Origin of the sequence: Pseudomonas bubulae, from assembly GCF_900618535.1 — a bacterium.
Taxonomy (GTDB): Bacteria; Pseudomonadota; Gammaproteobacteria; order Pseudomonadales; family Pseudomonadaceae; genus Aquipseudomonas; species Aquipseudomonas bubulae.
In genome coordinates, this window is sequence record NZ_UYJA01000004.1 from 115,344 (window position 1) to 229,055 (window position 113,712).

Genomic DNA, 113,712 nt, shown 5'->3' on the forward strand with positions numbered 1-113,712 from the left:
AGTACTTCTGCAGCCTACGCACCGCCCAGGCGCCAACTGGGTGCCCATATCATGATCATCGCGGCTCTGGCTGCCCTGGCCATTACGGCAGGGCGGTTCTTTATGCCATTGTCCGGTGTGACGGGTTCCGGCGGGGCAATGACCACTATGTTTGCCGAACTGGTGCTGTTTGTCCTGGGCGTACTGCTGCTCAAGACCGGGGCAGGAGGCTTGCGCAACTTCGTCCTGTTTCTGGGCTGGGCCGGTGCGATAGGCACCATTTTTGCCGCCAGCCTGCTGCATGGTTGGTGGACAGTGATTGCCCTGCTGGTCTACGCCGTGGGTGTTGTCATTGAAACCTTTGGCCCCAAGCCAGCAAGGAGCGCGATATGAACGGGATCAAGAAGCACATTTTGACAGCACCGGCGCTGTGCCTGCTCGCCGGGGTATCCAACGCTTACGCCCAGGACACCTACACCGTACCGCCACCGTTGCTGGCACCGTCGAGCATCTCTGCCGAAGACGCCAGAATCCCGATCCCCAGCGGCAAGGAATGGGACAGCTTCCACGGCCAGCTCAGCTCGCAGAAGTACTCGCCCCTCACCCAGATCAACAAGGACAACGTCGGTAAACTGACCAAAGTCTGGCAGTACTTCACCGGCGACATGTCCACCGGCACCGGCAAAATTCCGCCGTCGGTGTGGTCCGCCACGCCCATTTTCGCCAATGACACACTCTACGTCGGCACGCCGTTCTACCGGATCATTGCCCTTGAGCCCGAGACCGGCAAAGAGAAGTGGACCTACGACACTAAATCGCCCCTGGTGGCCGAAACCCAGCCCGCGCTTAAATCACGCGGTGTGGCCTACTGGCAGGAAAAAAACCCGCAAGCGGGCGTGGCCTGCCAGAAGGTCGTGTACCTGGGCAATATGACCGCACAGCTGTACGCGGTGGATGCCGATACCGGCAAACCCTGCGAAGGCTTCGGTAAAAATGGCGTGGTGGACGTCAACCAGTGGAACAAGGTCAACGCCAAGTGGCCACTTTCCCAGCTGCAACCCCCCACCGTTATTGGCGACAAGCTGATCGTGGGCTGGGCCGGCAAAGACTGGGAATACGAAGTTGAATCACCGGGCTCGCTGTTTGCCCTCAATGCTCGCACCGGTGAGTTGGAATGGGAATTCAAGCCGATCCCGGATGAAGAAGCTGGCAAAACCGGTACCGCCAACATCTGGACCGCGATGTCTTATGACCCGGCTCTGGGCTTGCTGTACATCCCCGTGTCCTCACCGTCACCCAACTACTGGGGCGGCAACCGGACCAAACCGATTCCTCTGGGAACCTCCACCACTGCGCTGGATATCAATACCGGCAAGGTCGTCTGGTCTCGTCAGTGGGTTCACCATGACTTGTGGGACTACGACATCAACTCGGCGCCAACGCTGATGGATATCACCGTCGACGGCAAGCCTGTCGCCGCGCTGGTGCAAGCGACCAAGATGGGTTTCCTGTTCACTGTTGACCGCCGTACCGGTGAAGACGTGTGGCCGATCGAAGAGCGCCCCGTACCCAAAGGCGACGCCGATGGCGAAGTCTACTCACCGACCCAACCGTTCCCGACCAAACCTGCGCCGCTGCTGGATCAGTCGAAAAAACCAGCCATCTGGAAAATCGCCGATATCGTCGGTTTCGGCCAGTGCAGCAAAATGTGGGACGGCCTGGAATACAACGGCATGTACTCACCGCCTTCGACCAAAGGCAACGGCGTCCTGGCTTACCCGGACAGTGCCGGTGGCGTGCAATGGGGCGGTGTCGCGTTTGACCCGGTGAGTCAGGTGGCGATCGTCAACACCTCGCACATCGTGCAGATGATCAAGCTGTGGGATCGCGCTTCCTACGACAAACAGCCTAAAGACTCCGGCAACGAAAACGGCTTCTACCCACAGATCGGCGCGCCTTACGGCATGAGTTTGCTGAACGCGCAAAACTGGGCAGGCATGCCGTGCTGGGCACCGCCTTTCGGTGAAATCGTGGCAATCAACATGAACACCGGTGACGTAAAATGGCGTCGGCCGATGGGTGCCGTGCAGCAGTGGGGCTGGTACATGCCTGAAAGCATGGGCTCACCGACCATTGGTGGCCCGGCAGTAACGGCCGGTGGCGTGGTGTTTATCGGTGCCTCGATGGATGCCAAGGTGCGCGCCTACTCCCTGGATGACGGCAAGGAATTGTGGTCGGATATCGTCATGGCCCCTGCCGTGGCCAACCCCGCGATCTATGAATACAAGGGCCGTCAGTATGTGGCGTTTGTAGCGGGCGGCAACTCGATCTTGAAAGATCAGGTAGGTGATCAGGTGGTGGTGTACGCCTTGCCGAAGTAACCCCCCACCCTGTGGGAGCGGGCTTGCTCGCGATGGTAGCGCCGTGGTCACTCAGACAAATCGCGCGGCCATTATCGCGAGCAAGCCCGCTCCCACACTGTTAAATCGCGTTATCAACCCGCCAACCGCTGCAACTGTTCGCTGGCACGCTCTGCGAACAGTTGCAGCAACCCTTCCAGCGTATGTACCGGGGCCTCATCGGCCCGGGTCAGCGCATACAGCGTAATCGGTAGTGCGGGGCTCAGAGGCCGGATCACGGTACTCGCCCGCGACGCCCCCAGCGCCGTAAATGGATCGATCACCGCCAACCCCGCCCCCGCCTCCACCATCGCCCGCGCCAGTGAATAGGTTTGTACCGCAATGCTGATACGTGGCGGCGGCTCAACCGATTGCAGGTAGCTGTCCAGCCGTGCAAACAACGGATCGGCACTGCTCAGGCCGATCAAAGGCGCATCCGCCAGTTCATCCAGCGCCAGTGGCACACCTTCACTTGCATCAGGCCAGAACCCCCGCGGAGCCAGTGCCACCAATACGCCGTGGGCCAACGCCTGGGCCTTGAGGCCCGGGTGATCGGGCAGTTTGAAGGTCAGGGCTACGTCCAGTTCGCGCATCAACAGGTTATGGATCAATTCACGTGTATGAGCACTGACCAGTTCACAGTTGATGTCCGGATATCGGTGCTTCCACTCGCTGATCACGGGCGGCAGTAGTGCCAATGCCAAGGCTGGCGTACTGCCAATGCGCAAACGATGCCCCGGCGTACGCCGCAGGCTTTGCGCCAGACGCTGCACCCCTTGCAGGCTCTCGGTCACCTTGTCGACTTCGCGCTCGAGCAATAGCGCTTCCGGGGTGGGCTGCAATTTGCCGCGTACCCGCAGAAACAACGGGAACCCCAGCCGCTGCTCAGCGTGTTGCAGCACCTTGCTCACCGCAGGCTGCGACACATGCAGCAACTGCGCCGCCGCACTGACAGAACCGGTTTGGCGAATCGCCTGAAACACTTCGATATGACGCAAGCGCATGGCAGTAGTCCATAACCTTTGTTTATGGGATGACCATCTTTATTCATTGTTCGCCGCCTGTCACCTGCCCCTAATCTGAAGCCCGAACAACAAGGGTGAGGACTGACATGGCACAGCGAGTTTGCATCATCGGCGGGGGCGTAATCGGGCTGGCTACAGCGTATGCCCTGGTGCGCGACGGCTTTGAAGTGACGGTGATCGAGGCCCGCCCGACCTTGGGCAGCCAGACCAGCTTTGCCAATGGTGGCCAGCTCTCCTACCGCTATGTAGCACCGCTGGCCGATGCCGGCGTGCCGTGGCAAGCGATGGGCTGGATGTTGCGCGGCGACTCGCCCCTCAAGCTGCGCCCGCGCATGGACCCGGCCCAATGGCGCTGGCTGGCCTCGTTTGTGGCTGCCTGCCGTGGCTCGGTGAACCAGCGCAATGGCGCGCATTTGCTGCGCCTGGCATTGCTCAGCCAGGCCACGCTGCAGCAGTGGCGCGAAGAAGATCAGCTCGACGGCTTCGCCTGGCAGCGCAACGGCAAGCTGGTGGCGTTCCGTGAGCGCGGCAACTTTGAAAAGGCCCGGAAAAAAGTTATCCACAGCTCATTTCAACAAGCACTGACTGCCGGCGAATGCGCCAGCCTGGAACCCGGGCTGCAAGGCTCGGCATTCGTCGGCGGTATTTATACCCCAAGCGAAGAGGTCGGGGATTGCCACGGGTTCTGTCAGCAACTGGCCGCCCGCTTGCAGGCCAGTGGCCGTTGCACCTTTATGCTGGGCAAGACCGTCACCCGGCTTCGCCACGCCAACGGGGCGGTACAGGCAGTGGAAATGGGCGACGAGGTTCTGGCCGTGGACCAACTGGTGCTCGCCGCCGGGCACAACAGCCCGGCCCTGCGCCTGCCGGGGCTACACCTGCCGTTGTACCCGCTCAAGGGTTACAGCCTTACGCTGGCCCTGACCGACCCGCAAAAGGCACCACAAGTGAGCATTACCGACTACGACCGCAAAATTGTCTACGCGCGTATCGGCGAGCAACTGCGCATCGCCGCGATGGTCGATATCGTCGGCTTCGACCCTGCCCCGGACCCCAAGCGCCTGGCGCAAATGCGTCAACTGGCCAGCAGCACTTTCCCGGATGCGGGCAACTATCAAACCGCCATCGAATGGGCTGGCATGCGCCCTGCAACCCCCAGCGGCGTACCCATCCTGGGTGCCAGCGGTTATCGCAACCTGTGGCTCAACCTGGGCCACGGCGCCCTGGGCTTCACCCTGGCCTGCGGCAGCGGGCGCTTGCTCAGCGAACTGATTGCACAACGCAAAACCTCCATTGACATGCAAGGCCTGGCCGCCTGAGTGCGCCATCCCGTCCAGAAGGAAAGCCCTATGACCATTCAACGCATCAACAGCAATGACCGCTTGAGCGCCGCCGCGACGTTTGAAGCCCTGGTGTTTCTGTCGGGACAGGTGCCTACGCAAAGCGAGGACATTACCGCGCAGACGCAAGAAGTGTTGAGCAAGATCGACGCCCTGTTGGCCGAAGCTGGCAGCGATAAAGACCACATCGTTAACGCCACCCTTTACCTGCAAAACATCCAGCGCGACTTTGCGGCCATGAATGCCGTGTGGTCAGCCTGGCTGTCGGCAGGCAAGGCGCCCACCCGCACCACCCTGCAGGCGGAGCTGGCACGGCCTGAGGTATTGGTGGAAATCAGCGTGATTGCAGTTCGTCATTAATCTGTGTGAAGGGAAAACAACAATGAAAAAATTTGCCTTGATCAGTTGCACGCTGGGCCTGTTAATCAGCCATGCCGTACAAGCCAACGAAGCCCCGTTGCAGGGCACACTGAAAAAAATCGCCGACTCGGGAAGTATTACCCTGGGTTATCGCGATGCATCGGTGCCGTTCTCCTATGTCGGCGATAACAGCGGCAAGCCCATGGGCTATTCGGTGGAGCTGGCCAATAAAATCGTCGAGCGCATCCAGCAGCAAGTGGGCAGCAAACCGCTGAAGGTCAAATACAACCTGGTGACCTCGCAAACCCGCATCCCGCTGGTGCAGAACGGCACCGTAGACCTGGAATGCGGCTAAACCGGCGTGACCGCCGAACGGCAAAAACAGGTGGCATTTTCCTATGGGTTTATTTACGTCAAAGGCCAACTGCTGACCGCCAAGGACAGCGGCATCAAGGGCTTTGATGATTTGCGCGACAAAAACGTGGTGACAACGGCAGGCACCACCAACGAACGCTTTATCAAAAGCTACAGCGCCGACCACAACATGGGCATGAACGTGATCAGTGCCAAAGATCATGGTGAAGCCTTCAAGATGCTCGAAACCGGCCGCGCCGTTGCGTTTTATATGGACGATGCGCTGCTCTACGGCGAACGTGCCAAAGCTCGTGATCCGCACAAATGGGTGGTTGTAGGGGATGAGCAATCCCGTGAAATCTACAGCTGCATGGTGCGCAAGGACGACCCGCAGTTCCTGGCGGTGGTGAACAAGACCCTGGCCGACCTGTATCAGTCCGGGGAAATCACCAGCATTTACCAGCGCTGGTTCGAGCAACCGATCCCGCCCAACGGCCTGAACCTGGAGTTCCCGATGACTGCCGAGCTAAAACAGATCATCGCCAAGCCGGTGAGTGATCCGGTGGAGTAAGGGCGTCAAAAAAAGTCTTCCGTTACACCCTCACCTTCAAACCAGCTGCCCCAAAACGCGCCTGCTGCACTCAGGCGCGTGCTGCTTCAGTGCGTTGCCAGCGTATCCAGCGACTTGTCGACATAATCCTTGGCCAGCTCCACCAAGTGCATGACCGACAACACCAAAACGAACGGGTGGCAGCCGTACGCAGGTTAGTCGACCGGTGAGCTCGGAAACCGGCGCGCCCGAGGGCGCCCTGCGCACGGCCACCATAAAGCGGGGCCAAAAAAAACGCCTCACTAAGGTGGCGCCTTGCGCCTTGCTCATCTACCAGGCGACTAAACCCGACCGCTGATTTGCAGCGATGGGCCGAGACTATTCCCCGATTTGAACAGGCGCAAGCGAGCGGAATCTTCTCGGATGATTCACGAGAATGAAAGCGAAACGTCGTACGAAACGACTGAAATTGAAGGCCACACCTTTGTGGGAGCGGGCTTGCTCGCGATACAGGCGCCGCGGTAGGTCTAGATAATCGCGTCGATCCCATCGCGAGCAAGCCAGCTCCCACAAAAGCAAAAAAGCAGGGCCTGACTTAGAAATCACCCCACAACTGCTGCGCCACGGCCAGGGCTACAACCGGCGCAGTTTCGGTACGCAGCACCCGTGGGCCAAGGCGTGCAGGCTGGTAGCCGGCGGCCTGGGCCAGGTCGATTTCGTTATCGGTCAGGCCGCCTTCGGGGCCGATCAAAAACGCCAGGCGCGAAGGTTTCGCGTGGCTGGCCAAGGGTTCTGACACCGGGTGCAGCACCAGCTTGAGGTCGGCTTCAGTGGTTTTGATCCAGTCGCTGAGCAACACCGGCGGATGGATAACGGGCACCCGCGAACGGCCGCATTGCTCACAGGCGCTGATCGCCACCTGCCGCCAGTGGGCCAGACGTTTGTCGGCGCGTTCGTCCTTGAGCCGCACTTCGCAGCGCTCGCTCATGATCGGGGTGATTTCAGTCACGCCCAGCTCGGTGGCCTTTTGAATAGCCCAGTCCATACGCTCGCCACGGGACAGGCCCTGACCGAGGTGAATGGCCAATGGCGATTCAACTTGCCCTGCGAAGGTTTCGTCCAGCAGCACGCGTACGCGCTTTTTGCCGACTTCCAGCAAGCGTCCCAGAAACTCCTGGCCCGAGCCGTCGAACACTTGCAAGGCATCGCCCTCGGCCATACGCAGCACGCGGCCAATGTAATGCGCCTGAGCCTCAGGCAATTCATGCTCACCAAGGCTCAAAGGAGCGTCGATAAAAAAGCGGGACAATCTCATTTAAATTCTCTGAAAATTCGGGTGCTAATGTGGGAGCAGGCCCGCTCCCACAGGAGATACAGTACGGCCCGGTTTAACCCGGGTCACGGAAGTCCGGGTGAAAATTCGATGGCACGGCCACGCTGATGTCGCTGCGGGTCGCGATATCGATCCCTTCACTGGCCACTTCAGCCAAAAAGTCGATCTGCTCGGGGGTGATTACGTAAGGCGGCAAGAAATACACCACGCTACCCAGTGGGCGCAACAACGCACCCCGCTCCAGGGCGTGCTGGAAGACTTTAAGCCCCCGACGCTCCTGCCACGGGTAAGCGGTTTTGCTGGCCTTGTCCTGAACCATTTCAATGGCCAGCACCATACCGGTCTGACGTACTTCCGAAACATGAGGATGATCAACCAGATGGGCAGTCGCCAGGGCCATACGTTGAGCCAGGGCCTTGTTGTTCTCAATAACGTTGTCTTCTTCGAAGATATCCAGCGTCGCCAACGCTGCGGCACAGGCCAGCGGATTACCCGTATAGCTGTGGGAATGCAGGAAGGCGCGCAGGGTCGGGTAATCGTCGTAGAACGCGCTGTACACCTCATCCGTGGTCATGCAGGCCGCCAACGGCAAATAGCCACCGGTCAACGCTTTGGACAGACACAGGAAGTCCGGCGTGATACCCGCCTGTTCGCAGGCGAACATGGTGCCGGTGCGGCCAAAGCCCACGGCAATTTCATCAAGGATCAAGTGCACGCCGTAACGGTCACAGGCCTCGCGCAGCAGTGTGAGGTACACCGGGTGGTACATGCGCATGCCACCCGCGCCCTGAATCAGCGGCTCAACGATAACCGCAGCCACGGTTTGATGATTTTCGGCGAGAGTCTGCTCCATCGCCAAAAACATCGTGCGCGAATGCGCTTCCCAGCTCACGCCTTCAGGGCGCAGGTAGCAGTCGGGGCTCGGCACCTTGATGGTGTCGAGCAGCAACGCCTTGTAGGTTTCAGTGAACAACGGCACATCGCCCACGGCCATCGCGGCCATGGTTTCACCGTGATAGCTGTTGGTCAGGGTAACGAAGCGTTTTTTGTCTGGCTGTTCACGGTTGAGCCAGTAGTGGAAGCTCATCTTCAGCGCAACTTCGATGCACGACGAACCGTTATCGGCATAGAAGCAACGGGTCAGGCCTTCAGGTGTCATCTTGACCAGCCGCTCGGACAGTTCGATCACCGGCTGATGGCTGAAGCCTGCAAGGATCACGTGCTCCAACTGATCGACCTGATCCTTGATGCGCTGGTTGATTCGCGGGTTGCAGTGGCCAAACACATTGACCCACCAGGAACTCACGGCATCGAGGTAGCGCTTGCCTTCAAAGTCTTCCAGCCACACGCCTTCGCCGCGCTTGATAGGGATCAAGGGCAGTTGTTCATGGTCTTTCATTTGGGTGCAGGGATGCCACAACACGGCAAGGTCGCGTTGCATCCACTGGTTATTCAGGCCCATTTTCACTCTCCTGGCGCTGGCTCCCGGCGTGTGCGGGCAAACAAGAGTGCAAGCCTATGCAATGCGCAGGCGTGTAACAACCTATTACGTTTACTCCGTATTCAAAGACGGCCTTGGACACCCACAGGCAACACAAATATTGTTAACGTTTGCTTAACGTTTGACTCTCAGGCTTCAGATCGTATTTATCGATAGCTTGCAGCAATAAAATGCGCTTTCAATCGATAGGTAAACCATTAGTCTTAGACCCAAGTTCCTACAGGATGTTGGTCATGCAGCTACGTAACTCTTCTTCTCGCTATGGTGCCGTCAGCATCTTCATGCACTGGTCTGTTGCGTTGGCGGTGTTCGGGTTGTTCGCACTGGGGTTGTGGATGGTCGGTCTGGACTATTACAGCCCTTGGCGCAAAGAGGCGCCTGACCTGCATAAAAGCATTGGTCTGACGCTATTCGCTGTAATGCTGCTACGCGTTGTATGGATCTGGTTCAGCCCGGCACCAGCGGCACTGGCCAGTTACAGCCGTGCAACACGAATCGGTGCCAAACTCGGGCATGGTTTTTTGTATCTGGGTTTGTTTGCCGTGATGATCGCCGGCTACCTGATTTCCACCTCTGAAGGCGTGGGTATTCCGGTTTTCGGCCTGTTTGAAGTCCCTGCACTGATTTCCAACCTGCCTGACCAGGCTGATGTAGCGGGTGTCGTGCATCTTTACCTGGCATGGGCCGTGGTCATTTTTGCAGGGCTTCATGGTCTGGTTGCTTTGAAACACCACTTTATCGATCGTGATGCGACCCTGAACCGTATGCTGGGGCGCAAAGCCTGATGCTCAACCTCAACTCAAAAGGAATAGAACGCATGTTGAAAAAGACCCTCGCTGCGCTGGCTCTCGGAACCGCAATGCTGACCGCAGGTCAGGCCATGGCGGCTGACTACACCATCGACAAAGAAGGCCAGCACGCCTTTATCGACTGGAAAGTCAGCCACCTGGGCTTCAGCTTCATTCACGGTACTTTCAAGGACTGGAGCGGTACGTTCTCGTGGGACGCAGCCAAACCTGCCGACAGCAAGATTGACGTGACCCTGAAAACCGCCAGCCTGTTTTCCAACCACGCCGAACGTGACAAGCATATCGCCAGCAAAGATTTCCTGGACGTGAGCAAGTACCCGGAAGCGACCTTCAAGTCGACCAAGGTTGTGCCGACTGGCGACAACACAGCTGACGTAACCGGTGACCTGACCCTGCACGGTGTGACCAAGCCTGTAACCTTCAAGGCAACGTTCAACGGCGAAGGCAAGGATCCGTGGGGCGGCGAACGTGCTGGCTTCAACGCGACCACCACCATCAACCTGCAGGATTTCGGCATCAAGTCCCCAAGCAAGGACCAGACCCTGAGCCTGGATATCTCGCTGGAAGGCGTAAAGGCCAAGTAATAGCGCTTTTAAACGGCTAAAAAAAACGCCCCGGCTTGTGAGAGCCGGGGCGTTTTTTTGTGTGCTGTCGTAGGAGCGGGCTTGCTCGCGATTGGATTGCCTCGGTGCAGCCGTTAACCCGAAGTACCTGAATCGCGAGCAAGCCCGCTCCCACAATTTTTAGCGGTTACGCGTCAGCAGCGCTGGCTTCTCGCCACGCGGGCGGTTCGGCAGTTGATCGAGCTGCTCAGGCGTCGGGAAGCGATCGCTTTTCGACTCTTTGTGCATGATCTTCGGCTGGTTCTCGCGTGGGCCTTTAACCGCTGGCTCTTGACGGGCATCGTCACGGGCCGGGCGGTTTTCGCGACGGGCCTGGCCGTCACGCGGAGCGCCACTGCGTGGACCGCTGCGCTTGGCAGGCGGAGTGCCAGTGCTGGCGCCGCTGCCGGTACGCGGACCGTTCTGACGGCCACCGGTACGACCCGCTGGCGCAGCGCCAGTGCCTGCGCCCTGGGCCGGAGCCCCCGGACGACGGCCACGGCTCTGGTTGTTCTTGTTCTGGTACGGGCTGACGTAATCAGCGCGGTTACCAAAGTTATCCACATCGTCATCACGGAACTCGTCCGGCGCACGATTGGCGTCGGCACGCGGGGTTGGCTGACGCTGTTCGCGGGCAGGCTGAGCTTCGCGCGGCTTTTGCTCACGAGCTGGACGCTCGCTGCGAGCAGCTGCCGGCTTTTCTTTGCTCTTTTCCTTGCCCTTGTCTTTACGACCGCCGCCACCGCCCGGGTTACCCGGACCGTCGCCACGCGGGCCGCGCGGCGGGTTGCGCGGGTTACGCACATCCGGACGCTCGCGTACTTCAGGCTTTTCAGCTTCAACCGTGCTCGAGTCAAAACCCATCAGGTCGCCATCGGCGATTTTCTGTTTGGTCATGCGCTCGATGCTTTTCAGCAGTTTTTCTTCGTCCGGCGCTACCAGCGAGATCGCCTCGCCCGAACGACCGGCACGGCCAGTACGGCCGATACGGTGAACGTAATCTTCGTCGACGTTTGGCAGCTCGAAGTTGACCACATGCGGCAGCTGGTCGATGTCCAGGCCACGAGCGGCAATGTCGGTCGCTACCAGAATGCGTACGGTACCGGCCTTGAAGTCGGCCAGGGCTTTGGTGCGCGCGTTCTGGCTCTTGTTACCGTGGATGGCCACAGCGCTGAGGCCGTGCTTGTCCAGGTACTCGGCCAGGCGGTTTGCACCGTGCTTGGTACGGGTGAAGACCAGAACCTGTTCCCAGGCGCCAGCGGTGATCAGGTGCGCCAGCAAGGCACGCTTGTGCGTGGCAGGCAGACGGAACACGCGTTGCTCGATACGCTCGACCGTGGTGTTCGGTGGCGTTACTTCGATGCGTTCCGGGTTGCGCAGCAGCTTGCCGGCCAGATCGGTGATGTCCTTGGAGAACGTCGCCGAAAAAAGCAGGTTTTGGCGCTTGGCCGGCAGACGAGCGAGGACTTTTTTCACGTCATGGACAAAGCCCATGTCGAGCATACGGTCGGCTTCGTCGAGTACCAGGATTTCAACGTGGGACAGGTCAACACTGCCTTGGCCGGCCAGGTCGAGCAAACGACCGGGGCAGGCAACCAGTACGTCAACACCACGGGCCAGGGCCTGAACCTGCGGGTTGGTACCCACACCGCCAAAAACACAGGCGCTCACGAACTTCAGGTCGCGGGCATAGAGCTTGAAGCTCTCATGCACCTGGGCGGCGAGTTCGCGGGTAGGCGTCAGGACCAGCACGCGTGGTTGGCGTGGGCCGTGGCGCTGGGATTTGTCCGGGTGGCCATTGGGAAACAGCTTTTCCAGAATCGGAAGAGCGAAGCCACCGGTTTTACCAGTACCTGTCTGTGCCGCAACCATCAGGTCGCGACCTTGCAACACGGCGGGAATGGCCCGCTGTTGCACCGGAGTAGGCTCGGTATAGCCCGCAGCTTCAATGGCGCGGACTAAAGCCTCGGAGAGACCGAGGGAAGCAAAGGACATGAGAAATCCTGTTCTAGTTAGGGCTTGGCCCAAAGGGATAGTCTTGCCTGGCGTGAATGGCGTTTAAGATGACGCAATCCCGTCCGGTCCTGCTCCAGTCCTGAAGGCCCATTCATGCCGCTCGCGCTGGCTGAGAGCTGCGCCGTAACGGGAGGTTGAATGCCTTGTACAAGGACGAGCGGCCGGGCGTAAGCCTGGCGGAAAAACCGGAGTATAACAGAGCAATCACGACGCGCCGATTTCATGCTGCCCAACGGCTTTAAACCCATGTGGGAGCGGGCTTGCTCGCGATGCATACGACGCGCATCCCTTGACGGACCGCAGCGATGCCATCGCGGGCAAGCCCGCTCCCACAAAGGCAGATCAGCGCGGCAGCTTGAGGTTGTTCCAGATCGCCAGGCTCGGATCAGCCTGGTTCAGGGTGTAGAAGTGCAACCCCGGGGCGCCGCCGTCGAGCAGGCGTTCGCACATTTCGCTGATGACCTGCTCACCAAATGCCTGGATGCTCTGCGTGTCGTCGCCGTAGGCTTCAAGTTGCTTGCGGATCCAGCGCGGGATTTCAGCGCCACAGGCGTCAGAGAACCGCGCCAGCTTGCTGTAATTGGTGATCGGCATGATGCCCGGCACCACAGGAATCATCACTCCCGCTGCTTGTACGCGCTCGACAAAACGGAAGTAACTGTCGGCGTTGAAGAAGTACTGGGTGATGGCACTGTCAGCGCCAGCATGGGCCTTGCGCACGAAGTTGTTGATATCGTCTTCAAAGTTGCGCGCTTGCGGGTGCATTTCCGGGTAAGCCGCCACTTCGATATGGAAGTGGTCACCGGTTTCTTCACGAATGAAGCTCACCAGGTCATTGGCATAGCGCAGTTCGCCGCTGGCCATGCCCATGCCCGAAGGCAGGTCGCCACGCAGCGCAACGATGCGCTTGATCCCCGCGGCCTTGTACTGGGCCAGCAAGCCGCGCAAATCAGCCTTGCTGTCACCCACGCACGACAGGTGCGGAGCAGCAGGTACTTTTACTTCGCTCTCCAGTTGCAGCACGGTATTGATCGTGCGGTCACGGGTCGAGCCACCGGCACCGTAGGTGCAGGAGAAGAAATCCGGGTTGTAGGTCGCCAGCTGGCGAGCCGTGTTCATCAGTTTTTCATGTCCAGCATCGGTCTTGGTCGGGAAGAACTCGAAGCTGTAACGACGGTCTTGAGACATGGGAATACCCTGGCGTGCGCGAGGGGGGCATGGACAACCCCTGACGCTGAACTTTCACACAAAAAAAAGGCGGTCAGTGCAAGCCTGACCGCCTTTCTTTAATCAGTAACGGTAGGTTTCTGGCTTGAACGGGCCTTCGACGGTGACGCCGATGTAGTCAGCCTGTTGCTTGGTCAGTTGCGTTACAACGCCACCGAAACCACGAACCATTTCCAGGGCCACTTCTTCGTCCAGCTTCTTCGGCAGCACTTCTACGGTCAGACGCTCGGCTTGCAGTTCGGCTGGCAGGTCAGCGTACTTCTGGGCGAACAGGAAGATCTGCGCCAGCACCTGGTTGGCGAACGAACCGTCCATGATGCGGCTTGGGTGACCTGTGGCGTTGCCCAGGTTAACCAGACGGCCTTCAGCCAGCAGGATCAGGTAGTCATCGTTCTGTGGGTCGAATTCGCCCAGACCAGTACGGTGAACCTTGTGAACCTGTGGCTTCACTTCTTCCCATGCCCAGTTTTTGCGCATGAAAGCGGTGTCGATTTCGTTGTCGAAGTGACCGATGTTGCACACCACAGCGCGTTTTTTCAGCGCGGCCAGCATGTTCTTGTCGCACACGTTGACGTTACCGGTGGTGGTCACGATCAGGTCGATCTTGCCCAGCAGCGCAGCGTCGATGCTGGCAGCGGTGCCATCGTTCTGGCCGTTGATGAACGGCGAAACCACTTCAAAACCGTCCATGCAGGCTTGCATGGCGCAGATCGGGTCAACTTCGGACACTTTAACGATCATGCCTTCCTGACGCAGGGACTGGGACGAACCCTTGCCCACGTCACCGTAGCCGATAACCAGTGCCTGCTTGCCGGACAGCAGGTGGTCAGTACCACGCTTGATGGCATCGTTCAGGCTGTGACGGCAGCCGTACTTGTTGTCGTTTTTGCTTTTGGTGACCGAGTCGTTCACGTTGATCGCAGGGATCATCAGCTCGCCTTTGGCCAGCATGTCCAGCAGACGGTGAACACCGGTGGTGGTTTCTTCAGTCACGCCGTGGATCTTTTTCAGCATGGCCGGGTATTTCTTGTGCAGCAGCTCGGTCAGGTCGCCGCCGTCGTCGAGGATCATGTTGGCATCCCATGGCTCGCCATCTTTAAGGATGGTTTGCTCCAGGCACCACTCGTACTCTTCTTCGGTTTCGCCTTTCCAGGCGAAAACCGGGATACCGGCAGCAGCGATAGCGGCAGCAGCCTGATCCTGAGTCGAGAAGATGTTGCACGACGACCAACGCACTTCGGCACCCAGGGCAACCAGGGTTTCGATCAGTACGGCAGTCTGGATAGTCATGTGGATGCAACCCAGAATCTTCGCGCCCTTGAGCGGTTGTTCTGCTGCATAACGGCGACGCAGGCCCATCAGGGCAGGCATTTCGGACTCGGCGATAAAGGTTTCGCGGCGGCCCCATTGGGCGAGGGACATATCGGCGACTTTAAAGTCGTTAAAACCTGCAGGCGTGTTTACAGCGCTCATCAAGAGCCTCCATTCGTTTAATCGCGAATGGGCGCCGTTGTGCGTTTAGTGCCTGCCCAGGGAGCCCTGAACAAACAACGCCCCATCCGAGCCTGACAGGTTGAACCTGCTGCAGCGCCCCTCGGACAGGTGGCGGGAACGGTACCGGGTAAAAATGACCGTTTTGAAGCGAGGGGCATTATAGCCATCCGCGTCGATGTTCCCAAGGATTTATCCACGGCATTTTGATTTGCCTAATCGAGACCATAGTCGAAGCTTAATAGAGCTGAGTGCCGTGGTCTGACATCATGGTCGGCATCTAAGGCAAGACGGTCAGGAGCGAATATGAATTTTCACACCCGCAAATGGGTTAAACCCGAAGACCTCAACCCCAACGGCACCCTGTTCGGTGGCAGCCTGCTGCGCTGGATCGACGAAGAAGCCGCGATTTACGCCATCGTCCAGCTGGGCAACCAGCGTGTGGTGACCAAGTACATCTCCGAAATCAACTTCGTCAGTGCCTCGCGCCAGGGCGACATCATCGAACTGGGCATCACCGCCACCGAGTTTGGTCGCACCTCGATCACCCTGACCTGCGAAGTGCGCAACAAGATCACCCGCAAAAGCATCCTGACTGTGGACAAGATGGTTTTCGTCAACCTGGGTGAAGACGGCCTGCCGGCGCCGCACGGGCGTACCGAGATCAAATACGTCAAGGACCAGTTCCAGGATGACAGCCAGGCTTGATTAGCCGCGTTGTTGCACGGTACCTGTAGCAGCTGCCGAAGGTCTGAAGGGAATTTTAACTGTGGGAGCGAGCCTGCTCGCGAACGACTTTCGCGAGCAGGCTCGCTCCCACAGGGAGGGTTGACCGGCAACAGAGTATCTACAGGTCAAGAGTGAACAGCTACAGTCCATGCGTGTCGTACCTTCACACGCCTTCGGTTCTGGAGCCTTATGGACACTCAAAATTCAGGCAAAACCCCCAACCTGACGGCTGAAGAAAAGCACGAGGTCAGCAAAAACCAGCCACCGCGCGCCGCGGTGCTGCACGAAATCATCCGCCAGCAGGGCGATCTGGAACTGGAGCGCAGCATCGCCGCCCTGTTCTGGTCGGCACTGGCCGCCGGGCTGACCATGGGCCTGTCCCTTATGGCCATGGGCCTGCTCAACTCACGCCTGCCCGACGGCGACGGGTTCAAGGTCATCGCCAGCTTCGGTTATTGCGCAGGCTTTCTGGCGGTCATTCTCTCCCGCCAGCAACTGTTCACCGAAAACACCCTGACTGCCGTTCTGCCGATCATGAGCAAACCCACACTCAACAATTTCGGGCGGCTGCTGCGGCTGTGGGCGGTGGTGCTGGTGGGCAACCTGATGGGCACCCTGCTGGTGGCCTATGTGATGCTGCATTTGCCGATTTTCGACACGCAGACCGACAAGGCCTTTCTGGAAATCGGCCGCAAGGTCATGGAAAACGACGCCAGCCAGATGTTCGCCAAAGGCATTATCTCGGGCTGGATGATTGCCACCATGGTGTGGATGATCCCGTCCATGGAAAGCGCCAAGATGTGGATCATCATCCTCATCACCTACCTGATGGCCCTGGGTGACTTCACCCATATCGTGGTCGGTACGGCCGAGGTGTCGTATCTGGTGTTTGCTGGCGAGTTGCCCTGGAAGGACTTCTGGCTGATCTTTGCCGGCCCCACCCTGGCCGGCAATATCATTGGTGGCAGTTTTATCTTCGCCCTGATCAGCCACGCGCAGATCCGCAGCGACACCCAGAAGCCCAAGCAGGAGGTTCAGTAGCCCCGAGTCAGATCACATAATGGGCGATGGCCACAAAGTGCAGCAGGCTGCCGGCGATCACAAACAGGTGCCAGATGCCGTGGGCATGGCGCAGACGGTGGTCGAGGGCAAAAAAGATGATCCCCACGGTGTACATCACCCCGCCAGTGGCCAGCCATACAAAGCCTGCGTTACCCAGCGCTGCCAGCAAGGGCTTGACGGCCACCAGTACAATCCAGCCCATGACCGCGTAGATAACGATGGACAGGATGCGGGCTTCGGAGCGCGGTTTGATCTCTTGCAGCATGCCGATCACCGCCATTCCCCACACGATGCCAAACAACGACCAGCCCCAGGGGCCGTGCAGCGTGACCAGGCAAAACGGCGTGTAACTGCCGGCGATCAGCAGGTAAATGGAGAGATGATCGAACTTCTGCATGATCACCTTGGAGCGCCCGCGCACGCTGTGGTACACGGTGGATACGCTGTACAACAGCACCAGCGTGACACCATAAATGGCCACACTGACAATCTTCTGCGGGCTACCGTCCAGGCAGGCCATTACCAACAACCAGATACTGCCTATTGCTGCCGCCACAGCACCCACCAGATGGGTCCAGGCGTTGAGTTTTTCCCCGTGATACATGTGCAAGATCCTCAAGAGCCGATAGTGCGACTGTGTCACCTGGTTATGAGATAAGGGTCAGGGTTGCGAGGTTAAAGGGCAATGCGGCGTTCGTCGAGCAGGGCAACCTGCACCCCCGCTGTGGGAGCGGGCTTGCTCGCGATGTAATCCCTGCGGTGTGCCCGTCAGACCGCGGCGCCTGCATCGCAGGCAACCCAGCTCCCACAGGTTTTGCAGTGTTCCCAGAATTCGGGGCCTGCCACTGAGCTCTGTGGGAGCGGGCTTGCTCGCGATAGCAGCACCGCGGTTTATCTGACTGACCGCATCGCCTGCATCGCAGGCAAGCCAGCTCCCACAGGTTTTGCAGTGTTCCCAGAATTCGGGGCCTGCCACGAAACTCTGTGGGAGCGGGCTTGCTCGCGATAGCAGCACCGTGGTTTAAATGACTGAGCGCATCGCCTGCTCGCGAGCAAGCCAGCTCCCACAAGTGCTGCTTAATCCGCGCTGCCCCGCACCAACCGTTCCAGCGCCAGCAAGTCCGGGATTTTCGCCACATGATCGCCCACCTGTACCGCCGCGCGCTCCAGCGGGCACAGCGGCACGTCGACAAAGCTCAACTGGCTGTCGACCTTGTAGGAGCGCGGGATGCCCTGAATCACCATGGCCATGAATTTGAAATCCGGGTCACCACCCAGCGTGTTGAGGATGACGATCCGCGCCCGCTCACCGATCACCAGTGGCCCGCCGCATGCCGCTTCAAAGCTGATCAACGGCAGTTGGTGGTCGCGCCAGGTAATCTGGCGCAGGTGCCAGGGCGGGGAGTCGCTGCTGGGCTCGCCGCGCTGCCAGCCGATAAGCTCGGCAATGGCCACATTGGGCAGCAACAGATAGCGATCTGCTAGCGGCAGCAGCAAGCCGGTCAAGCTGCCCACGCGATGGTCAAGCATGGAAGTTGCTCCAGTAGGCAATGCGCTCCAGCAGCACGGACTCTTGATAAGGTTTGCCCAGGTAGTCGTTGACGCCAATGGCCATCGCCCGGTTCTGGTGTTTTTGCCCGGTGCGCGAGGTGATCATGATGATCGGCAGGTCCTTGAGGCGCGGGTCGTTCCGCACCCGGGTAGCCACTTCGAAGCCGTCCATGCGCGGCATTTCTATGTCCAGCAGCATCAGGTCGGGGGTGTGTTCTTCCAGTACGCTCATGGCGTCGACCCCGTCCTTGGCCGTGATGACGTTCATGCCGTTGCGCTCCAGCAGGCGGCTGGTGACTTTGCGCACGGTGACCGAGTCGTCCACCACCAGTACCAGCGGCGGGCGCACGGCCGGGGTGAATTCCAGGGCGCCCACCGCCTCGTGCTGCGCCCGCTGCAACGGCTGACGCGCCTGATGGGCACGGATATAGGCCGGCAGGTCGAGGATCAGCACCACCCGCCCGTCCCCCAGAATGGTCGCGCCCGACAGGCCCTGTACCCCGGTAAATTGCGGGCCGAGGCTCTTGACCACAATCTCCCGCGAACCCAACAGCGCATCCACCTGCAACGCCACGCGCTGGTCCTGGCAATGCACCAGCAGCACCGGCAGCGAATGGCTTTCGCCCACCAGCTTGGGTTTGCCCACGGTTTGCAGCAACTCGCCCAGGTAACGCAGCTCGTAGGTTTGCCCACCGTAGTGATAAAGCGGCGGGTTGAGCTGGTAGTAGCCTTCCAGCTCGTTGGGCATGACGCGCACCACACCTTCAACGGTGTCGAGGGCAATGGCGTATTGTTCGTCTGCGCACTGCACCATCAGAGCCCGGTTGAGCGACACGCTGAAGGGCAGGCGAATCTGAAAATGCACGCCCTGGCCCGCCACCGAATCGATGGTCATGCTGCCGCCCAACTGGCGCACCTCTTCATGTACCACGTCCATGCCGACGCCACGCCCAGAGATCTGGGTGATTTTTTCGGCCGTGGAAAACCCGGGCTGCAGGATGAACTGCAGCACCTCACGGTCGCTGATGCTTGCTTCAGGGTTCAGCAAGCCACGCAGGATGGCTTTGCGGCGCACGGCTTCCAGCGGCACTCCCGCGCCATCGTCGTGCATGTCGAATACTACGTCGCCGCCTTCATAGGACAGTTCCAGGCTGATCAGCCCCTGCTCCGGCTTGCCGCTGGCATGGCGCACGTCGGCCGGTTCCAGGCCATGGTCGACGGCATTGCGCAGCATATGCTCCAGGGGCGCAACCATGCGTTCCAGAACGTTGCGATCGATCTCGGCTTCGGCATTGATCACGCTGAATTCAACCTGCTTGCCCAGCTCGCTGGCAACCTGGCGCACCACCCGCTTGAGGCGCGGCAATACGCGCTCGAACGGCACCATGCGCGTGCCCATCAGGCCTTCTTGCAATTGCGTGTTCACCCGCGCCTGCTTTTGCAGCAGCCCGTGGGCGTCCTGGTAGCGGGCCGTCAGGGTCGCCTTGAGGTCGAGCAGATCGGAAGCTGATTCGAACAGGGCTCGGGACAGCTGCTGCAGCAGGGAATGGCGGTCCATTTCCAGCGGGTCGAATTCGTCGTAGGCCACGCCATCGGCTTCGGTGTGCGCGCGGTTGTGCAGGCGACCCTGGGTTTCGATGTCGAGGCGCCGCAGTTGATCCTGCATCCGCTCAAGGGTGGTCTGCATCTCGTTGAGGGCGACCTGACCGTCGTTGACCTGCTGCTCCACACGCCCCCGAATGATCGAGGCTTCACCCGCCAGGTTGACCAGGTCTTCGAGCAGCTCGGCCGGAACCTTGAGGGTGTCCAGCCCGGTGCGCTCACCTTCGGGCACCGGTGCAGGCGCAGGCTCGGGCTTGACCGGGGTGGCAGGTGTCGGCCGGGCGTTACGCTCAATCTGGCGGATTTTCTCGATCAGCACCTGGGGCGAAGGCAGCGCCTGACCACTGCGCAGCGCGTCAAGCATTTGCGCAAGCTGGTCGTGGCAACGCTGCAGCAACACAAAGAGCCCATCACTGGGCGTGATGGCACCTACCGAAATATCCTCGAAAAGGGTTTCAAGCTCATGGGAAAAATCGCCAATCGCGGCGACCTCCACCATCCGCGCCCCACCCTTGAGGGTATGCAGGTCGCGCAGCAGGTTTTCCACTTCAAGGTGGCTTTGCGGCTCGGCTTGCCAACGCGCCAGGGCCGCACCCGAGCTTTCGAGAATATCGAAGGCTTCTTCGAGGAAGATTTCCTGTAACTGCGGATCTTCATTGCTCGGTGGCGCTTGCGGGGCAACGCTGCCAGCATCAGGCAGGGCTGCACTGTAAAGACGAAAGCCGCGAATCGCCTCGATCAGTTCATAAGGCTCGCTCAACGTTTGCTTGTGCAGCAATTTCTCAAGCATCAGCGCCAGTTGCTCGTGGCTGCGCTCCAGCAGGCGAGCCAGTGCCGGACTGTCACTCAGGCGCCGGTCCAGCAAGCCTTCATACAAGTGTTCAAGCTCATGGGCCAGTTCAGCGATCGGTTCAATACCGGCCATGCGCGCCCCACCCTTGAGGGTGTGCAAATCGCGCTGCAAGGACGACAGCGGCGCCAGGCTGTCGGGTGCACTGAGCCAGCGCTGCAAGGCCTGCGCGGCACTCTCGAGGATGTCCACCGCCTCTTCGAGAAAAATCTCGACGATTTCATCATCGATGTCCTCGTCCTGGCCTCCACCCAATTGCCTGGTGGCGGCCCCCAGCTCGGTAACCCGCCCGCCATCACCGCGAATCAGCCCTGTGGCGTCAGGCGCGAGCCCTTCGTGCAGCAGCGCGTGCAGGGTCTGGACCAACTGCGGCTGCGGGGTGATTTCCTGCCCTGCCGCCAACTGGTCGAGCATGTTGATCAGGGCTTCCTGGGCATCATCGGCCGCTTCGAAAAAACGCTCGCTGGGTGCCAGGCTGCTTTCTTCGACCGCGCCATAGAGGTCAAGCAGGGCTTCGCACAGCGCATCCATGGGCTGCAAGTCCAGCAGGTGGGCAGACTCGCCCAGGGTGGTCAACTGATCCAGCAGGCTGTCCAGGCCATCGCGTTCATGGGGGTTCTGGTGCCAGGTTTTAAGCAGCTCCTGGGCATCGAACAGAATGTCCATGCTCTCGGCCAGAAACTCGGCAATGCGCTGCGGGTCACGCCTGGCCACCCAACTGCTTGCAGGGCTATTGAGCAGGGTATCCAGGCGGCTGGCGATCAGTTGCTCGGTGCGCTCGATCAGTGAGCGCGCACCCTGGATCTCGGCCAGCGGGTCGCTATCCAGTTGCTTGAGCCCCGCATGCAGCAGGGTGTCAGCTTCCAGCAGCAGGTCGATTTCATCCTCCCCCAGGGCAAGCGTGTGCGCCTTGTATTCACGCACCAGATGGTCCAACGGCGCGGCCAGTTCAGCCATGGGCATCACGCCTGCCATATGTGCGCTGCCTTTGAGGGTGTGCACGGCCAGTTGCAAATCGTCACTGGCCTGCAGCGGCATGTGTGCACGGGCCTGGTCCAGAAAACGGTCAAGGCGCTCAAGGTGGGCTTGTGCTTCCTGACGGAAGATATCCAGCAACTGTGGATCGAAATTGCCGGCGTCCTGGGCAATCAACAGTGGTTGCGGCTCGCCTTGGGCCAGGTGCTGCGCGCGTGCGGCCAGTTGGTCGACGTCTTCGCGTTGACGCTGGCTTTGTTCGGCAAAGGCCTGAATCAGTTCGGGCAGCATGGCCATAACGTCTTCAAGCAGTTGGAAGATCTGCGCAGACGGCGCCACGCTACGCTCAATCACCCGGTTGAGCAGGTTTTCGACCGCCCACGCCAGCTCTGCCAGCACCAGCGCACGCACCATGCGCCCGCTGCCCTTGAGGGTATGGAAGCCGCGCCGCAACTCGGCCAGCGCAACACTGTCCGCCGGGTTGGCGACCCATTGCGGCAGGCTGTCGTGCAGGCTGATCAGGACTTCGTCCGTTTCTTCGAGAAAGACTTCCAGCAGTTCTTCGTCCAGCGGCGCTTCATCCACGGGTGGCGGTAGCAAACTGGCAGGCATGTGTTGCGCCGGAGGATTGAGCGCCGACAGCGGGCTGGCCAGTGCATCGGCCAGGCCAGGCGCCTGCAGGTCCGGCATCAGCGATTGCTCTTGGCCGCCAGGCCTATCATCGGACAATGGCACGGGATGCGTCGCCGGCGCGTAACCCAGTGCAGCCAGGCTGTTTTCGGCCCGATCCAGCACCTGCTCGCTCGAAGCACCAGGGTCCTGGGCCAGGCGTTCCAGGTAATACTCAATGCTGATCAACGCATCGGCCAAGTGATCAAGTTGCTCGTGCGCGGGGTGATCAGACCCTTGCAGCACGCGCTCACGCAAATATTCATTGCAGGCTTGCAGCAAGCTGGCCGCGCGATTCAGGGGAATCATCGCCAGCGCCCCGCGGATTTGCGTCAACAGCGCAGGCACGGACTGCAAGTGCTGGCGGTCGTACTCGGCCGCCAGATAATCGCCGATCAGGTCTTTGACTTCTTCAAGGCCGATGCGGGCTTCCTTGATTACCAACTGGTGAATCTGCATCAGGTCAGTGGTGGGCAACCGGCTTTCTTCACGCAGCGAGGGCTCGACGCTGCCGACCATACCGGCCAGGGTGGCCTCGACATAAAGCAGGGCCGAGGCCACATCCATCAACACCGCATCGGTGGGTTCGCGCTGGCCCTGGGCCAGGCTTTGCAACACCGCCAGTTGATCAATGATGACTTTACGCGGTTGCCCGAACCCCAGTACGGCCAGGGTGTCAGCGATCTGACGCAGTGGCGCCATCAGGCTGCTCAGTTCCGAGACATGCAGGCGATCACTGCGTACAAACAGGTCGAGGCGTTCCTTGACCCGCACCAGTTCTTCGCACAACGCCGCCACCACCGAGCGCATGGCATCCCGGTCAGGGCCGGCCAACCGCGCCCGCTCCTCGTCGACCATCGCCGCATCGGGCATGGCCTGATCCAGTTCGTAGTGGTTTTTCAGCGCGAGCATTTTCGTGGTCGGATGCTCGGCCTTGGCAATATAAAACAGCAGGCTGGTCAGCAGGTCTTCGGGGGCAGGATGGTTGATGGCCTCGATGCCCTGTGCCAGCAGGCGCTTGAGTTCCTTGTCGGATTTTTTCAGCAGGCTGCGCAGGGCCGGGCTGTTGGGTACCCGACCTTTAAGCATGCCGTCGATCAGTGCAGCGGCAATTTTCCACAAGGCGTTGAGCGGTGCTCCCTGGCAAATGCCTTGCAGTTGCGCGAAAACCGCGGCCATTTTTTCCAGGTTGGCCTGCACCGCTTCACCGCGGCGCAAAGCCAGGAACGCGGCCTGCAGGGTGTGGCGCATCACGCGCAGCTGGCTCGGCAAGTCAGCAGGTGCCAGCCGGGCCAGGGCGGCCTCATCCAGGGCGGGCAACACCTGCAAGGGCGGGCTGAACAGGCTGGTTTCCGAGAGCAGGGCCTGGCCACGGGCGCTGCGCAAATCGTTGAGCAACGGCAACACCACCAGGGGCCAGTCGCGCCGGGCACTGTGGACGCGGTCCAGATACAACGGCAATTGGCTGAACGCTTGCTGCAGCAGGCGCAGGGCTTCATCGAGCTGGCTGACGCGGCCCTCCTGCAGGGCAATCACCAGTTGCTCCATCTCTTCGGCCAGCAAAGCCGCGCCATAGAATTCCACCATCAGCAAACTGCCATGCACCTGATGAATGCAATCCAGGCACTGTTCCAGCACGTCGGCGGCTGGCCGCTGGGCATAGGCGTCCAGCGCCACTCGGGCCTGTTTCAGGGTATGGGCAATTTCGCCTTTGACCCATTCAAGGGCCACATAGTCGTGCCGGTCAACCATAACGACTCCAGTCAGAATTGCAGCGCATTACTGTGGCTCATGGTCTTTGGACGGAGCAGGCAAAGTAAAACCGGACACCGAGCGCCGCAGCTGGCTGGCCATTTTGGCCAGATTGCCGATGCTTTCGGCGGTCGCCGTGGAGCCGGACGAGGTCTGATTGGTGATTTGCTGAATGACACTCATGGTCAGGGAAATCTGCGCCGCCGAAGTGGTCTGCTTTTGTGCGGCATTGGAGATACTTTGAATCAGGTCTGCTAGGTTTTGCGACACCCCTTCGATCTCTTCCAGCGCCACGCCAGCGTCATGGGCCAGACGGGCACCGCGCACCACTTCGGTAGTGGTTTGCTCCATCGAAATCACGGCCTCGTTGGTATCGGCCTGAATGGCCCGCACCAGGGTTTCGATTTGCCGCGTCGCCGCCGATGAGCGCTCGGCCAGGCGCTGCACTTCGTCGGCCACCACGGCAAAGCCGCGCCCGGCATCACCGGCCATCGAGGCCTGAATGGCAGCGTTGAGCGCCAAAATATTGGTCTGATCGGCAATATCATCAATCAGGCTGACGATATCGCCGATTTCCTGTGAGGACTCGCCAAGACGCTTGATTCGCTTGGCGGTGTCCTGGATCTGATCGCGAATATTGTCCATGCCGCGAATGGTGTTATGAACCACTTCATTGCCCTTGTTGGCAATCGCTACGGAACGCTCGGCAACCGCCGAAGATTCGGAAGCGTTGGCCGATACCTCGTCGATCGAATGGGCCATTTCCTGGATCGCCCCGGAGGCCTCGGCAATCTGCTGGGCCTGATGCTCGGAAGCTTCGGCAAGCTGCATGGCGGTGGCCTGGGTTTCCTGTACCGCTGCCGCGACCTGGCCTGCTGTCAGGTTGATGGTGGCCACCAGTTCACGCAGCTGGTCGATGGAGTAATTGATCGAGTCGGCGATGGCACCGGTGAAATCTTCGGTCACCGAGGCGGTCACCGTCAGGTCGCCGTCCGCCAGATCGGCAATCTCGTCAAGCAAGCGCATGATCGCGTTCTGGTTTCGCTCGTTCTTTTCCGCCGTCTCGCGCAATTGGCGATTGGTTTCGCGCACCATCACCAGGCCGATCAAGATAATCGATGCCAGTGCCAGCAAGCCCAGAACATAACCGCCGATGATATCCAGCGAGCGCCCGCTGGCGAGGTTTTCAAAACCATTGGCCAGGGTCGAGGCTTCATCGAGGAGGGTTTGCGACAGGCTGAAAATGTTGTTTGCCGCTTCGCGCACATGGAACAGTTGCGGCGAGGTTTCAAGGATTTCATCCACCGTACCGGACACAAACTGGAACAGCTCGGAAATCTCCTGCAAGCGGGCGCGGGCATCCTTGTCTTCAACCTGGGTAATTCTCATCCCTTCATTGCCTTCGAGCATGCCGTTGAGCACCAGCCCGAAGCGGTTGGCATCACGGCCAAAGGCACCGGCGGCCTGGGCAGCGTTTTCGTCACCGGCCAGCACGGTATTGACCGCACCCAGAATACGCTCGGCCAACAAGGACTGGCGCTGGGCCAGAGCTACCTGGCTGGCAGGGGCGCCTCGCTGCAAGAGAATTTCGACGACTTTTTCGTATTCAACCTGCAACTGCGGCACGGTCTCGGCCAGGGTTGCAGCCACCTGATGCAGCGACAGCACGGTTTGTTCGCTGGCCAGAATGGCGTTGACGTTGTTGAGCAGCAGCTCCCAGTCACGTTGCACCGCCTGCATTTCTTTATGTACGGCTGCAGGAGCAGGAGGCAGGCCGGTGGCCGGGTCGCCTTTTCTCAGATAACCCCAGCGCTGGCTGAAATCATTGCGCGCATCAATCAGCAACTTGAATGCGGCGGCTTTGCCGGCAGCGGCCTCGGTGGCGTTTTTGGCGATACGCTGGGACAGCACCCGCAACTCACCTGCGTGGCTGATGTACTGCTTGTCGTAGTTGGACTGGGTATTGAGGTAAGCAAAGTTGGCGAATAACAGCATGATGAACACGATCAGGGCGATAAAAAGCACGATGATCTGCGAACGACTGCGCGACCCTTCCAGTGGTTTAGCGGTATTGGCTGTGGTCATCGATCAGGTCCCGAAATCCCGTTTTAAAGCTGAAAGCCTGCTCATACGGCCACCGCCCAGAACTGTGGCGCCCGGGCCAGGGCAAACGGGCTGAACACCCACCACAGGTGCTCAGCGGCAAAGTGCCCTTGCACATAAGGTGCAAATACCGGGTGGGGCAAGGTTTGCGTATCCGTATTGAGGTCGGCATGGGCGAAGTGCTGCATGCCCTGCACTTCATCGACCTGCAAGCCGACAAACACGTCTTTGTATTCCAGCACCAATACACGGCGCTGTTTACGCAAGGGTGACAGCTCGACCCCGAAAAAACCGCACAAATCCATGATCGGCAGCAGTTGCCCACGCAAATTGGCCACGCCCTTGACCCAGGGTTTTACCCCGGGCAGCAGGGTGAACCGTGGTTCATGCAGGATCTCGGCAATTTCGCCCATCGGCGCCACAAAACAATGCTCGCCGATGCGAAAACCAATACCGCTCCAGGTGTCGAGCTGCGCCTGTGCAGGCGCCAGACCCGCCGCCAGCGAGCGACAACGCTGGTCGATCTCAAGCAGCAGTTCGAAGGCTGTCAGTGCGCCGGGCATAGGATGACCGTCATTTAGGAGGGTTTTCTTCCAGGATTTGTTTCACCTTGAGGATCAGTTGCTCTTCATCCACCGGTTTGGTCAGGTAGCCCTTGGCACCCTGGCGCTGGGCCCAGACCATGTCGGTTTCCTGATCCTTGGTCGTCACGACGATCACCGGGATGTTGCCGGTTTCCGGATCTTTTGTGAGCTGACGCGTCGCCTGAAAGCCGTTGAGGCCCGGCATCACAATGTCCATCAAGACCACATCGGGCTTTTCCTGACGCGCCAGGGCAACACCGTCTGCGCCGTTTTCGGCCTTGAGCACTACATGGCCGTGCTTTTCGAGCATGCCGGTCAATTTGTACATTTCAGTCGGCGAATCATCGACGATCAGAATGCGAGCCATGGTGTTCCCCATTTATCAGGTGGTTGGCCGGCTGGCCGGTGTTATTGGGCACTTTGGGTGATAGTGAAGGCTGGCACATGTGCCTTGATTGCGCTCAGCAGTTCGTCGCGACTGAAGGGCTTGGTCAAAAATTGATCAGAGCCAACAATCCGCCCCTTGGCCTTGTCGAACAGACCGTCCTTGGACGACAACATGATCACCGGGATCGACTTGAAAGCCCGGTTGCTCTTGATCAGGGCGCAGGTCTGATAGCCATCCAGGCGCGGCATCATGATGTCGACAAAGATAATATGCGGGTGGTGGTCGACAATCTTGGCCAGCGCATCAAAGCCATCGATGGCGGTAATCACCTCGCAGCCCACGTTTTTCAACAGTGTTTCGGCGGTGCGGCGAATGGTTTTCGAATCGTCGATCACCATCACCTTCAAGGCGCTGGAATGCTTTTCCATATCTGCTCTACCATCGCCAAGGCGACCCGTTTTGTTACAACTGTACGGCCTGAAACCCCAACTCCTTGATGGACAAGGGCTGCAAGCACTGTGCGAGCCTTTTTAGCACAGTCACGACCTTCAATCTATCGAAGGGCTGCGGGCTGACTGGAGCAGGCGGTTTTTCCTTGACCGGGGCCACACTCAGCGCCACTCTGGCGCCACTTTTCAAAGCCTTTGCGCCCACTATTTATTTGAGGAATTTGCCATGAGCGTTCGAGTCGGGATTGTCATGGACCCCATTGCGGGCATCTCCTATAAAAAGGACAGCTCGCTGGCCATGTTGCTGGCAGCCCAGGACCGTGGCTGGACCCTGTTCTACATGGAGCAGCAAGACCTTTACCTGAATGAAGGCAAGGCCCGGGCCCGCATGAAGCCGCTGAAGGTGTTCGCCAACCCGCAAAAGTGGTTTGAGCTGGACGCCGAGACCGACACGGCCCTGAGCGATCTGGACGTGATCCTGATGCGCAAGGACCCGCCCTTCGACATGGAGTTTGTGTACTCCACCTACCTGCTGGAACAGGCCGAGCGCGATGGCGTACTGATCGTCAACAAACCGCAGAGCCTGCGCGACTGTAACGAAAAACTGTTCGCCACCCAGTTCACCCAATGCACGCCGCCAACCGTGGTCAGCCGCCGCGCCGACGTGCTGCGTGAATTTGCTGCCTTGCACGGTGACGTGATCCTCAAACCGCTGGACGGCATGGGCGGCACCTCGATTTTCCGCCACCGAGTGGGCGACCCGAACCTGTCGGTGATTCTCGAAACCCTGACCAACAACGGCACTCAGCAGATCATGGCGCAGGGCTATTTGCCGGCGATCAAGGATGGCGACAAACGCATCCTGATGATTGACGGCGAGCCGGTAGATTACTGCCTGGCGCGTATTCCGGCGCAAGGTGAGACCCGCGGCAACCTCGCCGCAGGCGGTCGTGGCGAAGCCCGCCCGTTGAGCGAAAAGGACCGCTGGATTGCAGCTCAGGTCGGCCCGACGCTGCGTGAAAAGGGTCTGCTATTTGTAGGTCTGGACGTAATCGGTGAGCACCTGACTGAAATCAACGTTACCAGCCCGACCTGCATCCGCGAGATCGATAATGCGTTCGGCACCAATATCGGCGCCCTGTTGATGGATGCGATAGAGCGCAAGCTCGCTGCACGCTGATCTGCAAGCCCTATAAAAGACCAACATTGCGCTATCATGGGCACCCCGTGAAACCCGCGATGTTGGTCTTTTTGCCATGACACCTCCCAACGACCTGCCCCCCGAACTCGGCCATAAAGGCGTGCGTGCGGCCGATCGCCTCGGATTTACCCTGTTTGTCGCGGCACTGCTGCATATTGCAGTGATCGTCGGCGTGGGGTTCAACATGGAAGCGCCCAAACAGATCAGCAAAACCCTGGAAATCACCCTGTCCACGTTCAAAAGCGAAAAAGCGCCGGAAAAAGCCGACTTTTTAGCCCAGGACAACCAGCAGGGCAGCGGCACGCTGGACAAGAAAGCGGTGCCCAAGACGACGGAAATCGCCCCTTTCCAGGACAACAGCGTCAAGAAGGTCACCCCGCCGCCTGCCGCCAAACCCGAACAGACCCAGGCCGCACCCAAGGCCGCCGTGACTACCGTGGCGCCCACGGCAAAAAAAGCCCCGAGCCAGCCGCAGAAGGTCAAGACCGAAGCGGCACCCAAGGCCAGCATTCCAACGTTCGACAGTTCCCAGCTGTCCAGCGAGATTTCCAGCCTCGAAGCCGAACTGGCCAACGAGCAGCAGCTGTACGCCAAGCGCCCGAAGATCTACCGCATGAGCGCGGCTTCGACCATGCGCGACAAGGGCGCCTGGTATAAAGAAGACTGGCGCAAGAAGATTGAACGCATCGGCAACCTCAACTACCCCGAGCAGGCACGCCGGGAAAAGATCTACGGCAAACTGCGCCTGCTGGTGTCGATCAACCGCGACGGTTCGCTGCATGAAGTGCTGGTGCTTGAATCGTCGGGCCAGCCGCTGCTGGACCAGGCGGCACAACGCATCGTGCGCCTGGCGGCACCTTTTGCCCCCTTTACCGGTGATCTGGCGGACATCGACCGGCTGGAGATCATCCGCACCTGGAAATTCGCCGAAGGCGACCGCCTGTCCAGCAACTGAACTACTGTGGGAGCGGGCTTGCTCGCGATTGGATCGCTGCGTTTTAACGTTAAACCGCGCCGCCTGTATCGCGAGCAAGCCCGCTCCCACAAAGACCCAGGAATCTTGAGCTGCAAACTTGTCAGTTCACGCTGCCAGCGCCACACTAAGACTCATGAAAAAACACGCGCCGACTTACCTCAAGCATCAATTCCTGATCGCCATGCCCCATATGGCCGACCCGAACTTTGCCCACTCCTTGACCTACATCGTCGAGCACACGGCCAATGGTGCCATGGGGTTGATGATCAACCGTCCGCTGGAACTGAACCTGGCGGATGTTCTTGAGCAGTTGCGCCCGGAAAAACTTTCTTCACCCCTGTGCCAGCACGTGCCGGTCTTCGGTGGCGGGCCTGTCATGATCGACCGTGGCTTTGTCCTGCATCCGGCCAGCATGAACTTTGACGCTACAGTCGAACTCGACGACGGGCTGGCCCTGAGTACCTCTGCCGATGTGTTGTTCAGCATTGCCGACGGCCGCGGCCCGAACCGCAGCCTGATCTGCCTGGGCTATGCCGGCTGGGATGCTGGCCAGCTGGAGGCCGAATTGGCCGACAACGCCTGGCTGACCTGCCCCTATTCCGCTCATATCCTGTTTGATACCCCAAGCGAGCTGCGCCTCGACGCAGCCGCCAAACACCTCGGAGTGAACCTCAATTTGTTAAGCACCCAAGCAGGCCATTGCTGATGGCCAGCCTTCGTTTACTGCTGGGCTTCGACTACGGCACCCGCTCCATCGGCGTGGCTGTGGGCCAGATGATTACTGGCCAGGCCCGCGAACTGTGCAACCTGAAAGCCGAGAATGGCATCCCCAAGTGGGAAGAAATCGAAAAGCTGATCAAGGAGTGGCAGCCCGACGCAATGGTGGTCGGCATGCCCCTGAACATGGACGGCACCCCGAGCGACTTCTGCGCCCGGGCGCAGAAATTTGCCAATCGTCTGAATGGCCGCTTCAATTTGCCGGTTTTTACCCATGATGAACGCCTGACCACCTTCGAGGCCAAGGGCGAGCGCCGGGCCCAGGGCGGCCAGCGCGGCAGCTACCGCGACAACCCCGTTGATGCCATCGCCGCCAAACTGGTGCTGCAAGGCTGGCTCGACGAAAACCCGGCGCACTCTCAAGACTGACCCGGCGCTTGTACAATTGACCCGCCTCATTGTTTGCGCCCGCCGCCGCACGTTCTGCTGCGCGGGCCTTTTAAGGAGCCACCATGATCCTGCCTGTTCCCGCTGAACTGATCTCCCAGATGGCCCTTGATCTCAAGGCCCACCTGGCCCGTCGCGGTATCACCGAACCACGTTACATCGGTATCCGCACCGGCGGCATCTGGGTTGCCCAGGCGCTGCTCAAGGCGCTGAACAGCGAGGCCCCGCTGGGCACGCTGGACGTGTCGTTCTACCGCGATGATTTCAGCCAGAACGGCCTGCACCCGCAAGTGCGGCCTTCCGAATTGCCATTCGAAATTGAAGGCCAGCACCTGGTGCTGATCGACGATGTGCTGATGAGCGGTCGGACCATTCGCGCAGCGCTGAACGAGCTGTTCGACTATGGTCGTCCGGCCAGCGTGACCCTGGTCAGCCTGCTGGACCTGGACGCCGCCGAGCTGCCGATCCGTCCGGATGTGGTGGGCGCGACCTTGTCGCTCAAGCCGAGCGAGCGGGTAAAATTGTCCGGCCCCGCGCCACTGACACTCGAACTTCAAGACCTAGCCCTCTAAGAGACCATTGCGATGACGCCTACAGACGCCAAGCGCCCGCTGCAGCTCAATGATCAGGGCCAGCTGCGCCACTTTCTGTCGCTCGACGGTTTGCCCCGTGAACTGCTGACAGAAATCCTCGACACCGCCGACTCGTTCCTTGAAGTCGGCGCCCGAGCCGTGAAAAAAGTCCCGTTGTTGCGCGGCAAGACCGTGTGCAACGTGTTCTTCGAAAACTCCACCCGCACCCGCACCACCTTTGAAATGGCCGCCCAGCGCCTGTCGGCCGACGTGATCACGCTGAACGTGTCGACCTCGTCGGCGAGCAAGGGCGAAACCCTGCTCGACACCCTGCGCAACCTAGAAGCCATGGCCGCCGACATGTTTGTGGTGCGCCACGGTGACTCCGGCGCCGCGCACTTCATTGCCGAGCACGTGTGCCCGCAGGTGGCAATCATCAACGGCGGCGACGGCCGCCATGCCCACCCGACCCAGGGCATGCTCGACATGCTGACCATCCGTCGGCACAAGGGCGGCTTCGAAAACCTGTCGGTGGCCATCGTCGGTGACATCCTGCACTCGCGGGTGGCACGTTCGAACATGATCGCCCTCAAGACCCTGGGTTGTAAGGACATTCGCGTTATCGCGCCGAAGACCCTGTTGCCGATCGGCATCGAGCAGTACGGCGTGAAGGTCTACACCGACATGACCGAAGGCCTGAAAGACGTGGATGTGGTGATCATGCTGCGCCTGCAGCGCGAGCGCATGTCCGGTGGCCTGCTGCCGAGCGAAGGCGAGTTCTACCGCCTGTTCGGCCTGACCACTGCCCGCCTGGCCGGGGCCAAGCCTGATTGCATCGTGATGCATCCGGGGCCGATCAACCGGGGGGTCGAGATTGAATCCGCGGTGGCCGATGGCCCGCACTCGGTGATCCTCAACCAGGTGACCTACGGCATTGCCGTGCGCATGGCGGTGTTGTCCATGACCATGAGCGGGCAAACCGCCCAGCGCCAATTCGAACAGGAGAACGCCCAGTGAAGCTCAGCATTCTCGGCGCCCGTGTAATTGATCCGACCAGCCAGCTGGATCAAGTGACTGACCTGCACCTGGAGGCCGGCAAGATCGTTGCCATTGGCGCAGCGCCAGCCGGTTTCACCCCGACGCAAACCATCGAAGCCAAAGGCCTGGTGGCCGCCCCCGGGCTGGTTGACCTCAACGTTGCCCTGCGTGAACCGGGCTACAGCCGCAAAGGCACCATCGCCAGCGAGACCCGCGCGGCTGCGGCCGGTGGCGTCACCAGCCTGTGCTGCCCACCGCACACCAAGCCGGTGCTGGACACCTCGGCCGTTGCCGAGCTGATCCTTGACCGCGCCCGCGAAGCCGGTAACTGCAAGGTGTTCCCGATCGGTGCATTGAGCAAAGGCCTGGACGGCGAGCAACTGGCCGAACTGATCGCCCTGCGCGACGCGGGCTGTGTGGCATTTGGCAACGGCCTCAACAGTTTCAGCAACACCCGCACCCTGTGCCGGGCACTGGAGTACGCCGCCACGTTCGACCTGACGGTGATCTTCCACTCCCAGGATCGTGATCTGGCCGAAGGCGGGATTGCCCACGACGGTGCAATGGCTGCGTTCCGAGGCTTGCCGGGCATTCCGGAAACCGCCGAAACCGTAGCCCTGGCCCGCGACCTGCTGCTGGTTGAACAAAGTGGCGTGCGCGCACACTTCAGCCAGCTGACCAGCGCCCGTGGCGTGGCCCTGATCGCTCAGGCCCAGGCTCGTGGCCTGAAAGTCACTGCGGATGTGGCGTTGTATCAGCTGATTCTGACTGACGAAGCACTGGTGGATTTTTCCAGCGTTTACCATGTGCAACCGCCACTGCGCACCCGCGCCGACCGTGACGGCCTGCGCGAAGCTGTGAAGTCGGGCGTGGTGCAAGCCATCTCCAGCCATCACCAGCCCCACGAACGCGATGCCAAACTGGCACCGTTCGGCGCGACCGAACCGGGCATGAGCAGCGTTGAAGTGCTTCTGCCGCTGGCGATGACACTGGTAGAAGACGGTTTGCTCGACCTGCCGACGCTGCTCAACCGCCTGAGCGCTGGCCCGGCTGACGCCTTGCGCCTGCCAGCCGGCAAACTGGCAGTGGGTTCGGCGGCGGACCTGGTGCTGTTTGACCCCGCGGCCTCGACCCTGGTCGGTGAACAATGGCACTCCAAAGGCGACAACTGCCCGTTCCTCGGCCATTGCCTGCCGAGTGCCGTGCGTTACACGCTGGTGGATGGGCGGATCAGTTACGAAGGCTAACGCGCTACCAATAACCTGTAGTCGTGGGAGCGAGCCTGCTCGCGAAGATCATTCGCGAGCAGGCTCGCTCCCACAGAGGCAGGATTTGTGTCTTAACGACGCTCTGCGTTCTTGATCGAAATCTGATCGTTCAGAGTCCAGAAGTCATACAGGACGCCGATCAGGAAAAAACCGCCGGTGAACAGGTAAATGATGCCTGTGATCCATTTGCCCATGTACATCCGATGTACGCCCAAGACGCCCAGAAACGTCAGCAGAATCCAGGCCACGCTGTAGTCAGTATTACCTGCGGTAAACCGCAAGTCGGCTTCACGGTCCATGCTCGGGATCAGGAACAAGTCGATCAACCAGCCAATACCCAACAAGCCCAGGGTGAAAAACCAGATCGTCCCGGTTACCGGCTTGCCGTAATAAAAGCGGTGCGCGCCCAGGAAACCAAAAATCCACAGCAAATAGCCCAGCACTTTGCTGTGAGTATCGCGCTGAACATCGTCTCGATAGCCGCTCATAAATGCCCTCTTTGCTGCTGATAGAAAAATATTGTGAAGTTTTTTGTGACTTTTTTACTGTCGTGCAAAAGGTAAAAGTGTCTTACAGAAATTGGCGCAAAGCCTTGTGTTACCTGACCTGCACCCTCGCCATGCGACAATTTGCCATCATCGTTACGGAAATTGACCCTACAGTCCACCTGACAAATGGCCTGAGAAAGGACAAAAAAGCTGTTATAAAGTTTCGCGTTTATAACCATTGAGCCCTGCCGAATGCGTCCTATATTCAAGACATGGCTAACCATTTGCCTATTATTGCCACTGGCCGCCCACGCCACCAATCGTGAGCAACACCTTCCTTCGGGCTTCACCGGCTACACCGCAAAGTCATCTGCGAGTGCGCCTTATGTTGCCTCTACCAGCAAGACCGTAGCACGTCCTGCCTCCAGTAAAGCCCACCGCAAGGCCCCGGGCAAAATTGCGGCCGCTTCCCTGGCCGCCGCCAACAAGCAGAGCAGCACGGTGCTGAGCCGCGCCGTCAACGTGCTGGGCACCCCTTATCGTTGGGGCGGCAGCAGCCCAAGTAAAGGGTTCGACTGCAGCGGGCTGGTCAAATACGCCTTTAATGACGTGGCCGCCGTTGATTTGCCACGCACCTCCAGCGAAATGGCCAGCGGCCATGGCCAAAAGGTCGAGCGCAAGGACTTGAAGCCTGGCGACTTGCTGTTTTTCAACATCAAGAGCCGCAAGGTCAACCACGTTGCCATCTACCTGGGCAACGACCGCTTTATCCACGCTCCGCGTCGCGGCAAGTCGGTGACTATCGACACGCTGCAAAAGCCTTACTGGCAGAACCACTATGTGGTTGCCAAGCGTGTGCTGCCTAAAGAGAAAGGCGCGCTGCAGGTTGTGCAACGCTAAGCGCAGGCAAATCATGCAGCCGCTTCCAGCGGCTGCATGCCAACCAGGTCAGCGATATCCATCCCCCCTCCCAATTCCAGTAGAATGCCGCTGACTTTCACAACAGCGGGCTTACACGAATGTCCACGATAGCAGGCAACATTGCCCGGGTTGAGGCGCGCATCCGTGCAGCCGCACTGGCTGTGCAACGTGATGTAACGAGCATTCATCTACTCGCTGTCAGCAAGACCAAACCTGCTGGCGCGCTGCGTGAAGCCCATGCCGCGGGCATTCGCGACTTTGGCGAAAACTACCTGCAGGAAGCCCGCGCCAAACAGCTCGAATTAGCCGACCTGCCCTTGTGTTGGCACTTCATCGGCCCCATTCAATCGAACAAGACGCGCGACATCGCCGAGCATTTTGCGTGGGTGCATTCCGTTGACCGGCTCAAAATTGCCCAGCGCCTGTCTGAACAGCGCCCGGCAAACCTGCCGCCGCTCAATATCTGCATTCAGGTCAATGTCAGCGGTGAGGCCAGCAAGTCGGGCTGTACCCCGGCAGACCTTCCTGCGCTGGCGGCCGCCATCAGCGCCCTGCCACGCTTGAAACTGCGCGGCCTGATGGCGATACCCGAGCCCACGGAGGACCGCGCCGAGCAGGACGCAGCCTTTGCGACAGTACGCACATTGCAAGAAAGCCTGAACATGGGCCTTGATACGCTTTCAATGGGCATGAGCCATGACCTGGAGTCTGCGATTGCCCAAGGCGCCACCTGGGTACGCATCGGCACTGCATTATTTGGCGCCCGCGACTACGGCCAGGCCTGAAACGGCCTGTCTCATTTTTTATAAGGATCGGTTATGAGCAAAATGCGTATTGCCTTTATCGGCGCCGGCAACATGGCTTCCAGCTTGATCGGCGGCCTGTTGGCCAAAGGCCTGGATGCAGCACAGATCCGCGCCAGCGATCCGGGTGCCGAGACGCGGGCCAAAGTGGCCGCCGAGCATGGCATCGAACTGTTTGCCGATAACGCGCAAGCCATTCAGGACGCCGATGTGATCGTGATCGCGGTCAAGCCACAGGCCATGAAAGCCGTGTGCCAGGACCTGCGCCCGCACCTCAAGCCCCATCAATTGCTGGTATCCATTGCCGCCGGCATTACCTGCGCCAGCCTGCTTGACTGGCTGGGCAACCAGCCGCTGGTACGCTGCATGCCCAACACCCCGGCCCTGCTGGGCAAGGGCGTAAGTGGCCTGTTTGCCACCGCCGATGTTACCGCCGAGCAACGCCAGCAGGCTGAACAACTGCTAAGCGCCGTGGGCATTGTGGTGTGGGTGGACAGCGAAGCGCAGATCGATGCCGTGACTGCCGTGTCCGGCAGCGGCCCGGCGTACTTCTTCCTGTTGATCGAAGCCATGACCGATGCCGGCGTCAAGCTCGGCCTGCCCCGTGACGTGGCCAAGCAGCTTGCCGAGCAGACTGCACTGGGTGCCGCGCACATGGCCGTGGCCAGCGATGTCGATGCTGCCGAGCTGCGCCGCCGCGTGACCTCGCCTGCCGGTACTACTGAAGCAGCGATCAAGTCATTCCAGGCCGACGGCTTTGCCGCCACGGTCGAAAAAGCATTGAGTGCCGCCGCGCACCGCTCGGCCGAAATGGCCGAACAACTAGGTCAATAAAGGAGCACATGATGTCCGGACTTAATGGCGCTGCCATTTTCGTGATTCAAACCCTGGGTAGCCTCTACCTGCTGATCGTACTGCTGCGGTTTATCCTGCAACTGGTGCGGGCGAACTTCTACAACCCGCTGTGCCAGTTCATCGTCAAGGCCACCCAGCCGCTGCTCAAGCCGCTGCGCCGGGTGATCCCGAGCCTGTTCGGCCTGGACATGTCATCGCTGGTACTGGCGATCATCGTGCAGATGGTGATCTTCGCCGTGGTCCTGACGCTCAGCTACATGTCGTTCAACGTCTTTGGCCTGCTGCTCTGGGCGATCATTGGCGTGACTGCGCTGTTTTTGAAAGTGTTCTTCTTCGCCATGATCATCAGCGTGATCCTGTCGTGGGTGGCACCCGGCAGCACCAGCCCTGGTGCTGAACTGGTCAACCAGATCACCGAACCTGCCCTGGCCCCGTTCCGCCGCTTCCTGCCAAGCATGGGCGGCCTGGATATCTCGCCCATCCTGGCGTTTATGGTGATCCAGCTGATCCAGAGCTTCGTGATCCCGCCATTGGCCATGTACGTCGGCATGCCGGTCATCTTGTTCGGCCTGATCTGATGAGCTACTACCGTTGGGACGGCGAGGACCTGATTCTCGACTGTCACCTGCAACCCAAGGCCAGCAACGACGAGTTCGCCGGCCTGCACGGTGACCGCCTGAAAATCCGTCTCACCGCCCCACCGGTAGAGGGCAAGGCCAACGCCCACCTGATGGCCTTTCTGGCCAAGGCGTTCGGCATAGCCAAAAGTCAGGTCAGCCTGGTGAGCGGCGAGCTTAACCGGCAGAAACGCGTGCGCTTGCATGCACCCAAAAAACTGCCGGACTTGCCGGGGCTGGCCAGGCCCTGAACCTGTGGGAGCGGGCTTGCTCGCGATACTGGCACCGCGCTCGGTCGACAAACTGCGGTGATGCAATCGTGAGCAAGCCCGCTCCCACAGAGTTTGGCTACAGGTCATAAAATCAGCCCAGACCATTGCTTGCTGCTACGCCCCCCGCTCATTAGACTTACGCCTCATTTAAATGAGAGCAGGGTCGATGCCAGCTGCCTTTCCCCCCGATTCCGTTGGTCTGGTCGTGCCGCAAACAGCGCACTTCAACGAGCCCCTGGCGCTAGCCTGCGGTCGCTCACTGCCTGCCTATGATCTGATCTACGAAACCTACGGCCACCTCAATGCCTCGGCCAGCAACGCCGTACTCATCTGTCACGCACTGTCAGGGCACCATCACGCGGCGGGCTACCACAGCGCCGATGATCGCAAGCCCGGCTGGTGGGACAGTTGCATCGGTCCCGGCAAGCCAATCGACACCAACAAGTTCTTCGTCGTCAGCCTCAACAACCTGGGCGGCTGCAACGGTTCTACCGGCCCAAGCAGCATGAACCCTGAAACCGGCCGTCCGTTTGGCGCCGAGTTCCCGGTGTTGACCGTTGAAGATTGGGTCCACAGTCAGGCTCGCCTGGCGGACAGGCTGGGCATCAGCCAATGGGCCGCCGTGATCGGCGGCAGCCTGGGTGGCATGCAGGCGCTGCAGTGGAGCATCAGTTACCCTGATCGCCTGCGCCATTGCCTGGCGATTGCCTCGGCGCCCAAATTGTCCGCGCAAAATATCGCGTTCAACGAAGTCGCTCGTCAGGCCATCCTTACCGACCCCGAGTTCCACGGCGGTTCGTTCCAGGAAAAAGGCGTGATTCCCAAGCGCGGCCTGATGCTGGCACGCATGGTCGGGCATATCACCTACCTGTCCGATGACTCGATGGGCGAAAAATTCGGCCGTGGCCTGAAGAACGAAAACCTCAACTACGACTTCCACAGCGTCGAGTTCCAGGTCGAGAGCTACCTGCGTTATCAGGGCGAAGAGTTCTCCGGGCGTTTCGACGCCAACACTTACCTGTTGATGACCAAGGCGCTGGACTACTTCGACCCGGCGGCCAACTTTGACGACGACCTGGCCAAAACTTTTGCCGGGGCCAAGGCACGCTTCTGCGTGATGTCGTTCACCACCGACTGGCGCTTCTCGCCGGCCCGCTCGCGGGAGCTGGTGGATGCATTGATGGCCGCGAAAAAAGACGTCTGCTACCTGGAAATCGACGCTCCGCAAGGCCATGACGCCTTTCTGATCCCGATTCCGCGCTACCTGCAAGCCTTCAGCAATTACATGAACCGCATAGAACTGTGAGAACGCCATGAGAGCCGACCTGGAAATCATCCAAGACTGGATCCCCGCCGGCAGCCGCGTGCTCGACCTTGGTTGTGGTGATGGCGAACTGCTGAGCTGGCTGCGCGACAACAAGCAAGTCACCGGTTACGGCCTGGAAAACGACCCGGACAACATTGCCGAATGTGTGGCCAAGGGCATCAACGTCATCGAGCAGGACCTCGACAAGGGCCTGGGCAACTTCGCCAGCAACAGCTTTGATATCGTGGTCATGACCCAGGCGCTGCAAGCCGTGCACTACCCCGACCGGATCCTCGATGAAATGCTGCGCGTCGGTCGCCAGTGCATCATCACCTTTCCGAACTTCGGCCACTGGCGTTGCCGCTGGTACCTTGCCAGCAAGGGGCGGATGCCGGTCTCCGAATTCCTGCCTTACACCTGGTACAACACGCCGAACATTCACTTCTGCACTTTCGAAGACTTCGAGGCGCTGTGCCGCGAGCGCGAAGCACAAGTGATCAACCGCCTTGCCGTAGATCAACAACACCGACACGGGTGGGCGAGCAAGATATGGCCTAACCTGTTGGGCGAGATTGGCATTTATCGTGTCAGCAGTCCCGGCCTTCAGGATCATCAGGTCGCGGTCTAAACCAGCAAGTTCTAAGGAGAGTGACAATGGGTCGTATTGGATTACTACTGCTTTCGATGTGTTTTGGCATGCAGGCTTTTGCCGGTGACGGCACATCTGCCCAGCGTCAACAGACGTTTGGCGACACAACGGTGTATTACAACGCGTTCCCGTCGACTTTCCTGACGCCGGAAATCGCCAACGAATTTGAAGTCACCCGCAGCAAAACCAATGCGGTGCTCAACATCACCCTGAACAAGGGCGGCAAGAACATTGCCGCCAACGTTCAAGGCACGGTCCGGACGGGCGATGCCAAGCCGATACCCTTGACCTTCCGTCAGGTGGGCAAGAACGGCGAAATCAATTATCTGGCCCAGTTCCCGGTGGCCGGGCCGCAGACCTTCACCTTCAAAGTGGATGTGAAGGCAGGCGGCGCTACCTCTGAAACCATCCAATTTTCTCAAATGGTCGCTCCAATCGAATGATGAACCTCACGCAACTGGTACTGGCTAGCCACAACGCCGGCAAACTCAAAGAACTTCAGGCCATGCTCGGCGAGTCGGTGCAGTTGCGCTCGATTGGAGAATTCAGCAGCGTTGAGCCGGAAGAAACCGGCTTGTCGTTTGTTGAGAACGCAATTCTTAAAGCCCGCAATGCCGCACGCCTCTCGGGCTTGCCGGCACTGGCCGACGACTCGGGGCTGGCCGTGGACTTTCTCGGCGGCGCGCCGGGCATTTATTCGGCACGTTATGCAGACGGCAAAGGCGACGCGGCCAACAACGCCAAGCTGCTCGACGCCCTCAAAGACGTGCCCGAGGCAGAGCGCGGTGCACAGTTTGTCTGCGTGCTGGCACTGGTACGCCACGCCGACGACCCGCTGCCGATCATCTGTGAAGGCCTGTGGCACGGGCGCATCCTGCCTGCAGCCAGCGGCGAACACGGTTTCGGCTATGACCCGCTGTTCTGGGTACCGGAGCGCAACTGCTCCAGCGCCGAACTCAGCCCCACGGAGAAAAACCAGCTGAGCCACCGTGCGCGCGCCATGGTTTTGCTGCGTCAGCGTTTGGGCCTGAAATGACCCACGACACACCTCCACAGCCGCTCTATCTGGGCGCGGCTGGCTTTACCCAGCAGGCGCCGCGCGCGCCGCTGAGCCAATTGCCCCCTCTGTCGCTGTATATCCATATTCCGTGGTGCGTGCGCAAATGCCCGTATTGCGACTTCAACTCCCACACCGCCAGCCCGGTGCTGCCCGAAGACGAATACGTCGACGCGCTGCTGGCCGACCTCGATCAGGACCTGCACGCTGTTTATGGTCGCGAGCTCAGCTCGATCTTCTTCGGCGGCGGTACACCGAGCCTGTTCAGCGCACACGCTCTGGGGCGCCTGCTAAAGGGCGTTGAAGCGCGCATCCCGTTTGCCAGTGATATCGAAATCACCCTGGAAGCCAACCCGGGCACATTCGAGCAGGAAAAGTTCGTGGCTTACCGCAAGCTGGGCATCAATCGCCTGTCGATCGGTATCCAGAGCTTCCAGCAAGAGAAGCTGCAGGCCCTGGGTCGCATCCACAACGGCGATGAAGCTGTGCGTGCAGCCTCAATGGCGCGACTGGCGGGCTTTGACAACTTCAACCTGGACCTGATGCACGGCTTGCCCGATCAGTCCCTGGAGGACGCCCTGAGCGACCTGCGCCAGGCTATTGCGCTCAAGCCGACGCATCTGTCGTGGTATCAGCTGACCCTGGAGCCCAACACGGTGTTCTGGAACCAGCCCCCCGTGCTGCCGGAAGACGACACCCTGTGGGACATTCAGGAAGCCGGTCAAGCGCTGCTCGCCGAGCACGGCTACACCCAGTACGAAGTGTCGGCCTACGCCCAGCCCGGCCGGCCGGCGCGGCACAATCTCAATTACTGGAGTTTCGGCGACTTTATCGGCATCGGCGCTGGCGCCCACGGCAAACTGAGCCATCCTGATGGCCGTATCGTGCGCACCTGGAAAACTCGTCTGCCAAAGGACTACCTGAATCCAGCGAAATCCTTTCAAGCAGGAGAGAAAGCTCTTACAGCAGAAGAGCTGCCATTTGAGTTTCTAATGAACGCCTTGCGCCTGACCGACGGCGTTGACTCGGCGCTCTACCCTCAACGCACGGGGTTACCACTGGACAGCTTGAGCACTGGACGCAAAGCAGCCGAACAAAGTGGCTTATTGCAGGTCGAACCGTCACGCCTGGCGGCAACTGCCCGGGGCCAGCTGTTTCTCAATGACCTGTTGCAGCACTTTTTGACCTAAGGAAATCGAATGGACTTGGTACTCGACCTGCTTGCCAACGTATCGCGCTGGAGCCGCAGTCACCTCTCGGAGATCGCTCTGGCCTTGATTGGCTGTGTACTGGTGCTGTTCGGTGCCGACTTCAAGGGCTGGGTCGAACAACGTCTGGGCAGCATTGCGGGCGCCCTGCGCGTGCCGCTGATGGCCCTGCTTTGCCTGATCGGCAGCGGTGCGGCCCTGATCTACGCCACGCCCTGGGTCGAACGCGGGTTGAGCCAGTTCAACAACTACAGCCTGGCACCGGTGCTGTTGGTGGTGCTGGTATTGATCGGGGTGGTGGCGGATCGGCGCTGAAGAACACCCAGTATATCGTGTGGGAGCGGGCTTGCTCGCGATACAGGCTACGCGGTGCATCTGATTCACCGCTGTGATGCCATCGCGAGCAAGCCCGCTCCCACAGATTTCGTACGAACTTCACCGACCCCAAAGCAGGGTGGGGCCGGTGATTGAAAAACCGCTTAAGCCAGTTTTTCGAACTTCAAATCCCACACACCGTGCCCAAGACGTTCGCCGCGGCGTTCGAACTTGGTCACCGGGCGCTCAGGCGGACGTGGCACGCACTTGCCGTCTTCAGCCAGATTGCGGTAACCCGGCGCGACGTTCATCACTTCCAGCATGTATTCAGCATACGGTTCCCAGTCGGTAGCCATGTGCAACACGCCGCCAACCTTGAGCTTGGAGCGCACTAGTTCGGCGAAGGACGCTTGCACGATCCGGCGCTTGTGGTGACGGCTCTTGTGCCAAGGGTCCGGGAAGAACAGCAGCAGGCGATCAAGGCTGTTGTCTGCCACGCAACGGGTCAGGACTTCGATTGCATCGCAATCGTATACCCGCAAGTTGGTCAGGCCCTGGGTCAACACGCCGTTAAGCAGCGCGCCCACACCCGGACGGTGAACCTCTACGCCGATAAAGTCCTGTTCAGGCGAAGCCGCTGCCATTTCCAGCAGGGAATGGCCCATGCCAAAACCGATCTCCAGGGTGCGCGGCGCAGAGCGACCAAACACCTGGTCGAAATCGACCGGCGCGTCAGCCAGTGGCAGTACATACAGCGGCGTGCCTTGATCGAGGCCGCGTTGCTGGCCTTCGGTCATGCGCCCGGCGCGCATCACAAAACTCTTGATGCGACGGTGTTGGCGATCGTCGCCTTCTTCCGGGATTGGGGTGTCTAGTGATTCAGTCATCAGTGGCTCTTACTTGATCAGACCATCCAGCGGCGAAGAGGCGCTGGCATAAAGTTTTTTCGGCATGCGCCCGGCCAGGTACGCCAGGCGGCCCGCCACAATGGCGTGTTTCATGGCTTCGGCCATGATGATCGGATGCTGGGCATTGGCGATGGCCGAGTTCATCAGCACCGCTTCGCAGCCCATTTCCATGGCGATGGTCGCGTCGGAGGCAGTGCCCACACCCGCATCGACCAGTACCGGAATTTTCGCTTCTTCAAGAATGATGCGCAGGTTATAGGGATTGCAGATCCCCAGACCGGTGCCAATCAGGCCCGCCAGCGGCATCACGGCAATGCAGCCCATGGCTTCCAGCTCGCGGGCAATGATCGGATCATCGCTGGTGTACACCATTACGTCGAAACCGTCCTTGACCAGAATCTCGGCGGCCTTGAGGGTTTCGATCACGTTGGGGAACAGGGTTTTCTGGTCGGCCAGCACTTCAAGCTTGACCAGCTTGTGGCCATCGAGCAGTTCACGGGCCAGGCGGCAGGTACGTACGGCTTCAACCGCGTCATAGCAGCCTGCAGTGTTGGGCAGGATGGTGTAGCGATCCGGCGGCAACACATCGAGCAGGTTCGGCTCGCCCGGGTTCTGACCGATGTTGGTGCGGCGTACGGCGACGGTGACGATCTCGGCACCCGAGGCTTCAATGGCCAGGCGGGTTTCTTCAAGGTCACGGTACTTGCCGGTGCCCACCAGCAGGCGCGACTGGTAGGTACGGCCGGCCAGGGTAAAAGGCTTGTCGCTGCGAACGTTGCTCATCGGGAATCCTCTTTAATTATGTGCACTTGCGGGTCGAGCATGATGGGCAGGGCAAAAACCTAGCCGCCACCGATGGCATGCACCACTTCGACCTGGTCACCGGCTTTGAGTACCGTCTCGGCATGCTGGCTGCGCGGGACAATGTCCAGGTTCAGCTCGACCGCAACCCTGCGGCCGGTCAGTTCCTGACGGGCCAGCAAGTCGGCGACGGTCTCACCGTCGGGTAGTTCAAAGGATTCACCGTTCAACTGAATGAGCATGCGCGACGCTGCCTTCATTTTAAGGGGCCAGCATTCTAGCCCGATCAGTCAGGCCGACCCAAGCCATTCATCTTGCAGGCTCAGCTCAGGCGCCAGGCGGCCAGCCCTAAACACAGCCAGCCGGCCAGAAATGCCAGGCCGCCGAAGGGCGTGATGATCCCCAGCTTGCTGATGCCGGTCATGGTCAGCACATACAGGCTGCCGGAAAACAGCACAATGCCGACAGCAAAACAGACACCTGCCCAGGTCACCAGGCGCCCGGGCAGATGAGTGGCCAGCAAGGCCACGCCAAACAGGGCCAGGGTGTGGACCAACTGGTAGGTCACGCCTGTATGAAAAATAGCCAGATACTGTTCAGTCAGGCGGCCTTTAAGGCCATGGGCCGCGAAAGCACCCAAAGCAACACCGGTAAAGCCGAAGAATGCGGCCAGCATCAAAAAAACGCGCAGCATGGGGTTACTCCAGTCAGGATCATGGAATGGCGCAGGGTCTGTATAATGGCCCGCTCAACGGGTTCGGCCAAGTCATCCATGCTGCGTTTTCTTGTTCATCGCTTTCTCAAGGTCCTGCTCTGGTTCGCAGTGGGCAGCGCATTGCTGGTGCTGGTTTTTCGCTGGGTACCGCTTCCCGGCACGGCGCTGATGGTCGAACGCAAGGTCGAGTCATGGCTTGACGGCCAGCCGATTGACCTGCAGCGCAGTTGGCGGCCGTGGGATGAAATATCCGACGAACTGAAAGTTGCGGTCATGGCAGGTGAGGATCAGAAATTCCCCGAGCACTGGGGTTTTGACTTCGGGGCGATCAGGGCTGCGCTGATCCACAACGAACAAGGCGGAACGCTGCGCGGTGCCAGTACGCTGAGCCAGCAAGTGTCGAAGAACCTGTTTTTGTGGTCCGGTCGCAGCTGGCTGCGCAAAGGCCTGGAAGCCTGGTTTACCGCGTTGATCGAGGTGTTGTGGCCCAAGCAGCGGATTCTTGAGGTGTACCTCAATAGTGCGGAGTGGGATGAAGGCGTGTTCGGCGCCGAGGCCGCAGCGCAGCATCACTTTGGCGTGAGTGCCAAAAACCTTACGCGCCAGCAGGCCAGTTATCTGGCGGCCGTGCTGCCCAGCCCGCTGAACTGGAGTGCAAGCCACCCCAGCACCTATGTCAGCCGCCGCGCCGGGTGGATTCGTCAGCAGATGAGCCAGTTGGGGGGCGACAGCTATCTCACCACACTGAACAACTCACGCAAGGCGCCTTGGGCGGGCTAACCTGAAAATCTGCAAGCCCCTCACCCCAGCCCTCTCCCAAAGGGCGAGGGGGCCGATCTCCAGCGAATTCAAAATCCATGTCAACCCCGATCAAGCGGCTGGGGTGAGGGCCAAGCACTCACTCAGCAATCCGGTTTGTCCGCTGTATAGCGCCGCGCCGGGTTTACCGCCGCACCAAACTCACGCAGTGCCTTGGCGCCAATCAACAGCGGGTAGTTGAAGCTGCTCCGGTCGGTGAGGTTGACCTCCACCGTGCGTTTGACATCACCCAGGCACATTTCCAGATCGACCACCGGGCGCTTGGCGCTTTCGGGGGTTTCCCGGTCTTCATCTTCATCGGCGCGGCTTTTGATCTTGCTGATGCGCGCCACCTTATGTTCATACACTTTGCTGCTGGCACCTTCGGTGGCCAGCTGGAAGCGCACCCACTCTTCACCGTCACGGGTAAAGGTCTGGATATTTTTGGCCGACAGCGACGCGGTCAAGGCACCCGTGTCCATCTTGGCTTTAAGGGTCTCGCCGATTTCCGGCAATTTGATGTACTCGTAACGCCCGTAAAGGGTCGGCTCGGCGGCCATCACCGGCAGCGCCAATACAGACAGCAACGCAAGAACAGACTTCATGCAGGCATTTCCTTTGAAAAAGTAAGAGTTAGACCACTTATCCACAGTAGGTTCACACTAGGTGTGTGGGAGCGAGCAGGCTCGCTCCCACAAGGTCCATGGATTTGGCGTTCTACGCCAGTCTGCTTATCATGGCCAGTCCTTAAACGTTCAAGAGTTGCTTATGCGCCGCCTGCTCACCGGCTGTCTGGTTACCCTGCTGTTGCTGTGCAACACCCTGATCCTGTTCGGGCCGTTGATGCTGTTTGCCCTGCTCAAACTGGCATCATCGGGGCGCCTGCGCGATTACAATTCGCGGGCGGTGATGTGGATTGCCGAAACCTGGTCCGAAATCGACAAACGCATTTTTGCCCTGTGCCTGCCCACCCAATGGGATATTCGCGGCGCCGAAGGTCTGAGCCGCGATACCTCGTATCTGGTGATCAGCAACCACCAGTCGTGGGTCGATATCCCCGCGTTAATGCAGGGCCTGAACCGGCGCACGCCATTCTTCAAATTCTTCCTGAAAAAAGAACTGATCTGGGTCCCCTTTCTGGGCCTGGCCTGGTGGGCGCTCGACTACCCGTTCATGAAGCGCTATTCCAAGGCCTTTCTGGCCAAACATCCGCAGCTCAAAGGCGAAGACCTGAAGATCACCCGGGCTGCCTGCGAACTGTTCAAGCGCCAGCCGGTGACGATCGTCAATTACCTCGAGGGCACGCGCTTTACCCCGGCCAAACACGCGCAACAACATTCACCCTATACCTGGCTGCTCAAGCCCAAGGCAGGCGGGGTGGCGTTTGTGCTGGCGGCGATGGGCGAACAGCTGGATGCCGTACTCGACGTGACTGTGGTGTATCCACAGGCAAAGATTCCGGGCTTTTGGCAGTTGATCAGCGGGCAGGTGCCCAAGGTGATTGTCGATATACAGACCCGCGAACTGGATCCGGCATTGTGGCAGGGGGATTACGAAAACGACCCGGTGTTTCGTGAGCAGGTCCAGAGCTGGGTCAACCAGCTCTGGACCCTGAAAGACCAGCGTATCAGCACCTTGCGTGCCGAGCGCGGCTAGCCTTTAAACGCCCCAGGCGCTGCCCAGCTTGCTCAGCAGCGAAGTGCTGACGTTCTGGCCCTTGAAGTAGTCCAGCAGTACCGGAGCAAACTTGGCAACCATACCGTCCTGCATGCCCAGCGCCGTGAATGCGGCGTTCAGCTGGTCAGTGTTGGCCACGTTGCTGACAGCGCTGGTCGCGGTCTCGGAAACACCGCTGGATTTGCCCAGCAGGCCGCCCAACTGGCTCAACTGACCCAGGGCACCGGCGCCAGCCAGCTTGTTCACGCCCGGCACTTGCTGGGTCAGTTCGGAGTAGTCGCTGGAGGTCAGCTGGTTTTTCGCCAGGCTCAACATCGCGCCAATACCGCCCGCTGCCTGCTCAGGCTTGACGCCCAGTTCGTTGACCTTGGTCAGCATTTGCACGGCCTGGGCCGACTTGTCCGTGGTGGCGCCATTACCGTTGCCACCCTGAACCTGCGCGGCCACGTTGGCTACGTCGCTCAGGCTGAAACCTGCGAACACCGGGCTCGCTGCCACGGTCATCAATGTTGCCAGTGCCACGCCGCTCAACTTTTTCATCGCTTCAACCTCTAGAACCAAAAAGCCGCCCGCCAGGGAGCGGTAAAACTATGGGTAAGACCCAAAAACCGGGCAGATGTTCCCAAGTGCCACTATCGGGTCAAACGGTCTGTAATCTTAATTGAAAACGAGTGCATCCGCTGAGCCCTTGCCTGCGTATACAGAGCAGCGAGGTAACTCACATGATTGGAACAACCCTATACCCTGAACTACCCTCAACCGACAACTGGTCTGAAGTCCTGGCTTTTTTTGAGGGGAGAACAGCTATTTTAACCGCCAATACCGATTACCTTGAAAAGCTGTTGGCCCAATGTTCATTGGGTAATCGACGCGCCTTTGAAACCCTCTACCGCAGCGTGGCCCCGCGCTTGTACAGCGTGGCCTTGCGCTGCATGGGCCGACGCGACCTGGCAGAGGATGTGGTGCAGGAAAGTTTTGTGCGTATCTGGCACAGCGCCTCACGTTACGAAGCCCATTTGTCGGCACCCCTGACCTGGATGATCACCATCACCCGCAACCAGGCCATCGACCAGTTGCGCAAACACCGTGAATTGCCCTTGAGTGACCAGCAGCAAGACAACGTGGCCGATGACAGTCCCAGCGCCCTCGACCAACTGGGCAGCGCCCGTGAAGCCTGCGCCCTCAACCAGTGCCTGGAACAACTCGAAGGCATGCAACTCCAGAGCATCACCAGCGCTTACTTCCATGGGCTGAGCGCCAGCGAGCTGGCACAGCAACTGGCTGCACCCCTCGGTTCGGTCAAATCCTGGATTCGCCGGGGTATGCAGCGACTGCGCAGGTGCCTCGAATCATGAACTATCAAACACCCGAGTTACGCCGTGCGCTGACCGCCGATTACGTCATCGGGCTGATGCCGCCCACGGCCCGCAGGCGTTTTGAGCAACTGCTGCAGGGCGACGCGCTCCTGCGCGCCGAACTGGCCCGCTGGCTGGAACACCTCAACCTGCTGACCGAGCCACTGATCGAGCAACCCGTACCGGATCGCGTGTGGCGGGCCATCGTGGCCCGTATCGAGCCGCAAACCCTGCATGTGCCGGCAAAGCGTCCGTTCTGGAACTGGCTGCGTTTGAGTGCACTTGCCTGCTCATTGCTGATCGTCGTGACTGCCGGCCTGCTCTACAATCGCGACAGCGTGCAATACAAAGCCACCCTGCTCAGCGGCACTGCGCAGCCCGGCCTGAGCATCGAGGCCCACAGCGATTATCTGAAAGTAAAACCGCTGGAGCTGTCGGCGGTGGATGGGGGCAGCAGCCTGGAACTGTGGGCGATACCGGTTGAAGGCAAACCGGTGTCCCTTGGACTGATCCCCCGCGATGGCGATGGCCGCATAACCCTTAGCCAAAGTCAGCAGCAACTCATCAGGGTGCCGGTGGTGCTCGCCGTGAGCCTGGAACCGCAAGGCGGCTCGCCAACCGGTCAGCCGACGGGCCCCGTGCTGTATCAGGGGCCGCTGGCCAGCCTGTAAAAACAATCCACGCACTTGTGGCAGCGGGCTTGCTCGCGATGCAGACAACTCGGTACATCTCAATAACCGAGGTGCTGCAATCGCGGGCAAGCCCGCTCCCACAGGGTTGGCGCTGGTGTTTATGCCTTGCTGAACATCCGGTGCGGGTCGATCACGAACTTCTTCGGCACACCGGCATCGAACTCGCCATAGCCCCGCGGCGCGTCGTCCAGGCTGATCACTTCAACACCTACGATGTCAGCGATCTTGATTCGGTCCCACATGATCGCCTGCATCAGCTGGCGGTTGTATTTCATCACTGGCGTCTGCCCGGTGTGGAAGCTGTGGGACTTGGCCCAGCCCAACCCGAAGCGGATGCTCAGGCTGCCCTTCTTCGCCGCCGCGTCTACCGCACCCGGGTCTTCGGTCACATACAGGCCCGGAATGCCGATCTTGCCCGCCACCCGCACCACGCCCATCAGCGAGTTGAGCACCGTGGCCGGTGCTTCATGCTTGACCCCGTCATGGCCGTGCCCGCGAGCTTCAAAACCCACTGCATCCACCGCACAATCCACTTCCGGCTCGCCCAGCAGTTCGGCGATCTGTTCGTGCAGGGGCGTATCTTTGGACAGGTCGGCAATTTCAAAACCCTGCGCCTTGGCGTGGGCCAGACGAATCGGATTAACGTCACCGACAATCACCACCGCCGCACCCAGCAAGCGCGCCGAAGCCGCAGCCGCCAGACCCACCGGGCCAGCACCGGCGATATACACCGTGCTGCCAGGGCCAACGCCAGCAGTGACGGCGCCGTGATAGCCGGTGGGCAGGATGTCGGAGAGGCAGGTCAGGTCGCGGATTTTTTCCATCGCCGCATCGCGATTCGGCAGCTTGAGCAGGTTGAAATCGGCGTAAGGCACCAATACATATTCAGCCTGACCGCCAACCCAGTCGCCCATGTCCACGTAACCATATGCGCCGCCGGGACGGGCCGGGTTGACGGTCAGGCACACGCCGGTGTTCTGTTCCTTGCAGCTGCGGCAGCGGCCGCACGCCACGTTGAACGGCACCGAAACCAGGTCGCCGACTTTCAGGTGTTCCACATCACGCCCGGCCTCGATCACCTCGCCGGTGATCTCATGACCCAGCACCAGCCCGGTTTGCGCCGTGGTGCGGCCACGCACCATATGCTGGTCGGAGCCGCAGATATTGGTCGACACTACCCGCAGGATTACGCCGTGGTGGATGGGCTTGCCCTGAGGGTTCTGCATCTTGGGGAAAGGAATGCTTTGCACTTCAACCTGGCCGTTGCCCAGGTACACCACACCGCGATTGTCAGCCATCGTATTCACCCTTAGTTGTTATTGGCGGGATTAACTTGCTGCTTGCAGCTTAGAAGGTGGCGCGGGGTCACAGCACCACGGTACGACCTCCATTTAGGAAAACGCGCCGCTCAATGTGATAGCCCACGCCTCGCGCCAGGGTTTGCGCTTCGATATCACGGCCCTTGGCGATCAGGTCTTCGGGGTAGTGGCTGTGGTCTACCACCTCGACGCCCTGGGCAATGATCGGGCCTTCGTCGAGGTCGTTGTTGATGTAATGGGCGGTAGCACCGACCAGTTTGACGCCCTTCTCGTAGGCCTGATGATAGGGCTTGGCGCCCTTGAAGCCGGGCAGCAGGGAGTGGTGAATATTGATCGCCTTGCCGTCGAGCTTGCGACACAGCTCGGGGGACAGCACTTGCATGTAGCGGGCGAGGATCACCAGCTCGGCGCCGGTGTCTTCGATCACCTGCCAAACCTTGGCCTCCTGCGCGGGCTTGTTGGCCGGGTCGAGGGCGAAGTGGTGGTAGGGGATGCCGTGCCACTGCGCCAGAGGCTCCAGATCGGGGTGATTGGAGACCACGGCCACCACGTCCATCGACAACTGGCCAATGCGCTGGCGATAGAGCAGGTCGTTGAGGCAGTGGTCAGCCTTGGACACCATAATCAGCACTTTGGGCCGATGGTGTGGCGGCGTCAGTTCGAACGTCATGCCAAAGGCCTGGCCGCGCTCGGCCAGGCCGGCGCGAAATTCGTGTTCATCGAAGCCGTCGGGCTGGCGGAACTCAACGCGGATAAAAAAACGCGCCGAACGCTGATCGTCGAAGGAATGGTGTTCGGTGACGTAGCAGCGGTGCTCAAACAGATAACGCGTCACCGCGTCGACGGTGCCCAGCAGGCTCGGACAGTCGGCGGTCAGGATCCAGGTGTCGGGGGCGCGGCTCATGGCGGGAGTCCTTGGTTGTTGTTGGAAAGCGCACTTACAGGTGTGGGAGCGGGCTTGCCCGCGATGCAAACAACTCGGTGCATCCGGTTGACCGAGGGGCTGCCATCGCGAGCAAGCCCGCTCCCACAGGGGACAGCAGGCGGGTTTACGCCTCCACGCTCAACCCGTATTCAGCCGCCGCATCCTGCAACCATAACCACCAGTAATCCGAAAAACTGCGGCGGATCAGCAGTTCCCAGGTGTCTTCGCCGGTATGACGAATCACCAACTGCGACTTGGCGAATACCGTGCCCACCGCCTTGCCCACCGGGAAATTGTCGGGGTGTACGTCATAACTGGTGGACTTCATCAGCACCTCGCGCACCTTCGGCCCGCTCAGTTCCAGCAGCTGTTGCCCGCCACTGACGTTGACCACCGAAATATGCAGCCCCGCCAGCGCCGCCCGCAGAGCTTGCTCCACGGCGAACTCCTGGCCACCGGGGACGATCAGCAGCCACTCATCCGGCCCCATCCATTGCAGCGAGGTATCAGCGTTGGCTACCAGGCTCAGGGCCACGGGCAGTTCCAGGCCCAGGGCCTTGTGCACGCCTTCGGCAAAGGCCGGGTCTTTGGCGTCACCGCGCAGGGTCAGGTGGCCCAGCAGTTTTTTCTCGCGTACGGTCACGCCAGGGTTTTTCCGGCTCTTGCCGATCAGGCCGGCCAGGCTGGCATGGTGCAGCGAGGATTCGGCTTTGGCGCCCGACTCCGGGCGCTGTTGGTATACGTTGGCTGTGGTCATGAGATCACCCATTCAAATATTCTGCCGGTCGCCTTTCGGGTCGAAGAACACCGAAGACACAATTTCAGCTTCGATCACGCTGCCGTCGACCTGGGGCGAGAACACCCGCTCGCCGATACGCTTCAAGCCGCCCTTGACCACACCCATGGCAAATGAATAACCCAGTGAGTTGTGGGCATAACTCGACGTCACGTGGCCGACCATGGTCATCGGGATCGACTGCTTGGCATCGAACACCAGTTGCGCGCCTTCGGGCAGCCATTGGGTCGGGTTGATGGGCTTGAGCCCCACCAGCTGCTTGCGCTGGTCACGTACGCAGTCTTCACGGTTCATGCCGCGCCAGCCGATCCACGAGAATGGTTTGGTGCGGCCCACGCACCAGCCCATGTTCAGGTCGTCGGGGGTCATGGAACCGTCAGTATCCTGACCAACGATGATGAAGCCCTTCTCGGCCCGCAACACGTGCATGGTCTCGGTGCCATAAGGGGTGAGGTTGTACTGCTTGCCCGCCTCGACGATTTTTTCCAGCACGCCCATGGCGTAGTCAGCCTGGATATTGACCTCGTAGGACAGCTCGCCGGTAAACGAGATACGGAACACCCGCGCCGGCACACCGCCCACCAGGCCTTCTTTCCAGGTCATGAACGGGAACGCCTCGCGATCCAGATCAATGTCGGTCACTTCGCTCAGCAACTTGCGGCTATTGGGGCCGGACAAGGTCAGGGTCGCGTAGTGGTCGGTGACCGAGGTGAAGTAGACCTTCAGCTCGGGCCATTCGGTCTGCTGGTAAATTTCCAGCCACTGCAACACACGGGCCGCGCCGCCGGTAGTGGTGGTCATGACGAAATGATTGTCGGCCAGGCAGGCCGTCACGCCGTCGTCGAAGACCATGCCGTCTTCCTTGCACATCAGCCCGTAGCGGGCCTTGCCCACATCAAGTTTGGTCCAGGCATTGGTGTAGATACGGTTGAGAAACTCGCGGGCATCCGGGCCCTGAATGTCGATCTTGCCCAGGGTAGAGGCATCGAGAATGCCGACGCTGTCACGCACCGCTTTGCATTCGCGCTTGACCGCCGCATGCATGTCTTCGCCGTTACGCGGGAAGTACCACGGCCGTTTCCACTGGCCGACGTCTTCAAATTCAGCGCCTTGCTTGACGTGCCAGGCTTGCAGCGCGGTGTAGCGCACCGGCTCGAAAATATGCCCGCAATGGCGCCCCGCCACCGCGCCGAAGGTCACCGGCGTGTAGTTGGGGCGGAACATGGTGGTGCCCATCTGCGGGATGGTCACGTTCAGCGAGCGGGCGGCAATGGCCAGGCCGTTGACGTTGCCCAGCTTGCCTTGATCCGTGCCGAAGCCCAGCGCGGTATAGCGTTTGACGTGCTCAACCGACTCGAACCCTTCACGGGTCGCCAGTTCGATGGCCGCAGCAGTGACGTCGTTTTGCAGGTCGACAAATTGCTTCGGTGCCCGCGCCGTACCTTTTTCGTGGGGCACATGGAACAGCGCCAGGGTCGGTTCCTGCAGCTGATTCAGGGCTTTGGGCAACACCCCTTCCACGGCCTTGAAACCGGCTTCGCTGGCCGCACGTGCGCCGCCCTCAAAACCATCGGCCAGGCTGTCGCCCAGCGGGTAGACACCATTGATACCGCCCACACATACGCGCTTTTGCGGTGCTTCGCCGGGGACGAAACCGAGAATATCTTCACGCCAGGTCGGCTTGCCGCCCAGGTGCGAGGCCAAGTGAACCACCGGGCTGTAGCCGCCCGAAGTGGCCAGCAAATCGCACTCCAGCCACTCGCCGGGGCTGGCAACGCTGAGAGCCTTGACGTCGATCGCCGCCACTCGTGCACCCGTTACATGCTTGCTGCCACGGGCTTCGATCACCGCACTCCCGGTGAGGATGCGAATGCCTTTGGCCCGAGCTTCTTCGACCAGCGCACCACGGGGGTTGCTGCGTGCATCGGCAACAGCAACCACTTGCTGGCCGGCGTCGAGCCAGTCCAGGGCTACGCGGTAGGCATGATCGTTGTTGGTACTGAGCACCAGTTTTTTGCCCGGTGCCACGCCATAGCGGCGCACATAGGTGGACACGGCTCCGGCGAGCATATTGCCCGGTACGTCGTTGTTGCCGTACACCAACGGCCGCTCGCAGGCACCGGTGGCCAATACCACGCGCTTGGCCCGGACCCGGTGAATACGCTGGCGTACCTGACCGATAGGGGCGCGATCGCCGAGGTGGTCGGTGATACGTTCGTGAATAGTCAGGAAGTTGTGGTCGTGATAGCCGTTCACCGTCGCGCGGGGCAACAGGATCACGTCGGGTAGCGTCTTGAGTTCGGCGATCACCTTGGCCACCCACTCCATGGCCGGTTTGCCGTCCAGGCTTTCGCGGCTGTCGAGCAGGCTGCCGCCGAATTCTTCCTGTTCATCGGCGATGATCACCCGCGCACCGCTGCGCGCTGCTGCCAGTGCTGCGGCCAGACCTGCAGGGCCTGCGCCGACAATCAGCACGTCGCAGTGGTGGTTCATATAGTCGTAGGTGTCGGGATCGTTCTGGGTCGGCGAGCGACCCAGGCCTGCGGCTTTGCGGATGTACTTCTCGTAAGTCATCCAGAACGACTGCGGGTACATAAAAGTTTTGTAGTAAAAGCCCGGCGGCATCAGCTTGCCGCCGACCTTGCCGAGGATGCCCATCACATCATTGTTGACGTTGGGCCAGCCGTTGGTGCTGGTGGCCACCAGGCCCTGGTACAAAGCCTGCTGCGTGGCGCGCACGTTGGGGATTTGCGTGGCCTCGGTGGCACCGATCTGCAACACCGCGTTGGGCTCTTCAGCACCGGCAGCGTAGATGCCTCGGGGCCGGGAATATTTGAAACTGCGGCCAATCACGTCAACGCCGTTGGCCAGCAAAGCGGCCGCCAGGCTGTCGCCCTCGTAGCCTTTGTATTGTTGACCGTTGAATGTGAAGCTCAGCACCTTGGTGCGGTCAACGCGGCCGCCATTGGGCAAGCGATGGGTCTGGCTCATACTTTTTCTCCCAGCTCGCGGGTGGCCGTGGTGGCCGCAGGTACTGCCTGCTCAGTGAACTGCGGCTTGCTGCCGATCAGGTAGGTTTCAAGAATTTCGTAGGTCACGGTATTGCGCGTGGCATTGAAAAACTGCCGGCAACCGGCGACGTGGTTCCACAGTTCGTGGTGCAGGCCACGGGGGTTGTCGCGAAAGAACAGGTAGTCGCCCCATTCTGCGTCGGTGCAACTGCCAGGGTCGAGCGGGCGCGGGATATGCGCCTGGCCGCTGGCGTGGAATTCCTCTTCGGAGCGAAGCTCGCCGCAATGGGGACAGAAGATATGCAACATGGGTATTTCTCCTGTTAGTGGGCGACAGCGGCAGCGCCGTGTTCGTCGATCAGGGCACCGGTGTGGAACCGGTCAATGGAAAACGGCGCGGCCAGCGGGTGCATCTCGCCCTTGGCCAGGCTGGCAGCAAACACGTTGCCCGAACCTGGCGTGGCCTTGAATCCACCCGTGCCCCAGCCGCAGTTAAAGAACAGATTGGGCACCGGGGTTTTCGAGATGATCGGGCAGGCGTCGGGTGTGGTGTCGACGATGCCGCCCCACTGACGGTTCATACGCACGCGGGACAACACAGGGAACATTTCCACAATCGCCTGGATCGTGTGCTCGATTACCGGGTACGAACCGCGCTGGCCGTAGCCGACCCAGCCGTCGATACCCGCGCCGATCACCAGGTCGCCCTTGTCGGACTGGCTGATATAGCCGTGTACGGCGTTGGACATGATCACGCTGTCGATAATCGGCTTGATCGGCTCCGACACCAGCGCTTGCAGCGGGTGGGATTCGATCGGCAGGCGAAAGCCGGCCTGACGCGCCATATGCCCCGAGTTGCCAGCCGTGACCACACCGACGCGCTTGGCGCCGATAAAGCCCTTGCTGGTTTCGACGCCGATGCACACGCCGTTTTCCTTGCGAAAGCCGAGCACTTCGGTTTGCTGGATCAGGTCTACGCCCAGAGCATCGGCGGCACGGGCAAAGCCCCAGGCCACGGCATCATGGCGGGCCACGCCGCCACGCCGTTGTACGGTGGCGCCGATGATCGGGTAGCGGGTGTTCTTCGAGCAATCGAGGTAGGGAATCTCGTCCGCTACTTGTTTGCCGTTGAGCAGTTCACCGTCCACACCATTGAGGCGGTTGGCGCTGACCCGACGCTCGGAGTCACGCATGTCCTGCAGGGTGTGGCACAGGTTATAGACGCCGCGCTGGGAGAACATCACGTTGTAGTTCAAGTCCTGGGACAAACCTTCCCATAGCTTCATCGCGTGTTCGTACAGGTGCGCCGACTCGTCCCACAAATAGTTGGAGCGCACGATGGTGGTGTTGCGTGCCGTGTTGCCGCCACCCAACCAGCCTTTTTCAACCACGGCCACGTTGGTGATGCCGTGTTCCTTGGCCAGATAGTAAGCAGTTGCCAGACCATGGCCGCCGCCGCCGACGATGACCACGTCATAGACCTTTTTCGGGGTCGGCGTGCGCCACATCTTCTGCCAGTTTTCGTGGTGGCTGAGGGAGTGCTTGAAGAGGCCGAAGCCTGAATACCGTTGCATAGGATCTACTCCAAAAACGCGCTCAGCGATAAACCGGGAAGTCTTGGCACAGCGAAGTCACCTGGCGGGCCACATCGGCCTCGATATCGGCATCGCCGAGGTGATCGAGAACGTCGCAGATCCAGCCTGCCAGCTCCGTGCATTGCGCCACTTTGAAACCACGGGTGGTCACCGCCGGGGTGCCGATACGCAGGCCCGAGGTCACAAACGGTGATTGCGGGTCGTTAGGCACGGCATTCTTGTTGACCGTGATATGGGCGCGGCCCAGGGCGGCGTCGGCGTCCTTGCCGGTCAATCCCTGGCGGATCAGGCTGAGCAGGAACAGATGATTGTCGGTACCACCCGAGACCACGTCATAGCCACGCTTGATAAACACCTCGGCCATGGCCTGGGCGTTGTCGATGACCTGCTTTTGATAGGTTTTGAAACCCGGTTCCAGCGCTTCCTTGAAGCACACTGCCTTGGCCGCGATCACGTGCATCAAGGGCCCGCCCTGACCGCCGGGGAACACCGCCGAATTGAGTTTCTTTTCCAGGGCTTCGTTGGCCTTGGCCAGAATCAGGCCGCCACGGGGGCCGCGCAGGGTTTTGTGGGTGGTGGTGGTCACCACATCGGCATACGGCAGCGGGTTGGGGTACAACCCGGCAGCGACCAGACCGGCAACGTGGGCCATGTCGACAAACAGGTAGGCTCCCACCTTGTCTGCAATCTGACGAAAGCGTGGGAAGTCGAGGAATTTTGAGTAGGCCGAGAACCCGGCAATGATCATTTTGGGTTGATGTTCAACAGCCAGACGCTCGACTTCGTCGTAGTCGATCAAGCCGGTGCTGGTGTCGATGCCGTACTGCACGGCGTTGTACAGCTTGCCCGAAAAACTGACGCTGGCCCCATGGGTCAAGTGACCGCCATGGGCCAGACTCATGCCCAGCACGGTGTCACCGGCGTTGAGCAATGCCAGGTAGACGGCTGCGTTGGCCTGGCTGCCGGAATGCGGCTGCACGTTGGCGTAATCGGCGCCGAACAACTGTTTGGCGCGGTCGATGGCCAACTGCTCAACTTTATCCACATGTTCGCAGCCGCCGTAATAGCGTTTGCCTGGGTAGCCTTCGGCGTACTTGTTGGTCAGACCGCTGCCCTGGGCTTCCATCACCCGCTGGCTGGTGTAGTTTTCGGAGGCGATCAGTTCGATGTGATCTTCCTGGCGCTGATCTTCAGCATTCATGGCCGCCAACAAGGCGTCATCGTAACCCTGGATCTGATCCTGCTTGCTGAACATCGCGTTCTCCCAGCGCCAGCGCGCCTTTTGGTCTCGGTGGGGCTAATGCCCTTTGAGCCAGATGGTAGAGCTGGCGCAGGCAGACCAAATGCCCATGGACGCCACGCAATGGTGCGTTTACGACATGGTTTCCCGTAACCCTGTGGGAGCGGGCTTGCTCGCGATACTGGCTGCGAGGTTTGTCTGGCGAAACCGGGAGATGCCATCGCGGGCAAGCCCGCTCCCACATTTTGTTACAGGCCTTTGGGTTATTCTTTTGTAGGGCATTTCCGCACTTTAAGTCGCGCCTGTGCACCTGCCAGATTCTTGGATAAAGTGCACAACACTATTCGACCATGGAACCGGGAAATGACTGACAAGAGCCAACAATTCGCCAGCGACAACTACTCCGGTATCTGCCCTGAAGTCTGGTCCGCCATGGAAAAAGCCAACCACGGCCACCAGCGCTCTTACGGCGACGACGAATGGACGCTGCGCGCCTCGAACGATTTTCGCAAACTGTTCGAAACCGACTGCGAAGTGTATTTCGCCTTTAACGGCACGGCGGCCAACTCCCTGGCGCTGTCGTCCCTGTGCCAGAGCTTTCACAGCGTGATCTGCTCCGAGACCGCCCACGTCGAGACGGACGAATGTGGCGCTCCGGAATTTTTTTCCAACGGCTCCAAGCTGCTGATCGCCCGCACTGAAAACGGCAAGATCACCCCCGAGTCAATCCGCGAGATCGCCCTCAAGCGCAAAGATATCCACTATCCAAAACCGCGGGTGGTCACCATCACCCAGGCCACTGAAGTCGGCAGCGTGTACCGCCCTGAAGAAATCCGCGCGATCAGCGACACCTGCAAGGAGTTGGGCCTGTTGTTGCACATGGACGGCGCCCGTTTCTCCAATGCCTGCGCATTCCTGGGCTGCACCCCGGCAGAGCTGAGCTGGAAAGCCGGGGTGGATGTACTGTGCTTTGGCGGCACCAAAAATGGCATGGCAGTGGGCGAGGCGATTCTGTTTTTCGACCACGCCTTGTCAGTGGATTTTGACTATCGCTGCAAGCAGGCCGGGCAACTGGCTTCGAAAATGCGCTTTCTGTCTGCGCCCTGGGTCGGCCTGCTGGAAAACGACGCCTGGCTCAAACACTCGCGCCATGCCAACCACTGCGCGCAGTTGTTGAGTCAGCTGGTGAGTGACATCCCGGGGGTCGAGCTGATGTTTCCGGTGGAAGCCAATGGCGTGTTCCTGCAACTGTCGGAACCGGCCGTAGCGGCACTGACCGCCAGAGGCTGGCGCTTCTATACCTTTATCGGCAAGGGCGGGGCACGCTTCATGTGCTCGTGGGATACCGAGGAAGCACGGGTGCGGGAACTTGCGGCGGATATTCGCGAAGTGATGTCCGCTTAAAGCGCACGTAACATCAATAACACTGTGGGAGCGGGCTTGCTCGCGATGGCATCAGCGCGGTCGTGCAGACAAACCGCGTTGCCTGAATCGCGAGCAAGCCCGCTCCCACAGGGGGTGATTGGTTTGCGAACCGTCAGGATTGCCCCAGGGTTCGCTCAATCACATCGACCGTGGCGCTGACTTGCTCTTGATAACGGTCGAGTTCCTGTTTGTGGCTCAGTTGCAACTCAATCTGCTTTGAACACAGATTCAGTGCTGCCAGCACCAGCAGCTTGTCCCCGATCAGGCTCGGGTACTTTCTTTTCGTTTCGGCCAGGGCGGCTTTCAACATGACCGTGGCCGCCATCAGGGTTTTCTGCTCCCCCTCCGGCGCCTTGATCGTGTAGTCGTTACCCAAAATCGAGACGACATTTACTCCGTCTCTGTCAAGGCTCATGCGCTGACAGGGCTCGCGCGCTCAACCAGTGCCTGGATGCGGGCTGCGGTCGCGCCTTGCTTTTCTTCCTGTTCCATCAGGGTCAGTTGCAGGCTTTCGTTCTCGTCACGGGCCTGGGCCAGTTCGGTGTTCAGTTGCTCGTTGGCATCCAGCAGTTCTTGTTTTTGCTGTACCAGGTCGCTGACCAGTTGTTCCAGTTTGCTAAGGGATGACTCAATCATGGTGATTTTCTCAAGCAGTTTCGAAGGGCGCGTACGATAAAGAAAAGTCAGCGGCTAAGCTAGCGGCAACCTTGCTTTCAGACCCCTAAAGACTGTGGTTTGCAACCTTTGTTCCCTGCCAGGGTTCTGGAGCCACGAAAGCCCGTCAAAACTCAATCCGCACATCCCCTTTCGGTACGCTGCAGCACGACAGGATATAACCCTCGGCCACATCTTCGTCGGTAATGCCGCCGTTGTGCTCCATGTCCACCTCCCCCCCCAGTTTCAACACCTTGCATGTCCCGCAAATGCCCATGCCGCAAGCCTTGGGGATCATCAGTCCGAGTTTGGCCGCTGCCGCATGCACGGTCTCGGCCGGTCCCACACGAATGCTCTTGCCGGACGCGGTGAATTCCACCTGGTTCAAATCCGCCAGGTCCGGCTCCGGTGCATCTGCCGCCTGCTCGGCCTGTTCTACCGCTTCAGCCCGCACTTCAGGCGGCGTCGCGCCAAAGGATTCTTCGTGGTAACGGCTCATGTCAAAACCGTTGCTTTCCAGCAGGCGCTTGACCGCGTTCATGTAAGGCGTCGGCCCGCAGCAAAACACCTCGCGCTCCATGAAGTCGGGGGCCATCAGGTCGAGCATCTTATGGTTCAGATAACCGCGATACCCGGCCCAGGGTTCACCCAGCCCGTGCTTCTCGCAGATCAGGTGCAGGCTGAAGTTGTCGATACGCGAGGCCATATGCTCCAGCTCGCGGTGATAAATGATGTCCTTGGGCGAGCGGGCGCTGTGGATAAACACCATGTCGACATTGGCGTTGGTGTCGTAAAACCAGCGTGCCATCGACATTACCGGGGTTATACCGACACCGCCGCTCAGATAGAGCACTTTGGGGCTCGGCGCGTCGATGGCGTTAAACAGTCCCACCGGCCCGTGCACGGCCAGCTCCTGGCCTTCGCTCAAGGTGTCGTGCAGCCAGTTGGAAACCCGGCCACCGGGCACCCGCTTGATGGTCACCGAAAAGCTGTACGGCACCGAGGGTGAGCTGGAAATAGTGTACGAGCGCATCACCGGGTCACCGTCGATTTCCAGCTCCAGGGTCACGAATTGCCCCGGTTTGAAAAAGAACAGGATCGGCTGGTCGGCCATAAAACAGAAGGTGCGCACATCCCAGGTTTCCTGAATCACTTTGACGCATCGCACGATGTGTCGGCCATTGGCCCAGGTCTGGGTGGTTACCGGGTTCAGAAAGCTATTGGACATGCGCTTCTCCACGGCCGACAGCCGGCCTCTTGCTGGCGATTCTGCGCATGCCCCGAAGCGGCCATTTATCCATTCGCGACATCCACATACTTATCGCGACCAGCCCCTGAAAACAGCACCTTCAGCGTCGGGAACAGATTGGGCCATGTCGCCCGTAGATATGGCTGCGGCGCACTTCGAACGCACACTCAGCGCCACTACCACTTGTATTGCTTTGCCTTGCGTCGAACCCCTGATCAGCCATTTTTAGGCCACATCCGATGGCCATGAGGACTACAACGATGGACGTCACCGCAAACTTGAGCCTGGGCGATCCACTGGAACCCGCACGCAAGGCCACCGCCGAGATGCTGCAGAACCGCGAGCGGACATTTTCGCTGCCACAGCCGTTTTATAACGACGAGCGCCTGTTCGAAATCGATATGCAGGAGATCTTCCAGAAGGAGTGGCTGATTGCAGGCATGACTTGCGAGATACCGGCCAAGGGCAACTTCCTGACCCTGCAGGTGGGCAAGAACCCGATTATCGTGATTCGCGGCGCAGAAGGTCAGGTGCATGCCTTTCATAACGTGTGCCGCCATCGTGGTTCACGACTGTGCACCAGCGAAAAAGGCAAGGTCGCCAAACTGGTGTGTCATTACCACCAGTGGACCTATGAGCTGGACGGGCGCTTGCTGTTTGCCGGCACCGAGATGGGTGCGGACTTCGACATGAAGCAATACGGCCTCAAGCCGGTGAACGTCAAAACCGCGGGCGGCTATATCTTTATCAGCCTGGCCGAGAACCCTCCCGCCATCGATGAGTTCCTCGCCACGCTGAACCACTATATGGAACCTTACGACATGGAAAACACCAAGGTGGCGATTCAAACCACCCTGGTGGAAAAGGCCAACTGGAAACTGGTGCTGGAAAACAACCGCGAGTGCTACCACTGCAACGCGTCGCACCCCGAGTTGCTCAAGACCCTGCTTGAATGGGACGACGTCACCGACCCGCGCGCCGACCAAGCATTCAAGGATCACGTCGCCGCCTCAGCAGCCGCCTGGGACGCCGAGAAAATTCCTTATGCCCACGCCAGCTTCGGCCTGCGTAACCGCATCGTGCGCATGCCACTGCTCAAGGGCACGGTCTCGATGACCCTGGACGGCAAGCAAGGCTGTGCAAAACTGATGGGGCGCATCAAAAACCCGGACCTGGGCTCAATGCGCATCCTGCACTTGCCGCATTCGTGGAACCACTGCATGGGCGACCATATCATCGTATTTACCGTATGGCCGATCAGCGCGCAGGAAACCGTGGTCAGCACCAAATGGCTGGTGCACAAGGATGCGGTAGAAGGCGTGGACTACGACGTGGAGCGCATGCGCAAGGTCTGGGACGCCACCAACGACCAGGATCGCCGGCTGGCTGAAGAAAACCAGCGCGGCATCAACTCGGTCGCCTACCAGCCAGGGCCGTACTCGCAAACCTACGAGTTTGGCGTGGTCAACTTTGTCGACTGGTACAGCGAGCGGCTGCTGAACAACCTGGGGGCGGCGCCTGCGGCGTATCTCAAGGGTGTGGTTGCCCAGTAAACCTGCATCTGCGCAGGGGGCGATTAACTGGGAAGTGGACAATGCATCAAATACGCCTCACCCGTTACGCGGATCAGCGGGTGGGGCGTTATCTGGCAGGTTTTGACGATCTCAAAACCATGGCGCTCATAAAATCGACGGGCACCTGTGTTCGCCGCATAGTCGATCAGGCTCAAACCGGTCAGCCCCAGTTCGCCGCAACGCGCCTTGGCATGCAGCAAGAACCTGGCGCCCAACCCGAGGTTTCGCCAGCCCTTATGCAAAGCCAAGCTTGAGATATACAGCGTGTCCGGGATTTCCATATCCGCATAAGGTGCCAGCACCGGGTCAGTCTCAGGCTGGGCATCCGGGTCGTCGCGCATCACAAAGCTGTGCATCATGCCGATCACCAGGCCCTCGGCCTCGGCAATCCAGCAGTTTTCATACGAAAATATGACCCCCGCACGGGCATAACGCATCTCCCCGACGTCCAGTAGTTGCTGACCCGGCTGCGCCATCTGACTCCAGATGTAATCGGCGCAGCCTTCGGACGATATCTGAAAAAGACGTGCAATTTCGCGTGCATCGGCACGCACTGCTGGACGAAATGAAACGCTCATTCGTTTTACTCCACGGGGGCACAGGACTCTTTTTAGCTCAAACCGATTCAAGTCAACAACACACAACCCCGGCCTCATTTATGTCCATGTATTGCATGCTAATGATCGTTTTTTAACCACTCCCCTCTAGCCCATGCAATCAAAGGGCTACAGCCCTTCACCAACATCTTGTCCACAGGCACACCCACAGCAACTGTGGGGAAGTCATGGATCACTACCGGGGCACACATCTGTACATTTTTTGTGCAAACCTGCACAAGCCACGGTTTTAAAGGCCTGCAGATAACCACACCCACCTTATCCACAGTTTGACCAACTGAATATGTGCGCAACTTTATCCACCCTGTTGAAAACTCCCTTAGCCCTTGTATTGGCTGGTTTTATCCCATCAAAAGACGATGGCAACGTGGATTGAACATTTTTTGATCAGCACCTTGGAGCCCTTTAATATAAAGGCCTGCAGGATAGAGCGAACAACTTATCCACACCTTCACCAACAGAGTTTGTGGGTAAACAGAGCAAGCGCTGTGCAAGTGTGATTTCCTGGCAGCGATCATTTTTTGTACAAACCTGCAGGAGCCACGTCAGCCGGGCCCTGCAAGCAAATACAGACAGGTTACCCACAGGCAGGCACACAGAAACCCGGGGTAACTTTGCGCAGATGTCTGGCAGTACCTTGCCTACTAAAAAGCTGTCCGCAAACTCGCTCGCGAAGGCAGTGATATCAGACGTTAAAAACAATGGATCGATCACCATCATCTGCCACGTTTCTTAGACTTTTTAGAGATTTGGCATCACGCCATACATTATATCAATTTCAGCCTGCAAGGCCCCTCCCCCTTATTAAACAACTCTAAACACTCACAAAATGAACAATCCAACAAAAAGATAACCAACTCACTATTAGCTGGTTCATTTCAATGGATCCAATTTTGATTGAAGGATAATTGCCATCAATCGAATAAGTCCTATATTTATTTTTATGCAGCCTGTTCGCCACCCTGTTTATACAGGCACTCAACCACCTACAAAAACTGCAGGTAACACGCCCCTAAAACCCGCCAATACTTATAGTTTAAACGTGAAAATTTTGTGATCTTGCGCGCCACACTTAACACTGCGGATCCCTTATTAATTATCAATAAAACCGTGCAGATTCAACAGGATAAAACAATCTATCGATTAGATTGGCACCCCTGCTTTATCCGTTATCTGAAACGGCGAGGTCTTGATATGAAACATTCTTTTTTGATTATACTTGTCATATGTGCCGGACTAACACCGACCTTCGCTCATGCCAATTGCTGGCAGGATGCAGGCAACCGCTATGACATTGATCCGTTGCTGTTACATGCCATTGCCCAAGTTGAATCGAAAATGAATCCGGCCGCACGCAACGTCAATAAAGACGGGACTTACGATATAGGTTTGATGCAAGTCAACAGTCGCCATTTGAAACACCTTGCCACTTTTGGCATTAGTGAATATCAACTACAGACTCAACCCTGCACCAGTGTCATGGCCGGTGCCTGGATCCTCGCCAAATTTGTCAAACAACTGGGTTACAGCTGGGACGCCGTGGGCGCCTATAACGCCGGAACAAAGCCAAATCGTGAACATCTGCGCAATCGCTACGCCCTTCGCGTCAAGGGGTACTACGGGCAGTTAGTCAGCCAGCGCGAGCAAAGACTCCAGGCTGACGCCCGTAAATCTCAGGCCATATTTGCATCTGGCGGCGAGCGCAAATACAAATGATGTCGCTGGCTCAGGTTCCGGCCGCAAACGCTAGCGCACAACGCCTTCTTCGATCAGGAGCTTGAGAATCACCTCGGCTCCCGCTTGAGCACTGAGCCCTTTGTGAACTTGCCCGGAACCCCCAGCCGCCTTGGCGGTAGCTGCTTTCATGCGATCTGCACCACTTTTGGCCCTTATCACCTTCAAGCGCTTGGGCCGTGGTCGGGCAGGTTGCAATACGCCGGTTGTGGATAACTCATCGGCAACGATTTCAACTACTTCGGCGTTAACCACACCCCGCGTGGCGGGGCCGTAGGCGCTTTGACGCGCCTTGGGAGCAGCGTTATCCACAGTAACCATAAATGGCAGTCGCACTTGCAGCCTGCGCCGCTGCCCCCGGGGCAAGGCTTGCAGCACCTGGGCCACGCCATTGTGGATAGATTCAATCTGCGCCACGCCTACCAGCAGCGGCCAGCCCAGCTCTTCGGCCAACAGGTACGGCAGCATGCCCGAACCCTCACCGGTTTCGGCCTGGCTGCCGGTGAGTACCAGTTGCACGCCCGCTTCACGGATGTAATCGCGCAACGCTGGCACGGCATCGGCGCCGTCGGGTTGCTCCAGCACATGAAGCTCCTCCAGTCCCATGCCCAGATAGGCGCGCAAGGCCGGTTCATGGGGGTTGCCCGCGTGCAGCACATGCAGGCTGTCACCGGCCAGCTCCAGGCCCAGTTCGACGGCACGGGCGTCCTGTTCGGCGCGACGGGCGCGGCCTGAAGCAGGATGGGCGCCGATTGAAACCAGTGCAACGGTGGCGATGGTCATTTGCAAATCTCCAGACTGAACTCAATCCTGTGGGAGCGGGCTTGCTCGCGATGGAATCACTGCGGTGTATCAGGCTGACCGGGTCGCCCGAATCGCGGGCAAGCCCGCTCCCACAGAGGTTGCGCTGCGCCAGTTATCCACAGCCTCGATCAGTGCCTCAAGCACCGCCGCACCGTCACCAATCACCGACACATCCGCGCGTTTGACCATGTCGCAGCCAGGGTCAAGGTTGATCGCCACCACCTTGTCACAGGCACCAATCCCTTGCAGATGCTGGATCGCCCCGCTGATCCCGACCGCCACATACACCCGCGCCGTGACCCATACCCCGCTGGCCCCCACCTGACGCTCGCGACCCATAAAGCCATCGTCCACCGCCACCCGTGATGCACCTTCGGTGGCGCCAAGGGCAGTGGCAGCCCTGTGGAAAAGTCCCCAGTCCTTGATCCCGTTACCACCGCTGAGGATAAATTCGGCTTCAGCCATGGGAATCGCAGCAGGGTCAACTTCAACCGCGCCCAGATCCTCAATACGCGGCAAACAGCTGGCAGCTGCTGTGGATAACTGCACCTCCAGCGCTTCATGCCGGGTTTCACTGACCGGCTCGGCACACTCGGCCGCTGCCAGAATCAACCGCCGCAACGGCTGGACGACATCTTGCTGACCTGCCCCGGCACGGCCGATGCAAACGCCATCCTTGAGTTGCCACACCCGCGTGGCCGGGCGTTCTCCCAGGCTGGCGGCAAAGCGCCGGCCCAATTCACCGCCACCACTGCGGCTGTCAGGCAATAGCCAGTGGCGTGGCGTGAACTGGTTATCCACAGCCCGTAAACCCAGCACCTGGTGCTCCGGTGCATAACCTTCACTGTCGAGCATCAACAGCCGATCAACCCCGGCCGTGGCAAAGGCGGTCTCCCTGGACTCGCCGAATACCACCGCCAGCACCGCTCCGTCGCTGCCCGCCAATTGGTGGGCCAGCCCCAGCAGATCGCGGTCGTGGCTGCTCAGGCGGCCCCCGACCATATCCGGCACCACGGCGATATAAAACGCCGGGGCCGCGATCTGATGCAGCGGTAATTGCACCTCGACGCTGGCCGCGCGCCTGCTGGTCCCGCCCTGCTGCGCGCCGCTGCGGTCTATGCGCTTGATGCCGTTGGGCCCGATAAAACCTGCACCATGGACATTTTTGCGCACTACGCCATTGGGCCCCATCCAGCTCTGCTGCACGGGTTGCATGGCCGCGTGCAACGGATGCAGACGGTTACGGGCGATCCACTCGGCCCGTGGGTCGCGGCGGATAATGTCACTCATGCGATCACCTCCGATTCTGGCCGTCGGACAGGTTTGGCCACGACGTCTTCAATCAGCGCATCGGCCACCAGTTCGGCAATGTCCTTGATTTGCGGACGGGGTTCGACCACCCCTTCGAGCATCGCCGTGCATTGCGGGCAACCCACCGCCACACGCTCGGCGCCCGTCTCACGGATATCGTCCATGCGCATGTCGGGGATCCTCTGCTTGCCGGGGATGTCGGTAATCGGCGCGCCGCCACCGCCACCACAGCAACGGGAACGAAAGCCCGAACGCTGCATCTCCTTGACCTCGATACCCAAGGCGCGCAGTACCGCACGCGGCGCCTCGTATTCGCCGTTATAGCGGCCCAGGTAGCAGGGGTCGTGATAGGTCACGCTGCCGCCCGCATCCGCGGCAAGATTGAGCAGGCCGGCATCGATCAACTCGGCCATATAAGTGCTGTGATGTTGCACAAGGTAGTCGCCGCCAAAGGCGCCGTATTCGTTTTTCAGCACATGAAAACTGTGCGGATCGCAGGTGACGATGCGCTGGAAGCTGTACTGCGCCAGGGTCTGGATATTGCGCTTAGCCAGCGCCTGAAAGGTCGCTTCATCCCCCAGACGCCGGGCCACGTCGCCACTGTCGCGCTCTTCCAGGCCCAGCACGGCAAAGTTGACCCGGGCGGCCTTGAGCACTTTGACAAAGGCACGCAAGGTGCGCTGGTTACGCATGTCGAAAGCCCCGTCACCGACCCAGAACAACACGTCCACGGCGGGCTTGTCGCGCATCAGGTCGAGGTTCAGGTCCGCAGCCCAGTTCATCCGCCCGCCGGGGGCAAAACCGCCGGGGTTATCGGTGGCGATCAGGTTGTCCAGCACCTGCGCGCCATTGTTCGGTGTCGCACCTTTTTCCAGGGTCAGGAAACGGCGCATATCGACGATGGCGTCCACATGCTCGATCATCATCGGGCACTCTTCAACGCAGGCGCGGCAAGTGGTGCAGGACCACAGCGTGTCGGCATCGACCAGCCCGTTGACGATCGGCTGATGCGGGTTGCCGCCATGCTCACCAATAGGTTTACCGGGATAGGGACTGCCAGCAAAGTGAGCATCGGTGCCGCCCGCGAGGCCGACCACCATGTCCTGAATCAGTTTCTTTGGATTGAGCGGCTGGCCGGCGGCGAAAGCCGGGCAGGCGGCTTCGCATTTGCCGCATTGCACGCAGGCGTCAAACCCCAGCAATTGGTTCCAGGTGAAATCATTGGGTTTTTCCACGCCCAGGGGCGCACTGCGATCGTTTAAATCCAGCGGTTTTAGCCCTGTTGAACGGCCGCCGCCAAAGCGCTCGGCGCGGCGGTGCCAGGCCAGATGCAATGCGCCCGCGAAGGCGTGCTTCATCGGCCCGCCCCAGGTCATGCCGAAAAATAATTCCGACACACCCCACGCCACGCCCACGCTTAAAACCGCCGCCAGCATCCAACCGCCGAAGCCTTCGGGCAACAGCCCTGCAACCGGCAAGGTGAGGATGAAAAAACTGGCGGAAAACACCAGCAAGCTTTTCGGCAGGCGCATCCACGGGCCTTTGGACAGGCGCGAGGGTGGGTTCAGGCGACGCTTGAACACGAACACAGCACCGATAAACATCAACGCGGTGGCGAACAGCAAGGCATAGCCGAGGATGCGGTTATGCAGGCCCAGGCCATGCACCAGGATCGCCAGCACGGCCGCCAGCACAAAGCCGCCAGCAGTGGCGACGTGGGTGTTGGCCATGTATTTGTCGCGGGCGACCACGTGGTGCAGATCGACCATGTAGCGCCGGGGCATGGCCAGCAGCCCGCCAAGCAGATCGACCTTGGCCGGGCGACCACGGCGCCACATGTTCATGCGCCGAATGGCGCCCGCAATCGCCAGCACGAGGGCGGCGAACAGCAGGATGGGAAGAACGATATTGAGCATGGTGAAGCTCCCAAAGACCACGCAGGTCTGATGTGAGAGCGGGCTTGCTCGCGATTCAGGCGACGCGGTGCATCAGCAACACCGCGTGATCGTTTATCGCGAGCAAGCTCGCTCCCACATTGGTTCGGTGTCGGGTCAAAAATCCTTGCACAACCGCAGCGCGTCATAGATCGCTGCATGCACGTTGCGCTGGGCCACACAGTCACCGATACGAAACAGCAGGTAGCCGTCCCCCGCCTCGCTCAAGCACGGTTGCGGCTTGATCGCGAACAGCGCTTCGACGTCGATCTGGCCCTTGTTGCGCGAATCCGGCTTGAGCCCGTAATACAGCTCTTCATCCGGTCGCACACCGTTTTCGATGATTACCTGATCGACCACCCGCTCCTCTTTGACACCGGTGTATTCGTTCTCCAGCACAGCAATCACCTTGTCACCCTCGCGGTAGACCTTCTCCAGCATCATGTCGCCGGTCATGACCACTTCCTTGGGATACAGGCTGCGGTAATACGTGGGGAATGACGTGCCGCCAATGGCCACACCGGGCTTGGTGTCGTCGGTCACGATCTCGACCTGCGCTCCCTTGTCCGCCGCAAAATCGGCCACCGACATACCGGTAAATTCGCAAATGGTGTCGTACACCAGCACGTTTTTGCCGGGCGCCACTTTGCCGTCGAGTACATCCCAGCTGCTGACCACCAGCCCTTCGGCCGCGCCCCAGTGTTCGTTCTGCTCCACAAACGGGTGCCCGCCCACCGCCAGCACCACAATGTCCGGCCGCAAGTCCATGATCGTCGCCGCATCCGCTGCGGTGCCCAGGCGCAGGTCAACTTTCAGGCGCGCCAGTTCCAGTTGAAACCAGCGGGTGATGCCTGCCATCTGGTCACGCTGGGGCGCTTTGGAGGCGGTGGTGATCTGCCCGCCGATGGCGTCCTTTTTCTCGAACAGGGTCACGTCATGACCGCGCTCGGCAGCTACACGTGCCGCCTCCATCCCTGCTGGCCCGGCGCCGACAATCACCACCTTGCGTTTGGCCCCGGTGGATTTTTCGATGATATGCGGCACGCCCATATATTCCCGGGAGGTGGCCGCGTTCTGGATGCACAGCACGTCCAGCCCCTGGTACTGACGGTCAATGCAGTAGTTGGCACCCACGCATTGTTTAATCTGGTCGACCTGGCCCATCTTGATCTTGGCGATCAGGTGCGGGTCGGCGATATGGGCACGGGTCATGCCCACCATGTCGACATAACCCCCTTCCAGAATCCGCGTGGCCTGGTTCGGATCCTTGATGTTCTGCGCATGCAGCACCGGGGCCTTGACCACTTCCTTGATCCCGGCGGCCAGGTGCAAAAACGGCTCCGGCGGAAAGCTCATATTGGGGATTACGTTGGCCAGGGTGTTATGGGTGTCACAGCCCGAGCCGACCACGCCGATAAAGTCGAGCATGCCGGTGTCGTCGTAGTACTTGGCAATTTGTTTCATGTCCTCATGGCTCAGGCCATCAGGGTGAAATTCATCCCCGCACAGGCGGATGCCCACGCAGAAATCCGGGCCGACTTCAGCGCGCACGGCCTTGAGCACTTCGAGGCCGAAACGCATGCGGTTTTCAAAACTGCCGCCCCATTCATCCGTGCGTTTGTTGACACGCGGGCTCCAGAACTGGTCAATCATGTGCTGGTGCACCGCCGACAGCTCAACCCCGTCCAGTCCACCGGCTTTGGCCCGGCCTGCGGCACTGGCGTAGTTACCGATGATCCGCCAGATTTCTTCAGGCTCGATGGTTTTGCATGTGGCCCGGTGCACCGGCTCACGTACACCGGAAGGTGACATCAGGGTCGGCCAGTTGAAGCCGTCCCAGCGCGAGCGGCGGCCCATGTGGGTAATCTGGATCATGATCTTGGCGCCATGCTTGTGCATGGCATCGGCCAGGTTCTGGAAGTGTGGGATAATGCGGTCGGTGCTCAGGTTGACCGAACTCCACCACTCTTGTGGACTGTCGATGGCCACCACCGAAGAGCCGCCGCAAATCGCCAGGCCGATACCGCCCTTGGCCTTTTCTTCGTAGTACTGCACATAACGCTCGGTGGTCATGCCGCCATCGGTGGCATACACCTCGGCATGGGCGGTGCTCAGCACACGGTTGCGGATGGTCAGCTTGCCGATTTGAATCGGCTCAAACATTGCTTCGAACGCCATATCCCGATCCTCGACTTACAACGGCTTGACGATAAACAGGCCGTGGTCGTGGCCTTCTTCCGATCCGCTATAAACCTGTTCTGCCACGGTGCGGATGTTGCTGCCACGGGCGTGCAGAATCTGGTCCATGGCGCCGGCAAACCAGCCGGTGAACATGTAGTCGACCTTGCGCCCGACCTTGCCGTACACGTACACAAAGCAGGAGTGTTCCAGCTTGATGGTGGCAGTGCCTTTGTCGAGATCGATGTCCTGGATCTTGAACAGGCCCCAGCCGCGCTGGGACAGGCGTTTCATGTAGTGTTCGAACACCGCGACGCCTTCGATGCCGTGGCATTCGGCTTCTTTTTCGCACCAGTGCCAGGCGGATTTGTAGCCGGCCTTGTAAAGAATGTCGGCGTAGGTATCAGCGCCAAGGACTTCTTCAATGCCCATGTGGTTGTTGACGAAAAAGTGGCGCGGCACATAGAGCATCGGCAAAGCGTCGGAAGTCCAGACGCCGGTTTCGCTGTCGACTTCGATGGGTAATTGCGGGGCGATTTTGGCCATGGGTAGCGCTCCAAAAGATGATGAAGTCCCGTGCAGCTGTCGAAGGCTGCGTTCGAGCGCGAAGCGGTCGCAAAACCGCTCACTGCGCCCTGACAGGAAAAATGTGCAATATGGGTTTACGACTGCTTCGCAGCCGGACGCAGCCTTCGGCAGCTGCTACGCAACAAATACGGTGCGGTTACTCGCCCCAGACATCCTTGAGCACGTTGACCCAGTTCTCGCCCATGATCTTGCGCACCACGCGCTCGTTGTGGCCGCGCTTGAGCAGGGTTTCGGTCAGGTTGGGGAACTCGCCCACGGTGCGGATGCCCAGCGGGTTGATGATCTTGCCGAAGCTGGTCAGGCGGCGGGCGTAGCCCTTGTCGTGGGTCAGCATTTCGAAAAAGTCCTGACCGTGGCCCTGGGTAAAGTCAGTGCCGATACCGATCGAATCCTCGCCGACAATATTCATGGTGTATTCGATCGCTTCGGCGTAGTCGTCGATGGTCGAATCAATACCCTTGGCCAGAAACGGCGCGAACATGGTCACCCCGACAAAACCGCCATGGTCGGCAATGAACTTGAGCTCGGCGTCGGATTTGTTGCGTGGATGTTCCTTGAGGCCGGACGGCAGGCAGTGGGAATAGCAGACCGGTTTTTTCGATTCCAGAATCACCTCTTCCGAGGTTTTCGAACCCACGTGGGACAGGTCGCACATGATCCCGACACGGTTCATTTCAGCCACTACTTCACGGCCAAACCCCGAGAGCCCGCCATCGCGTTCATAGCAGCCGGTGCCCACCAGGTTCTGGGTGTTGTAGCACATCTGCACCACGCCAACGCCGAGCTGCTTGAAGATCTCGATATAGCCCAGCTGGTCTTCAAAGGCATGGGCATTCTGGAAGCCGAAGATGATCCCGGTCTTGCCCTGTTCCTTGGCGCGACGGATATCGGCAGTGGTCTTGACCGCAAGCACCAGGTCGCTGTTGTCGCGGATCAGGGTCTGGCTGGCGACGATGTTGTTGATCGTGGCCTGGAAGCCCTCCCATACCGACACAGTGCAGTTGGCAGCGGTGAGGCCGCCCTTGCGCATGTCTTCAAACAGTTCGCGGTTCCATTTGGCAATGATCAGCCCGTCGATAACGATACTGTCTGCGTGCAACTCGGTTGGGCTCATCAGGCGTCCCCTTATTGGCGTTTGCTGCGCCGAATCGTCTGCCGGCGCTATTGGGGCCAGCATAGGCCCGGGGTCAAAACCAGCCGGGTGCAAAAGCGACAGCGCAATTGCCGAAAGCGTCAACACGCGACAAAGCCGCCGACAGCAATGTCATGAGCTATCTGTTCTTTGGCTCACGCATAAGCCAGAATCGGCCCCAACTATGGATTAGGAAGCGGCAATGAAATCGATTCTCCTGGCCTTGGCATTGTTCACCGGCGGCGCTCATGCAGCTGAAAATGCCGACTACAACCCGTGCGACGCGGTAGAAAACGACCGGCAAACCCTGGCGTGCTCGGTGTTCAGCAAGAATGCTGCCGAACAATTGCTGAGCGAAAACTACGAAGCCCTGCAGGAACGCATGACTTCGCTGTACGGCAGTAACGCGACGCAACTCAATAACATCCTGAGCAAGATAAAGACCGCCCAGGCCCTGTGGTTGCACCAGCGCGACGCCGATTGCGCAATTGCCGTGTTCCCCGCCACCGCCGGCACCGAAGCGTTCAACATCGCCCAGAACGATTGCATGGCGCGTATCAGCGATGACCGTTCAGAGTTTCTGGAATCGATCGGGCAGGACTGATCTTCATATTGAATAAACCAGGGTTTTTATGACTATTTGCGGTATCGAGATCAAAGGCAGCGAAGCCATTTTTGCAATGGCAGCCCAAGGCACCAATGGCCTTGAACACAGGGCCAATGCCACCAAGAAAATCGCCCTGGACGACGATGACGAGAGCGTCAACGTCAAAGCCTTCGCCATGCAAATAGCGGCCTTTGTGAAAGCCAACGGCATCACCCGCATTGCAATCAAGAAGCGCAGCAAAAAGGGTGAATTTGCCGGTGGCCCGACTACCTTCAAGATCGAGGGCATCATCCAGTTGCTGGACGACTGCGAGGTGCAGTTGCTGTCGCCACAGACCCTCAATGCGCAATACAAGAAACACGCCTTCGACTTGCCCGCCTCGCTGAACAAGTATCAGCATGAGGCCTACAAGGCGGCGTGTGCGGCGTTGCTCAAGGGTTAGTAGCGGCAACCCGATCCTGCCTCGGCGCACAGGTAAACCGCGCCCGGTAGCTGCGGGTGAAATACGACGGTGACTCAAAGCCGCAGGCAATGCTGATGTCCAGCACGCTCATGTCGGTCTGACGCAGCAGTTGCCGGGCCTTTTCCAGGCGCAGGCCCAGATAGAAGTTGCGCGGGGTGTCGTTCAGGTGCAAACGGAACAGACGCTCCAGCTGGCGCCGCGTAACGTTGATGCCAAGCGCCAGTTGCGCAGTGCTCAGTGGCGGCTCGCTGTGCTGTTCCATCTCGCCAATCACCTGCACCAATTTCTTGTTATGAATGCCATAACGGCTGGCGACCTGCATGCGCTGGTGGTCTTTGCGCTGACGGATACGGCCAAGCACGAATTGCTCGGACACCTGAATCGCCAACTCAGGCCCATAAGCCTGGGCTATCAGGTCGAGCATCAGGTCGATGGAGGCTGTACCGCCCGCACAGGTGATGCGCTGGCGGTCAATCTCAAACAGCTCTTGAGTCACATGCAGCCTGGGGTATGACTCCTTGAACGCTTCCAGCGCCTCCCAATGCAAGGTCAGGCGATAGCCGTCGAGCAAACCTGCCTGCGCCAGTACCACGCTACCCGTATCGATGCCACCCAAGGTGACGCCGTCGTTGTCCAGCCGACGCAGCCACTGAATCAGCGCCGGGGTCACGTGGGTCAGCGGATCAAAGCCGGCCACCACCAACAACGTCGCCCCGGCTTCAAGTGCCTCAAACCCGCCTTCGGCATTGACCGACATACCGTTGCTCGCCAACACGGCGCCACCCCCGCAACTGAGCACATGCCAGCGGTACAGCTCACCGCGAAAACGGTTGGCCACCCGCAGCGGCTCGATGGCCGAAATAAAGCCCATTGAGGAAAAGCCGGGCAGCAGAAGGAAGTAGAAATCCTGGGCCATAGGGGGCGCTCTCACGTCGGTTCAGCGGATTGAACCACAGTCAGGTCGCTGCAGTGCAAATCCACGTCGCCCCAGTGCGGTTGCGCAGCACGCCGCCTGCGTACCTTGGTATCACGGTGCACAAAGACGCCGATCCCCCAATAACAACCTGCCGAGGCCCTCCCCATGAAACGACTGATCAGCTGTTGCCTGCTGGTACTGAGCCCCTACGCGTTGGCGGCTGAAGATGCTTCGTGCAAGAACGTACGCATGGGCGTGGTCAATTGGACCGATGTAATCGCCACCAGCGCCATGGCGCAAACCCTGCTCGACGGTCTGGGCTATAAAACCAAACAGACCAGTGCCTCACAGCAAATTATTTTCGCCGGCCTGCGTGACAAGCGGCTGGACATGTTTCTGGGTTACTGGAACCCGATCATGAACCAGAGCATTACCCCGTTTGTGGACGCCAAACAGGTCACGGTACTGGCCGAACCGAGCCTTAAAGACGCCAAGGCCATGCTTGCCGTTCCAACCTATATGGCTGACAAGGGGCTCAAAAGCTTTGCTGACATTGCCACATTCGAGAAAGAACTGGGCGGCAGGATTTACGGGATCGAACCGGGCTCCGGCGCCAATACCCAGATCAAGGCCATGATCGAGAAAAACCAGTTTGGCCTGGGCAAGTTCCAGTTGGTGGAGTCCAGTGAAGCCGGCATGCTCTCGGCGGTGACCCGCGCAGTAAAACGCAATGAGCCGATTGTGTTCTTCGGCTGGACCCCGCACCCGATGAATATTAATCAGGACATGACCTACCTGACGGGCAGTGAAGATGCCCTTGGCCCCGATGAAGGCCGGGCCACAGTGTGGACGGTCACTGCCCCGGACTACGCCAGCCGCTGCCCGAACGTCAGCCGTTTGCTCAGCAACCTGACCTTCAGCGCCGAAGACGAGAGCCGCATGATGCAGCCGCTGCTTGATCACAAGGATGCTCAAGCCTCCGCCCGACAGTGGCTCAAGGACCACCCGCAAGACCAGCAGCGCTGGCTTGAAGGGGTGACCACGGTAGACGGTAAACCCGCTGCCGGGAACCTGAAACTCAGCGCTAAATAATTCAACACCGAGCCCGCCCTGCGCAGCCTGCAATGGCTGCGGTGTGCCGCTCTACGCCCCAAGGAAATGCCCCATGAACCACGACGTCATCATCACCTGCGCACTCACCGGTGCCGGCGACACCAGCGGCCGCAGCCCTTTGGTACCGGTCACCCCCAAGCAAATTGCCGAAGCTGCCGTGGAAGCGGCCAAGGCCGGAGCCACAGTGGTGCATTGCCATGTACGTGATCCAAAGACCGGACAGTTCAGCCGCGATGTAGCGCTGTACCGCGAACTGATGGAGCGCATCCGCGAGGCGGACATCGACATCATCGTCAACCTCACCGCCGGGATGGGGGGGGACTTGCATATCGGCCCGGGCGAGAACCCGATGGAGTTTGGTCCCAACACCGACCTGGTCGGCCCGCTGACCCGTCTGGCTCACGTCGAGGAGCTGTTGCCGGAAATTTGCACCCTGGACTGCGGCACCCTGAACTTTGGCGACGGCGACACGATTTACGTGTCCACCCCGGCACAGCTGCGAGCGGGCGCCAAGCGCATCCAGGAACTTGGCGTTAAAGCCGAACTGGAAATTTTCGACACCGGCCATTTGTGGTTCGCCAAACAGATGATCAAGGAAGGCCTGCTGGATGACCCGCTGTTTCAACTATGCCTGGGTATCCCGTGGGGCGCTCCGGCAGACACCACCAGCATGAAAGCCATGGTCGACAATTTGCCGCCTGATGCGGTGTGGGCCGGTTTCGGCATTGGTCGCATGCAAATGCCGATGGCCGCGCAGGCGGTGCTGCTGGGCGGCAACGTGCGGGTCGGGCTTGAGGACAATTTATGGCTGGACCGAGGAGTGCTGGCCACCAACGGGCAACTGGTGGAGCGCGCCACAGAGATCCTCAGCCGCCTGGGCGCACGGGTGCTGAGCCCGGCAGAAGGCCGGGTGAAGATGGGCCTTAAAGAACGCCGCTAAGCAACTACGCAGCAGCATTGCCTGTGGGAGCGAGCCTGCTCGCGAAGGTCGTCAACGATAACGCCTGTTGACTGAGTTATCGCGGTGCCCTTGGGGCCTTCGCGAGCAGGCTCGCTCCCACGCAATCTCATTATTTTTATCCAGGAGCACGCCATGACCTTTATCACCGAGATTAAAACCTTCGCCGCCCTGGGCAGCGGTGTCATTGGCAGCGGCTGGGTTGCTCGCGCCCTCGCCCACGGCCTGGACGTGGTGGCCTGGGATCCGGCCCCCGGTGCCGAAGCGGCCCTGCGCAAACGCGTCGCCAAAGCCTGGCCCGCACTGGAAAAAAGCGGCCTTGCGGAAGGCGCATCCCAACACCGGTTGCGGTTTGTCAGCACCATTGATGAATGCGTGCGCGATGCCGATTTTATTCAGGAAAGCGCCCCGGAGCGGCTCGACCTGAAGCTTGAACTGCACAGCAAAATCAGCGCCGCCGCCAAACCCGATGCATTGATCGGCTCCAGCACCTCGGGCCTGCTGCCCAGCGAATTTTATAAAACCTCCACACACCCCGAGCGCTGCATTGTCGGGCACCCGTTCAACCCGGTTTACCTGTTGCCATTGGTCGAGGTGGTGGGCGGGCAAAAAACCGCTCCCGAAGCCATTCAGGCGGCAATCAAGGTTTATCAATCCCTGGGCATGCGCCCCCTGCATGTGCGCAAGGAAGTGCCCGGGTTTATTGCCGACCGTCTGCTCGAAGCCTTGTGGCGCGAGGCGCTGCACCTGGTCAATGACGGGGTGGCCAGCACCGGTGAAATTGACGACGCCATTCGCTTTGGCGCAGGGTTGCGCTGGTCGTTCATGGGTACCTTTTTGACCTACACCCTGGCCGGTGGCGATGCCGGAATGCGACATTTCATGAACCAGTTCGGCCCGGCGCTGCAACTGCCGTGGACGTATTTGCCCGCTCCGGAACTGAGCGAAAAACTGATCGACGATGTGGTGGAAGGCACCACTGAACAACTCGGCCAGCACAGCATTGCCGCGCTGGAAAGCTATCGGGATGACTGCCTGCTGGCGGTGATGGAAGCGGTGAACGCAACCAGACTCAAACATGGCATGACCATCAACGACTGATCGAACCGCGAGGTACAGCATGCCCACCCTCACCACCTACACCACGCCCATTCTTGAAGAATGGGTCGATTACAACGGCCACTTGCGCGACGCCTTTTATCTGCTGATTTTCAGCTACGCCACGGATGCCCTGATGGACCGCCTGGGGCTGGACAGCCAGGGCCGCGAAGCCAGCGGTCATTCACTGTTCACCCTGGAGGTGCATCTTAATTACCTGCACGAGGTGAAGCTCGGCGCCCACGTTGAAGTGCGTACCCAGCTCATCGGCCACGACAAAAAACGCCTGCATGTCTATCACAGCCTGCACCTGACAGGTGATGGGCGAGCCCTCGCGGGCAATGAGCAAATGCTGCTGCACGTTGACTTGGCAGGCCCGCGTTCCGCACCCTTTGGCGAGCACACGCTGGCCGTATTGCAGGCCATCGGGGAGCAACAGCGTGATCTGCCGAGACCCGAGTATGTGAGTCGGGTGATTGCCTTGCCTGTGCCTTAAAACGACCTGTTCTTAGGCATATCAGACATATCATCAAACCGCCCTTGCCCACTGGCTAAAGCCCTACCAGAATCAGACTTCGATCGCGCTTTGTAGAAGGATAAAAAGTCATGATGCACGCGGATTTGATTGATGAGCAGGATCTGGTTGGCCAACTGCGCTCGCTGGGCTTTGAAGTGTCAGGTACGGCGGAGCAGGCCTGCACAACGGCAGTCTGTGGGCTGAACGAGACCAATGCCCGCGCCCTCAAGGGGTTGGTCGAAAAGCTCTACACCGGCAGCGCAACCATTTTGCCTGCAGTGCGCGAGGCCATTGACCGGCAGTTGCTGCCGGGCTTGGCGCAGTTCAAGCAGAGCAAGGTCGGGTAAGGCAAAAGCGCCCTCACCCTAGCCCTCTCCCGAAGGGAGGGGGACTAAAAGCAAAAGCAGTTTTGCGCCTCGATACAGATCAAGCGCCCTCCCCACCCCGGGTGAGGGCGCTTTTGATTGTTAAATCCTCACACTGGCAAACGTCGACTCATTGCGCGCCTGATTCAACGCCGACATCGGCCCGGCCAGCGGCGCCAGCAACAGGGACTGCGGGATCTGCACCAGGGTGGTCTGCTGCGCAGTGTTGGAACCCACCCGCTCATCCCGTGGCGGAATGCCGAAGTATTCGCGGTAGCACTTGGAAAAATGCGGCGTGGACACAAAGCCGCACACCGCCGCCACTTCAATAATCGACATCGGTGTTTGCTTGAGCAACTGCCGCGCCCGCACCAGCCGCAACTTCAGGTAATAGCGCGACGGCGAACAATGCAGGTACTTCTGGAACAAGCGCTCGAGCTGGCGCCGCGACACAGTCACATACACCGCCAGCTCATCAAGGTCGATGGGCTCTTCGAGGTTGGCTTCCATCAACGCGACGATTTCCTGCAGCTTGGGCTGGTTGGTGCCAAGCATGTGCTTGAGCGGCACCCGCTGGTGGTCCTGCTCGTTGCGGATACGTTCATACACAAACATTTCCGAAATCGCCGCCGACAGTTCACGGCCATGATCGCGGCTGATCAGGTGCAGCATCATGTCCAGCGGTGCCGTGCCGCCCGAGCTGGTAAAACGGCTGCGGTCGAGGGTAAACAGCCGCGTGCTCATGGCCACGCGCGGGAAGGCTTCCTGCATCGAGGCCAGGCATTCCCAGTGCACACTGCAATCAAAACCGTCGAGCAAGCCGGCATAGGCCAGTGCCCAGCTGCCGGTGCACACGGCACCCAGGCGACGGGACTGGCGCGCCTGACTCTGCAACCAGGACACATGCTCACGGGTCACGGTGCGCTGAATGCCGATACCACCACACACGATGACCATGTCCAGCGCCGGAGCCTTGTGCATGCTGGCGTCGGGGGTCACCTGCAGACCGTCACTGGCCCAGACCTGACTGCCATCGGCGCTGAGGGTGCTCCAGCGATACAACTCACGGCCCGACAACTGGTTGGCCATGCGCAAAGGTTCTATCGCGGAAGCCAGGGAAATGAGCGTGAAATTGTCCAGCAGCAGAAAGCCGATGGATTGAGGCGTACGGTTCTGGGGTTGGACCCCGGAGTTGAACGACGTCATCGCGGTATCTCCTCACACAAAGCGGGTGATGGCCTCAGGCACAGGCTCTTGTTATTACCCTCGTTTCACGGGGCTTTGAAATGACAACGCAAATGCCATGCCTAAACTTGAATGGCTATTCAACAAAGTCTGAAAACGACGTCGCAATGTGTCTGGCAGGGTGATGGGAAATGACGGTTAAACACGGATACACAGGTGCTGACCGAGGCTGTTGAGCACATCGGTAGCACTTGTGGGAAGGGTGTAGGAGCTGCTCGGTTACAGAATGTCACCGAAAGTACGAGTGCGCCAAAACGGGTCGGTGTGCGCTGAAAAAGCGCCGAGGCTGTAGGAGCAAGCCCGCTCCCAGAGGTGTTTGGGGGCTCAACATTCCACCGCACTGACCGCCAGGCCGCCGCGCGAGGTTTCCTTGTATTTGTCGTGCATGTCGGCACCGGTGTCGCGCATGGTGCGGATCACCCGGTCCAGGGAAATAAAGTGCTGGCCGTCACCGCGCAAGGCCATCTGCGCCGCATTGATCGCCTTGACTGCGGCAATGGCATTGCGCTCGATGCAGGGTACTTGAACCAACCCGCCCACCGGGTCACAGGTCAGGCCCAGGTTATGCTCCAGACCAATTTCAGCGGCGTTGCACAGTTGCTCCGGGGTGGCGCCGAGGATTTGCGCCAGCCCGGCAGCCGCCATCGCGCAGGCCGAGCCGACTTCGCCCTGGCAGCCCACTTCAGCCCCGGAAATCGACGCATTCTTTTTGCACAAAATGCCGATCGCCGCGGCGCTCAGCAGGTAGTCGACCACATGCGCTTCGCTGACTTCATCGCTGAATTTCATAAAATAGTGCAACACTGCCGGGATGATCCCTGCCGCACCATTGGTGGGCGCCGTGACCATGCGCCCGCCGGCTGCGTTTTCTTCGTTGACCGCCAGGGCGAACAGGTTGACCCATTCCATCGCGCTCAGGGTCGAGCCGATCACATTGGGCTTGCCCAGTTCCAGCAGGCTGCGGTGCAGGCGCGCAGCACGCCGACGTACATTGAGGCCGCCGGGCAGGATGCCTTCATGTTTCAGGCCTTGCTCCACGCAGTCCTGCATGGCGCGCCAAAGTTTGATCAGACCGCAGCGGATTTCATCTTCGCTGCGCCAGATGCGTTCGTTGGCCATCATCAATGCCGCCACGCTCAGGTGATGTGTGCGGCACAGGTCCAGCAGTTCGACGGCACTATTAAAATCGTAAGGCAGCTCGGTGCGATCCATGTCCAATACGCCACTGGCCGCTTGCGCCGCATCCACTACAAAGCCACCGCCAACCGAGTAATAAGTATCGCCATGCAATATGCCGTGCCCGCTGTGCGCTACCAGGGTCATGGCATTGGGATGAAATGCCAGGTTCTCGTCTATCAGGCGCATATCCTGCGCCCAGTCGAACGGAATCGGTACATGGCCGTCGAGTAACAGGGTGCGGCTTTCGCGCAGCTGCGCGATACGCGAACCAATGCAGGACGGATCAATCGCATCCGGCCATTCCCCCATCAAACCCATGATGACCGCGTTGTCACTGCCATGACCGATACCGGTGGCCGACAGCGAGCCATAGAGCTGCACTTCGATACGGCTTACCTGTTGCAGTTGATCGCGTTCACGCAAGCCCTGCACAAACAGCGCCGCGGCCCGCATCGGGCCCACGGTGTGGGAACTGGAAGGGCCGATACCGATCTTGAACAGGTCAAACACGCTGATAGCCATGAGCACGAACCTCGGGGGTGAATGCCTTGCATCATGGGGTGTTTGCAGTCGGCAAAAACGTCCAGCTACGACCCGCCTTTGCCTGCCAGCGCCCCCGACGTTTTATAGGGCGCAGAGGTATGAAAAAGACAGTTTTCAAGCCTCATTCGTCCAGATACGACCTCGCAGGTACTAGATACGACCCTGCCTGTACTGGATGCGACGCCCCCTGTAGGCGTTTGATTTTCGCTGTTACATGATCGGTTCTGACTCGATTGCAAGATGCGCTGGCAACACGCCTGCCGGGCATCGCCCGACCGCAACTGATATGTGCGGCTTTTCGATCGAAAACCGCAACCCGGACACACAGGAGTCGCTCCATGACACATTCCTCATCGTTGTTGCTGGCTGCATTGCTGAGTCTGCCCGTCATCGCCCAGGCAGCAGAACCGGCGCAATGCAGTACCGTCAATTTTTCGGATGTCGGCTGGACCGACATCACCGTCACCACCGCCGTTACCAGCGAAGTGCTCAAGGGCCTGGGCTACAAAACCAAAACCACCATGATTTCCGTGCCGGTTACCTACAAGTCGCTGGCCGATGGCAAGAACATGGACGTGTTTCTCGGCAACTGGATGCCGACCATGGAAAACGACATCAAGGCCTACCGCGACGCGGGCACCGTCGAGACAGTGCGCGCCAACCTGGAGAACGCCAAATACACCCTTGCCGTACCCGAAGCCCTCTATGAGAAGGGCCTCAAGGACTTCTCCGACCTGCCCAAATTCAGCAAGGAACTGGACGGCAAGATCTACGGCATCGAGCCGGGCAACGACGGCAACCGCATGATCCAGACCATGATCGACAAAAACGCCTTCGGCCTGAAGGACGCCGGCTTCAAGGTGGTGGAATCCAGCGAAGCGGGGATGCTGTCGCAGGTTGACCGCGCCCAGCGTCGTGGCACCGAGGTGGTGTTCCTGGGCTGGGAACCCCACCCGATGAACACTCGCTTCAAAATGAAATACCTCACCGGTGGCGATGAGTTCTTCGGCCCCAACTATGGTCAGGCGACCATCTACACCAACACCCGCAAGGGCTACACCGAAGAATGCAGCAACGTGGGTCAGTTACTGAAGAATCTGGTGTTTACCCTGGACATGGAAAGCACCCTGATGGGCAAGGTGCTGGACGACAAGATCAAACCCGACGCGGCCGCCAAAGCCTGGCTCAAACAAAACCCGCAAGTGCTTGAAAGCTGGCTCGCGGGTGTTACCACGGTGGATGGCAAGCCCGGGCTTGAGGCCGTTAAAGCCAGCCTTGCGAAGTAATCGCGGGCGTCGGGCGGCAACTGCGCCCGGCTCCGTTTCAATTCCCCTGCATGCGGACGTTCACTACCATGCTGATTGATCAAAAAATCCCTCTGGGCGATTACATTGCAAACTTCGTCGACTGGCTGACCCAGCACGGCGCCAGCACCTTCGATGCCATCGCCAGCACGCTGGAAGCCATGATCCACGCTGTGACCTTTGCCCTCACCTGGTTCAATCCCTTTGTGTTTATCGGGCTGATTGCACTGTTTGCCCACTTTATCCAGCGCAAGTGGGGGCTCACGGTTTTTGTGGCGCTGTCGTTTCTGCTGATCCTTAACCTGGGGTATTGGCAAGAAACCATGGAAACCCTGGCCCAGGTGCTGTTCGCTACATTTGTATGCGTGATCATCGGCGTGCCGCTAGGAATTCTCGCGGCGCACAAACCCATGTTCTACACCTTTATGCGTCCTGTTCTCGACCTGATGCAGACCGTTCCTACCTTCGTTTACCTGATCCCGACCCTGACCCTGTTCGGGCTGGGCGTGGTGCCGGGGCTGATTTCCACAGTGGTATTTGCCATTGCCGCGCCGATCCGCCTGACTTACCTGGGCATCCGCGATGTCCCCCATGAGTTGCTTGATGCGGGTAAGGCCTTTGGCTGCTCCCGTCGCCAGTTGCTCACCCGTATCGAGCTTCCCCACGCCATGCCGAGCATCGCCGCCGGGATTACCCAATGCATCATGCTGTCATTGTCGATGGTGGTGATCGCCGCCCTGGTGGGTGCCGATGGTCTGGGCAAACCGGTGGTCAATGCCCTCAACACTGCCGATATCGCCTTGGGCTTTGAAGCCGGGCTGGCGATCGTGCTGCTGGCCATCATGCTCGACCGTATCTGCAAGCAGCCGGACGCCAAAGCAGGAGCCGACGCATGAGTATTATCCGTTTCGATAATGTTGACGTGATCTTCGCCAAAGACCCCCGGGCAGCACTCGGCCTTCTGGACCAGGGCTTGTCGCGGGATCAGATCCTGAAAAAAACCGGGCAGATTGTTGGCGTGGAAAAGTCCAGCCTGGACATCGAAAAAGGTGAAATCTGCGTACTGATGGGTTTGTCAGGCTCGGGGAAATCCAGCTTGCTGCGCTGCATCAACGGGCTCAATACGGTCAGTCGCGGCCAGTTGTATGTAGAGCACGAAGGCAAACAGATAGACATTGCCTCGTGCACCCCTGCCGAACTGAAGATGATGCGCACCAAGCGCATCGCCATGGTGTTTCAGAAATTCGCCCTGATGCCCTGGCTGACGGTGCGCGAAAACATCAGCTTCGGGCTGGAGATGCAGGGCCGTCCCGAAAAGGAACGCCGCACCCTGGTGGATGAAAAACTTGAGCTGGTGGGTCTGACCCAATGGCGCAATAAAAAGCCCGATGAGTTGAGCGGCGGCATGCAGCAGCGGGTTGGCCTGGCGCGGGCACTGGCGATGGACGCCGATATCCTGCTGATGGACGAACCCTTTTCGGCACTTGACCCGTTGATCCGCCAGGGCTTGCAGGATGAGTTGCTGGAACTGCAACACAAGCTGAACAAGACCATTGTGTTTGTCAGCCATGACCTGGACGAAGCACTCAAGCTGGGCAGCCGCATTGCGATCATGAAAGACGGCAAGATCGTGCAGTACAGCAAGCCTGAAGAAATCGTGCTCAACCCCGCCGATGACTATGTACGCACCTTTGTTGCCCATACCAACCCGCTCAACGTGCTGTGCGGACGCAGCCTGATGCGCACACTGGACAACTGCAAACGCATCAATGGCTCGGTGTGCATCGACCCGGGGGATGACTCGTGGATTGATCTGGCGGAGGGCAACACCATAAAAGGCGTGCGCCAGGGTGCTGCTGTGGTGGACCTGCAACACTGGAAAAGCGGTCAGGCAGTAGAAGGCCTGGGGCGTGGGCCAACCCTGGTGGACAGTGGCATCGGCATGCGCGATGCACTACAGATCCGTTACCAGACCGGCAACAAACTGGTGCTGCACGACGATCACAAAGTGGTAGGGATACTGGGGGATACAGAGCTGTATCACGCGCTGCTGGGCAAGAATCTGGGGTAGGCATTACCCTCACCCCAACCCTCTCCCGGAGGGAGAGGGAGCTGACTTGTGGAGATAGTGAGTCAGCATGCAGTCAGTCCCCTCTCCCTCCGGGAGAGGGTTAGGGTGAGGGGCTTTTGCAGTTCTTAGCTATATACGCGGCCAAGGAGTTGGCGATGGCTTTCAAACTGATCGAGCACGTCACGGCTGATCTGCTCCTGGGTGAAGCCCATCAAGTCGTACTCCTGGTTACCGTTGTGCAAGTACACCTCAGCGCGGTAATAACGGCTGCGCACTTCGTCTTCACCCGACTCGCTCGGTGCGGCCAGGTAGCCATCCAGGCTGACTTCGTAGACAAACGGGTTGCCTTCTTCCATTTCAACCCGCACGCCCATGCAACGCTTGGCGCTGCCCAGCAGGGTCTGCACATCAAGCCCCTGACTACGCAATTGTACCGCCGCATCTTCCAGTGCCGGGGTCACGTGTTTGTCCATAAAACGCTGCACCACGGCTTGAGTCGGTTGCAGGTCCTGTGCAGTCAGCCGCTCGCTGAAACCACGACGGCCACGGGCAGCCAGCTCGGCTTGTTCCTGTTCAACCAGAGTGTCCTGGCGCATCGCCTTGTGCAGGCCAAACATAAACAGGATCAATACCACCGAAAACGGCAAACCGGCCAGTACCACCATGGTTTGCATCGCCGCAAAGTTACCGGCAAACAGCAGACCGATAGTCACCAGCGTGATTACCGCCGACCAGAAGATCCGCAGCCAGTGCGGCGCATCTTCGTCCACATCACCGCCTTTGCACGACAGGTTGGCCATCATCACCGCGCCGGAGTCGGCCGGGGTCAGGAACAGCACAAAGCCGACAAAGATCGAGACACCGATAACAACTTTCGACGCAGGGTAATGCTCAAGCAGTTGATAAATCGCCATCGACGGCTGCTCAAGCGCCGTTTTACCCAGTTCCACGGCACCGTGGTTAACCACCAGGTCCAGCGCCGAGTTACCGAAGATCGACAACCAGGCCAAGGTGAAGCCCAGCGGAATCAACAGCACGCCCGCCACCAGTTCACGCACCGTGCGACCACGGGAAATACGCGCGATAAACATCCCGACAAATGGGGCCCAGGAAATCCACCAGGCCCAGTAGAACAGAGTCCACAGGCCCAGCCAGCCTTCGGTTTTCCTGCTGTCGCCTTCGTACACGTACAGGTCAAAGGTTTTCATCACGATACCGTTGAGGTAGTCGCCGGTGTTTTGCACAAAACCGTTGAGCAGGTGCAGGGTCGGACCGAACAGCAGCACGAAAATCAGCAGGCCACTGAACAGGATAATGTTCAGGTTGGACAGTCGGCGGATGCCGTTCTCAACACCCGAGACTGCAGCAATGGTCGCCACGGTGCTCATCACGATGATCACGATCAACAGGTTGGTGTTGCTGTGTTCCATGCCGAACAGGTTCTCAAGCCCCGACGACACCTGCATCGAACCAATGCCCAGGTTGGTCACCAGACCCAGCAGTGTCACGAACATACCGAAGCCATCCACCGCATGGCCCGCAGCACCTTTGACCCAGCGCTCGCCCATCAACGGATACAGCGCCGAACGCAACGCCAGCGGCTGGTTGTGACGGTAGGCAAAATAGGCCACGGCCAGACCGACCAGCGCGTAAATCGCCCAGCCATGCAGACCCCAGTGCAGGAAAGTCAGTTGCAACGCCTGGCGCGCTGCTTCATGGCTGCCCGACACGCCTTCAGGCGGGTTGAAGTAGTGATCCAGCGGCTCGGATGCGCCGAAGTACAGCAGCGAAATACCGATACCGGACGAGAACAGCATCCCGGCCCAGGCGCCATAGCTGAAATCCGGGGTGTCCTGTTTCGTTCCCAGTTTCAATTTTCCGTAGGACGAAAACGCCAACCCGACCACAAAGATCAGATAAGCAGCGATGACTACCATGTAGTACCAGCCGAAGCTGCGCGACAGCCATTCCTGGGCCACACCCAGGATACGGCCCGCTTCTTCGGGAGCAATGATCAGGATGGCAGTCAGCAAAAGTATCAAGGCAGTGGAGGTGTAAAACACCCAACCGTTGACCGTCACCTTTTGCGGTGGGGTCTTTATAAGAGAGGCAGAACTCATTGCACGGATGCTCCAGGGAGTGCGAGACAAGGACTTAAGGCAACGCACCACACGACCATTCGCCTAGATAGCGACCAACGGTCGAGTGATATAAAGACACCGCTAAAAAACCGGACCCGCCCAGACCGCGTTCAAAACCTGTGTGCGTCCCCTTGAAATCAAGGGCTGCCCCGCGTGGTCTGATGCGTTGTGCCTGTTTGGATCTCCCGTCAGCGCCTGCGAAAGCCTGCTTCTGCTTGGGTTCCATGGGAATTTACCGTGTCGATTTGCGCCATTCATGCGTAGGAAAACGACATAAATCGCGACGATTTGTCGCAGAGCTTATTCTTTGTTGATTGAACGTTCAATCAAAACAAAATAGACTGGCTGCCGTTCAGTGATGTTTTTGCACTGACCGCCGGCCCAAGGAGATTTGCGAAATGCCCAAGGTCGGTATGCAACCCATACGCCGCCAGCAGTTGATCGAAGCCACATTGACGGCTGTCGATCAGGTCGGGATGGCAGATGCCAGCATTGCGCTGATTGCCCGTCTGGCCGGTGTGTCCAACGGCATCATCAGTCACTACTTCAAAGACAAGAACGGTCTGATTGCCGCCACCATGCGGTACTTGATGAACGTCTTGATCGACAACGTCACCGAGCGCCGCCAGGCGTTGGGCGACGACAGCCCGCGGGCTCATTTACAGGTCATCGTCGAGGGCAACTTCGACGCCAGCCAGGTCAATGGCCCGGCAATGAAAACCTGGCTGGCCTTTTGGGCGGCCAGCATGCACCAACCTTCGTTGCACAGATTGCAGCGGATCAACGACCACCGCTTGTACTCCAATCTGTGCTGCCAGTTCCGCCGGGTGTTGCCCCAGGCCCAGGCCCGCAATGCAGCACGAGGCCTGGCAGCGCTCATCGATGGTCTATGGTTGCGGGGTGCCCTTTCCGGTGACGGCTTCGACACCGACCAGGCACAACGCATCTGCTACGAATATATGGATCTACAACTGGCGAAACAGGTGAGTTAGGCCCAATTAACGCTTAACCCCTGAACTGTCGTGAATCTGCGGTGCCACAGCTAGAGGGCACCCGACTCACGATTAACGCCCACCACTTGTCTGCACTTGCGAGGATTTTATGGCCCGTTTCGAACTGCAAAAACTCTACATCGACGGCGGCTACACCGACGCCGGTAGCGACGCTACTTTCGATGCCATCAACCCGGCTAACGGCGAAGTCCTCGCGCAAGTGCAACGCGCTACCAAAGAAGACGTCGAGCGCGCTGTAGTCAGCGCCGAAAAAGGCCAGAAAATCTGGGCCGCCATGACGTCCATGGAGCGTTCACGCATCCTGCGTCGCGCCGTGGAAATCCTGCGCGAGCGCAACGATGAACTGGCCGCCCTGGAAACCCTGGACACCGGCAAGTCGTACTCCGAAACCCGTTATGTCGACATCGTCACCGGCGCCGACGTACTGGAGTACTACGCAGGTCTGGCGCCCGCCATCGAAGGCGAGCAAATCCCGCTGCGCGACACTTCGTTCGTGTACACCCGTCGCGAGCCGTTGGGCGTTGTGGCCGGTATCGGCGCGTGGAACTACCCGATCCAGATCGCCCTGTGGAAATCCGCACCGGCCCTGGCTGCCGGCAACGCGATGATCTTCAAGCCAAGTGAAGTCACTTCCCTGACTACCCTGAAGCTCGCCGAAGTCTTCACCGCAGCGGGCCTGCCGGACGGCGTGTTCAACGTTCTGACTGGCAGCGGCCGTGAAGTGGGCACCTGGCTGACCGAGCACCCGCGCATCGCGAAAATCTCGTTCACCGGCGGCACCGATACCGGCAAGAAAGTCACCGCCAGTGCTACCCAGTCGTCGCTCAAAGACGTGACCATGGAACTGGGCGGCAAATCACCGCTGATCATTTTCGACGACGCCGACCTGGATCGCGCCGCGGATACCGCGATGATGGCCAACTTCTACAGCTCGGGCCAGGTGTGCACCAACGGCACCCGCGTATTTATCCCGACGGCCATGAAAGCGGCGTTTGAAGCCAAGATTCTGGAGCGCGTAGCGCGCATCCGTATCGGCAACCCGCAAGACGAAAACACCAACTTCGGCCCGCTGGTCAGCTTTGCTCACATGGAAAGCGTGCTGGGCTACATTGCCAAGGGCAAAGAAGAAGGCGCCCGCCTGCTGTGCGGCGGTGAACGCCTGACCGAAGGTGATCTGGCCAAAGGCGCATTCGTGGCACCGACCGTGTTCACCGACTGCACCGATGACATGACCATCGTCAAAGAAGAAATCTTCGGCCCGGTCATGAGCATCCTCACCTACGACAGCGAAGAAGAAGTGATCCGCCGCGCCAACGACACCGAGTTCGGCCTGGCTGCCGGCGTCGTGACCAAGGACCTGAACCGCGCTCACCGCGTGATTCATCAGCTGGAAGCGGGCATTTGCTGGATCAACGCCTGGGGTGAGTCCGACGCAAAAATGCCGGTGGGCGGCTACAAGCAATCGGGCATTGGCCGTGAAAACGGTATCAGCTCGCTGGCTCAGTACACCCAGATCAAATCGGTACAGGTAGAGCTGGGCGACTACGTTTCGGTGTTCTAAACCGACAGGCCCGCATAAACCCTGTGGGAGCGGGCTTGCTCGTGATACAGGCGACGCGGTGCATCAGTTGCACCGCGCTGATGCAATCGCGAGCAGGCTCGCTCCCACAAGCTCTGCCACAACTTCAAAGAGGGTGCATTTATGTCCCAAGAATTCGATTACATCATCATTGGTGCCGGCTCTGCCGGTAACACCCTGGCGACCCGTCTGACTGAAGACCAAGGCGTCACCGTGCTGCTGCTTGAAGCAGGCGGCCCGGACTACCGTTTCGACTTCCGCACGCAGATGCCTGCGGCGCTGGCATTCCCGCTGCAAGGGCGTCGCTACAACTGGGCCTTCGAGACCGATCCAGAGCCACACATGGATAACCGTCGCATGGAATGTGGCCGCGGCAAGGGCCTGGGCGGTTCGTCCCTGATCAACGGCATGTGCTACATCCGCGGTAACGCGATGGACTACGACGGCTGGGCGAAATACCCGGGCCTCGAAGACTGGTCGTACCTGGACTGCCTGCCGTACTTCCGCAAAGCCGAAACCCGCGATATCGGCCCCAACGACTACCACGGTGGCGATGGTCCGGTCAGCGTGACCACGCCCAAAGCCGGGAACAACGTGTTGTTCCACGCCATGGTTGAAGCCGGTGTACAGGCCGGTTACCCGCGCACCGAAGACCTGAACGGCTATCAGCAGGAAGGTTTCGGCCCGATGGACCGTACCGTGACGCCGAACGGCCGTCGCGCCAGTACCGCCCGCGGCTACCTGGACACGGCCAAGCAGCGTTCGACCCTGAAAATCGTCACCCACGCCCTGACCGACAAGATCCTGTTTGAAGGTAAACGCGCCGTTGGCGTTTCCTATATGGTCGGCGACAGCGACACCCGCATCCAGGCCAAGGCCCGCAAGGAAGTACTGCTGTGCAGCGGCGCAATCGGCTCGCCAACCGTGCTGCAACGCTCCGGCGTCGGCCCGGCCGAACTGCTCAACAGCCTCGATATCCCGGTGGTGCACGACCTCCCGGGCGTTGGCCAGAACCTGCAGGATCACCTTGAGTTGTACCTGCAATACGCCTGCACCCAGCCGGTGTCGCTGTACCCGTCGCTGCTTTGGTACAACCAGCCGGCCATTGGTGCCGAGTGGCTGTTCCTGGGCAAAGGCATCGGTGCCAGCAACCAGTTTGAAGCCGGTGGTTTTATTCGCACCCGCGAAGAATTCGAATGGCCGAACATCCAGTACCACTTCCTGCCGGTAGCGATTAACTACAACGGCAGCAACGGGGTGAAAGAACACGGTTTCCAGGCGCACATGGGCTCCATGCGTTCGCCGAGCCGTGGCCGGATCAATGTGAAGTCCAAGGACCCGCGCGAGTATCCGAGCATCCTGTTCAACTACATGGCCAGCGAGCAGGACTGGCAGGAATTCCGCGACGGCATCCGCCTGACCCGTGAAATCATGCAGCAGCCAGCACTGGATGCATTCCGTGGCCGTGAAATCAGCCCGGGCATCGACAAGCAGACCGACGAAGAGCTGGATACCTTTATCCGCGAACACGCCGAGACCGCGTTCCACCCGTCCTGCTCGTGCAAAATGGGCACCGACGAAATGGCTGTAGTCGACGGCGAAGGCCGTGTGCATGGCATGCAGGGCCTGCGTGTGGTCGATGCCTCGATCATGCCGCTGATCACCACCGGTAACCTCAATGCACCGACGATCATGATCGCCGAGAAAATTGCCGACAAGATCCGTGGCCGCCAGCCGGAGCCGCGCAGCACTGCCGACTACTACGTCGCAGGCGACGCGCCGGTACGCGGCAAGCCGCTGCGTGAAGTGAGCCGTACTGCGCAGTAAGCACTATCCGTAGCAGTTGACGAGCGGAGCGAGGCTACGTCCGGCGGCACAGCCGTCGTAAATTCAGGTGATGCGGTTCTTCTGATGAATCGCGTCATCTGGTTTCACGGTCGCTTCGCAACCGGACGCAGCCTCGTTCCTTCGGCAGCTGCTACGAATTTTGTGTAACTCTTGAGTTTCATCTTGCCCCGCTTGCCCCCGCTTCAGCGCAGGCCTAATCTAGTGCCTCGCTTCGCGCCACACCCCCCCGCCCCACCCGACATGCCAGCCTTGCCTGGCCAAGAGGTTTTCTATGTTTGATGTTGTCTCTTCGAGCAAATGGCCGACCGGCTTCCTGATTAATCCAAACGCAGAACCTCTCGATCCAAAATGGCTCACCGAATTCAGCAAGATCCCCGCAGCCGCAGTCAGTGACTGTCTGGGCCGCAACGTGGGTGGCCTGGGCCTCAAGCCGTTCCACGGTACCCGCCCGATGCTGGGCAGCGCGCTGACCGTCCGTGTACGCCCGGGCGACAACCTGATGATCCTCAAAGCCATGCAAATGGCCCGCCCCGGCGATGTGCTGGTGATCGACGGCAGTGCCGACCTGACCCGTGCCGTGTTCGGCGGCATCATGCGTGCCATGGCCCTCAAGGCCGGGATTGTCGGCGTGGTGATCAACGGCGCCTTGCGCGACCTCGACGAGTGGCAGACCGGTGAACTGCCCGCCTATGCCATCGGCGGCGTACATCGCGGCCCGAGCACTGACGGCGGCGGCGAAATCAACGTCCCCATCTCATGCGCCGGTATGCTGGTAATGCCAGGCGACCTGATGATCGGCGACGGTGACGGCGTGGTTGCGGCTTCGCGCAGTGAACTGCCGGAATTGCTGATCCGTTGCCACGATCTGCTGGCCCGTGAACAGGCAACGCTCAAGGCAATCAAAGAAGGCACCCTGGACCCGGACCGTTTTGACGCCATCCTGCGCGCCAAGGGTTGCCCGGTTTAACACGCTACGCGCGCCCCTGTGGGAGCGGGCTTGCTCGCGATGGCATCACCGCGGTCCAGCGGGTTAACCGCACTGCCTGCATCGTGAGCAAGCCCGCTCCCACAGACCCACCAAGTCCAAGGAGGTCTGTGCATGTTCGATTTCTACCCTCAGCTCAAGCAGCGCTTTGCCGCACTGCGCACCCGGGCCGAGTTCTTTTCGTTACGCTATGTACGCGAGTCCGGGCAATACCTGTCGGTACGCAAGAACGTCGCAGAGCCTCCCTCATTCAGTCACGACCAAGGCGCCATGCTCACCGTGCGGTTGCGCGGTATCGAAGCCTACGCCGCCACCAACGACCTGTTCCAGGCCGGCCTGCAGGCGGCCCTCGACCGCGCCGAAGCCCAGGCCCAGCTGATCGCCGGGCATGCGCTGCTCAACCTGAGCCAGGAACCGGTGTGCCATGAGCGCGCCGACTTTTTCTCACCCGATCTTGACCAGGCTTTCCCCTCACTCAGCGAGTGCTTTGCCCTGCTGGGCGCCGAATCAGCCGCCGTACCCAAAGACGAGCGGCTGGTGAGCTGGGTGGTTTCGCTGGGCCTCAATCACGTCGAGCAAATCTACCTGAACAGCGCTGGCGCCGAGTTGCGCCGGGCGCAGCGCTTCGTTTACCCGGGCATGGGCGTCACCGCCTATGACGGCAACGATAGCCAGAGCCGCAGCCTGGGCCGCGAAAACTTCGGCCAGCAAGGTGGCGCCGATGTGATCAGCCGCTGCGGGCTGATCGGTGCCGCACCCCAGGTCGCCGATCAGGCCCTGCAATTGCTGCTGGCACCCAATGCTCCGGTCGGCAAACGCGATCTGCTGCTGATGCCCGACCAGATGATCCTGCAAATCCATGAGTCCATCGGACACCCGCTGGAACTGGACCGCATTCTCGGTGACGAGCGCAATTACGCCGGTACCAGCTTCGTCAAGGCCAGCGACTTCGGCAGCCTGCAATATGGCTCAAAGCTGCTGAACGTGACCTTCGACCCAACCATCCCCGAGGAGCTCGCCAGCTACCGCTTCGACGACGACGGCACCCCGGCCTACAAGGAGTTCCTGATCCGCGAAGGCTTGCTGCTACGCCCGCTGGGTGGCGCACTGTCACAGTTCCGCTCGGGCCTCGAAGGCGTGGCCAACAGCCGCGCCTGCGGCTGGAACCGGCCACCGATTGACCGTATGGCCAACCTCAATATCGAGCCAGGCGATCAGTCGCTTGAGCAAATGATCGGCGGTATCGAAAGCGGTATTCTGATGGCCACCAACCGGTCCTGGTCGATCGACGACGCGCGCAACAAGTTCCAGTTCGGTTGCGAGTGGGGCCAGTTGATCGAGGAAGGTGAACTCAAGGGCGTGGTCAAAAACCCCAACTACCGGGGCATTTCCGATCAGTTCTGGCGCAACCTCAGCGCCGTGGGCGACGCCAGCACCTTCAAGGTGCTGGGCACCCCGAACTGCGGCAAGGGCGAACCCAACCAGGTGATCCGCGTGGGCCATGCGTCCCCCGCCTGCGTGTTCAGTCAAATCGATGTGTTTGGAGGTGATGCCTGATGAGTACCCCATTGAGTCAGGCCGAGCAGTTCAAGGGGTTGGTCGAGTGGTTGGGCAAAGCGATCCTTGCGCCTGAGCAGTTCACCCTGGGCTATAACGGCGAAGCATCGGAATTTATCCGTTTCAACAAGGGCAAGGTGCGTCAGGCCGGACAGGTGCAACAGGCCAGCCTGAGCCTGAAGCTGATCCACGACGGCCGCCACGCCGATGTGAACCTCACCCTGGCTGGCGAGCCTAATGTCGACAAACAGCGCCTGGCCGATGCCCTGCGGCAACTGCGCGACACCTTGCCATTGTTGCCCGCCGATCCGTATTTACTGCTCAACCCGCAGCCGTGGAACAGCCATAACGTGCAGAACCAGCCCCTGCCGGACACGGCCCGGGTTCTGGAAGAAATCCGCAGTGCATCCAAAGGCGTAGATCTGGTCGGATTTTATGCCAGCGGCCCGATCAGCTACGGCTATGCCAGCTCCGAGGGCGCGTTTGGCTGGCATCAGGCCAATAGCTTCAATTTCGACTGGAGTTTGTTCCACAGCAACGGTCAGGCGGTCAAGGCCAGCTACGCCGGCGCCGACTGGGACAGCGAACGTTTCGCCCGGCGCATGCAACTGGCCCGCGAGCAACTGAGTTTCCTCGATCGCCCGCTGCATGCCCTGGCGCCCGGTGAGTACCGAGCCTACCTGGCGCCGGCGGCGCTGGAAGAAGTGATGAGCATGCTGTGCTGGGGCGGTTTTTCGGCCCAGGCACTGGCCAGCAAATCCAGCCCGCTGCAAAAGCTCTACGCGGGCGATGCGCAACTGAGCCCGCTGGTGTCGTTTGACGAGCAGGTCAGCCAGTCCCTGAGCCCGGCGTTTTCCGGCGAGGGGTATCCGCGTCAGGACTTGTCGCTGGTCAAACACGGCAAGGCCGAGCAGCAACTGGTGAGCTCGCGCAGTGCTGCTGAATATGGCCTTGAGGTCAACGGTGCACCGGAGGGCGAAGCCCCGAGCGCACTGGCGATGGCGGCAGGGAGCCTGGTGCAGGCCGACATCCTCAAGCAGTTGGGCACCGGGTTGTATATCAGCAACCTGTGGTACCTGAACTACTCGGACCAACCGGCCGCCCGCCTGACCGGCATGACCCGCTTTGCCACTTTCTGGGTGGAAAACGGCGAGATAAAGGCCCCGGTCAACACCATGCGCTTTGATGACAGCGTCTATAGTCTGCTGGGTTCACAACTGGAAGCGCTGACAGCCGAGCGTGAGTTGTTGCTGTCGGCCAGCACCTACGACCAACGCCAGACGGCGTCGAATCTGCTGCCGGGGGCATTGGTCAAAAAGCTCACGCTGACGCTGTAACACCTGTGGGAGCGGGCTTGCTCGCGATTGCGTCGCCGCGGTTTACCTGAAAAAACCCGGGCCTCTGCATCGCGAGCAAGCCCGCTCCCACAGAGGATTATCGACAATCCATAAAAAGAGGTCCTATGCCCGTACGCCCGGTTCTAAGCCCTGAAACCCTGCGCTGGTTGCCGTGGGTGGTGGCCATCGCGTTTTTCATGCAGTCACTCGACGGCACCATCCTCAACACCGCCCTGCCCGACATGGCCCGCGACCTCGACGAAAACCCGCTGCGCATGCAGGGTGTGATCGTTGCCTACATGCTCACCGTCGCCTTGCTGATCCCGGCCTCGGGGTGGATCGCCGACCGCTTCGGCACCAAAAAAATCTTTTTCAGCGCCATCCTGCTGTTCAGTTTCGGCTCGTTGCTCTGCGCCCTGTCCGGCACTCTCAACGAGCTGATCGGCGCACGGATCGTCCAGGGCCTGGGTGGTGCCCTGATGCTGCCCATCGGCCGGCTGGTGGTGCTCAAGGCCTATCCGCGCTCGGAGCTGGTGCGGATCATGGGTTTTATCACCATTCCCGGCCTGCTCGGCCCGCTGATCGGCCCCACGATGGGCGGCTGGATGGTGCAGTACCTGAGCTGGCACTGGATCTTTCTGATCAACCTGCCCGTGGGCATTCTCGGCTGCTGGGCGGTGTGGCACTTCATTCCGGATTTGCGCGGCAGCGAACGTACCCGTTTCGACGGGCTGGGCTTTGTGCTGTTTGGCGCGGCGATGGTGTTTATCACCATCGCCATGGAAGGCCTGGGCGAGCTGCATATGCCGCACCTGCGGGTGATGTTGCTGCTGTTTGCGGGCATGGCCTGTCTGGCAGCGTACTGGTTACGCGCGGGCAATATCAGCAACCCGCTGTTCTCCCCGGTGCTGTTTAAAACCAAGACCTTCGCAGTGGGCATCCTCGGTAACCTGTTCGCCCGCCTGGGCAGCGGCGCCCTGCCGTTTCTGGTGCCCTTGCTGTTGCAGGTCGCGCTGGGCTATTCCCCGTCACAGGCCGGGATGAGCATGCTGCCACTGGCCGCGGCCGCCATGCTGGCCAAATGGGTGGCCAGGCCGTTGATCGAGCGCGTGGGCTATCGCACCGTGCTGACGGCCAACACCTTCGCCCTGGGCCTGATGCTGGCCAGCATGGGGCTGGTTACCGAACACACGCCATACCCGTTGTTGCTGTCAATGCTGGCCGTTTTGGGAGCGATCAACTCATTGCAGTTCACCGCCATGAACACCGTGACCCTGATCGATCTCGACGACGCCAGTGCCAGCAGCGGCAACAGTTTGCTGTCGGTGGTGGCGCAGCTGTCCCTGAGCCTGGGCGTGGCTTGCGCCGGGGCATTGCTTGGCGGCTTTACCGGGGATGGCGGCAACGATGGGGTGGACACGGTGCTGGGCGCGTTCCAGCTGACCTTCCTCACAGTAGGGATCATGGCGATGCTGGCAGCGGCGATATTCCTGCAACTGTCACCCCAGGATGGCCGCAAACCCAAGGCCAACTCGGAACATGAGCTGGAACATTAAGCTACTTTTCGCCAAGAACTGGATGACATCTCGTCCAGAATGTTCAGGCAAAGGGCATGGGACTGGTACACTGCGCGACATTTTGTTTTGCAGGCCAGTCCCGTGACCACCATTGCCACCGCTTTTAACACTCTGCCTCTGTCCGCCGCCATGCTGGCTAACCTCGACTCCCTCGGTTATGCCCAGATGACGCCGATTCAGGCGCAGAGCTTGCCGGTGATCCTCAAAGGCATGGACCTGATCGCCCAGGCCAAGACCGGTAGTGGCAAAACTGCCGCCTTCGGCATCGGCCTGCTGAACCCGATCAACCCGCGCTTCTTCGGCTGCCAGGCCCTTGTGATCTGCCCGACCCGCGAACTGGCTGACCAGGTCGCCAAGGAAATCCGCCGCCTGGCCCGCGCCGAAGACAACATCAAGGTGCTGACCCTGTGTGGTGGCGTGTCGTTCGGCCCGCAGATCGGTTCGCTGGAGCACGGCGCGCACATCATCGTCGGCACTCCGGGGCGTATCCAGCAACACTTGCGCAAAGGCTCGCTGGTACTGGACGGTCTGAACACCCTGGTACTGGACGAAGCTGACCGCATGCTGGACATGGGCTTCTATGACGCCATCGAAGACATCATTGTCAAGACCCCGGAGCGTCGCCAGACCTTGCTGTTCTCGGCCACTTACCCGGCCGGTATCAAGCAGCTGTCGTCCAAGTTCATGCGCAACCCTCAGCAGGTAAAAGCAGAGGCACTGCACACTGACAGCCAAATCGAGCAGCGTTTCTACGAAATCTCGCCTGAAGAGCGCATGAGCGCCGTGACCAAGGTACTGGGCCACTTCCGCCCGCAGTCTTGCGTGGCGTTCTGCTTCACCAAGCAGCAGGTGCAGGAAACCGTTGATCACCTGACCTCCAAGGGCATTTCGGCCGTCGGCCTGCACGGCGACCTGGAGCAGCGCGACCGTGACCAGGTACTGGCCATGTTTGCCAACCGTTCGACTTCGGTACTGGTTGCCACCGACGTAGCCGCCCGTGGTCTGGACATCGACGCGCTGGACATGGTGCTCAACGTTGAGCTGGCCCGCGATTCGGAAATCCATATTCACCGTGTTGGCCGTACCGGCCGTGCGGGCGAAAAAGGCGTGGCCATCAGCCTGGTTGCCCCGTCCGAAGCGCACCGCGCCCAGGCCATCGAGCAGTTGCAGAAAGCTCCGCTGAACTGGGAAACCCTGGACACCCTCACCTCTCAGGGCGGCGCACCGTTGCTGCCGGCCATGAGCACACTGGTGATCGGCGCAGGTCGTAAAGACAAGGTTCGCCCAGGCGATATCCTTGGCGCACTGACCGGCGACGCAGGCATTCCGGGGGCCCAGGTTGGCAAGATCGCCATCTTTGACTTCCAGGCCTATGTGGCGGTTGACCGCACCATTGCCAAGCAGGCTGCACAGCGCCTGAGCGAAGGCAAAATCAAAGGCCGCGTATTGCGCGTGCGGGTTTTGTAAGACGCTTCAAGAGCCCCCTCACCCCAACCCTCTCCCGGAGGAAGAGGGGGCAGATTTGCATAGAATTCGAAATCACCCTGGTCAAGCTCCCTCTCCCTCAGGGAGAGGGCTGGGGTGAGGGCTGCTTTTACCGAGGACACCGCTTTGCGCTCTACCGACGTTGTGATTATTGGCGCTGGCGCCGCAGGCCTGATGTGCGCACTGACCGCCGCCAACCGGGGGCGCAAGGTGATGCTGATCGACCACGCCAACAAGGCAGGCAAAAAGATCCTGATGTCGGGCGGTGGCCGCTGCAACTTCACCAACATGTACACCGAGCCCAACAATTTCCTGTCGCAGAACCCGCACTTTTGCAAGTCGGCCCTGGCCCGCTACACCCAGTGGGACTTTATCGAGATGGTCGCCAAACACGGGGTGCCCTACCACGAGAAAAAACTCGGCCAGCTGTTTTGCGACAACAAATCCAGCGACATCCTCGAAATGCTCCTCGACGAGTGCAAACAGGCCGGCGTCAGCCTGCACCTGGACACTTCAGTCGAACAGATCGAAAAAACCGACAACGGCTACAGCCTCAATACAACGCTGGGGCCGGTTGACTGCCAGTCTCTGGTGGTCGCCACCGGCGGGCTGTCGATCCCGACCCTGGGCGCCACAGGCTTCGGCTATCAAATCGCCAAACAGTTCGGCCACACCTTGCTGCCAACCCGCGCAGGCCTGGTGCCGTTTACCATCACCGATCAGCTCAAAGAGATCTGCACCGAGCTGTCGGGCACGTCGGTGGATTGCCTGGTGAGCTGCAACGACCAGAGCTTTCGCGAAAATATCCTGTTCACCCACCGTGGTTTGAGCGGGCCGGCGATCTTGCAGATTTCCTCGTTCTGGAACCCCGGCGATACGGTTGAGATCAATCTGCTGCCCGACCTCGACGCCCTGAGCTGGCTGCAAACACAGCAGGTTGAGCGCCCCAACAGCGAGTTGAAAACCCTGCTGGGTGAAATCTTCACCAAGAAGATGGCCAATCTGCTGGCCGAGCACTGGTTCGAGTCCAAGCCAATGAAGCAGTACACCCCGGCGGAGCTGGCGCAGGTGGCGGACAAACTGGCGTGCTGGAAGGTGGTCCCCGCGGGAACCGAAGGTTATCGCACCGCTGAAGTGACCCTGGGTGGGGTCGATACCCGCGAAGTGTCGTCCAAGACCATGGAATCGCTGAAAAGCCCCGGCCTGTATTTTGTCGGCGAAGTGCTGGATGTAAGCGGCCATCTTGGCGGCTTCAACTTCCAGTGGGCGTGGGCTTCGGGGTATGCAGCGGCGCAGTACGTCTGACCTGCCCCCCTGCAGTCGCTGCTGCAACCTGCAGCAGCGACTGCAGGGGCGCATGAAAAATATTTTTGGTTCGATGTGACAGCCCCATTGCACTGTCGTCTTATCTGGCTCAAGTTAGCGAATCACGAGCCAGGCACCGCCACTTCATGTCATCGAAAAGCTTTCAGCATTCCCTGCGCCGCCTGTGGGCACTGGACAAGTTCAGTTACAGCGTGCGGGTATTTGTCGCCCTGACCGGCAGCATGGCTTTTTGCTGGTATCAGGATGAGATGTCACTGCTGATCCCGTTGTTTCTGGGGGTTATCGCCAGTGCGCTGTCTGAAACCGATGACAGCTGGCAAGGCCGTCTCAACGCCTTGCTGGTGACGCTGGTGTGTTTCACCGCCTCGGCCCTGAGTGTCGAGCTGCTTTTCCCCTACCCCTGGCTGATGGTCTGCGCGCTGGCCCTGGCCAGTTTCGGCCTGACCATGCTCGGCGCGCTGGGCGAGCGCTACGGGGCGATTGCTTCAGCCACACTGATTCTGGCCGTGTACACCATGATCGGCGTGGATCAGCGCGGCGGCGAAGTCACCAACTTCTGGCATGAACCCTTGCTGCTGGTGGCCGGTGCCGCCTGGTACGGGATACTGTCGGTGCTGTGGCAGGCGCTGTTTTCCAATCAGCCGGTGCAACAGAGCCTGGCCCGGTTGTTCTGGGAACTTGGCCTGTACCTGAAAATCAAGTCGGCGCTGTTCGAGCCCATCCGCAAACTGGACGTGGAAGCGGGCCGGCTGGAACTGGCCCGGCAAAACGGCAGGGTGGTGGCGGCGCTGAACACCGCCAAGGAAATCATCCTGCACCGGGTCGGCAATACTCGGCCAGGCTCCAAACTCAGCCGCTACCTCAAGCTGTATTTCCTCGCGCAGGACATCCACGAGCGAGCCAGCTCATCGCACTACCCGTACAACGCCCTGGCCGATGCCTTCTTCCACAGTGATGTGATGTTCCGCTGCCAGCGCCTGCTGCGTCAGCAAGGCGTGGCCTGCCAGCGCCTGTCGGAGTCGATCAAGCTGCGCCAGCCATTTGTCTATGACGACAGCTTTGCCGAGGCTCTTGGAGACCTGCATGCCTCCCTCGAACACTTGCGCATCCAGAGCAACCCGGCCTGGCGCGGACTGTTGCGTTCATTGCGGGCACTGGCCGCCAACCTTGGCACCCTCGACCGCCTGCTGAGCGATGCAAGCAACCCCGACACCCTGGCCGATGCCACCGATAGCAGCCTGCTCGACCGTTCGCCACGTAACCTCAAGGATGTCTGGTCACGCCTGCGCCAGCATCTGACACCCACTTCGCTGATCTTCCGCCACGCCTTGCGCCTGCCCCTGGCTCTGAGTATCGGTTTTGCGATGGTGCACTGGATTCACCCAAGCCAGGGCTACTGGATCATCCTCACCACGCTGTTCGTGTGCCAGCCAAGCTACGGCGCCACGCGGCGCAAGTTCAGCCAGCGGATTATCGGCACGGCCATCGGCCTGGCCGTGGGCTGGGCGTTGTTCGATCTGTTCCCCAACCCGCTGGTACAGTCGATGTTTGCCGTCGTGGCCGGGGTGGTGTTCTTTATCAACCGCACCACGCGCTACACCCTGAGCACGGCGGCCATCACCCTGATGATTCTGTTCTGCTTCAATCAGGTGGGCGATGGTTACGGACTGTTCCTGCCGCGCCTGTTCGACACCCTGGTGGGTAGCGTGATCGCGGCAGCGGCGGTGTTCCTGTTCTTGCCTGACTGGCAGGGTCGTCGTCTGAACCAGGTGCTGGCCAATACCCTGAGCTGCAACAGCCAGTACCTGCGCCAGATCATGCAGCAATATGCCCAGGGTAAAAGCGACAGCCTGGCCTATCGGTTGGCACGGCGTAACGCACATAACGCCGATGCGGCGCTGTCGACCACCCTGGCCAATATGCTGATGGAACCCGGGCATTTCCGTAAGGATGCAGACATGGGCTTCCGCTTTTTGGTGCTGTCCCACACTTTGCTCAGTTACCTCTCTGGCCTGGGCGCCCACCGCGACACCCAATTGCCTGCCGAAGTGCGCGAGCAGTTGATTGAAGGGGCCGGGGGCAAGATTGCCGACAGCATCGACCAGATTGCCCAGGGCCTGGCCACCAAGCAGGCGGTTGCAGTGCAAAGTGATGAGGAAGAGGCCCTGGCCGGCGAACTTGAACAAATGCCCGATGAAATAGATGAAAACCAGAGGCTGGTACAAACCCAACTGGCGCTGATTTGCCGCCAGCTCGGGCCACTGCGCACCCTGGCCGCGCATTTGGTCAAGGCACCTTAGGCCTTGGCGCCAGTCGGCATCACGCCTACTATCGAGACATGAACTCGCCAACAAGGACAAGATCGTGACCACCGACTGGCTCTGCAAACACCACAACGACCTGGGCAAGGAACAGCTCTACGCAATCCTCGAATTGCGCTCAAAAGTATTTGTCGCCGAGCAGAAATGCGCCTATCAGGACGTCGACGGGCAAGACCTGACGGGCGATACGCTGCATGTGATGGGCTGGCAAGACGACCAGCTGGTGGCCTACGCCCGCATCCTCGACCCCGAGTCCCAGGGCGGTGACGTAGTGATCGGCCGCGTAATCGTTGCCGTCGAAGGCCGCGGGCAAAAGCTTGGGCATACCCTGCTTGAACAGGCCCTGAAAAATATCGAAGAGTACTGGGCGGGGCAGCCCGTATTCCTGTCCGCCCAAGCGCACCTGCAACCCTTTTACGAGCAACACGGGTTCAACACCCAGGGCGAGATCTACCTAGAAGACAACATCCCGCACATCGGCATGCGCCTGACATCTCAGGGGTAACCCAGCACCTGCTTGATCTGCACCAGATGCCCAGCGACCCAGTTTTTGTCCACCGGCCCCCAGTTGCGGATCAGGTAGCGTCCGGCATGGTTGCGGGCGCCATCCTGCTGTTCAAATTCGCAGATGATGTCCAGATCGGCCAGGGCAGCAATGGTGTCCTGGGCGGTACGACGCGGCATGCCGGTGACTTCGGTCAAGGCAGGCACGCTGCTGGCGATCTGGCTATCGATCAACCAGGCCACATACAAGCGCCGGTAAAAGCTGCTTTTGGTTTTGCTGACTTCCATTCAGAACTCCTGCCCGTCTATACGGGTCCGCTCCCACACATAAAGTAAGTGTCAGGTTTTGCCCTGCATATCCCGCCACGTGAGGTACACCCGCAGGTCGAACTCCAGTTGGTGATAACCCGGCAGCATGTGCTCACACAGTTTGTAGAACGCCTTGTTGTGGTCTGACTCTTTCAAGTGGGCCAGCTCGTGGACCACGATCATCTTCAAAAACTCGGGCGCCGCTTCCTTGAACAGCGAGGCCACGCGCAGTTCCTTTTTAGCCTTGAGCTTGCCGCCCTGAACCCGTGAAATAGCAGTATGCAAACCCAGCGCACGGTGGGTCAGGTCGAGCCTGTTATCAAACAGCACCTTGTCAAAGGATGGCGCATTGCGCAGGTATTCCTGTTTGAGCTCCTGAGCGTAGGCATACAGGGCCTTGTCGCTTTGCACGGCATGACGCTGTGGATAACGCTCGCTCAGGTAACTGCCCAGCTGGTTGCGCTCGATCAATTGGCGCACCTGCTCTTGCAAGGTCTGGGGGTAAGCCTGGAGGTATTTGAGCACAGTCATGGGGCGCCAACGCACAGCGTAAAAGTGCGCCAGTGTAGCGAATTCGATCCCCGGGCGCCCACGTCAGACTTTTACGCTGCCAAAAGGCAGACGCTTCCGAGAAAACACGATGCACACAAGCGCTGCTTGCGACCCGCAAACTCACAGGGCTATCTTCACCAGTCGCCGATGCTCCCCCGTGGAAGAAACATGAAAAAGCCGACGCCCGACGATCCCAAAGCCATTCACACTCCCCGGGATGATCATCAGCACGATGAAACCACCCGGCTTATTCTCGACGCCCTGCTTCAGGCCCCGCCCGTTTGCCTGGAAAACCTCAAACCCACCCGTGCACTAAGGGCAGGCAAGCAATCACCCTTTGCCGTGCTGCCTGATATCCGTGCAATCGAAGCGCTGTCCCATGTGTCGCTGATGCTCAAAAGCGCAGAAGAGGTCTCGGATGAAATCACCGCATACGCCAGCGGCATAGAGCGTGGGCTGGTGTGGTCGCTGGTGCATTCGGTGGAGATGTCCCGATCACTGGTGGACTCACTGCTCAGGGCCAATGGTGTTGATCCAGAGTTGCTAAAGGCACAACCGTCAACCTGGCCCTGCGCGAAGCAGGCTGGCAAGGGGGGGCTTTAATTCCTCCAAAAAAAAACGCCCCGATCAGATCGAGGCGTTTTTTGGTCGGGCCGGTCAGGCGGCAATCGACAGTTTGAGCTTGTTCATCGCGCTTTTTTCCAGCTGACGAATCCGCTCGGCTGACACGTTGTACTTCTGCGCCAGGTCGTGCAGCGTGGCTTTTTCTTCAGCCAGCCAGCGCTGATACAGAATGTCACGGCTGCGGTCGTCCAGCACTTCCAGCGCTTCGTGAAGGTTGCTGGTGGAGTTGTCGGTCCAGTCAGCATCTTCCAGTTGGCGCGCCGGGTCATACCGGTGGTCTTCCAGGTAGTTGGCTGGCGACTGGAACGCACTGTCGTCGTCAGCTTCGGCTGCCGGGTCGAACGCCATATCATGACCGGTCAGGCGGCTTTCCATCTCGCGCACTTCGCGAGGCTCTACGCCGAGGCTTTCAGCCACACGATGCACTTCATCGTTGTTCAACCAGGCCAGACGTTTTTTCTGGCTGCGCAGGTTGAAGAACAATTTGCGCTGAGCCTTGGTGGTCGCAACTTTCACGATCCGCCAGTTGCGCAGGATAAATTCGTGGATCTCTGCCTTGATCCAGTGCACCGCAAAAGATACCAGACGCACACCCATTTCAGGGTTGAAGCGTTTGACCGCCTTCATCAGGCCGACGTTGCCTTCCTGGATCAGGTCAGCCTGAGCCAGGCCATAGCCCGAATAACTACGGGCAATGTGTACAACAAAACGCAGGTGGGCGAGCACCATCTGCCGAGCCGCCCCCAAATCCTGCTCATAATAGAGACTCTCGGCCAGTTCACGCTCCTGCTCCGGTGTCAGCAATGGAATGCTGTTCACCGTATTGACATAGGCCTCGAGGTTCGCACCAGGGACCAACGCATACGCAGGTTGCAAAGAAGTGGTCATACGAAAAAACCTCCGTCTCACATAACTCGTGCAGTTCAGCACTGCGAAAGTTGACCGGAAACCTGGAAAAAAGTTCCCAAAAAAAGCTGAAAAGGTCAACAGGCAAAAAGAAAACTATTTAGGCGAAAGCTCACGTAAGTGACGCGCAACTGCAATCCATGCACCGATATACCCTAACAGCACCGCGCCAAGCAAGAGAGACAGACCATCGGCTACCGGCACACCCGCCAAGGCAAAATTGCTGCCGTACAAGCCAGCCAGCCCCACCACCGCGTCGTTAAGCCAGTTCAGGCCGAATGCCAAAACGCCCCAGGATAAAACTCCCGCACCAAAGCCATAGAGCGCACCCATATAAAGAAAGGGCCTGCGCACATAGCTGTCAGTACCGCCGACCAGCTTGATGACTTCGATTTCGATGCGACGATTCTCGATATGCAAACGAATCGTATTACCGATAACCAGCAGCAAAGCTGAAACCAGCAACACCGTCAAGCCAAACACAAAACGGTCACCCAATTTCAGGATTGCCGCCAGACGTTCGACCCAGACTAGATCAAGTTGCGCCTGTTGCACCTTCGGCAACTGCGCAAGGCGTTCGCGAAGGGCTTCAAGCGTCGCTTTATCGACTTCTGCCGGGGTTACCAGGACCACACCGGGCAACGGGTTATCGGGCAACTCTTTAAGCGCTTCGCCCAGCCCTGACTGCTGCTGGAACTCTTCGAGTGCCTTTTCGCGGCTGATAAATTCCGCGTCAGCCACCCCTGCCATACCTTTTATCTGATCGCTGAGATTTTCACCCTGCTGGCTGCTGGCATCCATCTGCAGATACAGCGAAATCTGTGCTGCACGCTGCCAGGAACCACCCAGGCGCTCGACGTTGTTAAGCAACAACGACAGGCCCATCGGCAGACTCAAGGCAACCGCCATCACCAGGCAGGTAAAAAAGCTGCCAATCGGCTGCTTGCCAAGGCGCTTCAGGCTGTCGAGCAGACTGGCCCGGTGAGCCTCAACCCAGGCGTGAAACAACATGGCGAAGGTCGGGCCATCGTCATCATCGTGTTTTTTCTTCGGCGGCTGCGGGTCGGCAGCCTTTGGAGCTACGCGCTCGGATACTTTGGAACTGCGGGTGGCACTCATTGCGCGGCCTCCCCGTCACCGATCAGACGTCCGCGCTGCAAGGTCAGCATGCGATGGCGCATGCGTGCGATCAGCGCCAGGTCATGACTGGCAATCAGTACGCTGGTGCCCAAGCGGTTGATGTCTTCAAATACGCCCATGATTTCCGCCGCCAGACGCGGGTCGAGGTTACCGGTGGGTTCATCGGCCAGCAGCAAGGCCGGGCGATGCACGATGGCGCGGGCAATGCCTACACGCTGTTGCTGACCCGTGGATAAGTCACCCGGGTACAGGTCGGTCTTGTCCGACAGCGCTACGCGCTCCAGCGCCGAGTCGACACGCTTGGCGACTTCAGCCTTGGACAGGCCGAGAATTTGCAGCGGCAGGGCGACGTTGTTGAACACTGTGCGGTCAAACAGCAACTGGTGGTTCTGGAAAACCACACCGATCTGGCGACGTAAAAAAGGGATCTGCGCGTTGCTGATTTGCCCCAAGTCCTGCCCCGCCAGTAGCAATTTGCCGCTGGTCGGGCGTTCCATCGCCAGCAACAGGCGCAACAGCGTGCTTTTACCTGCGCCGGAGTGGCCGGTCACAAAAAGGAATTCGCCTCGACGGACCCGAAAGCTCAGCTCGTGCAGGCCCACGTGTCCATTTGGATAGCGCTTACCGACCTGCTCGAAACGAATCATGGACGCTCCCGCTCCGCAAACAGAGCCTGGACAAAGGGTTCGGACTCAAAATCACGCAAATCATCGATGCCTTCACCCACACCGATAAAGCGGATAGGAATATTGAATTGCTTGGCCAGGGCGAAAATCACCCCGCCTTTGGCCGTGCCATCGAGCTTGGTCAGCGCCAGACCCGTGAGGGCAACGGTCTGATCAAACTGCTTGGTCTGGTTGATAGCGTTCTGCCCGGTACCGGCATCGAGCACCAACAGCACTTCGTGGGGAGCGTCTTCGTCAAGCTTGCCCATGACCCGGCGAACTTTCTTGAGTTCTTCCATCAGGTTGTCTTTGGTATGCAGGCGACCGGCGGTATCGGCGATCAATACGTCGATGCCACGGGCCTTGGCAGCTTGCACAGCGTCAAAAATCACCGACGCCGAATCCGCGCCAGTGTGCTGGGCAATGACCGGGATATGGTTGCGCTCGCCCCACACTTGCAGCTGCTCGACGGCGGCCGCACGGAAGGTATCACCGGCAGCCAGCATGACTTTCTTGCCTTCAAGCTGCAGTTTTTTCGCCAGTTTGCCGATGGTGGTGGTTTTACCCGCGCCGTTGACGCCTACCACCAGAATCACGAATGGCTTGTTTTGCGATTCGATTTTCAGCGGTTGCTCCACCGGCTTGAGCATGGCCGCCAGCTCGTCCTGCAGCGACTTGTAGAGTGCATCGGCATCGGTCAGTTGCTTGCGCGCGACCTTCTGCGTCAGGTTCTTGATGATCACCGAGGTTGCTTCAACACCCACGTCGGCGGTCAACAGTCGGGTTTCGATCTCTTCGAGCAGATCGTCATCAATGGCTTTTTTGCCCAGAAACAGGCTGGCCATGCCTTCGCCAATGCTGGCGCTGGTCTTGGACAAGCCTTGCTTGAGACGAGCGAAAAAGCCTGTTTTTTGCTCGGGGGGCGCAACTGGCGCGGGGGCCGGGGCCTCGACCAACGGGGCTGGGGCAGCCACCACAGGCGCAGGTGCAGGTGCAGGTGCGACGACGGCAACTGGCTCTGGCTCTGGCTCTGGCTCTGGCTCTGGCTCTGGCTCTGGCTCAACAACAGTCTCGACCACCGCAAGCGCTTCAACAACAGGCTCGGGCTCGGGGATCGGCGGCACGATATGCGGTGCCTGCACATCCTCGACAAGCGCCACCGGTTCTTCGGCGACAGGCAAGTGCGGCCACGGTGCCGGCTCGGCGGCCAATTCAACCGCAGGCTCGGCGGCAACCACGACCACTTCGGGCGCGGCCTCGACCTCCACCGGAGTGGCCTCAACCAGCGTCTCAGGGATGATTTCGGGCGCAGGCGCGGGTTGTTCCACGACAGTTTCCTGCGGCTTTCTGCGCAGCCATCCGAACAGGCCTTTTTTCTCGCCAGCCGCAGCTGGGGTCTTCTTGTCGTCGTTGGAACCAAACATGGAGGACGGCTATCTCATCGTAGCGACGCGCCACTGTGGCGCCCCGGCAAATAATATTCGGTGTGAAACAGACTGTAATTTTGTCAGCTTGTTCGCACGCAACTGTATTCAGAGGGTAAAACACACCTCGTAAACTTCGTCTTAACTCGGGTCTGTCACGGGAAAGTCGGCAAAAATGCGAAATTTACCGGTATACATCCACACTTCCAAGCGGGCTCCTATACTGCCCGATCAAACGTCGTCTGATCGTCAAAGGCCTGATAGGCGTGGCCGCCAGTAAAACGGATCAGTATCCTAGCACCTCCTCACCCGCAGACGCTAAGGCCGAGCGGGTAGCCCAACAGGTTAAAAAACGAATGAATCTAGCCCGCCGCGCTGCTGGCCTGTTGCTCAGCACAGTTTTATTACCGCTTTCGGCCCTGGCGGCCGAACCGCAGCCCACCCACGAGTTCCGCCTGGACAACGGCCTCAAGGTCATCGTGCGCGAAGACCATCGCGCCCCGGTGGTGGTCTCCCAGGTCTGGTACAAAGTGGGTTCCAGCTACGAAACCCCTGGCAAGACCGGCCTGTCCCACGCGCTTGAGCACATGATGTTCAAGGGCAGCAACAAGGTCGGTCCCGGCGAAGCCTCGTTGATCCTGCGCGACCTTGGCGCCCAGGAAAACGCCTTCACCAGCGACGACTACACCGCCTACTACCAGGTACTGGCCCGTGACCGCCTGGGCGTGGCCTTTGAGCTTGAGGCCGACCGCATGGCCAGCCTTCGCTTGCCGCCCGAAGAATTCAAGCGCGAGATCGAAGTCATCAAGGAAGAGCGCCGCCTGCGCACCGACGACCAGCCCATGAGCAAAGCCTACGAGCTGTTCAGCGCCATGGCCTTCCCTTCCAGCGGCTACCACACCCCGACCATCGGCTGGATGGTCGACCTGGAGCGCATGAGCGTTGGCGAACTGCGCGCATGGTATGAAGAGTGGTATGCCCCCAACAACGCCACTTTGGTGGTGGTCGGTGACGTCACCCCGGATGAAGTCAAAGCCCTGGCCCAGCGTTACTTTGGCAAGGTGCAAAAACGCGAGATACCTGTCGCCAAAATCCCGCTGGAACTGCCGACCCCTGGCGAACGCCTGCTCAAGATCCACGTCCAGACCCAACTGCCAAGCTTGATGCTGGGCTTTAACGTGCCCAGCGTTGCCACGGCCAAGGACCCGATCACCGCCAATGCCCTGCGCCTGATTTCCGCGCTGCTGGACGGCGGCTACAGCGCACGCATGCCGACGCAGCTGGAGCGGGGCGAAGAACTGGTCTCCGGTGCATCGTCCAGCTACAACGCCTTCACCCGTGGTGACAGCCTGTTCATGCTTTCGGCGATGCCCAACAGCCAGAAGAAAGTCACCATGGCCCAGGCCGAGGCAGGCTTGTGGCGCTTGCTCGATGACCTGAAAAAGACCCCGCCGACCACTGAAGAGCTTGAACGTGTGCGTGCCCAGGTAATTGCCGGACTGGTCTACGAGCGCGACTCGATCACCAGCCAGGCCACTTCGATCGGCCAGCTGGAAACCGTCGGCCTGTCGTGGAAGCTGATGGACTCAGAACTGGCCGACCTGCAGAAGGTCACCCCGGCCGATATCCAGCAGGCTGCCCGCACCTATTTCACTCGCGACCGTCTCAGCGTTGCCCATGTACTGCCCGAGGAGAAAACCCATGAGTGAGCGTAAAGGCCCCCGCTACGCCCTGCTTGGTCTGAGCGCCGCCATACTGGTGGGTGCACTCGGCTACTTTTTTACCAACCCGCAGCAATCGGTCGCCAGCCAGGCACTGGACCAGGCCAAGAGCGAGCACAAGCTCGAATCCCTGGCCGAGCTGGACGGCAAGGCGCCCAGCCACCGTGCGCTGAACGTGCAAACCTGGAAAACCGCCGAAGGCTCCAAAGTGCTGTTCGTCGAAGCACGGCAATTGCCGATGTTCGACCTGCGCCTGACCTTCGCCGCTGGCAGCAGCCAGGACGAAAACACCCCGGGCCTGGCCCTGCTGACCAACGCCATGCTCAACGAAGGTGTAGCGGGTAAAGATGTGGGCGCCATCGCCCAGGGCTTTGAAGGCCTGGGCGCGGACTTCGGCAATGGCGCATATCGCGACATGGCCGTGGCCTCGCTGCGCAGCCTGAGCGATGTAGATAAACGCACACCTGCGCTCAACCTGTTCGCCGAGGTGGTGGGCAAACCCACCTTCCCGGCCGACTCCCTGGCGCGGATCAAGAACCAGTTGCTCGCCAGCTTCGAGTTTCAGAAACAAAACCCCGGCAAACTGGCCAGCGACGAACTGTTCAAGCGCCTGTACGGTAACCACCCGTATGCCCACGCCAGTGATGGCAATGCCCAAAGCATCGCCGCGATCACCATTGACCAGCTCAAGGCCTTTCACAACAAGGCCTACACCGCAGGCAACGCCGTGATTGCGATTGTTGGCGACCTGTCGCGTGCCGAAGCCGAAGCCATTGCAGCCCAGGTATCTGCCGCACTGCCCAAAGGCCCGGCAGTGGCCAAGACCGTGCAACCAAGCGAGCCCAAGGCTGGTCAAACCCATATCGAGTTCCCGTCCAAACAAACCCACCTGCTGCTGTCGCAGCTGGGCATTGACCGTGACGATCCCGACTATGCCGCACTGGCATTGGGCAACAGCATTCTGGGCGGTGGCGGTTTCGGTACGCGCCTGATGACCGAAGTGCGTGAAAAGCGCGGCCTGACCTACGGCGTGTACTCCGGCTTCAGCCCGATGCAGGCTCGCGGCCCGTTCATGATCAACCTGCAAACCCGCGCCGAACTGAGCGAAGGTACGCTCAAACTGGTGCAAGACATTTTGGCCGACTACCTGAAAAATGGTCCGACGCAAAAAGAACTCGACGATGCCAAGCGTGAACTGGCTGGCAGCTTCCCGCTGTCCACGGCCAGCAACGCCGCCATCGTCGGCCAACTTGGCGCAATGGGCTTTTATGATTTGCCCCTGGATTACCTGGAAACCTTCATGCAGAAGTCCCAGGACCTGACCACCGAACAGGTCAAGGACGCCATGAACAAGCACCTGAGCGCCGACAAAATGGTCGTAGTGACCGCCGGCCCGACCGTGCCGCAAAAACCACTGCCACCTCCTACCGACAAACCTTCAGAGCAACCTCTTGGGGTTCCGGAGCATTAATGGCAAAGCCAAAAAACACATCGCACTCAGGTGCTGGTCAGTTACGCATCATTGGCGGGGAATGGCGCAGCCGCAAGCTGGACTTCCCCCATGTAGAGGGCCTGCGCCCGACGCCAGATCGCGTGCGTGAAACCCTGTTCAACTGGTTGGCCCCCTATATCGGCGGCGCCAGGGTACTGGACGTTTTCGCCGGCAGCGGCGCACTGTTCCTTGAAGCCATGTCCCGCGGCGCAGCCAAGGGCGTGGCACTGGACAGCAACCGCGATGCGATCTCCAACATCCGCGAGAACATGGGCATTCTGCGCTGCACTGTCGGCGAAGTTCAGCAGACTGACGCCCTGCGTTATCTGGACACCACGCCAAGCACAACCTTTGACGTGGTATTCCTCGACCCGCCGTTCAACAAGGACCTGCTCAAACCTGCTTGTGATCTGCTCGAGCAACGCGGCTGGCTGGCTGAAGACGCCTGGGTTTACACCGAAAGCGAGTTGCGCCCGTCAGAGCTGGGCTTGCCTGCCAACTGGCGCCTGCATCGCGAGCAAAAAGCCGGCGGCGTGAACTACGCCCTGTGGCAACGCGAAGCCACTCAAGCCTGATGAACCTGTAGTCGCTGCCGCAGGCTGCGATCAAGCCCGGAGGGGTCGCTTTTTCAAAAGCGAAGGCCCTTCGGTCCTTATCGCAGCCTGCGGCAGCGGCTACAGATTTTTGCGGTACAAGGTATCTATGTACCGCCCGCCTCTCCCCTCTCAAGCCCAATCTGTTCTGACGATAAACAGTCAGGACACCCACCATGAAACACCCCCTTGCCGGGCTGGCTCTCGGCTTTATGTTGCAACCGCTGATGGCCCTGGCCAGCAGCCAACCCTCCACTCAACATTTCACCCTGGATAACGGCCTCAAGGTTATCGTTCACGAAGACCACCGTGCAGCCGTGGTTCACTCACAGCTCTGGTATCGGGTCGGCTCAAGCTATGAGCCCCCAGGCCAATCCGGGTTGTCCCACGCCCTTGAACACATGATTTTCAAAGGCAGCAGCAAACTTTGTCCGGCCGAGTCAGACCACATCTTTCAAAGCCTGGGCGCAACGGACAATGCGGCGACGCAAAATGACGCCACCATTTTCTTTCAAACCCTGCCCCCCCATGCCCTGGCAGTCGCACTTGAAGTGATGGCAGACCAGATGAGCACTGCACACCTGTCCGCTGCTCATTGGGCCGGTGAGCGCGAAGTCATCAAAAGCGAACGCAGCGAAAGCGTCGACAACGACCCCCATCAGCGCGCACTTGAACTGCCACGTCGCCTGGCATTCCTGACCAGCGCTTCCGGCAGCCCGGTCATCGGCTGGATGCACGACCTCGAACGCATGCACATCGATGAACTCAAGCACTGGTATAGAAGCTGGTATG

106 protein-coding genes, 1 pseudogene and 1 riboswitch (2 of these 108 running past the window's edge) are annotated in these 113,712 nt (G+C 59.7%); of the genes and pseudogenes, 60 read left to right on the forward strand and 47 right to left on the reverse strand.

Annotated elements, in window-relative coordinates; translation table 11 throughout:
• Positions 1-372, forward strand: partial view of a hypothetical protein gene (locus PPTH39_RS14990; protein ID WP_094999883.1) — the 3' portion only. The gene continues 3 nt to the left of window position 1, outside the view; 372 of the gene's 375 nt are visible here — the last part of the coding sequence; the start codon falls outside the window, past its left edge; its stop codon occupies positions 370-372.
• Entirely contained in the window at positions 369-2,360 is a 1,992-nt protein-coding gene (locus tag PPTH39_RS14995) for a pyrroloquinoline quinone-dependent dehydrogenase (RefSeq protein WP_095019474.1), read from the forward strand. The genes PPTH39_RS14990 and PPTH39_RS14995 overlap by 4 nt, the downstream gene beginning before the upstream one ends.
• A gap of 113 nt (positions 2,361-2,473) precedes the next feature.
• Here PPTH39_RS14995 and PPTH39_RS15000 read toward each other — a convergent pair whose 3' ends face one another.
• Positions 2,474-3,382, reverse strand: a complete 909-nt coding sequence (locus PPTH39_RS15000; RefSeq protein ID WP_130872147.1) for a LysR family transcriptional regulator — start codon at positions 3,380-3,382, stop codon at positions 2,474-2,476.
• A gap of 107 nt (positions 3,383-3,489) precedes the next feature.
• Here PPTH39_RS15000 and PPTH39_RS15005 point away from each other — a divergent pair, with 107 nt between their 5' ends.
• From PPTH39_RS15005 to PPTH39_RS15015, 3 genes and pseudogenes are all read left to right on the forward strand, one after another.
• Positions 3,490-4,722: a D-amino acid dehydrogenase gene (locus PPTH39_RS15005; protein ID WP_094999880.1), complete on the forward strand. Its 1,233-nt coding sequence runs from the start codon at positions 3,490-3,492 to the stop codon at positions 4,720-4,722.
• Positions 4,723-4,752: 30 nt separating this feature from the next.
• The gene (locus PPTH39_RS15010; RefSeq protein ID WP_094999879.1) at positions 4,753-5,103 is read left to right on the forward strand and encodes a RidA family protein; all 351 of its coding nucleotides are present in this window, start codon (positions 4,753-4,755) and stop codon (positions 5,101-5,103) included.
• A gap of 22 nt (positions 5,104-5,125) precedes the next feature.
• Positions 5,126-6,028 (forward strand): annotated as a pseudogene (locus PPTH39_RS15015) (transporter substrate-binding domain-containing protein).
• Positions 6,029-6,602: 574 nt separating this feature from the next.
• Here the strand turns inward: PPTH39_RS15015 and PPTH39_RS15025 are convergent.
• Together PPTH39_RS15025 and PPTH39_RS15030 are read right to left on the reverse strand one after the other, a co-directional pair.
• Positions 6,603-7,322, reverse strand: coding sequence for a 16S rRNA (uracil(1498)-N(3))-methyltransferase (locus PPTH39_RS15025; RefSeq protein ID WP_094999877.1), 720 nt, complete (start codon positions 7,320-7,322; stop codon positions 6,603-6,605).
• A 73-nt stretch (positions 7,323-7,395) separates the two neighbouring features.
• Positions 7,396-8,802 (reverse strand): adenosylmethionine--8-amino-7-oxononanoate transaminase, encoded by a 1,407-nt coding sequence (locus PPTH39_RS15030; protein WP_095020460.1) that lies wholly within the window; start codon positions 8,800-8,802, stop codon positions 7,396-7,398.
• A gap of 272 nt (positions 8,803-9,074) precedes the next feature.
• Here PPTH39_RS15030 and PPTH39_RS15035 point away from each other — a divergent pair, with 272 nt between their 5' ends.
• Together PPTH39_RS15035 and PPTH39_RS15040 are read left to right on the forward strand one after the other, a co-directional pair.
• Positions 9,075-9,626: a cytochrome b gene (locus tag PPTH39_RS15035; RefSeq protein ID WP_095019613.1), complete on the forward strand. Its 552-nt coding sequence runs from the start codon at positions 9,075-9,077 to the stop codon at positions 9,624-9,626.
• A 32-nt stretch (positions 9,627-9,658) separates the two neighbouring features.
• Positions 9,659-10,234, forward strand: a complete 576-nt coding sequence (locus PPTH39_RS15040; RefSeq protein WP_094999874.1) for a YceI family protein — start codon at positions 9,659-9,661, stop codon at positions 10,232-10,234.
• A 159-nt stretch (positions 10,235-10,393) separates the two neighbouring features.
• On the opposite strand, the gene PPTH39_RS15045 is transcribed toward PPTH39_RS15040, so the two are convergent.
• The 3 genes from PPTH39_RS15045 to ahcY form a co-directional block, all read right to left on the reverse strand.
• Positions 10,394-12,247 (reverse strand): DEAD/DEAH box helicase, encoded by a 1,854-nt coding sequence (locus tag PPTH39_RS15045; protein ID WP_094999873.1) that lies wholly within the window; start codon positions 12,245-12,247, stop codon positions 10,394-10,396.
• Between the two features lie 363 nt (positions 12,248-12,610).
• Complete coding sequence (gene metF / locus PPTH39_RS15050; RefSeq protein ID WP_094999872.1) at positions 12,611-13,456, reverse strand: methylenetetrahydrofolate reductase [NAD(P)H]; 846 nt, start codon at positions 13,454-13,456, stop codon at positions 12,611-12,613.
• Between the two features lie 102 nt (positions 13,457-13,558).
• A complete protein-coding gene (ahcY, locus tag PPTH39_RS15055; protein WP_088378781.1) occupies positions 13,559-14,968 on the reverse strand; it encodes an adenosylhomocysteinase in 1,410 nt (469 codons plus the stop codon).
• Positions 14,969-14,990: 22 nt separating this feature from the next.
• Positions 14,991-15,097: riboswitch (S-adenosyl-L-homocysteine riboswitch) on the reverse strand.
• Positions 15,098-15,292: 195 nt separating this feature from the next.
• Between ahcY and PPTH39_RS15060 the strand changes: the two genes are divergently transcribed.
• Entirely contained in the window at positions 15,293-15,694 is a 402-nt protein-coding gene (locus PPTH39_RS15060; protein WP_016782518.1) for an acyl-CoA thioesterase, read from the forward strand.
• Positions 15,695-15,904: 210 nt separating this feature from the next.
• Positions 15,905-16,756 carry a formate/nitrite transporter family protein gene (locus PPTH39_RS15065; RefSeq protein WP_094999871.1) on the forward strand — a complete coding sequence of 284 codons (852 nt, stop codon included), beginning with the start codon at positions 15,905-15,907 and terminating at the stop codon, positions 16,754-16,756.
• Positions 16,757-16,763: 7 nt separating this feature from the next.
• Here the strand turns inward: PPTH39_RS15065 and trhA are convergent, their stop codons facing one another.
• The 7 genes from trhA to pilG all read right to left on the reverse strand — a co-directional run bounded on the left by trhA (position 16,764) and on the right by pilG (position 27,679).
• Positions 16,764-17,381, reverse strand: a complete 618-nt coding sequence (gene trhA, locus PPTH39_RS15070; protein WP_130872148.1) for a PAQR family membrane homeostasis protein TrhA — start codon at positions 17,379-17,381, stop codon at positions 16,764-16,766.
• A gap of 473 nt (positions 17,382-17,854) precedes the next feature.
• On the reverse strand, positions 17,855-18,307 hold the full coding sequence (locus tag PPTH39_RS15080) for a chemotaxis protein CheW (RefSeq protein ID WP_094999869.1): 453 nt from the start codon (positions 18,305-18,307) through the stop codon (positions 17,855-17,857).
• Positions 18,300-24,176, reverse strand: a complete 5,877-nt coding sequence (locus PPTH39_RS15085) for an Hpt domain-containing protein (RefSeq protein ID WP_130872150.1) — start codon at positions 24,174-24,176, stop codon at positions 18,300-18,302. Before PPTH39_RS15085 ends, PPTH39_RS15080 begins: the two co-directional genes overlap by 8 nt.
• Before the next feature lie 27 nt (positions 24,177-24,203).
• Positions 24,204-26,261: a methyl-accepting chemotaxis protein gene (locus PPTH39_RS15090; RefSeq protein ID WP_094999867.1), complete on the reverse strand. Its 2,058-nt coding sequence runs from the start codon at positions 26,259-26,261 to the stop codon at positions 24,204-24,206.
• A 41-nt stretch (positions 26,262-26,302) separates the two neighbouring features.
• Positions 26,303-26,842 carry a chemotaxis protein CheW gene (locus tag PPTH39_RS15095; protein ID WP_094999866.1) on the reverse strand — a complete coding sequence of 180 codons (540 nt, stop codon included), beginning with the start codon at positions 26,840-26,842 and terminating at the stop codon, positions 26,303-26,305.
• A 10-nt stretch (positions 26,843-26,852) separates the two neighbouring features.
• Positions 26,853-27,230: a twitching motility response regulator PilH gene (gene pilH, locus PPTH39_RS15100; RefSeq protein WP_095019611.1), complete on the reverse strand. Its 378-nt coding sequence runs from the start codon at positions 27,228-27,230 to the stop codon at positions 26,853-26,855.
• 41 nt (positions 27,231-27,271) lie between these two features.
• Positions 27,272-27,679, reverse strand: coding sequence for a twitching motility response regulator PilG (gene pilG / locus PPTH39_RS15105; protein WP_095019610.1), 408 nt, complete (start codon positions 27,677-27,679; stop codon positions 27,272-27,274).
• Positions 27,680-27,926: 247 nt separating this feature from the next.
• Here pilG and gshB point away from each other — a divergent pair, with 247 nt between their 5' ends.
• The 7 genes from gshB (at position 27,927) to PPTH39_RS15140 (ending at position 33,898) form a co-directional block, all read left to right on the forward strand.
• On the forward strand, positions 27,927-28,880 hold the full coding sequence (gene gshB, locus PPTH39_RS15110) for a glutathione synthase (RefSeq protein WP_094999863.1): 954 nt from the start codon (positions 27,927-27,929) through the stop codon (positions 28,878-28,880).
• A 76-nt stretch (positions 28,881-28,956) separates the two neighbouring features.
• Entirely contained in the window at positions 28,957-29,856 is a 900-nt protein-coding gene (locus PPTH39_RS15115) for an energy transducer TonB (RefSeq protein ID WP_094999862.1), read from the forward strand.
• Between the two features lie 154 nt (positions 29,857-30,010).
• Positions 30,011-30,583, forward strand: a complete 573-nt coding sequence (locus PPTH39_RS15120; protein WP_094999861.1) for a YqgE/AlgH family protein — start codon at positions 30,011-30,013, stop codon at positions 30,581-30,583.
• Positions 30,583-31,023, forward strand: a complete 441-nt coding sequence (ruvX, locus tag PPTH39_RS15125) for a Holliday junction resolvase RuvX (RefSeq protein ID WP_088378774.1) — start codon at positions 30,583-30,585, stop codon at positions 31,021-31,023. Before PPTH39_RS15120 ends, ruvX begins: the two co-directional genes overlap by 1 nt.
• An 83-nt stretch (positions 31,024-31,106) precedes the next feature.
• Complete coding sequence (gene pyrR / locus PPTH39_RS15130; RefSeq protein ID WP_094999860.1) at positions 31,107-31,613, forward strand: bifunctional pyr operon transcriptional regulator/uracil phosphoribosyltransferase PyrR; 507 nt, start codon at positions 31,107-31,109, stop codon at positions 31,611-31,613.
• Positions 31,614-31,625: 12 nt separating this feature from the next.
• On the forward strand, positions 31,626-32,630 hold the full coding sequence (locus PPTH39_RS15135; RefSeq protein WP_094999859.1) for an aspartate carbamoyltransferase catalytic subunit: 1,005 nt from the start codon (positions 31,626-31,628) through the stop codon (positions 32,628-32,630).
• Entirely contained in the window at positions 32,627-33,898 is a 1,272-nt protein-coding gene (locus PPTH39_RS15140) for a dihydroorotase (protein ID WP_094999858.1), read from the forward strand. Before PPTH39_RS15135 ends, PPTH39_RS15140 begins: the two co-directional genes overlap by 4 nt.
• 92 nt (positions 33,899-33,990) lie before the next feature.
• Here the strand turns inward: PPTH39_RS15140 and PPTH39_RS15145 are convergent, their stop codons facing one another.
• Positions 33,991-34,407, reverse strand: coding sequence for an NINE protein (locus tag PPTH39_RS15145; protein WP_094999857.1), 417 nt, complete (start codon positions 34,405-34,407; stop codon positions 33,991-33,993).
• Positions 34,408-34,659: 252 nt separating this feature from the next.
• Here PPTH39_RS15145 and PPTH39_RS15155 point away from each other — a divergent pair, with 252 nt between their 5' ends.
• The 11 genes from PPTH39_RS15155 to PPTH39_RS15205 all read left to right on the forward strand — a co-directional run bounded on the left by PPTH39_RS15155 (position 34,660) and on the right by PPTH39_RS15205 (position 42,410).
• Positions 34,660-35,307: a C40 family peptidase gene (locus tag PPTH39_RS15155; RefSeq protein WP_094999855.1), complete on the forward strand. Its 648-nt coding sequence runs from the start codon at positions 34,660-34,662 to the stop codon at positions 35,305-35,307.
• 119 nt (positions 35,308-35,426) lie between these two features.
• Positions 35,427-36,113: a YggS family pyridoxal phosphate-dependent enzyme gene (locus PPTH39_RS15160; RefSeq protein ID WP_095019608.1), complete on the forward strand. Its 687-nt coding sequence runs from the start codon at positions 35,427-35,429 to the stop codon at positions 36,111-36,113.
• A gap of 33 nt (positions 36,114-36,146) precedes the next feature.
• The gene (gene proC / locus PPTH39_RS15165; RefSeq protein WP_094999853.1) at positions 36,147-36,965 is read left to right on the forward strand and encodes a pyrroline-5-carboxylate reductase; all 819 of its coding nucleotides are present in this window, start codon (positions 36,147-36,149) and stop codon (positions 36,963-36,965) included.
• A gap of 11 nt (positions 36,966-36,976) precedes the next feature.
• Positions 36,977-37,564, forward strand: coding sequence for a YggT family protein (locus PPTH39_RS15170; protein ID WP_094999852.1), 588 nt, complete (start codon positions 36,977-36,979; stop codon positions 37,562-37,564).
• Positions 37,564-37,854 carry a DUF167 domain-containing protein gene (locus PPTH39_RS15175; protein WP_095039054.1) on the forward strand — a complete coding sequence of 97 codons (291 nt, stop codon included), beginning with the start codon at positions 37,564-37,566 and terminating at the stop codon, positions 37,852-37,854. Before PPTH39_RS15170 ends, PPTH39_RS15175 begins: the two co-directional genes overlap by 1 nt.
• A gap of 187 nt (positions 37,855-38,041) precedes the next feature.
• A complete protein-coding gene (gene metX, locus PPTH39_RS15180; RefSeq protein ID WP_095020465.1) occupies positions 38,042-39,181 on the forward strand; it encodes a homoserine O-succinyltransferase MetX in 1,140 nt (379 codons plus the stop codon).
• A 7-nt stretch (positions 39,182-39,188) separates the two neighbouring features.
• Positions 39,189-39,809 carry a methionine biosynthesis protein MetW gene (metW, locus tag PPTH39_RS15185; RefSeq protein WP_016782543.1) on the forward strand — a complete coding sequence of 207 codons (621 nt, stop codon included), beginning with the start codon at positions 39,189-39,191 and terminating at the stop codon, positions 39,807-39,809.
• A gap of 26 nt (positions 39,810-39,835) precedes the next feature.
• The gene (locus PPTH39_RS15190; RefSeq protein ID WP_094999849.1) at positions 39,836-40,273 is read left to right on the forward strand and encodes a DUF4426 domain-containing protein; all 438 of its coding nucleotides are present in this window, start codon (positions 39,836-39,838) and stop codon (positions 40,271-40,273) included.
• A complete protein-coding gene (gene rdgB / locus PPTH39_RS15195; protein WP_094999848.1) occupies positions 40,270-40,866 on the forward strand; it encodes an RdgB/HAM1 family non-canonical purine NTP pyrophosphatase in 597 nt (198 codons plus the stop codon). Before PPTH39_RS15190 ends, rdgB begins: the two co-directional genes overlap by 4 nt.
• Positions 40,863-42,077 (forward strand): radical SAM family heme chaperone HemW, encoded by a 1,215-nt coding sequence (gene hemW, locus PPTH39_RS15200; RefSeq protein ID WP_094999847.1) that lies wholly within the window; start codon positions 40,863-40,865, stop codon positions 42,075-42,077. Before rdgB ends, hemW begins: the two co-directional genes overlap by 4 nt.
• A 9-nt stretch (positions 42,078-42,086) precedes the next feature.
• The gene (locus PPTH39_RS15205; protein WP_016782547.1) at positions 42,087-42,410 is read left to right on the forward strand and encodes a DUF3392 domain-containing protein; all 324 of its coding nucleotides are present in this window, start codon (positions 42,087-42,089) and stop codon (positions 42,408-42,410) included.
• Between the two features lie 164 nt (positions 42,411-42,574).
• Here PPTH39_RS15205 and trmB read toward each other — a convergent pair whose 3' ends face one another.
• The 4 genes from trmB to PPTH39_RS15230 form a co-directional block, all read right to left on the reverse strand.
• Positions 42,575-43,297 (reverse strand): tRNA (guanosine(46)-N7)-methyltransferase TrmB, encoded by a 723-nt coding sequence (gene trmB, locus PPTH39_RS15215; protein WP_094999846.1) that lies wholly within the window; start codon positions 43,295-43,297, stop codon positions 42,575-42,577.
• 9 nt (positions 43,298-43,306) lie between these two features.
• A complete protein-coding gene (locus tag PPTH39_RS15220; protein ID WP_019828053.1) occupies positions 43,307-44,101 on the reverse strand; it encodes a thiazole synthase in 795 nt (264 codons plus the stop codon).
• Positions 44,102-44,160: 59 nt separating this feature from the next.
• Positions 44,161-44,361 carry a sulfur carrier protein ThiS gene (gene thiS / locus PPTH39_RS15225; RefSeq protein WP_016782550.1) on the reverse strand — a complete coding sequence of 67 codons (201 nt, stop codon included), beginning with the start codon at positions 44,359-44,361 and terminating at the stop codon, positions 44,161-44,163.
• Positions 44,362-44,441: 80 nt separating this feature from the next.
• Positions 44,442-44,813 (reverse strand): DUF423 domain-containing protein, encoded by a 372-nt coding sequence (locus PPTH39_RS15230; RefSeq protein ID WP_094999845.1) that lies wholly within the window; start codon positions 44,811-44,813, stop codon positions 44,442-44,444.
• Between the two features lie 45 nt (positions 44,814-44,858).
• On the opposite strand from PPTH39_RS15230, the gene mtgA reads away from it, so the two are divergent.
• Positions 44,859-45,614 carry a monofunctional biosynthetic peptidoglycan transglycosylase gene (mtgA, locus tag PPTH39_RS15235; protein ID WP_370688633.1) on the forward strand — a complete coding sequence of 252 codons (756 nt, stop codon included), beginning with the start codon at positions 44,859-44,861 and terminating at the stop codon, positions 45,612-45,614.
• A gap of 122 nt (positions 45,615-45,736) precedes the next feature.
• Here the strand turns inward: mtgA and rloA2 are convergent, their stop codons facing one another.
• On the reverse strand, positions 45,737-46,237 hold the full coding sequence (gene rloA2 / locus PPTH39_RS15240; RefSeq protein ID WP_095019604.1) for a retropepsin-like aspartic peptidase RloA2: 501 nt from the start codon (positions 46,235-46,237) through the stop codon (positions 45,737-45,739).
• Between the two features lie 163 nt (positions 46,238-46,400).
• Here rloA2 and PPTH39_RS15245 point away from each other — a divergent pair, with 163 nt between their 5' ends.
• Positions 46,401-47,288, forward strand: a complete 888-nt coding sequence (locus PPTH39_RS15245; protein WP_094999843.1) for an acyltransferase — start codon at positions 46,401-46,403, stop codon at positions 47,286-47,288.
• Between the two features lie 3 nt (positions 47,289-47,291).
• Here the strand turns inward: PPTH39_RS15245 and PPTH39_RS15250 are convergent, their stop codons facing one another.
• Positions 47,292-47,849, reverse strand: a complete 558-nt coding sequence (locus PPTH39_RS15250; RefSeq protein WP_094999842.1) for a DUF2780 domain-containing protein — start codon at positions 47,847-47,849, stop codon at positions 47,292-47,294.
• Between the two features lie 182 nt (positions 47,850-48,031).
• Between PPTH39_RS15250 and PPTH39_RS15255 the strand changes: the two genes are divergently transcribed.
• Both PPTH39_RS15255 and PPTH39_RS15260 read left to right on the forward strand, forming a co-directional pair.
• Positions 48,032-48,664: a sigma-70 family RNA polymerase sigma factor gene (locus PPTH39_RS15255; RefSeq protein ID WP_232527652.1), complete on the forward strand. Its 633-nt coding sequence runs from the start codon at positions 48,032-48,034 to the stop codon at positions 48,662-48,664.
• A complete protein-coding gene (locus PPTH39_RS15260; RefSeq protein ID WP_130872152.1) occupies positions 48,661-49,335 on the forward strand; it encodes an anti-sigma factor in 675 nt (224 codons plus the stop codon). The genes PPTH39_RS15255 and PPTH39_RS15260 overlap by 4 nt, the downstream gene beginning before the upstream one ends.
• 119 nt (positions 49,336-49,454) lie before the next feature.
• Here PPTH39_RS15260 and fdhA read toward each other — a convergent pair whose 3' ends face one another.
• The 7 genes from fdhA to glyA form a co-directional block, all read right to left on the reverse strand.
• Complete coding sequence (fdhA, locus tag PPTH39_RS15270; RefSeq protein WP_094999840.1) at positions 49,455-50,654, reverse strand: formaldehyde dehydrogenase, glutathione-independent; 1,200 nt, start codon at positions 50,652-50,654, stop codon at positions 49,455-49,457.
• A gap of 67 nt (positions 50,655-50,721) precedes the next feature.
• Complete coding sequence (gene purU / locus PPTH39_RS15275) at positions 50,722-51,579, reverse strand: formyltetrahydrofolate deformylase (RefSeq protein WP_016782559.1); 858 nt, start codon at positions 51,577-51,579, stop codon at positions 50,722-50,724.
• Between the two features lie 145 nt (positions 51,580-51,724).
• Positions 51,725-52,357: a sarcosine oxidase subunit gamma gene (locus PPTH39_RS15285; protein ID WP_130872154.1), complete on the reverse strand. Its 633-nt coding sequence runs from the start codon at positions 52,355-52,357 to the stop codon at positions 51,725-51,727.
• 12 nt (positions 52,358-52,369) lie between these two features.
• The gene (locus tag PPTH39_RS15290) at positions 52,370-55,387 is read right to left on the reverse strand and encodes a sarcosine oxidase subunit alpha (RefSeq protein ID WP_094999839.1); all 3,018 of its coding nucleotides are present in this window, start codon (positions 55,385-55,387) and stop codon (positions 52,370-52,372) included.
• The gene (locus PPTH39_RS15295) at positions 55,384-55,716 is read right to left on the reverse strand and encodes a sarcosine oxidase subunit delta (protein ID WP_094999838.1); all 333 of its coding nucleotides are present in this window, start codon (positions 55,714-55,716) and stop codon (positions 55,384-55,386) included. Before PPTH39_RS15295 ends, PPTH39_RS15290 begins: the two co-directional genes overlap by 4 nt.
• A 14-nt stretch (positions 55,717-55,730) precedes the next feature.
• A complete protein-coding gene (locus PPTH39_RS15300; protein WP_016782563.1) occupies positions 55,731-56,981 on the reverse strand; it encodes a sarcosine oxidase subunit beta family protein in 1,251 nt (416 codons plus the stop codon).
• A gap of 22 nt (positions 56,982-57,003) precedes the next feature.
• Positions 57,004-58,257, reverse strand: a complete 1,254-nt coding sequence (gene glyA, locus PPTH39_RS15305; RefSeq protein WP_094999837.1) for a serine hydroxymethyltransferase — start codon at positions 58,255-58,257, stop codon at positions 57,004-57,006.
• Positions 58,258-58,605: 348 nt separating this feature from the next.
• On the opposite strand from glyA, the gene PPTH39_RS15310 reads away from it, so the two are divergent.
• Positions 58,606-59,646: a threonine aldolase family protein gene (locus PPTH39_RS15310; protein ID WP_094999835.1), complete on the forward strand. Its 1,041-nt coding sequence runs from the start codon at positions 58,606-58,608 to the stop codon at positions 59,644-59,646.
• Between the two features lie 133 nt (positions 59,647-59,779).
• On the opposite strand, the gene PPTH39_RS15315 is transcribed toward PPTH39_RS15310, so the two are convergent.
• The 3 genes from PPTH39_RS15315 to gbcB all read right to left on the reverse strand — a co-directional run bounded on the left by PPTH39_RS15315 (position 59,780) and on the right by gbcB (position 61,549).
• Positions 59,780-60,082 carry a cell division protein ZapA gene (locus PPTH39_RS15315; protein WP_094999834.1) on the reverse strand — a complete coding sequence of 101 codons (303 nt, stop codon included), beginning with the start codon at positions 60,080-60,082 and terminating at the stop codon, positions 59,780-59,782.
• Positions 60,079-60,303 carry a hypothetical protein gene (locus PPTH39_RS15320; RefSeq protein WP_016782568.1) on the reverse strand — a complete coding sequence of 75 codons (225 nt, stop codon included), beginning with the start codon at positions 60,301-60,303 and terminating at the stop codon, positions 60,079-60,081. Before PPTH39_RS15320 ends, PPTH39_RS15315 begins: the two co-directional genes overlap by 4 nt.
• 145 nt (positions 60,304-60,448) lie before the next feature.
• Positions 60,449-61,549 carry a glycine-betaine demethylase subunit GbcB gene (gbcB, locus tag PPTH39_RS15325; protein ID WP_095020470.1) on the reverse strand — a complete coding sequence of 367 codons (1,101 nt, stop codon included), beginning with the start codon at positions 61,547-61,549 and terminating at the stop codon, positions 60,449-60,451.
• Between the two features lie 281 nt (positions 61,550-61,830).
• On the opposite strand from gbcB, the gene gbcA reads away from it, so the two are divergent.
• The gene (gbcA, locus tag PPTH39_RS15330) at positions 61,831-63,123 is read left to right on the forward strand and encodes a glycine-betaine demethylase subunit GbcA (protein ID WP_094999832.1); all 1,293 of its coding nucleotides are present in this window, start codon (positions 61,831-61,833) and stop codon (positions 63,121-63,123) included.
• A gap of 23 nt (positions 63,124-63,146) precedes the next feature.
• Here gbcA and PPTH39_RS15335 read toward each other — a convergent pair whose 3' ends face one another.
• Complete coding sequence (locus PPTH39_RS15335; protein WP_094999831.1) at positions 63,147-63,722, reverse strand: GNAT family N-acetyltransferase; 576 nt, start codon at positions 63,720-63,722, stop codon at positions 63,147-63,149.
• Between the two features lie 1,092 nt (positions 63,723-64,814).
• Between PPTH39_RS15335 and PPTH39_RS15340 the strand changes: the two genes are divergently transcribed.
• Positions 64,815-65,477 (forward strand): transglycosylase SLT domain-containing protein, encoded by a 663-nt coding sequence (locus tag PPTH39_RS15340; protein WP_323165439.1) that lies wholly within the window; start codon positions 64,815-64,817, stop codon positions 65,475-65,477.
• Positions 65,478-65,507: 30 nt separating this feature from the next.
• Here the strand turns inward: PPTH39_RS15340 and etfB are convergent, their stop codons facing one another.
• From etfB to PPTH39_RS15370, 6 genes are all read right to left on the reverse strand, one after another.
• Positions 65,508-66,278, reverse strand: a complete 771-nt coding sequence (gene etfB, locus PPTH39_RS15345) for an electron transfer flavoprotein subunit beta (protein ID WP_130872155.1) — start codon at positions 66,276-66,278, stop codon at positions 65,508-65,510.
• Positions 66,279-66,347: 69 nt separating this feature from the next.
• Complete coding sequence (gene etfA, locus PPTH39_RS15350) at positions 66,348-67,589, reverse strand: electron transfer flavoprotein subunit alpha (RefSeq protein ID WP_130872156.1); 1,242 nt, start codon at positions 67,587-67,589, stop codon at positions 66,348-66,350.
• Positions 67,586-69,526 (reverse strand): dimethylglycine demethylation protein DgcB, encoded by a 1,941-nt coding sequence (gene dgcB / locus PPTH39_RS15355; RefSeq protein ID WP_095026633.1) that lies wholly within the window; start codon positions 69,524-69,526, stop codon positions 67,586-67,588. The genes etfA and dgcB overlap by 4 nt, the downstream gene beginning before the upstream one ends.
• Positions 69,527-69,661: 135 nt before the next feature.
• Entirely contained in the window at positions 69,662-71,722 is a 2,061-nt protein-coding gene (dgcA, locus tag PPTH39_RS15360) for a dimethylglycine demethylation protein DgcA (RefSeq protein ID WP_094999826.1), read from the reverse strand.
• 15 nt (positions 71,723-71,737) lie between these two features.
• Positions 71,738-72,268, reverse strand: a complete 531-nt coding sequence (locus PPTH39_RS15365) for a 4-vinyl reductase (RefSeq protein WP_094999825.1) — start codon at positions 72,266-72,268, stop codon at positions 71,738-71,740.
• 178 nt (positions 72,269-72,446) lie between these two features.
• A complete protein-coding gene (locus tag PPTH39_RS15370) occupies positions 72,447-73,424 on the reverse strand; it encodes a dipeptidase (protein ID WP_094999824.1) in 978 nt (325 codons plus the stop codon).
• A gap of 220 nt (positions 73,425-73,644) precedes the next feature.
• Here PPTH39_RS15370 and PPTH39_RS15380 point away from each other — a divergent pair, with 220 nt between their 5' ends.
• Positions 73,645-74,046, forward strand: a complete 402-nt coding sequence (locus PPTH39_RS15380; RefSeq protein ID WP_094999823.1) for a lysozyme inhibitor LprI family protein — start codon at positions 73,645-73,647, stop codon at positions 74,044-74,046.
• A 28-nt stretch (positions 74,047-74,074) separates the two neighbouring features.
• Positions 74,075-74,491 (forward strand): DUF3010 family protein, encoded by a 417-nt coding sequence (locus PPTH39_RS15385; RefSeq protein WP_095019594.1) that lies wholly within the window; start codon positions 74,075-74,077, stop codon positions 74,489-74,491.
• Here PPTH39_RS15385 and PPTH39_RS15390 read toward each other — a convergent pair.
• Positions 74,481-75,428: a GlxA family transcriptional regulator gene (locus PPTH39_RS15390; RefSeq protein WP_095019593.1), complete on the reverse strand. Its 948-nt coding sequence runs from the start codon at positions 75,426-75,428 to the stop codon at positions 74,481-74,483. The two genes, PPTH39_RS15385 and PPTH39_RS15390, sit on opposite strands and share 11 nt — an antisense overlap.
• 165 nt (positions 75,429-75,593) lie before the next feature.
• On the opposite strand from PPTH39_RS15390, the gene choX reads away from it, so the two are divergent.
• The 5 genes from choX to PPTH39_RS15415 all read left to right on the forward strand — a co-directional run bounded on the left by choX (position 75,594) and on the right by PPTH39_RS15415 (position 79,461).
• On the forward strand, positions 75,594-76,520 hold the full coding sequence (gene choX, locus PPTH39_RS15395) for a choline ABC transporter substrate-binding protein (protein WP_094999820.1): 927 nt from the start codon (positions 75,594-75,596) through the stop codon (positions 76,518-76,520).
• Positions 76,521-76,593: 73 nt separating this feature from the next.
• Positions 76,594-77,481, forward strand: a complete 888-nt coding sequence (gene cdhC / locus PPTH39_RS15400; protein WP_094999819.1) for a 3-dehydrocarnitine:acetyl-CoA trimethylamine transferase CdhC — start codon at positions 76,594-76,596, stop codon at positions 77,479-77,481.
• A 153-nt stretch (positions 77,482-77,634) separates the two neighbouring features.
• Positions 77,635-78,600 carry an L-carnitine dehydrogenase gene (locus PPTH39_RS15405; protein WP_130872157.1) on the forward strand — a complete coding sequence of 322 codons (966 nt, stop codon included), beginning with the start codon at positions 77,635-77,637 and terminating at the stop codon, positions 78,598-78,600.
• Positions 78,601-78,619: 19 nt separating this feature from the next.
• On the forward strand, positions 78,620-79,093 hold the full coding sequence (locus PPTH39_RS15410; protein WP_130872158.1) for a thioesterase family protein: 474 nt from the start codon (positions 78,620-78,622) through the stop codon (positions 79,091-79,093).
• A gap of 110 nt (positions 79,094-79,203) precedes the next feature.
• Complete coding sequence (locus tag PPTH39_RS15415) at positions 79,204-79,461, forward strand: hypothetical protein (protein ID WP_094999816.1); 258 nt, start codon at positions 79,204-79,206, stop codon at positions 79,459-79,461.
• Between the two features lie 120 nt (positions 79,462-79,581).
• Here the strand turns inward: PPTH39_RS15415 and gbdR are convergent, their stop codons facing one another.
• The gene (gbdR, locus tag PPTH39_RS15420) at positions 79,582-80,685 is read right to left on the reverse strand and encodes a choline metabolism transcriptional regulator GbdR (protein ID WP_088378748.1); all 1,104 of its coding nucleotides are present in this window, start codon (positions 80,683-80,685) and stop codon (positions 79,582-79,584) included.
• Positions 80,686-81,048: 363 nt separating this feature from the next.
• Positions 81,049-82,425, reverse strand: a complete 1,377-nt coding sequence (locus PPTH39_RS15425) for an L-serine ammonia-lyase (RefSeq protein ID WP_095019591.1) — start codon at positions 82,423-82,425, stop codon at positions 81,049-81,051.
• A 359-nt stretch (positions 82,426-82,784) separates the two neighbouring features.
• Between PPTH39_RS15425 and PPTH39_RS15430 the strand changes: the two genes are divergently transcribed.
• The 3 genes from PPTH39_RS15430 to choV all read left to right on the forward strand — a co-directional run bounded on the left by PPTH39_RS15430 (position 82,785) and on the right by choV (position 85,821).
• Positions 82,785-83,732, forward strand: a complete 948-nt coding sequence (locus PPTH39_RS15430) for a choline ABC transporter substrate-binding protein (protein ID WP_095019590.1) — start codon at positions 82,785-82,787, stop codon at positions 83,730-83,732.
• Between the two features lie 68 nt (positions 83,733-83,800).
• On the forward strand, positions 83,801-84,646 hold the full coding sequence (gene choW / locus PPTH39_RS15435) for a choline ABC transporter permease subunit (RefSeq protein WP_094999813.1): 846 nt from the start codon (positions 83,801-83,803) through the stop codon (positions 84,644-84,646).
• Entirely contained in the window at positions 84,643-85,821 is a 1,179-nt protein-coding gene (gene choV / locus PPTH39_RS15440) for a choline ABC transporter ATP-binding protein (protein WP_130872159.1), read from the forward strand. Before choW ends, choV begins: the two co-directional genes overlap by 4 nt.
• Positions 85,822-85,946: 125 nt before the next feature.
• Here choV and PPTH39_RS15445 read toward each other — a convergent pair whose 3' ends face one another.
• The gene (locus PPTH39_RS15445) at positions 85,947-87,884 is read right to left on the reverse strand and encodes a BCCT family transporter (RefSeq protein ID WP_232527653.1); all 1,938 of its coding nucleotides are present in this window, start codon (positions 87,882-87,884) and stop codon (positions 85,947-85,949) included.
• Positions 87,885-88,360: 476 nt separating this feature from the next.
• Here PPTH39_RS15445 and betI point away from each other — a divergent pair, with 476 nt between their 5' ends.
• The 11 genes from betI (at position 88,361) to PPTH39_RS15500 (ending at position 103,495) form a co-directional block, all read left to right on the forward strand.
• Positions 88,361-88,954 (forward strand): transcriptional regulator BetI, encoded by a 594-nt coding sequence (gene betI / locus PPTH39_RS15450; RefSeq protein ID WP_094999810.1) that lies wholly within the window; start codon positions 88,361-88,363, stop codon positions 88,952-88,954.
• 109 nt (positions 88,955-89,063) lie between these two features.
• The gene (gene betB / locus PPTH39_RS15455; RefSeq protein ID WP_094999809.1) at positions 89,064-90,536 is read left to right on the forward strand and encodes a betaine-aldehyde dehydrogenase; all 1,473 of its coding nucleotides are present in this window, start codon (positions 89,064-89,066) and stop codon (positions 90,534-90,536) included.
• A 141-nt stretch (positions 90,537-90,677) separates the two neighbouring features.
• On the forward strand, positions 90,678-92,381 hold the full coding sequence (gene betA, locus PPTH39_RS15460) for a choline dehydrogenase (protein WP_094999808.1): 1,704 nt from the start codon (positions 90,678-90,680) through the stop codon (positions 92,379-92,381).
• A gap of 292 nt (positions 92,382-92,673) precedes the next feature.
• Complete coding sequence (locus tag PPTH39_RS15465; RefSeq protein ID WP_094999807.1) at positions 92,674-93,369, forward strand: RraA family protein; 696 nt, start codon at positions 92,674-92,676, stop codon at positions 93,367-93,369.
• Positions 93,370-93,501: 132 nt separating this feature from the next.
• A complete protein-coding gene (locus PPTH39_RS15470) occupies positions 93,502-94,944 on the forward strand; it encodes a TldD/PmbA family protein (protein ID WP_130872160.1) in 1,443 nt (480 codons plus the stop codon).
• A complete protein-coding gene (locus tag PPTH39_RS15475; RefSeq protein ID WP_094999805.1) occupies positions 94,944-96,281 on the forward strand; it encodes a TldD/PmbA family protein in 1,338 nt (445 codons plus the stop codon). Before PPTH39_RS15470 ends, PPTH39_RS15475 begins: the two co-directional genes overlap by 1 nt.
• Positions 96,282-96,406: 125 nt before the next feature.
• Positions 96,407-97,837: a multidrug transporter subunit MdtD gene (gene mdtD / locus PPTH39_RS15480; protein ID WP_130872161.1), complete on the forward strand. Its 1,431-nt coding sequence runs from the start codon at positions 96,407-96,409 to the stop codon at positions 97,835-97,837.
• A gap of 150 nt (positions 97,838-97,987) precedes the next feature.
• Positions 97,988-99,325, forward strand: coding sequence for an ATP-dependent RNA helicase DbpA (dbpA, locus tag PPTH39_RS15485; RefSeq protein ID WP_228795946.1), 1,338 nt, complete (start codon positions 97,988-97,990; stop codon positions 99,323-99,325).
• A gap of 144 nt (positions 99,326-99,469) precedes the next feature.
• Complete coding sequence (locus tag PPTH39_RS15490; RefSeq protein ID WP_095017962.1) at positions 99,470-100,648, forward strand: BaiN/RdsA family NAD(P)/FAD-dependent oxidoreductase; 1,179 nt, start codon at positions 99,470-99,472, stop codon at positions 100,646-100,648.
• Between the two features lie 146 nt (positions 100,649-100,794).
• Positions 100,795-102,969 carry a YccS family putative transporter gene (yccS, locus tag PPTH39_RS15495; RefSeq protein WP_094999803.1) on the forward strand — a complete coding sequence of 725 codons (2,175 nt, stop codon included), beginning with the start codon at positions 100,795-100,797 and terminating at the stop codon, positions 102,967-102,969.
• Positions 102,970-103,033: 64 nt separating this feature from the next.
• The gene (locus tag PPTH39_RS15500; RefSeq protein ID WP_094999802.1) at positions 103,034-103,495 is read left to right on the forward strand and encodes a GNAT family N-acetyltransferase; all 462 of its coding nucleotides are present in this window, start codon (positions 103,034-103,036) and stop codon (positions 103,493-103,495) included.
• On the opposite strand, the gene PPTH39_RS15505 is transcribed toward PPTH39_RS15500, so the two are convergent.
• Both PPTH39_RS15505 and PPTH39_RS15510 read right to left on the reverse strand, forming a co-directional pair.
• The gene (locus PPTH39_RS15505; protein ID WP_094999801.1) at positions 103,486-103,782 is read right to left on the reverse strand and encodes a winged helix-turn-helix domain-containing protein; all 297 of its coding nucleotides are present in this window, start codon (positions 103,780-103,782) and stop codon (positions 103,486-103,488) included. The genes PPTH39_RS15500 and PPTH39_RS15505 overlap by 10 nt on opposite strands.
• Positions 103,783-103,833: 51 nt before the next feature.
• Entirely contained in the window at positions 103,834-104,334 is a 501-nt protein-coding gene (locus PPTH39_RS15510) for a YgjP-like metallopeptidase domain-containing protein (RefSeq protein WP_095017827.1), read from the reverse strand.
• Between the two features lie 189 nt (positions 104,335-104,523).
• Here PPTH39_RS15510 and PPTH39_RS15515 point away from each other — a divergent pair, with 189 nt between their 5' ends.
• Positions 104,524-104,958: a hypothetical protein gene (locus PPTH39_RS15515; protein ID WP_095017828.1), complete on the forward strand. Its 435-nt coding sequence runs from the start codon at positions 104,524-104,526 to the stop codon at positions 104,956-104,958.
• A 54-nt stretch (positions 104,959-105,012) separates the two neighbouring features.
• Here PPTH39_RS15515 and rpoH read toward each other — a convergent pair whose 3' ends face one another.
• The 4 genes from rpoH to ftsY form a co-directional block, all read right to left on the reverse strand.
• Positions 105,013-105,867, reverse strand: coding sequence for an RNA polymerase sigma factor RpoH (gene rpoH, locus PPTH39_RS15520; protein WP_004419731.1), 855 nt, complete (start codon positions 105,865-105,867; stop codon positions 105,013-105,015).
• A gap of 114 nt (positions 105,868-105,981) precedes the next feature.
• The gene (ftsX, locus tag PPTH39_RS15525) at positions 105,982-107,004 is read right to left on the reverse strand and encodes a permease-like cell division protein FtsX (RefSeq protein WP_094999798.1); all 1,023 of its coding nucleotides are present in this window, start codon (positions 107,002-107,004) and stop codon (positions 105,982-105,984) included.
• Positions 107,001-107,672 (reverse strand): cell division ATP-binding protein FtsE, encoded by a 672-nt coding sequence (ftsE, locus tag PPTH39_RS15530; RefSeq protein WP_016782600.1) that lies wholly within the window; start codon positions 107,670-107,672, stop codon positions 107,001-107,003. The genes ftsX and ftsE overlap by 4 nt, the downstream gene beginning before the upstream one ends.
• Positions 107,669-109,114 (reverse strand): signal recognition particle-docking protein FtsY, encoded by a 1,446-nt coding sequence (gene ftsY / locus PPTH39_RS15535; RefSeq protein WP_130872162.1) that lies wholly within the window; start codon positions 109,112-109,114, stop codon positions 107,669-107,671. Before ftsY ends, ftsE begins: the two co-directional genes overlap by 4 nt.
• A gap of 356 nt (positions 109,115-109,470) precedes the next feature.
• On the opposite strand from ftsY, the gene PPTH39_RS15540 reads away from it, so the two are divergent.
• The 4 genes from PPTH39_RS15540 to PPTH39_RS15555 all read left to right on the forward strand — a co-directional run.
• Positions 109,471-110,823, forward strand: a complete 1,353-nt coding sequence (locus PPTH39_RS15540) for a M16 family metallopeptidase (RefSeq protein ID WP_094999796.1) — start codon at positions 109,471-109,473, stop codon at positions 110,821-110,823.
• Entirely contained in the window at positions 110,816-112,306 is a 1,491-nt protein-coding gene (locus tag PPTH39_RS15545; protein WP_095020482.1) for a M16 family metallopeptidase, read from the forward strand. Before PPTH39_RS15540 ends, PPTH39_RS15545 begins: the two co-directional genes overlap by 8 nt.
• On the forward strand, positions 112,306-112,902 hold the full coding sequence (rsmD, locus tag PPTH39_RS15550) for a 16S rRNA (guanine(966)-N(2))-methyltransferase RsmD (RefSeq protein ID WP_094999794.1): 597 nt from the start codon (positions 112,306-112,308) through the stop codon (positions 112,900-112,902). Before PPTH39_RS15545 ends, rsmD begins: the two co-directional genes overlap by 1 nt.
• A 194-nt stretch (positions 112,903-113,096) precedes the next feature.
• A protein-coding gene (locus tag PPTH39_RS15555; protein WP_095020483.1) for a M16 family metallopeptidase crosses the window boundary here: on the forward strand, positions 113,097-113,712 show its 5' end (the start). Its footprint extends 731 nt past the window's final position; the window shows 616 of its 1,347 coding nt (coding positions 1-616); it begins with the start codon at positions 113,097-113,099; its stop codon lies off the right edge, out of view.

Bases quoted from the DNA above. Each gene is read 5' to 3' on its own strand.
- PPTH39_RS14995 (WP_095019474.1), top strand. From the start codon at position 369: ATGAACGGGATCAAGAAGCACATTTTGACAGCACCGGCGCTGTGCCTG.
- PPTH39_RS15000 (WP_130872147.1), bottom strand. From the start codon at position 3,382: ATGCGCTTGCGTCATATCGAAGTGTTTCAGGCGATTCGCCAAACCGGT.
- PPTH39_RS15005 (WP_094999880.1), top strand. From the start codon at position 3,490: ATGGCACAGCGAGTTTGCATCATCGGCGGGGGCGTAATCGGGCTGGCT.
- PPTH39_RS15010 (WP_094999879.1), top strand. From the start codon at position 4,753: ATGACCATTCAACGCATCAACAGCAATGACCGCTTGAGCGCCGCCGCG.
- PPTH39_RS15025 (WP_094999877.1), bottom strand. From the start codon at position 7,322: ATGAGATTGTCCCGCTTTTTTATCGACGCTCCTTTGAGCCTTGGTGAG.
- PPTH39_RS15030 (WP_095020460.1), bottom strand. From the start codon at position 8,802: ATGGGCCTGAATAACCAGTGGATGCAACGCGACCTTGCCGTGTTGTGG.
- PPTH39_RS15035 (WP_095019613.1), top strand. From the start codon at position 9,075: ATGCAGCTACGTAACTCTTCTTCTCGCTATGGTGCCGTCAGCATCTTC.
- PPTH39_RS15040 (WP_094999874.1), top strand. From the start codon at position 9,659: ATGTTGAAAAAGACCCTCGCTGCGCTGGCTCTCGGAACCGCAATGCTG.
- PPTH39_RS15045 (WP_094999873.1), bottom strand. From the start codon at position 12,247: ATGTCCTTTGCTTCCCTCGGTCTCTCCGAGGCTTTAGTCCGCGCCATT.
- metF (WP_094999872.1), bottom strand. From the start codon at position 13,456: ATGTCTCAAGACCGTCGTTACAGCTTCGAGTTCTTCCCGACCAAGACC.
- ahcY (WP_088378781.1), bottom strand. From the start codon at position 14,968: ATGAGCGCTGTAAACACGCCTGCAGGTTTTAACGACTTTAAAGTCGCC.
- PPTH39_RS15060 (WP_016782518.1), top strand. From the start codon at position 15,293: ATGAATTTTCACACCCGCAAATGGGTTAAACCCGAAGACCTCAACCCC.
- PPTH39_RS15065 (WP_094999871.1), top strand. From the start codon at position 15,905: ATGGACACTCAAAATTCAGGCAAAACCCCCAACCTGACGGCTGAAGAA.
- trhA (WP_130872148.1), bottom strand. From the start codon at position 17,381: ATGTATCACGGGGAAAAACTCAACGCCTGGACCCATCTGGTGGGTGCT.
- PPTH39_RS15080 (WP_094999869.1), bottom strand. From the start codon at position 18,307: ATGCTTGACCATCGCGTGGGCAGCTTGACCGGCTTGCTGCTGCCGCTA.
- PPTH39_RS15085 (WP_130872150.1), bottom strand. From the start codon at position 24,176: ATGGTTGACCGGCACGACTATGTGGCCCTTGAATGGGTCAAAGGCGAA.
- PPTH39_RS15090 (WP_094999867.1), bottom strand. From the start codon at position 26,261: ATGACCACAGCCAATACCGCTAAACCACTGGAAGGGTCGCGCAGTCGT.
- PPTH39_RS15095 (WP_094999866.1), bottom strand. From the start codon at position 26,842: ATGCCCGGCGCACTGACAGCCTTCGAACTGCTGCTTGAGATCGACCAG.
- pilH (WP_095019611.1), bottom strand. From the start codon at position 27,230: ATGGCTCGCATTCTGATCGTCGATGATTCGCCGACTGAAATGTACAAA.
- pilG (WP_095019610.1), bottom strand. From the start codon at position 27,679: ATGGAAAAGCATTCCAGCGCCTTGAAGGTGATGGTGATCGACGATTCG.
- gshB (WP_094999863.1), top strand. From the start codon at position 27,927: ATGAGCGTTCGAGTCGGGATTGTCATGGACCCCATTGCGGGCATCTCC.
- PPTH39_RS15115 (WP_094999862.1), top strand. From the start codon at position 28,957: ATGACACCTCCCAACGACCTGCCCCCCGAACTCGGCCATAAAGGCGTG.
- PPTH39_RS15120 (WP_094999861.1), top strand. From the start codon at position 30,011: ATGAAAAAACACGCGCCGACTTACCTCAAGCATCAATTCCTGATCGCC.
- ruvX (WP_088378774.1), top strand. From the start codon at position 30,583: ATGGCCAGCCTTCGTTTACTGCTGGGCTTCGACTACGGCACCCGCTCC.
- pyrR (WP_094999860.1), top strand. From the start codon at position 31,107: ATGATCCTGCCTGTTCCCGCTGAACTGATCTCCCAGATGGCCCTTGAT.
- PPTH39_RS15135 (WP_094999859.1), top strand. From the start codon at position 31,626: ATGACGCCTACAGACGCCAAGCGCCCGCTGCAGCTCAATGATCAGGGC.
- PPTH39_RS15145 (WP_094999857.1), bottom strand. From the start codon at position 34,407: ATGAGCGGCTATCGAGACGATGTTCAGCGCGATACTCACAGCAAAGTG.
- PPTH39_RS15155 (WP_094999855.1), top strand. From the start codon at position 34,660: ATGCGTCCTATATTCAAGACATGGCTAACCATTTGCCTATTATTGCCA.
- PPTH39_RS15160 (WP_095019608.1), top strand. From the start codon at position 35,427: ATGTCCACGATAGCAGGCAACATTGCCCGGGTTGAGGCGCGCATCCGT.
- proC (WP_094999853.1), top strand. From the start codon at position 36,147: ATGAGCAAAATGCGTATTGCCTTTATCGGCGCCGGCAACATGGCTTCC.
- PPTH39_RS15170 (WP_094999852.1), top strand. From the start codon at position 36,977: ATGTCCGGACTTAATGGCGCTGCCATTTTCGTGATTCAAACCCTGGGT.
- PPTH39_RS15175 (WP_095039054.1), top strand. From the start codon at position 37,564: ATGAGCTACTACCGTTGGGACGGCGAGGACCTGATTCTCGACTGTCAC.
- metX (WP_095020465.1), top strand. From the start codon at position 38,042: ATGCCAGCTGCCTTTCCCCCCGATTCCGTTGGTCTGGTCGTGCCGCAA.
- metW (WP_016782543.1), top strand. From the start codon at position 39,189: ATGAGAGCCGACCTGGAAATCATCCAAGACTGGATCCCCGCCGGCAGC.
- PPTH39_RS15190 (WP_094999849.1), top strand. From the start codon at position 39,836: ATGGGTCGTATTGGATTACTACTGCTTTCGATGTGTTTTGGCATGCAG.
- rdgB (WP_094999848.1), top strand. From the start codon at position 40,270: ATGATGAACCTCACGCAACTGGTACTGGCTAGCCACAACGCCGGCAAA.
- hemW (WP_094999847.1), top strand. From the start codon at position 40,863: ATGACCCACGACACACCTCCACAGCCGCTCTATCTGGGCGCGGCTGGC.
- PPTH39_RS15205 (WP_016782547.1), top strand. From the start codon at position 42,087: ATGGACTTGGTACTCGACCTGCTTGCCAACGTATCGCGCTGGAGCCGC.
- trmB (WP_094999846.1), bottom strand. From the start codon at position 43,297: ATGACTGAATCACTAGACACCCCAATCCCGGAAGAAGGCGACGATCGC.
- PPTH39_RS15220 (WP_019828053.1), bottom strand. From the start codon at position 44,101: ATGAGCAACGTTCGCAGCGACAAGCCTTTTACCCTGGCCGGCCGTACC.
- thiS (WP_016782550.1), bottom strand. From the start codon at position 44,361: ATGCTCATTCAGTTGAACGGTGAATCCTTTGAACTACCCGACGGTGAG.
- PPTH39_RS15230 (WP_094999845.1), bottom strand. From the start codon at position 44,813: ATGCTGCGCGTTTTTTTGATGCTGGCCGCATTCTTCGGCTTTACCGGT.
- mtgA (WP_370688633.1), top strand. From the start codon at position 44,859: ATGGCCCGCTCAACGGGTTCGGCCAAGTCATCCATGCTGCGTTTTCTT.
- rloA2 (WP_095019604.1), bottom strand. From the start codon at position 46,237: ATGAAGTCTGTTCTTGCGTTGCTGTCTGTATTGGCGCTGCCGGTGATG.
- PPTH39_RS15245 (WP_094999843.1), top strand. From the start codon at position 46,401: ATGCGCCGCCTGCTCACCGGCTGTCTGGTTACCCTGCTGTTGCTGTGC.
- PPTH39_RS15250 (WP_094999842.1), bottom strand. From the start codon at position 47,849: ATGAAAAAGTTGAGCGGCGTGGCACTGGCAACATTGATGACCGTGGCA.
- PPTH39_RS15255 (WP_232527652.1), top strand. From the start codon at position 48,032: ATGATTGGAACAACCCTATACCCTGAACTACCCTCAACCGACAACTGG.
- PPTH39_RS15260 (WP_130872152.1), top strand. From the start codon at position 48,661: ATGAACTATCAAACACCCGAGTTACGCCGTGCGCTGACCGCCGATTAC.
- fdhA (WP_094999840.1), bottom strand. From the start codon at position 50,654: ATGGCTGACAATCGCGGTGTGGTGTACCTGGGCAACGGCCAGGTTGAA.
- purU (WP_016782559.1), bottom strand. From the start codon at position 51,579: ATGAGCCGCGCCCCCGACACCTGGATCCTGACCGCCGACTGTCCGAGC.
- PPTH39_RS15285 (WP_130872154.1), bottom strand. From the start codon at position 52,357: ATGACCACAGCCAACGTATACCAACAGCGCCCGGAGTCGGGCGCCAAA.
- PPTH39_RS15290 (WP_094999839.1), bottom strand. From the start codon at position 55,387: ATGAGCCAGACCCATCGCTTGCCCAATGGCGGCCGCGTTGACCGCACC.
- PPTH39_RS15295 (WP_094999838.1), bottom strand. From the start codon at position 55,716: ATGTTGCATATCTTCTGTCCCCATTGCGGCGAGCTTCGCTCCGAAGAG.
- PPTH39_RS15300 (WP_016782563.1), bottom strand. From the start codon at position 56,981: ATGCAACGGTATTCAGGCTTCGGCCTCTTCAAGCACTCCCTCAGCCAC.
- glyA (WP_094999837.1), bottom strand. From the start codon at position 58,257: ATGTTCAGCAAGCAGGATCAGATCCAGGGTTACGATGACGCCTTGTTG.
- PPTH39_RS15310 (WP_094999835.1), top strand. From the start codon at position 58,606: ATGACTGACAAGAGCCAACAATTCGCCAGCGACAACTACTCCGGTATC.
- PPTH39_RS15315 (WP_094999834.1), bottom strand. From the start codon at position 60,082: ATGAGCCTTGACAGAGACGGAGTAAATGTCGTCTCGATTTTGGGTAAC.
- PPTH39_RS15320 (WP_016782568.1), bottom strand. From the start codon at position 60,303: ATGATTGAGTCATCCCTTAGCAAACTGGAACAACTGGTCAGCGACCTG.
- gbcB (WP_095020470.1), bottom strand. From the start codon at position 61,549: ATGTCCAATAGCTTTCTGAACCCGGTAACCACCCAGACCTGGGCCAAT.
- gbcA (WP_094999832.1), top strand. From the start codon at position 61,831: ATGGACGTCACCGCAAACTTGAGCCTGGGCGATCCACTGGAACCCGCA.
- PPTH39_RS15335 (WP_094999831.1), bottom strand. From the start codon at position 63,722: ATGAGCGTTTCATTTCGTCCAGCAGTGCGTGCCGATGCACGCGAAATT.
- etfB (WP_130872155.1), bottom strand. From the start codon at position 66,278: ATGACCATCGCCACCGTTGCACTGGTTTCAATCGGCGCCCATCCTGCT.
- etfA (WP_130872156.1), bottom strand. From the start codon at position 67,589: ATGAGTGACATTATCCGCCGCGACCCACGGGCCGAGTGGATCGCCCGT.
- dgcB (WP_095026633.1), bottom strand. From the start codon at position 69,526: ATGCTCAATATCGTTCTTCCCATCCTGCTGTTCGCCGCCCTCGTGCTG.
- dgcA (WP_094999826.1), bottom strand. From the start codon at position 71,722: ATGGCGTTCGAAGCAATGTTTGAGCCGATTCAAATCGGCAAGCTGACC.
- PPTH39_RS15365 (WP_094999825.1), bottom strand. From the start codon at position 72,268: ATGGCCAAAATCGCCCCGCAATTACCCATCGAAGTCGACAGCGAAACC.
- PPTH39_RS15370 (WP_094999824.1), bottom strand. From the start codon at position 73,424: ATGAGCCCAACCGAGTTGCACGCAGACAGTATCGTTATCGACGGGCTG.
- PPTH39_RS15380 (WP_094999823.1), top strand. From the start codon at position 73,645: ATGAAATCGATTCTCCTGGCCTTGGCATTGTTCACCGGCGGCGCTCAT.
- PPTH39_RS15385 (WP_095019594.1), top strand. From the start codon at position 74,075: ATGACTATTTGCGGTATCGAGATCAAAGGCAGCGAAGCCATTTTTGCA.
- PPTH39_RS15390 (WP_095019593.1), bottom strand. From the start codon at position 75,428: ATGGCCCAGGATTTCTACTTCCTTCTGCTGCCCGGCTTTTCCTCAATG.
- choX (WP_094999820.1), top strand. From the start codon at position 75,594: ATGAAACGACTGATCAGCTGTTGCCTGCTGGTACTGAGCCCCTACGCG.
- cdhC (WP_094999819.1), top strand. From the start codon at position 76,594: ATGAACCACGACGTCATCATCACCTGCGCACTCACCGGTGCCGGCGAC.
- PPTH39_RS15405 (WP_130872157.1), top strand. From the start codon at position 77,635: ATGACCTTTATCACCGAGATTAAAACCTTCGCCGCCCTGGGCAGCGGT.
- PPTH39_RS15410 (WP_130872158.1), top strand. From the start codon at position 78,620: ATGCCCACCCTCACCACCTACACCACGCCCATTCTTGAAGAATGGGTC.
- PPTH39_RS15415 (WP_094999816.1), top strand. From the start codon at position 79,204: ATGATGCACGCGGATTTGATTGATGAGCAGGATCTGGTTGGCCAACTG.
- gbdR (WP_088378748.1), bottom strand. From the start codon at position 80,685: ATGACGTCGTTCAACTCCGGGGTCCAACCCCAGAACCGTACGCCTCAA.
- PPTH39_RS15425 (WP_095019591.1), bottom strand. From the start codon at position 82,425: ATGGCTATCAGCGTGTTTGACCTGTTCAAGATCGGTATCGGCCCTTCC.
- PPTH39_RS15430 (WP_095019590.1), top strand. From the start codon at position 82,785: ATGACACATTCCTCATCGTTGTTGCTGGCTGCATTGCTGAGTCTGCCC.
- choW (WP_094999813.1), top strand. From the start codon at position 83,801: ATGCTGATTGATCAAAAAATCCCTCTGGGCGATTACATTGCAAACTTC.
- choV (WP_130872159.1), top strand. From the start codon at position 84,643: ATGAGTATTATCCGTTTCGATAATGTTGACGTGATCTTCGCCAAAGAC.
- betI (WP_094999810.1), top strand. From the start codon at position 88,361: ATGCCCAAGGTCGGTATGCAACCCATACGCCGCCAGCAGTTGATCGAA.
- betB (WP_094999809.1), top strand. From the start codon at position 89,064: ATGGCCCGTTTCGAACTGCAAAAACTCTACATCGACGGCGGCTACACC.
- betA (WP_094999808.1), top strand. From the start codon at position 90,678: ATGTCCCAAGAATTCGATTACATCATCATTGGTGCCGGCTCTGCCGGT.
- PPTH39_RS15465 (WP_094999807.1), top strand. From the start codon at position 92,674: ATGTTTGATGTTGTCTCTTCGAGCAAATGGCCGACCGGCTTCCTGATT.
- PPTH39_RS15470 (WP_130872160.1), top strand. From the start codon at position 93,502: ATGTTCGATTTCTACCCTCAGCTCAAGCAGCGCTTTGCCGCACTGCGC.
- PPTH39_RS15475 (WP_094999805.1), top strand. From the start codon at position 94,944: ATGAGTACCCCATTGAGTCAGGCCGAGCAGTTCAAGGGGTTGGTCGAG.
- mdtD (WP_130872161.1), top strand. From the start codon at position 96,407: ATGCCCGTACGCCCGGTTCTAAGCCCTGAAACCCTGCGCTGGTTGCCG.
- dbpA (WP_228795946.1), top strand. From the start codon at position 97,988: ATGCTGGCTAACCTCGACTCCCTCGGTTATGCCCAGATGACGCCGATT.
- yccS (WP_094999803.1), top strand. From the start codon at position 100,795: ATGTCATCGAAAAGCTTTCAGCATTCCCTGCGCCGCCTGTGGGCACTG.
- PPTH39_RS15505 (WP_094999801.1), bottom strand. From the start codon at position 103,782: ATGGAAGTCAGCAAAACCAAAAGCAGCTTTTACCGGCGCTTGTATGTG.
- PPTH39_RS15510 (WP_095017827.1), bottom strand. From the start codon at position 104,334: ATGACTGTGCTCAAATACCTCCAGGCTTACCCCCAGACCTTGCAAGAG.
- PPTH39_RS15515 (WP_095017828.1), top strand. From the start codon at position 104,524: ATGAAAAAGCCGACGCCCGACGATCCCAAAGCCATTCACACTCCCCGG.
- rpoH (WP_004419731.1), bottom strand. From the start codon at position 105,867: ATGACCACTTCTTTGCAACCTGCGTATGCGTTGGTCCCTGGTGCGAAC.
- ftsX (WP_094999798.1), bottom strand. From the start codon at position 107,004: ATGAGTGCCACCCGCAGTTCCAAAGTATCCGAGCGCGTAGCTCCAAAG.
- ftsE (WP_016782600.1), bottom strand. From the start codon at position 107,672: ATGATTCGTTTCGAGCAGGTCGGTAAGCGCTATCCAAATGGACACGTG.
- ftsY (WP_130872162.1), bottom strand. From the start codon at position 109,114: ATGTTTGGTTCCAACGACGACAAGAAGACCCCAGCTGCGGCTGGCGAG.
- PPTH39_RS15540 (WP_094999796.1), top strand. From the start codon at position 109,471: ATGAATCTAGCCCGCCGCGCTGCTGGCCTGTTGCTCAGCACAGTTTTA.
- PPTH39_RS15545 (WP_095020482.1), top strand. From the start codon at position 110,816: ATGAGTGAGCGTAAAGGCCCCCGCTACGCCCTGCTTGGTCTGAGCGCC.
- rsmD (WP_094999794.1), top strand. From the start codon at position 112,306: ATGGCAAAGCCAAAAAACACATCGCACTCAGGTGCTGGTCAGTTACGC.